The 114,832-nt window shown below is 54.1% G+C and carries 102 protein-coding genes, 4 tRNA genes and 2 pseudogenes; 46 read left to right on the forward strand and 62 right to left on the reverse strand.

The features are described from left to right. From CKL79_RS01365 to nth, 7 genes and pseudogenes are all read right to left on the reverse strand, one after another. A pseudogene (locus tag CKL79_RS01365) lies at nucleotides 1-454 on the reverse strand (ISKra4 family transposase); the annotation flags it as partial. Between the two features lie 72 nt (nucleotides 455-526). Further along, nucleotides 527-1,006, reverse strand: a complete 480-nt coding sequence (locus CKL79_RS01370; protein ID WP_240518585.1) for a hypothetical protein — start codon at nucleotides 1,004-1,006, stop codon at nucleotides 527-529. A gap of 81 nt (nucleotides 1,007-1,087) precedes the next feature. Further along, nucleotides 1,088-1,579, reverse strand: a complete 492-nt coding sequence (locus CKL79_RS01375; protein ID WP_205878958.1) for a type II toxin-antitoxin system YhaV family toxin — start codon at nucleotides 1,577-1,579, stop codon at nucleotides 1,088-1,090. Continuing rightward, nucleotides 1,576-1,986, reverse strand: coding sequence for a type II toxin-antitoxin system PrlF family antitoxin (locus CKL79_RS01380; RefSeq protein ID WP_121967795.1), 411 nt, complete (start codon nucleotides 1,984-1,986; stop codon nucleotides 1,576-1,578). Before CKL79_RS01380 ends, CKL79_RS01375 begins: the two co-directional genes overlap by 4 nt. Before the next feature lie 119 nt (nucleotides 1,987-2,105). Beyond that, the gene (locus CKL79_RS01385; protein WP_121967796.1) at nucleotides 2,106-3,242 is read right to left on the reverse strand and encodes a DEAD/DEAH box helicase; all 1,137 of its coding nucleotides are present in this window, start codon (nucleotides 3,240-3,242) and stop codon (nucleotides 2,106-2,108) included. Between the two features lie 86 nt (nucleotides 3,243-3,328). Then, complete coding sequence (locus tag CKL79_RS01390; protein WP_121967797.1) at nucleotides 3,329-3,940, reverse strand: hypothetical protein; 612 nt, start codon at nucleotides 3,938-3,940, stop codon at nucleotides 3,329-3,331. A 24-nt stretch (nucleotides 3,941-3,964) separates the two neighbouring features. Next, the gene (nth, locus tag CKL79_RS01395) at nucleotides 3,965-4,726 is read right to left on the reverse strand and encodes an endonuclease III (RefSeq protein WP_240518586.1); all 762 of its coding nucleotides are present in this window, start codon (nucleotides 4,724-4,726) and stop codon (nucleotides 3,965-3,967) included. Between the two features lie 82 nt (nucleotides 4,727-4,808). On the opposite strand from nth, the gene CKL79_RS01400 reads away from it, so the two are divergent. After that, a tRNA-Tyr gene (locus CKL79_RS01400) sits at nucleotides 4,809-4,893 on the forward strand. Nucleotides 4,894-4,912: 19 nt separating this feature from the next. Next, nucleotides 4,913-4,984: transfer RNA gene (locus CKL79_RS01405), tRNA-Thr, on the forward strand. A gap of 171 nt (nucleotides 4,985-5,155) precedes the next feature. Here the strand turns inward: CKL79_RS01405 and rpe are convergent. After that, a complete protein-coding gene (rpe, locus tag CKL79_RS01410) occupies nucleotides 5,156-5,863 on the reverse strand; it encodes a ribulose-phosphate 3-epimerase (protein WP_121967798.1) in 708 nt (235 codons plus the stop codon). Between the two features lie 216 nt (nucleotides 5,864-6,079). Here rpe and CKL79_RS01415 point away from each other — a divergent pair, with 216 nt between their 5' ends. Further along, the gene (locus CKL79_RS01415) at nucleotides 6,080-7,702 is read left to right on the forward strand and encodes a S8 family serine peptidase (RefSeq protein ID WP_121967799.1); all 1,623 of its coding nucleotides are present in this window, start codon (nucleotides 6,080-6,082) and stop codon (nucleotides 7,700-7,702) included. Nucleotides 7,703-8,389: 687 nt separating this feature from the next. Here CKL79_RS01415 and CKL79_RS24320 read toward each other — a convergent pair. From CKL79_RS24320 to CKL79_RS01440, 5 genes are all read right to left on the reverse strand, one after another. Next, nucleotides 8,390-8,533 carry a hypothetical protein gene (locus CKL79_RS24320; RefSeq protein WP_346427034.1) on the reverse strand — a complete coding sequence of 48 codons (144 nt, stop codon included), beginning with the start codon at nucleotides 8,531-8,533 and terminating at the stop codon, nucleotides 8,390-8,392. 251 nt (nucleotides 8,534-8,784) lie between these two features. After that, complete coding sequence (locus CKL79_RS01425) at nucleotides 8,785-10,527, reverse strand: DNA repair helicase XPB (RefSeq protein ID WP_121967800.1); 1,743 nt, start codon at nucleotides 10,525-10,527, stop codon at nucleotides 8,785-8,787. 34 nt (nucleotides 10,528-10,561) lie between these two features. Next, nucleotides 10,562-12,427 carry a hypothetical protein gene (locus CKL79_RS01430; protein WP_121967801.1) on the reverse strand — a complete coding sequence of 622 codons (1,866 nt, stop codon included), beginning with the start codon at nucleotides 12,425-12,427 and terminating at the stop codon, nucleotides 10,562-10,564. Nucleotides 12,428-12,509: 82 nt separating this feature from the next. After that, entirely contained in the window at nucleotides 12,510-12,929 is a 420-nt protein-coding gene (locus tag CKL79_RS01435; RefSeq protein WP_121967802.1) for a hypothetical protein, read from the reverse strand. A gap of 138 nt (nucleotides 12,930-13,067) precedes the next feature. Continuing rightward, a tRNA-His gene (locus CKL79_RS01440) sits at nucleotides 13,068-13,140 on the reverse strand. Between the two features lie 384 nt (nucleotides 13,141-13,524). Between CKL79_RS01440 and CKL79_RS01445 the strand changes: the two genes are divergently transcribed. The 3 genes from CKL79_RS01445 (at nucleotide 13,525) to CKL79_RS01455 (ending at nucleotide 16,404) form a co-directional block, all read left to right on the forward strand. Next, the gene (locus CKL79_RS01445; RefSeq protein ID WP_121967803.1) at nucleotides 13,525-14,418 is read left to right on the forward strand and encodes a CbiX/SirB N-terminal domain-containing protein; all 894 of its coding nucleotides are present in this window, start codon (nucleotides 13,525-13,527) and stop codon (nucleotides 14,416-14,418) included. A gap of 232 nt (nucleotides 14,419-14,650) precedes the next feature. After that, nucleotides 14,651-15,460, forward strand: coding sequence for a uroporphyrinogen-III C-methyltransferase (cobA, locus tag CKL79_RS01450; RefSeq protein WP_121967997.1), 810 nt, complete (start codon nucleotides 14,651-14,653; stop codon nucleotides 15,458-15,460). Further along, complete coding sequence (locus CKL79_RS01455) at nucleotides 15,457-16,404, forward strand: RluA family pseudouridine synthase (RefSeq protein WP_121967804.1); 948 nt, start codon at nucleotides 15,457-15,459, stop codon at nucleotides 16,402-16,404. The genes cobA and CKL79_RS01455 overlap by 4 nt, the downstream gene beginning before the upstream one ends. A 179-nt stretch (nucleotides 16,405-16,583) precedes the next feature. Here the strand turns inward: CKL79_RS01455 and CKL79_RS01460 are convergent, their stop codons facing one another. From CKL79_RS01460 to CKL79_RS01470, 3 genes are all read right to left on the reverse strand, one after another. Further along, complete coding sequence (locus tag CKL79_RS01460) at nucleotides 16,584-17,363, reverse strand: phycobilisome rod-core linker polypeptide (RefSeq protein ID WP_121967805.1); 780 nt, start codon at nucleotides 17,361-17,363, stop codon at nucleotides 16,584-16,586. A 339-nt stretch (nucleotides 17,364-17,702) separates the two neighbouring features. Next, nucleotides 17,703-18,359, reverse strand: coding sequence for a molybdenum cofactor guanylyltransferase (locus tag CKL79_RS01465; protein ID WP_121967806.1), 657 nt, complete (start codon nucleotides 18,357-18,359; stop codon nucleotides 17,703-17,705). Then, nucleotides 18,356-19,075: a hypothetical protein gene (locus tag CKL79_RS01470; RefSeq protein ID WP_121967807.1), complete on the reverse strand. Its 720-nt coding sequence runs from the start codon at nucleotides 19,073-19,075 to the stop codon at nucleotides 18,356-18,358. The genes CKL79_RS01465 and CKL79_RS01470 overlap by 4 nt, the downstream gene beginning before the upstream one ends. Nucleotides 19,076-19,213: 138 nt before the next feature. Here CKL79_RS01470 and CKL79_RS01475 point away from each other — a divergent pair, with 138 nt between their 5' ends. Further along, complete coding sequence (locus CKL79_RS01475; protein ID WP_121967808.1) at nucleotides 19,214-19,789, forward strand: hypothetical protein; 576 nt, start codon at nucleotides 19,214-19,216, stop codon at nucleotides 19,787-19,789. Between the two features lie 100 nt (nucleotides 19,790-19,889). Here CKL79_RS01475 and dxs read toward each other — a convergent pair whose 3' ends face one another. Then, nucleotides 19,890-21,803, reverse strand: a complete 1,914-nt coding sequence (dxs, locus tag CKL79_RS01480) for a 1-deoxy-D-xylulose-5-phosphate synthase (protein WP_121967809.1) — start codon at nucleotides 21,801-21,803, stop codon at nucleotides 19,890-19,892. A 99-nt stretch (nucleotides 21,804-21,902) separates the two neighbouring features. On the opposite strand from dxs, the gene CKL79_RS01485 reads away from it, so the two are divergent. Then, nucleotides 21,903-22,463 (forward strand): hypothetical protein, encoded by a 561-nt coding sequence (locus CKL79_RS01485; protein WP_205878959.1) that lies wholly within the window; start codon nucleotides 21,903-21,905, stop codon nucleotides 22,461-22,463. Nucleotides 22,464-22,564: 101 nt separating this feature from the next. Here CKL79_RS01485 and sigC read toward each other — a convergent pair whose 3' ends face one another. The 7 genes and pseudogenes from sigC to psbN all read right to left on the reverse strand — a co-directional run bounded on the left by sigC (nucleotide 22,565) and on the right by psbN (nucleotide 30,114). Beyond that, entirely contained in the window at nucleotides 22,565-23,833 is a 1,269-nt protein-coding gene (gene sigC / locus CKL79_RS01490; protein ID WP_205878960.1) for an RNA polymerase sigma factor SigC, read from the reverse strand. Between the two features lie 784 nt (nucleotides 23,834-24,617). Further along, nucleotides 24,618-24,764, reverse strand: a pseudogene (locus CKL79_RS01495) (DUF4926 domain-containing protein); the annotation flags it as partial. A gap of 6 nt (nucleotides 24,765-24,770) precedes the next feature. Further along, nucleotides 24,771-27,956: a DEAD/DEAH box helicase gene (locus tag CKL79_RS01500; RefSeq protein ID WP_121967812.1), complete on the reverse strand. Its 3,186-nt coding sequence runs from the start codon at nucleotides 27,954-27,956 to the stop codon at nucleotides 24,771-24,773. A gap of 89 nt (nucleotides 27,957-28,045) precedes the next feature. Next, nucleotides 28,046-28,972 (reverse strand): PhoH family protein, encoded by a 927-nt coding sequence (locus CKL79_RS01505; protein ID WP_240518588.1) that lies wholly within the window; start codon nucleotides 28,970-28,972, stop codon nucleotides 28,046-28,048. Nucleotides 28,973-29,049: 77 nt separating this feature from the next. Continuing rightward, entirely contained in the window at nucleotides 29,050-29,505 is a 456-nt protein-coding gene (locus CKL79_RS01510; protein WP_121967814.1) for a KH domain-containing protein, read from the reverse strand. A 2-nt stretch (nucleotides 29,506-29,507) separates the two neighbouring features. Then, on the reverse strand, nucleotides 29,508-29,756 hold the full coding sequence (gene rpsP / locus CKL79_RS01515) for a 30S ribosomal protein S16 (RefSeq protein ID WP_121967815.1): 249 nt from the start codon (nucleotides 29,754-29,756) through the stop codon (nucleotides 29,508-29,510). A gap of 217 nt (nucleotides 29,757-29,973) precedes the next feature. Next, entirely contained in the window at nucleotides 29,974-30,114 is a 141-nt protein-coding gene (gene psbN, locus CKL79_RS01520; RefSeq protein ID WP_121967816.1) for a photosystem II reaction center protein PsbN, read from the reverse strand. A gap of 68 nt (nucleotides 30,115-30,182) precedes the next feature. Between psbN and psbH the strand changes: the two genes are divergently transcribed. The 3 genes from psbH to pth all read left to right on the forward strand — a co-directional run bounded on the left by psbH (nucleotide 30,183) and on the right by pth (nucleotide 31,476). Beyond that, on the forward strand, nucleotides 30,183-30,386 hold the full coding sequence (psbH, locus tag CKL79_RS01525) for a photosystem II reaction center protein PsbH (RefSeq protein WP_121967817.1): 204 nt from the start codon (nucleotides 30,183-30,185) through the stop codon (nucleotides 30,384-30,386). A gap of 74 nt (nucleotides 30,387-30,460) precedes the next feature. Beyond that, nucleotides 30,461-30,835 carry a TatA/E family twin arginine-targeting protein translocase gene (locus tag CKL79_RS01530; RefSeq protein WP_121967818.1) on the forward strand — a complete coding sequence of 125 codons (375 nt, stop codon included), beginning with the start codon at nucleotides 30,461-30,463 and terminating at the stop codon, nucleotides 30,833-30,835. Nucleotides 30,836-30,837: 2 nt separating this feature from the next. After that, a complete protein-coding gene (pth, locus tag CKL79_RS01535) occupies nucleotides 30,838-31,476 on the forward strand; it encodes an aminoacyl-tRNA hydrolase (RefSeq protein ID WP_121967819.1) in 639 nt (212 codons plus the stop codon). Here the strand turns inward: pth and CKL79_RS01540 are convergent. The 3 genes from CKL79_RS01540 to CKL79_RS01550 all read right to left on the reverse strand — a co-directional run bounded on the left by CKL79_RS01540 (nucleotide 31,473) and on the right by CKL79_RS01550 (nucleotide 33,339). Then, complete coding sequence (locus tag CKL79_RS01540) at nucleotides 31,473-31,820, reverse strand: nucleotidyltransferase domain-containing protein (RefSeq protein WP_170943925.1); 348 nt, start codon at nucleotides 31,818-31,820, stop codon at nucleotides 31,473-31,475. The two genes, pth and CKL79_RS01540, sit on opposite strands and share 4 nt — an antisense overlap. Next, nucleotides 31,810-32,220, reverse strand: a complete 411-nt coding sequence (locus CKL79_RS01545) for a nucleotidyltransferase substrate binding protein (protein WP_121967820.1) — start codon at nucleotides 32,218-32,220, stop codon at nucleotides 31,810-31,812. Before CKL79_RS01545 ends, CKL79_RS01540 begins: the two co-directional genes overlap by 11 nt. Nucleotides 32,221-32,466: 246 nt before the next feature. Then, the gene (locus CKL79_RS01550; protein WP_121967821.1) at nucleotides 32,467-33,339 is read right to left on the reverse strand and encodes an alpha/beta hydrolase; all 873 of its coding nucleotides are present in this window, start codon (nucleotides 33,337-33,339) and stop codon (nucleotides 32,467-32,469) included. Between the two features lie 63 nt (nucleotides 33,340-33,402). Between CKL79_RS01550 and CKL79_RS01555 the strand changes: the two genes are divergently transcribed. The 3 genes from CKL79_RS01555 to CKL79_RS01565 all read left to right on the forward strand — a co-directional run bounded on the left by CKL79_RS01555 (nucleotide 33,403) and on the right by CKL79_RS01565 (nucleotide 37,437). After that, nucleotides 33,403-34,392 carry a PRC-barrel domain-containing protein gene (locus tag CKL79_RS01555; protein WP_121967822.1) on the forward strand — a complete coding sequence of 330 codons (990 nt, stop codon included), beginning with the start codon at nucleotides 33,403-33,405 and terminating at the stop codon, nucleotides 34,390-34,392. A 166-nt stretch (nucleotides 34,393-34,558) separates the two neighbouring features. After that, on the forward strand, nucleotides 34,559-36,664 hold the full coding sequence (locus CKL79_RS01560) for an FAD-dependent oxidoreductase (protein WP_121967823.1): 2,106 nt from the start codon (nucleotides 34,559-34,561) through the stop codon (nucleotides 36,662-36,664). Between the two features lie 158 nt (nucleotides 36,665-36,822). Continuing rightward, entirely contained in the window at nucleotides 36,823-37,437 is a 615-nt protein-coding gene (locus CKL79_RS01565; protein ID WP_121967824.1) for a hypothetical protein, read from the forward strand. 197 nt (nucleotides 37,438-37,634) lie between these two features. Here CKL79_RS01565 and CKL79_RS01570 read toward each other — a convergent pair whose 3' ends face one another. Beyond that, entirely contained in the window at nucleotides 37,635-38,549 is a 915-nt protein-coding gene (locus CKL79_RS01570; protein WP_121967825.1) for a DMT family transporter, read from the reverse strand. Between the two features lie 52 nt (nucleotides 38,550-38,601). Between CKL79_RS01570 and CKL79_RS01575 the strand changes: the two genes are divergently transcribed. From CKL79_RS01575 to CKL79_RS01590, 4 genes are all read left to right on the forward strand, one after another. Then, on the forward strand, nucleotides 38,602-39,399 hold the full coding sequence (locus CKL79_RS01575; RefSeq protein ID WP_121967826.1) for a TIGR01548 family HAD-type hydrolase: 798 nt from the start codon (nucleotides 38,602-38,604) through the stop codon (nucleotides 39,397-39,399). Between the two features lie 65 nt (nucleotides 39,400-39,464). Then, the gene (locus CKL79_RS01580; RefSeq protein WP_121967827.1) at nucleotides 39,465-40,991 is read left to right on the forward strand and encodes a 4Fe-4S binding protein; all 1,527 of its coding nucleotides are present in this window, start codon (nucleotides 39,465-39,467) and stop codon (nucleotides 40,989-40,991) included. A 110-nt stretch (nucleotides 40,992-41,101) separates the two neighbouring features. Next, on the forward strand, nucleotides 41,102-42,562 hold the full coding sequence (locus CKL79_RS01585; RefSeq protein WP_121967828.1) for an FHA domain-containing protein: 1,461 nt from the start codon (nucleotides 41,102-41,104) through the stop codon (nucleotides 42,560-42,562). 151 nt (nucleotides 42,563-42,713) lie between these two features. After that, a complete protein-coding gene (locus CKL79_RS01590; RefSeq protein ID WP_121967829.1) occupies nucleotides 42,714-44,456 on the forward strand; it encodes a SulP family inorganic anion transporter in 1,743 nt (580 codons plus the stop codon). Nucleotides 44,457-44,489: 33 nt separating this feature from the next. Here the strand turns inward: CKL79_RS01590 and CKL79_RS01595 are convergent, their stop codons facing one another. Both CKL79_RS01595 and CKL79_RS01600 read right to left on the reverse strand, forming a co-directional pair. Continuing rightward, nucleotides 44,490-45,659, reverse strand: coding sequence for a pyridoxal phosphate-dependent aminotransferase (locus CKL79_RS01595; RefSeq protein ID WP_121967830.1), 1,170 nt, complete (start codon nucleotides 45,657-45,659; stop codon nucleotides 44,490-44,492). Between the two features lie 148 nt (nucleotides 45,660-45,807). Next, nucleotides 45,808-48,198 (reverse strand): endonuclease MutS2, encoded by a 2,391-nt coding sequence (locus tag CKL79_RS01600; protein WP_121967831.1) that lies wholly within the window; start codon nucleotides 48,196-48,198, stop codon nucleotides 45,808-45,810. 79 nt (nucleotides 48,199-48,277) lie between these two features. Between CKL79_RS01600 and CKL79_RS01605 the strand changes: the two genes are divergently transcribed. From CKL79_RS01605 to CKL79_RS01615, 3 genes are all read left to right on the forward strand, one after another. Beyond that, nucleotides 48,278-49,507, forward strand: a complete 1,230-nt coding sequence (locus CKL79_RS01605) for a DUF790 family protein (RefSeq protein ID WP_121967832.1) — start codon at nucleotides 48,278-48,280, stop codon at nucleotides 49,505-49,507. A 110-nt stretch (nucleotides 49,508-49,617) separates the two neighbouring features. Beyond that, complete coding sequence (locus CKL79_RS01610) at nucleotides 49,618-49,992, forward strand: response regulator (protein WP_121968000.1); 375 nt, start codon at nucleotides 49,618-49,620, stop codon at nucleotides 49,990-49,992. A gap of 102 nt (nucleotides 49,993-50,094) precedes the next feature. Beyond that, complete coding sequence (locus tag CKL79_RS01615) at nucleotides 50,095-51,078, forward strand: glutathione S-transferase C-terminal domain-containing protein (RefSeq protein WP_121967833.1); 984 nt, start codon at nucleotides 50,095-50,097, stop codon at nucleotides 51,076-51,078. 32 nt (nucleotides 51,079-51,110) lie between these two features. Here the strand turns inward: CKL79_RS01615 and CKL79_RS01620 are convergent, their stop codons facing one another. After that, the gene (locus CKL79_RS01620; RefSeq protein ID WP_121967834.1) at nucleotides 51,111-52,355 is read right to left on the reverse strand and encodes an FIST N-terminal domain-containing protein; all 1,245 of its coding nucleotides are present in this window, start codon (nucleotides 52,353-52,355) and stop codon (nucleotides 51,111-51,113) included. Nucleotides 52,356-52,671: 316 nt separating this feature from the next. Between CKL79_RS01620 and CKL79_RS01625 the strand changes: the two genes are divergently transcribed. The 4 genes from CKL79_RS01625 (at nucleotide 52,672) to CKL79_RS01640 (ending at nucleotide 55,380) form a co-directional block, all read left to right on the forward strand. After that, nucleotides 52,672-52,896, forward strand: a complete 225-nt coding sequence (locus CKL79_RS01625) for a Calvin cycle protein CP12 (protein WP_121967835.1) — start codon at nucleotides 52,672-52,674, stop codon at nucleotides 52,894-52,896. A 287-nt stretch (nucleotides 52,897-53,183) separates the two neighbouring features. Beyond that, entirely contained in the window at nucleotides 53,184-53,783 is a 600-nt protein-coding gene (locus CKL79_RS01630; protein WP_346427035.1) for a DUF3177 family protein, read from the forward strand. 53 nt (nucleotides 53,784-53,836) lie between these two features. Continuing rightward, complete coding sequence (locus tag CKL79_RS01635; protein ID WP_121967836.1) at nucleotides 53,837-54,142, forward strand: hypothetical protein; 306 nt, start codon at nucleotides 53,837-53,839, stop codon at nucleotides 54,140-54,142. A gap of 164 nt (nucleotides 54,143-54,306) precedes the next feature. Beyond that, entirely contained in the window at nucleotides 54,307-55,380 is a 1,074-nt protein-coding gene (locus CKL79_RS01640; RefSeq protein ID WP_121967837.1) for a 3-deoxy-7-phosphoheptulonate synthase, read from the forward strand. Here CKL79_RS01640 and CKL79_RS01645 read toward each other — a convergent pair. Next, entirely contained in the window at nucleotides 55,377-56,918 is a 1,542-nt protein-coding gene (locus tag CKL79_RS01645; RefSeq protein WP_141242130.1) for a hypothetical protein, read from the reverse strand. The genes CKL79_RS01640 and CKL79_RS01645 overlap by 4 nt on opposite strands. Before the next feature lie 606 nt (nucleotides 56,919-57,524). Here CKL79_RS01645 and CKL79_RS01650 point away from each other — a divergent pair. Then, nucleotides 57,525-59,336, forward strand: a complete 1,812-nt coding sequence (locus CKL79_RS01650; protein ID WP_121967839.1) for a FecR family protein — start codon at nucleotides 57,525-57,527, stop codon at nucleotides 59,334-59,336. 88 nt (nucleotides 59,337-59,424) lie between these two features. Here CKL79_RS01650 and CKL79_RS01655 read toward each other — a convergent pair whose 3' ends face one another. Together CKL79_RS01655 and CKL79_RS23000 are read right to left on the reverse strand one after the other, a co-directional pair. Next, entirely contained in the window at nucleotides 59,425-61,884 is a 2,460-nt protein-coding gene (locus CKL79_RS01655; protein ID WP_240518589.1) for a serine/threonine-protein kinase, read from the reverse strand. Nucleotides 61,885-62,238: 354 nt separating this feature from the next. Continuing rightward, complete coding sequence (locus CKL79_RS23000) at nucleotides 62,239-62,412, reverse strand: hypothetical protein (RefSeq protein WP_170943926.1); 174 nt, start codon at nucleotides 62,410-62,412, stop codon at nucleotides 62,239-62,241. A gap of 79 nt (nucleotides 62,413-62,491) precedes the next feature. Here CKL79_RS23000 and CKL79_RS01660 point away from each other — a divergent pair, with 79 nt between their 5' ends. Beyond that, nucleotides 62,492-63,013: an NYN domain-containing protein gene (locus CKL79_RS01660; protein WP_121967841.1), complete on the forward strand. Its 522-nt coding sequence runs from the start codon at nucleotides 62,492-62,494 to the stop codon at nucleotides 63,011-63,013. A gap of 25 nt (nucleotides 63,014-63,038) precedes the next feature. On the opposite strand, the gene CKL79_RS01665 is transcribed toward CKL79_RS01660, so the two are convergent. After that, nucleotides 63,039-63,440 (reverse strand): hypothetical protein, encoded by a 402-nt coding sequence (locus CKL79_RS01665; protein WP_121967842.1) that lies wholly within the window; start codon nucleotides 63,438-63,440, stop codon nucleotides 63,039-63,041. A gap of 812 nt (nucleotides 63,441-64,252) precedes the next feature. Here CKL79_RS01665 and CKL79_RS01670 point away from each other — a divergent pair. Next, nucleotides 64,253-64,684, forward strand: coding sequence for a hypothetical protein (locus tag CKL79_RS01670; protein WP_121967843.1), 432 nt, complete (start codon nucleotides 64,253-64,255; stop codon nucleotides 64,682-64,684). 19 nt (nucleotides 64,685-64,703) lie between these two features. On the opposite strand, the gene CKL79_RS01675 is transcribed toward CKL79_RS01670, so the two are convergent. Next, nucleotides 64,704-66,290: a sodium:proton antiporter gene (locus tag CKL79_RS01675; protein ID WP_121968002.1), complete on the reverse strand. Its 1,587-nt coding sequence runs from the start codon at nucleotides 66,288-66,290 to the stop codon at nucleotides 64,704-64,706. 112 nt (nucleotides 66,291-66,402) lie between these two features. Continuing rightward, nucleotides 66,403-68,229, reverse strand: a complete 1,827-nt coding sequence (gene recN, locus CKL79_RS01680; protein WP_121967844.1) for a DNA repair protein RecN — start codon at nucleotides 68,227-68,229, stop codon at nucleotides 66,403-66,405. A 283-nt stretch (nucleotides 68,230-68,512) separates the two neighbouring features. Between recN and CKL79_RS01685 the strand changes: the two genes are divergently transcribed. Next, complete coding sequence (locus CKL79_RS01685) at nucleotides 68,513-70,570, forward strand: AarF/ABC1/UbiB kinase family protein (RefSeq protein WP_240518590.1); 2,058 nt, start codon at nucleotides 68,513-68,515, stop codon at nucleotides 70,568-70,570. 28 nt (nucleotides 70,571-70,598) lie between these two features. On the opposite strand, the gene CKL79_RS01690 is transcribed toward CKL79_RS01685, so the two are convergent. Next, nucleotides 70,599-72,716, reverse strand: coding sequence for a potassium channel protein (locus CKL79_RS01690; protein WP_121967845.1), 2,118 nt, complete (start codon nucleotides 72,714-72,716; stop codon nucleotides 70,599-70,601). Nucleotides 72,717-72,854: 138 nt separating this feature from the next. Next, nucleotides 72,855-73,430, reverse strand: coding sequence for a DUF1877 family protein (locus tag CKL79_RS01695; protein WP_121967846.1), 576 nt, complete (start codon nucleotides 73,428-73,430; stop codon nucleotides 72,855-72,857). 387 nt (nucleotides 73,431-73,817) lie between these two features. Between CKL79_RS01695 and CKL79_RS01700 the strand changes: the two genes are divergently transcribed. Further along, on the forward strand, nucleotides 73,818-74,381 hold the full coding sequence (locus CKL79_RS01700; protein WP_121967847.1) for a PadR family transcriptional regulator: 564 nt from the start codon (nucleotides 73,818-73,820) through the stop codon (nucleotides 74,379-74,381). Here the strand turns inward: CKL79_RS01700 and CKL79_RS01705 are convergent. Beyond that, nucleotides 74,342-74,752 carry a Fur family transcriptional regulator gene (locus CKL79_RS01705; protein ID WP_121967848.1) on the reverse strand — a complete coding sequence of 137 codons (411 nt, stop codon included), beginning with the start codon at nucleotides 74,750-74,752 and terminating at the stop codon, nucleotides 74,342-74,344. The genes CKL79_RS01700 and CKL79_RS01705 overlap by 40 nt on opposite strands. 100 nt (nucleotides 74,753-74,852) lie before the next feature. On the opposite strand from CKL79_RS01705, the gene purS reads away from it, so the two are divergent. Next, nucleotides 74,853-75,158, forward strand: coding sequence for a phosphoribosylformylglycinamidine synthase subunit PurS (gene purS, locus CKL79_RS01710; RefSeq protein ID WP_240518591.1), 306 nt, complete (start codon nucleotides 74,853-74,855; stop codon nucleotides 75,156-75,158). Between the two features lie 13 nt (nucleotides 75,159-75,171). Then, nucleotides 75,172-75,870 (forward strand): phosphoribosylformylglycinamidine synthase subunit PurQ, encoded by a 699-nt coding sequence (gene purQ, locus CKL79_RS01715; RefSeq protein WP_121967850.1) that lies wholly within the window; start codon nucleotides 75,172-75,174, stop codon nucleotides 75,868-75,870. A 15-nt stretch (nucleotides 75,871-75,885) separates the two neighbouring features. On the opposite strand, the gene CKL79_RS01720 is transcribed toward purQ, so the two are convergent. After that, nucleotides 75,886-76,701, reverse strand: a complete 816-nt coding sequence (locus tag CKL79_RS01720) for a nuclear transport factor 2 family protein (RefSeq protein WP_240518592.1) — start codon at nucleotides 76,699-76,701, stop codon at nucleotides 75,886-75,888. A 161-nt stretch (nucleotides 76,702-76,862) separates the two neighbouring features. Between CKL79_RS01720 and murG the strand changes: the two genes are divergently transcribed. Next, on the forward strand, nucleotides 76,863-77,945 hold the full coding sequence (murG, locus tag CKL79_RS01725; protein ID WP_121967851.1) for an undecaprenyldiphospho-muramoylpentapeptide beta-N-acetylglucosaminyltransferase: 1,083 nt from the start codon (nucleotides 76,863-76,865) through the stop codon (nucleotides 77,943-77,945). A 16-nt stretch (nucleotides 77,946-77,961) separates the two neighbouring features. On the opposite strand, the gene CKL79_RS01730 is transcribed toward murG, so the two are convergent. Beyond that, nucleotides 77,962-79,395, reverse strand: a complete 1,434-nt coding sequence (locus tag CKL79_RS01730; RefSeq protein ID WP_240518593.1) for a phospholipase D-like domain-containing protein — start codon at nucleotides 79,393-79,395, stop codon at nucleotides 77,962-77,964. A gap of 159 nt (nucleotides 79,396-79,554) precedes the next feature. Here CKL79_RS01730 and CKL79_RS01735 point away from each other — a divergent pair, with 159 nt between their 5' ends. Genes CKL79_RS01735 through CKL79_RS01745 form a run of 3 tightly spaced genes read left to right on the forward strand, consistent with a single transcriptional unit; the run spans nucleotide 79,555 to nucleotide 82,525 of the window. After that, nucleotides 79,555-80,073 (forward strand): Ycf51 family protein, encoded by a 519-nt coding sequence (locus tag CKL79_RS01735; RefSeq protein WP_121967852.1) that lies wholly within the window; start codon nucleotides 79,555-79,557, stop codon nucleotides 80,071-80,073. A 49-nt stretch (nucleotides 80,074-80,122) separates the two neighbouring features. Further along, nucleotides 80,123-81,265, forward strand: a complete 1,143-nt coding sequence (locus CKL79_RS01740; RefSeq protein ID WP_121967853.1) for an iron-containing alcohol dehydrogenase family protein — start codon at nucleotides 80,123-80,125, stop codon at nucleotides 81,263-81,265. 57 nt (nucleotides 81,266-81,322) lie between these two features. After that, nucleotides 81,323-82,525: an aspartate aminotransferase gene (locus tag CKL79_RS01745; RefSeq protein WP_121967854.1), complete on the forward strand. Its 1,203-nt coding sequence runs from the start codon at nucleotides 81,323-81,325 to the stop codon at nucleotides 82,523-82,525. A 22-nt stretch (nucleotides 82,526-82,547) separates the two neighbouring features. Here the strand turns inward: CKL79_RS01745 and CKL79_RS01750 are convergent, their stop codons facing one another. The 5 genes from CKL79_RS01750 to CKL79_RS01770 all read right to left on the reverse strand — a co-directional run bounded on the left by CKL79_RS01750 (nucleotide 82,548) and on the right by CKL79_RS01770 (nucleotide 86,701). After that, nucleotides 82,548-83,093, reverse strand: a complete 546-nt coding sequence (locus CKL79_RS01750; RefSeq protein ID WP_121967855.1) for a DUF456 family protein — start codon at nucleotides 83,091-83,093, stop codon at nucleotides 82,548-82,550. A 35-nt stretch (nucleotides 83,094-83,128) separates the two neighbouring features. Beyond that, complete coding sequence (locus CKL79_RS01755) at nucleotides 83,129-83,848, reverse strand: DUF1995 family protein (RefSeq protein WP_121967856.1); 720 nt, start codon at nucleotides 83,846-83,848, stop codon at nucleotides 83,129-83,131. 53 nt (nucleotides 83,849-83,901) lie between these two features. Next, nucleotides 83,902-85,065, reverse strand: coding sequence for a cysteine desulfurase family protein (locus CKL79_RS01760; RefSeq protein WP_121967857.1), 1,164 nt, complete (start codon nucleotides 85,063-85,065; stop codon nucleotides 83,902-83,904). A gap of 169 nt (nucleotides 85,066-85,234) precedes the next feature. Then, the gene (locus tag CKL79_RS01765) at nucleotides 85,235-86,215 is read right to left on the reverse strand and encodes a Ycf66 family protein (RefSeq protein WP_170943927.1); all 981 of its coding nucleotides are present in this window, start codon (nucleotides 86,213-86,215) and stop codon (nucleotides 85,235-85,237) included. 366 nt (nucleotides 86,216-86,581) lie between these two features. Beyond that, the gene (locus CKL79_RS01770; protein ID WP_121967859.1) at nucleotides 86,582-86,701 is read right to left on the reverse strand and encodes a photosystem II reaction center X protein; all 120 of its coding nucleotides are present in this window, start codon (nucleotides 86,699-86,701) and stop codon (nucleotides 86,582-86,584) included. A gap of 231 nt (nucleotides 86,702-86,932) precedes the next feature. Between CKL79_RS01770 and CKL79_RS01775 the strand changes: the two genes are divergently transcribed. Further along, nucleotides 86,933-87,217, forward strand: a complete 285-nt coding sequence (locus tag CKL79_RS01775; RefSeq protein ID WP_121967860.1) for a YggT family protein — start codon at nucleotides 86,933-86,935, stop codon at nucleotides 87,215-87,217. Nucleotides 87,218-87,256: 39 nt separating this feature from the next. Here CKL79_RS01775 and CKL79_RS01780 read toward each other — a convergent pair whose 3' ends face one another. Together CKL79_RS01780 and CKL79_RS01785 are read right to left on the reverse strand one after the other, a co-directional pair. Continuing rightward, the gene (locus tag CKL79_RS01780; protein ID WP_121967861.1) at nucleotides 87,257-88,144 is read right to left on the reverse strand and encodes a sugar ABC transporter permease; all 888 of its coding nucleotides are present in this window, start codon (nucleotides 88,142-88,144) and stop codon (nucleotides 87,257-87,259) included. Nucleotides 88,145-88,182: 38 nt separating this feature from the next. After that, complete coding sequence (locus tag CKL79_RS01785) at nucleotides 88,183-88,875, reverse strand: lysozyme (RefSeq protein WP_121967862.1); 693 nt, start codon at nucleotides 88,873-88,875, stop codon at nucleotides 88,183-88,185. Nucleotides 88,876-89,059: 184 nt separating this feature from the next. Here CKL79_RS01785 and CKL79_RS01790 point away from each other — a divergent pair, with 184 nt between their 5' ends. From CKL79_RS01790 to CKL79_RS01800, 3 genes are all read left to right on the forward strand, one after another. Continuing rightward, nucleotides 89,060-90,385 carry a pitrilysin family protein gene (locus CKL79_RS01790; protein ID WP_121967863.1) on the forward strand — a complete coding sequence of 442 codons (1,326 nt, stop codon included), beginning with the start codon at nucleotides 89,060-89,062 and terminating at the stop codon, nucleotides 90,383-90,385. 5 nt (nucleotides 90,386-90,390) lie between these two features. Then, nucleotides 90,391-91,281 carry a fructosamine kinase family protein gene (locus tag CKL79_RS01795; protein WP_121967864.1) on the forward strand — a complete coding sequence of 297 codons (891 nt, stop codon included), beginning with the start codon at nucleotides 90,391-90,393 and terminating at the stop codon, nucleotides 91,279-91,281. An 89-nt stretch (nucleotides 91,282-91,370) separates the two neighbouring features. Beyond that, nucleotides 91,371-91,441, forward strand: a tRNA-Cys gene (locus CKL79_RS01800). Nucleotides 91,442-91,766: 325 nt separating this feature from the next. On the opposite strand, the gene CKL79_RS01810 is transcribed toward CKL79_RS01800, so the two are convergent. Further along, the gene (locus CKL79_RS01810; RefSeq protein WP_121967865.1) at nucleotides 91,767-92,273 is read right to left on the reverse strand and encodes a transposase; all 507 of its coding nucleotides are present in this window, start codon (nucleotides 92,271-92,273) and stop codon (nucleotides 91,767-91,769) included. A 44-nt stretch (nucleotides 92,274-92,317) separates the two neighbouring features. Between CKL79_RS01810 and CKL79_RS01815 the strand changes: the two genes are divergently transcribed. Both CKL79_RS01815 and CKL79_RS01820 read left to right on the forward strand, forming a co-directional pair. After that, nucleotides 92,318-92,605, forward strand: coding sequence for a CHAT domain-containing protein (locus tag CKL79_RS01815; protein WP_121967866.1), 288 nt, complete (start codon nucleotides 92,318-92,320; stop codon nucleotides 92,603-92,605). 235 nt (nucleotides 92,606-92,840) lie between these two features. Further along, nucleotides 92,841-93,110: a hypothetical protein gene (locus tag CKL79_RS01820; protein WP_170943928.1), complete on the forward strand. Its 270-nt coding sequence runs from the start codon at nucleotides 92,841-92,843 to the stop codon at nucleotides 93,108-93,110. A 53-nt stretch (nucleotides 93,111-93,163) separates the two neighbouring features. Here the strand turns inward: CKL79_RS01820 and CKL79_RS01825 are convergent, their stop codons facing one another. After that, a complete protein-coding gene (locus CKL79_RS01825; protein WP_121967868.1) occupies nucleotides 93,164-93,871 on the reverse strand; it encodes a hypothetical protein in 708 nt (235 codons plus the stop codon). Between the two features lie 452 nt (nucleotides 93,872-94,323). Continuing rightward, nucleotides 94,324-94,731 carry a plastocyanin gene (petE, locus tag CKL79_RS01830; RefSeq protein ID WP_121967869.1) on the reverse strand — a complete coding sequence of 136 codons (408 nt, stop codon included), beginning with the start codon at nucleotides 94,729-94,731 and terminating at the stop codon, nucleotides 94,324-94,326. Nucleotides 94,732-95,116: 385 nt separating this feature from the next. On the opposite strand from petE, the gene CKL79_RS01835 reads away from it, so the two are divergent. Next, entirely contained in the window at nucleotides 95,117-95,479 is a 363-nt protein-coding gene (locus CKL79_RS01835) for a hypothetical protein (protein WP_205878961.1), read from the forward strand. Between the two features lie 29 nt (nucleotides 95,480-95,508). Here the strand turns inward: CKL79_RS01835 and cobT are convergent, their stop codons facing one another. From cobT to CKL79_RS01850, 3 genes are read right to left on the reverse strand one after another with little or no spacing between them, the layout of a single operon-like run. Then, the gene (cobT, locus tag CKL79_RS01840) at nucleotides 95,509-96,642 is read right to left on the reverse strand and encodes a nicotinate mononucleotide-dependent phosphoribosyltransferase CobT (protein ID WP_240518594.1); all 1,134 of its coding nucleotides are present in this window, start codon (nucleotides 96,640-96,642) and stop codon (nucleotides 95,509-95,511) included. Continuing rightward, complete coding sequence (locus CKL79_RS01845; protein WP_121967871.1) at nucleotides 96,615-97,457, reverse strand: DUF2232 domain-containing protein; 843 nt, start codon at nucleotides 97,455-97,457, stop codon at nucleotides 96,615-96,617. The genes cobT and CKL79_RS01845 overlap by 28 nt, the downstream gene beginning before the upstream one ends. Nucleotides 97,458-97,468: 11 nt before the next feature. Continuing rightward, a complete protein-coding gene (locus CKL79_RS01850) occupies nucleotides 97,469-98,158 on the reverse strand; it encodes a Crp/Fnr family transcriptional regulator (protein ID WP_121967872.1) in 690 nt (229 codons plus the stop codon). Between the two features lie 605 nt (nucleotides 98,159-98,763). On the opposite strand from CKL79_RS01850, the gene CKL79_RS01855 reads away from it, so the two are divergent. Then, a complete protein-coding gene (locus CKL79_RS01855; protein WP_141242132.1) occupies nucleotides 98,764-102,996 on the forward strand; it encodes a hypothetical protein in 4,233 nt (1,410 codons plus the stop codon). A gap of 7 nt (nucleotides 102,997-103,003) precedes the next feature. Here the strand turns inward: CKL79_RS01855 and CKL79_RS01860 are convergent, their stop codons facing one another. Both CKL79_RS01860 and CKL79_RS01865 read right to left on the reverse strand, forming a co-directional pair. After that, a complete protein-coding gene (locus tag CKL79_RS01860) occupies nucleotides 103,004-104,509 on the reverse strand; it encodes a carotenoid oxygenase family protein (protein WP_121967874.1) in 1,506 nt (501 codons plus the stop codon). 63 nt (nucleotides 104,510-104,572) lie between these two features. After that, complete coding sequence (locus tag CKL79_RS01865; RefSeq protein ID WP_121968007.1) at nucleotides 104,573-106,030, reverse strand: folate/biopterin family MFS transporter; 1,458 nt, start codon at nucleotides 106,028-106,030, stop codon at nucleotides 104,573-104,575. A gap of 166 nt (nucleotides 106,031-106,196) precedes the next feature. On the opposite strand from CKL79_RS01865, the gene CKL79_RS01870 reads away from it, so the two are divergent. Further along, nucleotides 106,197-106,550, forward strand: a complete 354-nt coding sequence (locus CKL79_RS01870; RefSeq protein ID WP_121967875.1) for a phenylpyruvate tautomerase MIF-related protein — start codon at nucleotides 106,197-106,199, stop codon at nucleotides 106,548-106,550. Nucleotides 106,551-106,681: 131 nt separating this feature from the next. On the opposite strand, the gene mrdA is transcribed toward CKL79_RS01870, so the two are convergent. The 5 genes from mrdA to CKL79_RS01895 all read right to left on the reverse strand — a co-directional run bounded on the left by mrdA (nucleotide 106,682) and on the right by CKL79_RS01895 (nucleotide 113,697). Next, a complete protein-coding gene (mrdA, locus tag CKL79_RS01875; protein WP_121967876.1) occupies nucleotides 106,682-108,487 on the reverse strand; it encodes a penicillin-binding protein 2 in 1,806 nt (601 codons plus the stop codon). A gap of 80 nt (nucleotides 108,488-108,567) precedes the next feature. Continuing rightward, entirely contained in the window at nucleotides 108,568-110,955 is a 2,388-nt protein-coding gene (locus CKL79_RS01880; RefSeq protein ID WP_121967877.1) for a penicillin-binding protein 1A, read from the reverse strand. A gap of 273 nt (nucleotides 110,956-111,228) precedes the next feature. Next, nucleotides 111,229-112,215, reverse strand: coding sequence for a chlorophyll synthase ChlG (gene chlG, locus CKL79_RS01885; protein ID WP_205878969.1), 987 nt, complete (start codon nucleotides 112,213-112,215; stop codon nucleotides 111,229-111,231). A 92-nt stretch (nucleotides 112,216-112,307) separates the two neighbouring features. Continuing rightward, nucleotides 112,308-113,435 (reverse strand): ArsA family ATPase, encoded by a 1,128-nt coding sequence (locus CKL79_RS01890; RefSeq protein WP_121967879.1) that lies wholly within the window; start codon nucleotides 113,433-113,435, stop codon nucleotides 112,308-112,310. A 64-nt stretch (nucleotides 113,436-113,499) separates the two neighbouring features. After that, on the reverse strand, nucleotides 113,500-113,697 hold the full coding sequence (locus CKL79_RS01895; RefSeq protein WP_170943936.1) for a DUF2862 domain-containing protein: 198 nt from the start codon (nucleotides 113,695-113,697) through the stop codon (nucleotides 113,500-113,502). A 100-nt stretch (nucleotides 113,698-113,797) separates the two neighbouring features. Here CKL79_RS01895 and hisF point away from each other — a divergent pair, with 100 nt between their 5' ends. Continuing rightward, entirely contained in the window at nucleotides 113,798-114,592 is a 795-nt protein-coding gene (gene hisF, locus CKL79_RS01900; protein WP_121967881.1) for an imidazole glycerol phosphate synthase subunit HisF, read from the forward strand. Nucleotides 114,593-114,832 lie beyond the last annotated feature (240 nt).

Raw genomic sequence — 114,832 nt, forward strand, 5'->3', positions numbered from 1 at the left:
CCACGTTTTGCACAAACGAGCGGGTCACTTGACGACCATGATTCTCCTTCAGATCGCTCACCACCCGAGGCCCGCTCATTTCGGCATACTTATGACTAATCTGTTTGGCAAACCGGGGCGTTGAGGTCAATACGATGCGACTATTTACCTCTAGCGGGCAAAACGTGGCCCCGCCTTTAGCACTTTGGTAGACATGACGCTCTATCGATACCTTGCCATACGGGCTCTGGTAGCTCTTTGGTTGCTGTCCTTTGCTCGTCCAACGTACACCTTCAATCTCTAGCGGCGAACCATCGGTATCGAACTGCTCTAGGGCTTTGCCACTCGCTAGCACGCCTGCTTCATTCAGCTCCGATTGAATGCTCTCTTCGGTCGATAGCATTGTGCTCTCGTAGGGAATCGTGATTTGAATAGTGACTGAATTCGCATCACTCTCTACTATCAATGCACCCATATTCGCTACACTCCAATAAAATAAAGCTTTACAGTCTCTCGATTCTCCTGAGAATATAACATCATATTTAGGTCACACCCCCGTATAGTCGCAAAAAGTCCGCAATCCCAGCTTTAGCACCCACAGTACGGCAATGGTGGCGATCACAGGATTAATCGGCAGCGTCACCAAATTAATTAAGTACACGATCAACCCAGTCACCAGCGCCGCCTTTCCTAGATTTTTATTGTATTCCTCCACCTTCGCTCGAAAGCTGTCATCCCCGCAGACCTCGCGCCGCAGATTCTTCAAAAATACCTGCCCCAGACTTCTCTGCGCATCGCCATAGACGGCAGTTCCCGCCTCGGCAGCGACTAGCACGCTCAGGCTAGCTTCCAGGTCGCCGTCATATTTGTGGAGGAGTGTAGAGATCGCCCTTTCAGCAGGTTCATACGTTTGCAAAAGCGCATCAGCCTCTCGCAGTTCAGCAGGCGATAGCTGAGCAGTCATGGCAATATCCACCGAACAAGTGACCTCAGCAGTGTAGCGCGATCGCTCATCCACCCACTGCATTTGATACCGACCCCACAACCTTCCGCAACCTTCCACAACCACGCTGCAACCCCTCACGACCACACTGCGATCGCAAAGGCATCACGAATTAAGCTGCCAATCACTATCGCTCTCGTCTATTGAATCGCAACGCTCTATCAAAACGGGCCAACTATCAGGCATGTCGCCTTTCTCTAGGAGCTTGGCAAACACAACGTAAGGATCTCGCTTGCTACCCGCTGTTCTAAGTTGCTTTAGCCCATTGATCCAAACGTAGACAATAGCTCTACTCTGAGCGTCATAGCGAAAAAATAGTCGATGGCGGTTGGCAGGTTTGGCTCTAAACCAATGTCTGTAAGCCTTTCCCAACGTATTTCCCTGACGATATCGACTATCCGATGGATCATTGGGTATCTCCACCAGGCAACAGCGAGCGATCGCTTTATACAGCGAGACAATATTATTGCGCTCCCAGCTCTCGGGGTTGCGCTCTTTTATCTTTCTGACAGCGATCGCCAGCTTTCGCATATATTCTTTGAAAGCCGAATGCGTATAAAGATTCCAGCCGTTAACAACGATGGGCCTGGGCTTCACGTGCCTGCCTCTTCAGCTTCTATCTCAGCAAACAAATCGGAGAGTTCAGCCGCATCATCATCAGTAAAATCAAAGCTGTTAGGGTCAAACTCGACGAGATTTTGCCAACTGCCCGCGATCGCGATCGCCACCGCTACAAAATCAGACGCCATCGGCTCAAGTCGCGTAGGACTTTGCTCAATATCCTGCTCCAGCAAGGACAGAAAAGGTCGCAAAGCAGGATCGGCCTCATCGCTAACAGGAACAGCAGCTTCAGGCTTTGGCCTGATAACTACCTGGCCCGCTTCGTCAATTTCGTACTCTATTTTTCCGCCGCCTTCTAAACCCAGATGCTTGCGAATACTGCTAGGGATTGCCGTCTGACCGCGATCGCTCAAAGTAGACTCTGCTCTATATCGATCAGCCATTTGAAAGAAAGCCTCAGCAACCCCAGCATCATAACGGCATTACAAGGTAAATACAAGTCATTTGCAGGTCAAATACAAGTCATGAGCCTTTACAATTATGTTGCACAGCTACAGAAAATTTACACCAGACTCCACCGAATGGTGAACAGCCTCTCCAGCTCGCTCTTCTGCTCTAACTGCTTTTCCATATCGTCAATAATATTGTCCCTGCGTGCATCCACATCGTCCTGCGCCTCAAAGAGCGACCTTCGCCTCTGAGTGCGCGATCGCTCTAACTCCCTCACCCGCTTTTGTCCCACCAGCTTTGCCTGCAAATCCAGTGCCCCCGTCGCCGCCCGCTTCGCCTCCCGAATTTGCCGATCAAAGTCTTTAATATTGTCCCGCTGCAAATAATCCGAAACCAGCTCGTACAGCACCTCTTTAGAATCATCTGGATCAAACTTTTCCAACAGCGGCAGCCGCGCCGTAAAAGACACATAAGCATCCACCTGGCGGCGCAGCGTCCGATGGCAAATAGGCTTCAGCCGACGCTTCAGCGTTTCAAACACATCGCTCGAACCTTGCCGACCCGTAAACTGCTCTTTGAAGCTCTTCACATCCCCAAACGTCAGCTCATCGATAAAGCTCACTAAGCCATACAGCTCCAGCAGCGAATTTTGTAGCGGCGTCGCCGTCAGCAGCAGCTTATTCCGCTTCTGCAAAATTTCTCTCAGCTTCTTAGCAATCTTATTAGAAGACTTATACACGTTGCGAAGCCGGTGAGCCTCATCAATCACTACCAAATCCCACTGTGTGCTTTCTACCTCTCCTGCTTTGTTGCGGGCAAACTGATAAGAGCAAAAGATAATGTGCTCCGTATCGTCGAAAGGATTGTACGAGCCATCCTTTTTTGCCTTGTTATAAGACTTTGTTTCTAAAATTTTCCCTGGCAAAAAGAACTTATCTTTTAGCTCCAGCAGCCACTGCTTGCGCAAGCTAGCAGGCGTAACCACTAAAATTCGCCTTTTTCTTTCTGCCCACTTCTGGGCAATTACAAGCCCCGCTTCAATCGTCTTTCCTAAGCCCACCTCGTCAGCCAGCAAAGCGCCCTTCGACAGAGGTGAACGAAACGCAAACAGCGCCGCCTCTACCTGATGCGGATTGAGATCAACTCGCGCCCCGGCAAACGTACTCGCCAGCTTCTCTAACTTGTCCGAAGAGCACCGCTTAGTCAGCTCATGAGCAAAATATTGAGCGTGATAATCAGTTAGCGGCATAGGTCGCCAGTCAAAAGCTAATAGCAGTATGGCTTATCTTACCGTTCCTGACTTCCACTGGAGCGAAGATAGCCTGTGACCCACCGCTATACCAAATTTTGCTCGCAGAATCCGAAGAAGGCTCTCAATATCCCTAGTAGCGTGGGCATCCCGCCAGTGCTGTATAAAGGCGACTCACTTACCTTGCCGTTGATCGTCAGACGGTAAAATTGCCAGCCATCACCATTCGTGACAATGCCATAAATATCAATCACCTTGCCTAGCTGCTGATTTATCCACTGGCAAGCCTGCATTTCCACTAAACATTGAGCGGCTCCCTGCTCGAAGTCATCCTTTTTCGCTTCGATGACGCATACAAAAGGGGCTTCTAAGTAACCTCTCCGCTCAGCGACGAGATAGTCTGCATTCCCACAGACATCTTCACCCTCTAAATAAGCGCCTTTCCACACTTTCAGCCGTTGAAATCCTTCCAAGCCTTCTTCGCAGATGGCGTCGATCAGTAGCGTCTTTGAAACCTCAAAGCTTCTTAAGTCAAACCGCTGTAGCCGCGCTAGCCTCTGCCGAAAAAAATCGCTGATAGGAACCGGCTCTGCCGCTAATGTCCAAAGTTCCAGCTCTTCGATACCCAAATACTTAAAAGCCTCTTTGAGAGTAAAGCTAGAGAAGCTTTTCTTCCGTTCTTTCGTAGCTTGTACCATAGCTTTCAACCCAAAGAATCAAGTCTATAAGCCAATTTTAGGGCACATATCAACTAGCGGGCAGCTTGTACACTGCGGATACTGCCCCTTACACACATTCTTGCCAAACGGCATCAGCAGCCGGTTTGTCTCTACCCAATAGTCCTTGGGCAGCTTGTCCTCTAACGCCTTTGTCGTTTTCTCAGGTGTCTTCGTCTCTACATAGCCCCAGCGGTTGATCACCCGGTGCACATGCACATCGACGCTGATGTAGGGCTGCTTGCAGGCAATGCCCAGCGCTAAGTGGGCGCACTTGGGGCCGATGCCTTTGAAACCCAGCATCACCGCCTCGTCGCAGGGGAGTTCGCCATTGTGCTCTTGAACGATGGTTTGCGCGATCACCCAAATCTGCCCCGCCTTCCGCTCCGCATACGTGCTTTTCGCAATCAACTGCTCAATTTCCGCTACTGACAGCTCGCTCATGGCCTGCGGCGTATTCGCCCTGGCAAACAGCCGCCGCGACACTGGCAAACTCACCTCGTCGTAAGTGCGAATCGAAATCATGCAGGACACGAGCTGCTCAAACGGTGAGCGGTAGCCTTCTTCAGCGAGCTGAAACATCGCCGCACGCGGATAGCCCGGCATAAAACTGGTCAGGCGGGCAAAGGCCACGTCAATATCAAAAGGCATAGCGGATTGGGAGTTTTCAGCATTGCTAGCGTAAACAGCATCGCTAGTGCCGACATCGCTCTGAAGCTTAATTTTGGGCGATCGCTGAGGTGAAAAGGCCCGAAGAACCCTGCACAAAATTTGTCCTAAATATTCTGTAAAGCAACCCCTGCCCACCCGTGCGCATCGTATGCTACATTTTATAAGCCGTAGATGGCGGGGGTCAGTGCCCGAGTGGTTAATGGGGGTGGACTGTAAATCCACTAGCTATGCTTACGCTGGTTCGAATCCAGCCTGGCCCACCATCTTCGCATTCAATCTTTTGCCCATGTGGCTCAGTGGTAGAGCACACCCTTGGTAAGGGTGAGGTCACGAGTTCAATCCTCGTCATGGGCTTTTTGATCAAGGTTGGGGAAACGGGCGATCGCCGCCCAGCAACCACCTGATAGCAAAAAGGCCGCCGCCTTTAGAGAAGACCCAGGATCCTCCCTAAAAGCTAACGGCCCAGCGATCGCCTGGAGCCCCCGCCCCCGACTTATTCCTCAGAGGCGGGCAATAATTCAGCCGCTACACAGCCGCCAATTCAGGCGCAGGCCGCTTGCTGTTACGAATATCGCTAATCGCCTCAGCGTAGTCGTCTGCCTTAAAGACGGCAGAACCTGCCACGATCGCATTGGCACCCGCTTCTAGCACCTGCCACGCATTGTGCGATTTCAAGCCGCCATCGACTTCGATCCAGGGATCGAGGCCACGCTCGTCGCACATTGCTCTGAGCTTGCGAATTTTGGGGATGACACCGGGGATGAAGCTCTGCCCGCCAAAGCCGGGGTTCACACTCATAATCAGCACCAGATCGCACAGATCGAGAGAGTATTCGATTAGGTCCAGGCTGGTGCCAGGGTTGAGCACGACGCCCGCCTGCTTGCCGCACTCTTTAATCTGCCCCAGGGTGCGGTGGAGGTGGGGCGACGCATTGTGCTCGCAATGGACAGAGATAATATCAGCGCCTGCTTTGGCAAAGTCTTCGACGTACTTTTCCGGCTCTACAATCATCAGGTGAACGTCGAGCGGCTTATCGGTCAGCGGGCGCACCGCCTCTACGATCATCGGGCCAATGGTGATATTGGGCACAAAGCGGCCATCCATCACATCGATATGAATCCAGTCGGCACCGGCTTTGTCTACCGCGCGAATTTCCTCACCCAAACGGCTAAAGTCAGCGGACAAAATCGACGGTGAGATAACAACAGATTTATTGGACTGAGTCGTTGCCATAGGGGAGTGGCCTCTCGCTAAGGGATATTTGCTATAGAGAAAGATCTATATAGGTGTGTCTATTGTAACAAAATATTTATCCGGCTCATAGCGCTAAAGCTCTATCAAGATTTCTGAGTTGCAGCATTCGCTGACAGGTCGCTGCTGTAACCCTACCGTCGCCTCTGCAATTGAGTTAAAGTTGCTCTGTCGTCTCGTATCCAGCTTGGTCGTTATATGGGCAGCTTTTTTTGGCATTGGCAGCGGCGTTCGGTTAAGCGATCGCTCGGCAGTTTGGGTTTGGGTTTGGGTGCGCTAGCCGCCGTGGGTGTGCCAGCCGTAGCGCTGACCAGCTCTATTGGCGCTGATGGCATCGATGCTCGCCGCTTGCAAGAAGCGCCCTACAATTTGACCGGTCGAAAGATTGCGATTGGGCAGGTAGAAATTGGTCGCCCGAGTCAGTTTGGCATTGATAAAATTGCCACTGAAAATCCGCCTGTGCAGGTGGGTCGAATTTTTGAGCTAGATGCACCAGCGATCGCCAATGAGTCAGTCGATCCGCACGCGGCCAACGTCGCCAGCGTCATGATCAGCCGTGACAAGATGCTCAGAGGCGTCGCCCCCAACGCCTTTCTTTACTCAGCGGCGATCGGCACCCTGACCGAATTTATTGGTCAGCAGGAAGAATGCCTGGCCTCTCAGCATGTTGCCCTACAAAATAGCGGTGACGTAAGAGCCACCAACTTCAGCTTTGGTGAACCTCTCAGCCGTGACGTACGGCCCAATGCCAGTTTGGACGGCAATGCCCTGCTTACCCAATGCATCGACTGGTCGGCGCGAGTGCATAAGCTGCTTTATGTGGTTGCGGGCAACCAGGGGCGGGGCGGCATTCCCATTCCTACCGATAATTTCAACGGCATCAATGTGGCCTACTCCACCCGGGTCGATGGCAGATTTATGCGGGTAGACAGTGCTAACTTAGGCAGCGAGCCCACGTTCAACGCCCCCAATAGCTCGCGCCCTGAGGCTAATGAGGGCCGCCGCCGCTCGATTAATCTGGTAGCGCCAGGCAGTGAAATTGAGATGTTTCAGCCCAATGGGGCGCGCACAGTCAGCAGCGGCACTAGCTTTGCTGCGCCGCATGTGGTGGCGACGATCGCGCTCTTGCAGGAATTTGGCGATCGCCAGCTACGCGCCGGGGCCAACCACTGGAGCCTCGACTCTAGAGAGCCCCAGGTGATGAAATCAGTCATTCTCAACGCCGCCGATAAGATAGAAGACCCCGGCGATGGCTCGCTGTTGGGCATGAGCCGCACCTTACTAGATGAAAGCGGACGCAACTGGATCGAATCCGATGCGTATACCAATCAGCAAATTCCGCTCAATGCCGAACTGGGCACCGGGCACCTTAATGCCTTTAGAGCTTACGAGCAGCTCGCAGGCGGACAGTGGACACCGGGCAACATTCCAGCTATCGGCTGGAGCTATAGCAGCCTGGCAGAGACTGGCAGCGCTGAAGACTACCTCTTTGAGCAGCCGTTGAAAGGCGGTAGCTATGTCAGTGCGACCCTTGCCTGGGAACGCCTGGTCAAGCTAAATTCAGCCGACGAATACTACGACATTGGCGAAGACTTTACCGGTCAGCCCTTAAGCGACCTGGATCTGTATCTGATGCCCGCCGATACCGATGACATCAGCCAAAGCGTATGGTCATCGGTCAGCCGGGAAGACAGCCTGGAGCACGTATTTATTCCAGTTCCGGCAGACGGTCGCTATAAGCTGAGAGTCGTGCAGCAGCAGGCCAACAGCGGCGAAGCTCAGCCCTATGCCCTCGCCTGGTGGTCACAGACTGTCCAATAATGGAGGCATTTAGACAGACGTATTTCGACCTGTGTCTCCTCATGGGCAGATTAGAGAGAAACAATTCAGCCTAATCTGCCCATGAATTGGATTTTCTGTAACAACAAGTTAGGCCTATATTTCTAAAATAATGAAACGTGAAACTGGAGAACTTTCGGCAGGAAGCCTTACTGGGAATAAGCGCTATGAACAGCGTGCTCGTAAAGCATTGCCAATTCTTGTTCGGCAAGCAACTGCTGGAAATACGATGTTGTATAGTGCTCTTGCTGAAGAATTAGGAAGGCCTAATCCAAGGAAGTAGGGCTGTCCGCGCTTTTTCTGGCTGGTTTTGCCAGTGATGAGGGGGGTGTAGCGGGTCTCGGATGCATTCGGGAATCGCGAGTCGCTTTGCCCGTTTCAGCACCAGGCTTTCAGCCGGTGTGATATACCGCAGCAAAGCGACCAACGCGATAAATCTACCTGTTGGGCGATCAGATTTGCTTTGTTCCTAAAATCTTACGACGTTTTCTCTTGCCTCTGCTCAAACTCGACCGCCTCGTATAAATCAGCCAACGTAATCTCGACCCCAACAGAAGACAACGTCAAGATTGCTTCCAACCCGCTGTACTCCGTAAACAACCATTGGTTCGCTGCCTGCTTTTCGTAACGCTCCACATGGGGCCGATACTGATCGATCAGCACATATTCCTAAAACGTCTCAATTGTTCGGAAGTGTTCAAACTTCTTATTGCGGTCGTAGGCTTCTGTAGACTCAGAAAGCACCTCCGCAATCAAAATAGGGTTTGTGACGGTATCTTTGCGTCCTGGTTTTAGCTCCACTGGATCAGCCATGATCATAAGATCCGGATATGTGTAGAGATCCATCGCGAAACTCGCTACGAGTATCCGATTTTATCTCTAGCGCCAGATATTCCTCAACCGTGTAGGTCGCCGTATGAGTTTTGTTGTTTACTGCCGCTGCTGTCATACACTGATTCCTCCAAGCTGCCTTAATTCTATCGCTGATCGCATTGGCTGTTTGTCACTGTTGCTTTCTTCCTCGTTTATTTCTCATTTGGAGTATACGATTGGAGCCCCAGGCATCAATCGTCCCACTGCTGGATGTGATAGCGGTAGCCTTGTTCTGTCAAAAACAACTGGCGGTGCTGGGCAAACTCTTCCTCACAGGTGCGCAATGACACCAGCGTATAGAACTGAGCGCTATGGCCATCTTTTTTAGGCCGGAGAATGCGACCTAACCGCTGGGCTTCTTCCTGGCGCGAGCCATATTTCCCAGAGACCTGAATTAGTACGTCGGCATCGGGGAGATCGAGAGCAAAGTTGCCTACCCGAGAGAGAATGAGACCTGCAACTTCGCCGCTGCGAAAGTCAGTATAGAGCTGGTCGCGCTTTTTCTGGCTGGTTTTGCCGGTAATAAGGGGTAAATCTACCTGTTGGGCGATCGCACTCAACTGATCCAAATACTCCCCAATAATCAACACCCGATGCCCCGCTTCTTTCTTCAGTAAATTTTGAACGACATGTAGCTTGAGCGGATTCTCCGCTGCAATCCGAAACTGATAGCGGCGCGCAGCCGTGGCGTATTCCATCTGCCTCTCTTCAGTTTGTAGCACCCGAATTTCCGTGCAGTGGGCAGCCGCGATAAAGCCTTCTCCTTCTAGCTCGCGCCAGGGCACGTCATACCGCTTTGGGCCAATTAGGGTAAACACATCCCCTTCGCGGCCATCTTCTCGGATCAGCGTAGCGGTAAGCCCCAGACGCCGCCGGGCCTGGAGTTGCGCGGTGATGCGAAAGACGGGGGCCGGTAACAGATGAACTTCGTCGTAAATAATTAGCCCCCACCCCTGCGCGTCAAATAGCCCGAGATGGAGAAAGTCATCATCCTGGCTGGGTCGGTAGGTGAGAATTTGGTAGGTGGCCAGCGTCACCGGGCCAGTAGCCTTTTGTTTGCCGCTGTATTCCGCAAGTTGTGCTTCGGTGAGGTTGGTTTTATCCAACAACTCTCGCTGCCATTGGCGCACGGAGGTTAAGCTGCTGGTGAGAATGAGAGTTTTCTGTTGGACTTGGGCCATCGCTGCCATGCCGACCATGGTTTTACCCGCCCCACAAGGAAGCACAATCACGCCGCTGCCACCTTTGGCCTGCCCCGATTGGTAAAACAGATCAGCCGCCGTTTGTTGATAAGGGCGCAGGTGAAACGGCTCGCCGCTAACAGCTGTGACTCGTAGCGCTACCGGCAGTTCATCCCCTTTCAGGTAGCCTGCGAGATCTTCGGCAGGATAGCCTGCGGCGAGGAGTGCTTGCTTAAGGAGGCCGCGATCGCCCAAAGCAATCGCAAAGGTTGTTGGAGAAAGGCGATTCCCCTCCGGAGAGGCTTCGCCAACGCCCAAAAGCGGCCCCACCTGCTCATGACGTTTCAACAGTTCTGCTAAGGGTTTGTCTTCTACCTGCAACAGCAAGCCAGAAAGATGATCAGAAAGCGAGCCGCCATCATCCTGATCGGCTTTTGGGGTATCTGCTTTGATTGTTGTGAGACCATAGCGATCGCCCAGGGCAACCAGTTCCTGAGCCACAGATTCGGGCATAGGATATTTGGCATTTTCTTGTAGGGCCGTGACCATGTCAGCAACGGGCATTCCCGCAGCGCGAGCGTTCCAAATGCTCAACGGACTGAGGCGGTAGGTGTGGATATGTTCGGGGCTTTTGATCAGTTCGGCAAAGGGAGCGATCGCACTCTGCGCGTCCTCAGCTTTGGGGGCATGGACATCGAGTAAAACGGTGCGATCGCTTTGAATAATCAGCGCGTTGTCAGGAGAATAGCTCATCGGTAGTTAGCTGAATCTTGTACTTATTACTGAGCTACTGCTGGCTGAGCGGCAGGCTATAGCCAAGTTTGCGCAGACCATTGCGAAAGCGAGTTTCTTGATCGAGCAACACGACCAAATGTTTCTCTCCGGCTAGCTGACAATATTTTTTCGTCCGCGAGTCGTGGGCAATGAGTGCCGCCAAGGTGGCATCTGCGCATTCAATCAATCGAGCGATGCCTTTATCCTGCAAGCTCTCTGAGCGACTGCGACAGTCTTTAAAGAACTGTTCTACGGTTTTGGGAAAGGCCTCAGCGCTAGCCCGACTCAGAAAGTCTTGAAACTCTGATAGGGCATGGCCAGCTTCTGCTGCCTTCAGGGCCGTTTCTCGATCTAGTTTCCAGACGGCATCAGAAGTTTGGCTGGTAAAGGTCTCCATCATCAACGCTTCTGCTGGGCTGAGCGGTGGCCCCGTCATCACAATATCCAGATTGGGCAACACGCGCAGGGTACTCTCCACGGTTACAGGCGCGGCGGTATAGCTATCGGCAAGGCCCATGCAAAAGGCACCCAGTGGGTTAATCCGAAAGGCCAGCAACCCATCATAGCGGCTGAGAAAACTATAGTCGTCTGCGCCCCAAAGCTGATGAAATTCACTCTGAGGCACTTCATAGGGGGCAGCATACGCCACATCAATCAGGCCCAGCGTAGCCGCATATTCAAACAGAAAGCATCTGAGGTAGGCATCTTGCAAAATACTCCAACTGCTGGTGTCGTAAAGATAGCCATAGCCCGGTTCACTAATGTATAGATTTTCGGGAGAACGGCTTATCTCGAAGCCTTGCCCGCTGGCAATCAAGTACTGCTTAAGATCTTCGTATGTAATCCATCGTTCTGTCGGGCATTGGCTGAGGACATCCACAATGTGCTTACGTCGTCCGCCCACGGCGGTGAGTCCCCGTTTCCCTTTCCCGGTTTGCCCTTTAATGGTCTCAGTGCGGCGCAGCTCATCGAGCAGTGTGGTTTTGAGCCACTTTTTCCAAATGACCTGGATGGTTTTAGCGGGGTCTGCGCCCATGGCTTTTTGGCCAGCTCTGGTGAGCTCCAGCTTTTTGCCCTTGAGCTGAGCTAGCCCACCGCCCTGCAAGAGCATCACCCAGGCAAAGGGTTTGATATCGCCAATGGCATCGGTATCTTTGGGTTGATCGGTTTCACTATAGTAATCGCCGCCTTGGAGCAGGGGTGCGATCGCCTTCAGGGCAGCCTTCCCCGGCATGAGCGTTTTATCACTGACGCTCACTTTACCCAAGTGCACCAACCGTAAAACGGCCAGCAAATCCTGCTGAGCAGCTTGTTCGGTAGGGCAGCGCACAACAGAAACCGCTTCTACGGTCCTAACCCGTTTGCGTGTTGGGTAGTCATAGGACAAGTATTTGACCTGAATGCTCTCAGGCGGCTGGTCGGTACTCTTTAAGGTCAACGCTTGGGGCTCTGGCACAAAGGCTTTGAGCTTGAGCCGCAGATCTTCTGGGAGAACATCACCCACGCCGTAATAATTGCTGAGGGGATAGAAAAACAAATCGAGGAGTTCAGCCGAGCGACCGTACCGATAGAAAGACGAGCGGGTATCCCATTCGGGCAGTTGGCCATATTTTGCCTGAAACTGCTCAGGCAAATAGCGCCCTCCGGTCACATAGACGGCTTCGGCAACGGCGGACTGCTGAAGTTCGTTGAGGTCTTTCCACAGTTTTTTCAGGTTGGGCGATCGCAGATATTGAGCGATCGCATCGACTAGCTCTGCCTTGCGCGTAGGCTTGTCCCTGATAGGCAAGCGTTGGAGCAGTTTTTTTAGCTCGTCTACGGTGTGAAAGGTCAGACCTTCTTCAAGAGTTTTGAGAGCGGGGTGTTGAGGGGCTGTCATTTATGAACCTACTTCTGCAATCGCTTTCCACAAGTTACTCCGACGATGGTGCTTAGTTTTTCACTGCGCCCACTATGGTTAACTATTGCAAATACACCGATGAGGTCTCAAACGCTTCTTCTGGCGTGCCGAAAAAAGTGCCGTTTTTAAACACAGAAGGCTCGTACTTTTCGTTGCTGTAGGTATAAAACGCCATTGCCCACTTGTCCGCATCGCCGCTGTAGCGCAATCGGCACAGATGGGTCGGCACCGTTCTTAAAAACTCAATCCGCTCTTCCCGCGTGCAGCCGTAGAGTTCTTTATTAAAATTTTTCTCTGGCACATAGGGCTCTATGTAAGCATCGATATAGCAAAACTTATCCCGAAAGCGCACATCGATCCGATTAAATTTGCCCGCATAATGCGCCTCGGCATAGGTCAATATGCGCTGTGTAATCGGCTCTTTTAGCCGCGCAGGAATTTTAATGCCGCCCGAGTGAGGATCGTAAACCCAAGGTGCCATCGTCAAAACTCCGTAACATAGGTACCTAAAGATATAGGATATCGCTTCTAGCGTTACGCCCGGAAATGATCCCACTTACGAAGCTAGAGACTAAGCTAACCACTTTGAAAATTGCTGATTGAAAATTGCTGAAAGAAGGGCGAACGACGGGACTTGAACCCGCGAATGGTGGAATCACAATCCACTGCCTTAACCACTTGGCCACGCTCGCCATATCGAGTAACTAGTATAGCACCGCTGTTTTACTGAATGCTAATTCTTCAGTGATTTTTCAGCTAAAAATGATCCTATTGAGCCCCTTTAGGCTCGCGGATTACCTTTATTGCTTAGGGCTGATGAGTTAATAGCTCTCTCGGGTTTACTGAGACAAGTGCATCTTGCTGGGTTTCTATGAACCTTATTGAGATTAATTGATGATTAGCCACAACCTGATGTCAGAGGCTGGTCACAGAGCAAGGGCAAACTGCAACTTCCGATACAGCCTTTTGTTGATGAAATCTTGAATAATGAAAATTAATATTCCAAAGTTTTTGAGATCCGCTATCAATAGAAGCAGTGCTCTTACCGTTCATACAAGAGGTATCCTTTGAAACCCGTGGTCGCTTCAACTGCCTATTTACTGATTTCGCACGGTAGCCGAGACCCTCGCCCTCAGGTGGCTATGGACCGACTCGCAGACCTGGTGCGCAAACATTTAGAAGCTACGCCACAGCAGGCAGCAGCGGGCAACGACACGCCCCGCTCCCAGACCCGACCGCTAACTGAGCGCACTTTTTTTAACAGCGCCATTCCCCATAGAGCAGCCGAGCGACATAAAGCAGCCGACCGAACCGCCTTACTTGCCAAGCCCCACTTAGAGAAAGCTCCTACTGCTAGCTCGAAGGTGATCGTCGGCACAGCCTGCCTGGAGCTTTCACCTATCGCCTTGAGTGAGCAGATCTACGAGTTTGGGCGACGGCTACAGGCGGCAGGCGTGCGTGAGCTGAAGCTACTGCCCGTATTTTTGATGCCGGGCGTTCACGTTACCGAAGACATTCCCGACGAGGTCGAGGTAGCCAGAGCGCTACTAGGCGACTCACTCCAGCTAACGCTGTGTCCGCATTTGGGCAGTCATACCAAAATTAGTGAGGTGTTGGCCAGTCGGCTGGCGGCTGTGCCCGCTGAAGGGTCGCTTTTGGTAGCGCACGGTAGCCGCAAACCCCGAGGCAATCAGGCGATTAAGGGTCTGGCCAAACGGCTTGATACGGCGGTGGCCTACTGGTCCACTCCGCCAGATATTGAAACGCAAGTGATTGACCTGATGCAGCAGGGCTGCCAACGGCTAGCCATTTTGCCCTATTTCTTATTCGCCGGGGGCATTACCGATGCGATTACTCACCGCACCGAAGAGCTAGCTGAGCGCTTCCCTAAAGTTAGCTTTCGGCTACTGCCTACCCTGGGGGCAACTGACGAAATTGCTAGCCTCGCGGTAGAGCTGGTAAATGAGTGAGCTGTCAAGGTGACGCCTGCGCCGTATCGTAGTTGGCAAATTGTCTGCGGTGGTTTTGCTTGAATTAAGTTAGCTGCTTCACATTTAGCTTTGTAACAATTTAGCTGATGACCTGGCTATAGTTTATGGGAGTGGTTACTTGTTCTGATGACCCTGTCATTTACTTATGCCGTCTAACTTTTCTGTGGATGATGTGTCGCGCTCACCAGAGTCGCTGTCGGGGCTTGCTGCTATGGGCAAGGTCTATCTGGTAGGGGCCGGGCCAGGAGATCCTGGACTGCTGACTGTAAAGGCGAAAGCGCTGATAGAGTCGGCTGATCTGGTCGTGTTCGACGCGCTGGTGAGCGATCCGATTTTGAGCCTGATTAACGTGCGAGCCGAGCAGATTCATGCGGGTAAGCGGCGGGGCAGGCATTCGATGTCTCAAGAGGAGATCACCCGGCTACTGTGTCAGAAAGCACATGAGCATGCGGTCGTTGTTCGACTGAAGGGCGGTGACCCGTTCGTTTTTGGCCGGGGCGGAGAGGAGATGAGCGGGCTGATGGCAGCGGGGATAGCGGTCGAGGTGGTGCCAGGGATTACGGCGGGCATTGCGGCTCCGGCTTATGCAGGGATTCCGGTTACGCATCGGGGCTACAGCTCTTCGGTTATCTTCGTCACAGGGCACGAGTCAGCAGGTAAGTACCGGCCTCAGGTAAACTGGAAGGCTGTCGCCCAGGCTGCGGAGACTATCGTGGTCTATATGGGCGTGCATAATTTACCCAACATTACGCAGTCGCTGATGGCAGCTGGGCTACCGGCGACTACGCCAGTGGCGCTGATTCGCTGGGGCACCCGACCTGAGCAGTCGGAACTGTTAGGAACGTTGGGGACGATTGTAGATCAGGTCGCAGTGACTGGCTTTACAGCACCCGCGATCGCCGTCATTGGCCAAGTGGTTGATCTGCGATCGCAGCTAGCACTAGCATCACCGGTATATGGTGAGCATTGGGCGGCTGTCAGTGGGCTAGGGAGCGAAGGAGCAGGGGACACAACGGATTGACGCAGGCGGCTGAGCAGACAGTTAAGCAGACGGTGGAAACGCTGAGGCCAGTGCGATTAGACCGCTGGCTAGCGGAGCATGTAGAAACGCTTTCTCGCAATCGGGCGCAGCAGCTCATAGAGCAGGGCGCGGTGCAGGTAAATGGGGCAGTCTGCGACAGCAAAAAAGAGCAGGTGAGTCAGGGCGATCGCATTGAAATTACTATTCCTGAAGCCAGCCCCTACGAGCTTCAGCCTGAAAATATACCGCTCGATGTCTTGTACGAAGACGACCAGCTCCTGATGGTGAATAAACCGGCAGGCATGGTGGTGCATCCGGCTCCCGGCCACGATACGGGCACTCTAGTTCACGCGCTGCTGTTTCACTGCGGCACTCAGCTTACCGGAGTAGGCGGCGTTCAGCGCCCCGGCATCGTCCACCGACTCGACAAAAATACGACTGGCGTCATGGTCGTCGCCAAAACCGAAACGGCGTTGCGCAGACTGCAACAGCAAATCCAAGCCAAAACTGCCCGGCGCGAATACATCGGCTTGGTCAACGGCGTTCCTAAAGGGGAGCAGGGCACCATCGATCAGCCCATCGGTCGTCACCCCAAGCATCGCAAAAAAATGGCCATCGTCCCGGTTGATCAGGGCGGACGCGAAGCCGTCACCCACTGGAAAACCCTGGAACGACTCGGTAACTACACCCTGGTTCAGTTTCAGCTACAGACCGGACGCACCCATCAGATTAGAGTCCACAGTACCTATTTGGGGCATCCCATTGTCGGCGACCCGGAGTACGGCTCGGGCCGGTCACCGGGGATAAAGCTGCCCGGACAGGCACTCCATGCCTTTCGCCTAACGCTAGAGCATCCGGTCACTCAGGTCACCATTACCGGAGAAGCACCGCTGCCCGAGCGGATGGCAAAGTTGTTAGATAGACTGCGATCGCAGCATCACTAGGCAGATGTCGTATCTTCCGATAGCGTCACAGCATGAAGATCAACCGGCGGTATAAGTCCGAGGCATCCCTAATCATTACGGGAGATAGGCAGAATGATGATCAGTAAAACTGATCGCAAAAAAGCCGGGATAGAAAACTACCCCGGCGATAACCTTTTGAGGAAAGAACAAATCAGTCGTTAGCCGTTGCCGTTGATCGGCACGTTCAGCTTACGGAAGGGCACAGATGCACCAATGTTGATATTGGCGGTGCTTACCCGAGGCGCTGCAGCCGGACGAGCGGCGACGCTGCGAGCCATATCGAGGTAGAGCGAGGGATTGCCTGCAGTTGCGTTCTGCTCTTGTGGCTTGAAGCGACGGACCTCTTCCTGCCAGCTGATTTGAGGGAAGCCCAAGATAGAGCGATAGTACTCGTCGTAGCGAGGTGACTTGATATTGACAGGACGCTCGCCAATCTCACGACCCGGTAAAACCCGACGACGCTGGAAGGGTACGATGTCGTAGCCAAAGTTCTTCATGTACTCGTCGGTATCGAGCAACTCATCAATGAAGCCCTGCAGCCCCTTAGTCGCAATCTTAATTGACCAGGCAATTTTTTCGCGCTCATTGTAAGGATCGCGGCCTAGCGCTCGCTGAATGCACTGCTCAACAAAGCGATAGTTGCTATTTTTGTCGTAAAAGCTGCTGCGATACGTCTCTGAAAGCAACAGACCCCGAATGAAGTCACGCACGGTGATCTGGTTGTTGCGCAGCTGAGATTCTAAAAAGATCTCACGGTCGGCCTTAAAGGCATAAAAGAAAATTTGACGGTAGGCTGCGTCAATCAGCTCAGTCATTTCGCTGGGCTCTAGAAGAGACTCAGCGCTATAAATTCTGGGCTGGTCGTCGCCCTGTATGGTGTACCCCTCAACCCGTTGGTTCTGGCTTTTGGGCGGGTAATTCAACAACGGAAGAGCCACGCTTGAATCTCCAACACTTGTGTAAACATCTGCAATTAATATCTTCCAATCATAGAGGAGGCTGGTCGCTCAACCTGGAGAATCTGAGGAAATCATTACACAGCTTAACATTACATACAAGTGCTATGGATTAAGGCTTTAGCTATTGAGCACTGCGGCTAAACAGGCACAGATTGACCAGGCTGACCAGCGGCAATGACCCAAAAACTCATATTTTGCAACATATGGCCATCGTCGGATGCACTCATGCGACGGCTAGCCATTTAGCCCTCAGTACATAACGGTTCTAGCGATCGCTAATGCAGGTCAAAGCTATAGTTTTTACCTGACAGCGCGGCGTCAGTTGAGGCTGCCATCGCCCTGTTGGACCGCCTGCCAGTCACTGGGCGTATTGCAATTAAACAGCATGGAACGCGGGACAGCGCTGTAGGCTGCGATGGGCACCGTGGTTAGCCAGGATTGAAAAGAGCGATCGCCGCTAGCCAACCGCCGCAATAGCCCCGGCAAACAGCGACGATGGTAGTAGCCACAAAGCGGCTCCCAGCCTTTGATGCCAGGCGTTAATGAAGCCACCGGAAGAGGGGCAGGCGGTTCGGCAAGGCGTTGCCAATGCTCAGTCTGCGCCAGTAGCCAACGCCACCAGCGCTGCAAGATAGCACTCTCTAGATACGGCAGGTCACAGGCCAGCAGCAAACACCAGTCCGAGCTGATATGCGTCCATCCCTGGGCAAATCCGCTCAACGGTCCGAGAGGAGAATCGCCCCTTGCCTGATCTTCTGGCAATAGCCGCACCGTCGGTGGTACGACCTGTTGGTAGCGCTCGGGCCAGGGCGTCACGACGACGACCTCGGCAGTCAACTGCTGGGCAATCTGGGCGGTTTGAGCCAGTAGAGGCTGGCCGCTGGGAGTCGTCAGCAGCGCTTTATCTTGGCCCATGCGACGGCTACGACCGCCTGCCAAAATAACTGCCGATAGAGCCGGAGATACGGTCATCATCCCGGTTTGCGCTGAGATGAACCCGCCTCGCTGGCCTGGCGCTGCCGCTCGGCCCACTCGTGCCCCTTGAAGTAATAGATCAGCGCTGTCAGTGCCGCCAGCGCCATATACATTAGCCGCATCAGCCAGCCTACCCGTTCAAATACATAGGCGATCGCATCTGCTCTAGGGTCGTCATAACTAGCTAGCTCTTCACTCAGCGCCTGAGTAGGATTCGTCAGCCGTTGACCTTCTAACTCTTCACGGCGAGTCGGCAGATCGGTAAATTGCGTGCTGAAAGGATAAAAGCCAAAAAAGCCGCCGCTATCCCCCTCTCGCCTGAGAAAGTCATTAGTCAGATCGCGGGCTTCGCCATAGGAAAGGCTGCTTTGGTTAGCAACTTCTCGAATCCACAGATTCTGCTGCATCATGTAGCTAGCGCTAAAGACAAAGGGGCTGACGACGACCAGCAGCGCCATTTTAGCCGGGTGTTTCCAGCGGCGAGGCAGCAAAACTGTAGCCGCGCCAATGCCTGCACCCAAAATCGCAAACACCACCAGATTGAATAGCTCAATGAGTTCGATGCTCTTAAGAAAACCGCCGATCCAGGGCACTGAGTAGAGAAACACATCAGCCAACCAGGCCGCGATCGCCTTCAGCGCTGCCAATAGCAAACTCAGCCCAATACCGATGGCAAAGAATACGGGAATGCGCGATCGCTTTGAATCAATGGGCATGAGAGAGGCAAGAAGTGGAGGCGCTACACCTCTTCATTAAAGCCTGTGATTGCGAAATGCAAAATAGGGTTTGAGTTTTACGGGGTTCTCTAGTACATTTGAACCAGTCTTTGTGTTTAGCCGTAACCCTCTCTGCTTATGAGTATCGAACAGACTAACCAGCTCATTTTGCTCATTCTAAATTCGGTGCTAATGACTCTGCTGTCAGCAGCTTTACTGGGGGGAGCCTGGCTGCGGCAAAACATGCTCTCTCAGCAGCTTAGCCAGGTGCAGCGGCGCTACCAGCAAATGACCCATCGCCCGGCTATTGGCACAGCCGAAGCCCAACCAATACTGGAGAAGGCTCAGCTCAGAGCTAATCTCAAGCGGATGCGAGACCAAAGGCAGCGACTGAGAAATCAGTACCTCTGGAGCCATCTGGGAATGCTGACACTGCATATCGCACTGCTGATCTTTGGCGTCAGTCTGTTTGCGCTAGCGCTGCGATCGCTCCTATCGTTTGACGGGCTAATTTCTGCCGCTCTGTTTCTATTTACCCTGGGTTCAGCCGGGCTGCTAGCGGGCGCAGGCTGTATTTTGATCGATTTGGTACAGGGTAACAGCGGCGGCGATTCGCTTGGGCAGTCTCTCGGTAAAGTAATAGCCCAATTTGCCCGCTGGTGGCAGCGTCGCAAAAGCGTCCCCTTGATCGAGCCCGTGGGAGAGAGCCGGTAAGAGAAGACAGAAGTCGGCCCGCTTACTGTCTCCTGTCTCCTGTCTCCTGCCTCCCGTCTTCCCCTCCAACCAGCTCCCCTCAGCTCAATCGCCCGACAAACTACCGCTGCTCAGCCAACTCACGGCTAGTTTCCCTCAAGTCAAACCGTTTGAGAATGCGCTCAGCCATCTGCGCCGGCATCAGCCCTAGCGCAGCCTTTGACTGATCTGGAGAGGCATGATCTACTAGCTGGTCGGGCACGCCTAAGCGCAACAGCGTTGGTGAGAACCCGCGATCGCTCAATTCCTCAGCCAGAGCCGAACCAAAGCCACCCATTAAGCAGCCGTCTTCTAGAGTCACGACCCGGCTAATCTTATTTGCCAGCGGCAGCATCAACTCAGTATCTAACGGCTTGGCAAAGCGGGCGTTAACCACCGTTGCCTCTACCCCGTGCTCACTGAGAATTTCAGCAGTTTGCATAGCCGGATAGACCATCGCCCCGTAGCCTATGAGCAAAACGTCGTCGCCCTGGCGCAGCACTTCCGCCTTGCCAATCGGTAGCGCCTCCCAGCCTTCTTCCATCAGCGGCACGCCATAGCCATCGCCACGCGGGTAGCGCACGGCAATTGGCCCATCGTATTCAATACCAGTAACGACCATGCGCTGTAGCTCGGCTTCGTCTTTGGGAGCCATCAGCACCATATTCGGAATGCAGCGCATATAGGCAATGTCATACATGCCCTGGTGAGTAGGGCCATCGACCCCGACAATGCCCGCCCGGTCTAACGCAAAGAAAACCGGCAGCTTTTGGATGCAAACGTCATGAATAATCTGGTCAAAGGCTCGCTGTAAGAAAGTGGAGTAGATCACCGGTACGGGCTTCATGCCCTCGCAAGCTAGGCCCGCCGCTAGGGTTACCGCGTGCTGCTCGGCAATACCCACGTCAATATACTGCTTGGGTAGTTTGGCTTGGAGCAAGTCTAGCCGGGTGCCCGTCGCCATCGCAGCGGTAATCCCGATGATGGTGGGATCGTTTTCAGCCAGGCTGACCAGCGTCTCGGCAAAGACTTTAGAGTAGCCGGGCGGCTTGGGCTTACCGCTGGGATTTTTTTTGCCGGTTTCCAGGTTAAAGGGTGACTGAGCGTGGTAGCCTACCTGATCTTTTTCGGCGATTTCGTAGCCTTTGCCTTTGACGGTCGCGACATGCACTAGCACCGGGCCGCCGTGCTTATGGGCTTCTTTAAAGGCGCTGATTAGCTCTGAGATATTATGCCCGTCTACCGGCCCCATATAGGTGAAGCCGAGTTCTTCAAAGACCGCACCGACTTTAGAAACAGCTAGCCGTTTCATGCCTTCTTTAACGCGGCTCAGCTCAGGCGTGAGCGACTCGCTAAAAGGTAGCTGCTTAAGCTGCTCTTCGAGGTTGTCAGTGAGGAACTGCACGGGCGGGCTCAGGCGCATTTTGTTGAGATAGCGCGGAATCGCCCCGACGTTGGGGGAAATCGACATTTCGTTGTCATTGAGCACTACGACCAGGTTGGTTTTGGGCAGGTGACCGGCGTGGTTAATGGCTTCTAGCGCCATACCGCCCGTGAGCGCACCGTCGCCGATGACGGCGGCGACTTTGTGCTTTTCACCTTTGAGATCACGGGCGATCGCCATTCCTAAAGCTGCCGAAATACTGGTAGAAGCATGGCCCGCGCCAAAGTGGTCAAACCGGCTCTCGGAGCGCTTCAGGTATCCGGCTACGCCATTTTGCTGACGTAAAGTGTGAAAGTCTGGGTAGCGTCCGGTGATCAGTTTGTGGGGATAAGCCTGGTGACCTACGTCCCAAACGATTTTGTCATAGTCAAGGTCGAGGGTTTGATAGAGCCCTAGTGTCAGTTCGACCACCCCTAGTCCGGGGCCTAAGTGCCCGCCACTGGCGGCAATCGTCTGCAAATGTTTATCGCGAATCTGCTGAGCAATTTGCTCTAGCTGCTTAACTGAAAGACCATGCAACTGGTTAGGGTGGGTGATTTCACTCAGATGCATATCAAATCCTCTCTTAATCGGCGTATACGTATCGTTATCGTCACTCTATTCACTGTAGATTAGATCAGAGCGCAAGCAAGCAATGAGGCTCCTATGAAAATGTTCACGACTCTTGAGCTACCCGTCACCCGCCTGACAGCCAGTGTAAAAAACCATCTCCGTAGAGGGTCTCGGCTATCGGCTGGGGCCGCGTTTGGAGCGGTTTCGCTAGGTACAGTTGGCCTCAGTGCCTTAGGGGCAACAGCGGCAGCAGCGGCGAATCCGGATTATTTTGGTTGCGCCACAGGCATGACTAACTCAGGCATTTCAGAGACAGCGGCGATCGCCGCCTGCGCTGCGGCCCGCTATCCAGAAGAATTGGGGGCCTGCGTAGTCGATGTTAACGAATTTACCGGGCTAACGGCTGACAATGCGCTGCTGGTTTGTCAGCGATCACGCCGCCCTATAGAGGTCGCCAACTGCACCATCGACATCCATACCTCCTTGCTCGACAGCCCTTCGACCAAGGTATTGGAAAACTGTGGCCGCAGCCTATTGCCTGCCCGCTATGGCACCTGCGTCATTGACCTGGTCGATGCTACCGAGGTGGCTGTAGACGAAGCACTCACCCAGTGCATTCGCACAGGCTATCGCCCCTGGAGAATTCAACCGCGTCTGTAGGGTTAAATCGCCTTAGGTTCCTGCCCAAGACAAATCCCCCGTAGACGCTTTAAACCTTGTCTGCGGGGAATCAATTTGAACGGAACTGATTTCAGATTGCTCTAGCTCAGTACCTCTAAATAGTCGCGGACCCGGTTGCGTCGCTTCGGCTGGCGCAGTTTCTGCAGTGCCTTGGATTCAATCTGTCGCACTCGCTCACGAGAAAGCTCCAGCGTCCGGCCAATTTCGGCTAGGGAGTAGGGCACCCCGTCACCCAGGCCAAAGCGCAGAGTGATCACCTCCTGCTCGCGGGTCGTCAGGTCAGTGAGCAACTGCTGTAGGTCGCGCTTGAGCGATTCGCGCATCAGCAGCTCTTCGGGCGAAATATCGTCGGTTTCTAATAGGTCGCCCAGCTCAGTATCGCGATCTTTGCCAACCTTGGTATCTAAAGACACCGAGCGAGGCACCTTCAGCAGCACTTCGCGAATTTGGGCAACGGTCATGTCTAGCTCGCGAGCAATGTCTTCGACTTTGGCGGTGCGGCCTTCAGACTGAGAGATTTTGCGCTGGGCTTTTTTAATTTTGTTGAGCTTCTCGGTAATGTGAACCGGCAGGCGAATGGTGCGGCTTTGGGTGGCGATCGCCCGCGTAATCCCCTGACGAATCCACCAATAGGCATACGTACTAAAACGATAGCCCTTAGTCGGGTCAAACTTCTCGACCGCCCGCTCTAGACCCAATGTGCCTTCTTGAATCAAGTCCAGCAGCTCTAGCCCCCGGTTTTGATACTTCTTCGCCACCGATACCACCAGGCGCAAATTGGCTTTGATCATGTGCTCTTTGGCCCGGATACCTTCGGTCTGTACCGCTTTTAGCTCGTCTATACTGAGCCCAGCTAGCTCTGCCCAGAGACGCTTACCCTCTATCAAAGTTGGTTTGAGGTCAGCCGCCAGAATACCGGCAACGGTCGCCCAACGCTCTAATGAAGGCCGATGGCTGAGCTGCGCGGTTAGCTGATCGCGAGTGTGCAAAAGATTTACATAGGTTGCCAGCGTTCCGCCCACCTGCTCAGCCGCCTGGTCGCGCAGTGCTAGCAGTTCCATATGCTGCTGCACTCGCTGAGCTTCTGCCACCTCTTCATCGCGCTCTAGCAGGCTCACCCGGCCAATTTCTTGTAGGTATAGCCGCACCAAGTCAGTCGTGCGCTGAACTCGGGGCTTGCTATGCGTTTCCACATCCAGCCCTTCGACATGCACATCGGCACTTTCATCAGAAGCCGCTAGCGAAAGATCGTAGTCAGACGGCTCGCGCAGGTCGTCTACTCTGTCATCACTATCATCTAGTGAATTGCTAGCGGTGCGCTGGTCAACGTAGTCAGACGTAGCTTTCATGATGGTAGGAAGTAGCGGGACAAAGTTGAGAATCGGCGTAGCTCACCTCTTGAAAAATAGTGTGCCCAGCCGATGGGGGCCGCACAGCAAAAGCCGCTTTTAGCAGAGGTGCGCCTCAGTAGAGCTATCAGGCCTAGATATTTTTTTTTGCCAAACAGTTTGAGCCAGTTGCTATTTATTGGGTGTTGACCTGATTGCATTAGTAGAGCAATCAATAGAGAAAAAATCGGGATCTCGATACTTCAGTATTCACAGATAGCAAGGCCCATTCCCGGAACCCTTCAAAAAACGTCTCTAAAAAAATTGTCTTAGAGACAGTGCCCAGCTGTGTGAATCAGCCAAACTGCTTTAATAAAGAAATATCAGCTCAGCTTGTTCTCTTCATACGGAGCTAGTACAGGTTCGCCAGTGGCACAAAGGCCGCATCTGCCGGCAGGGAGCAATCGGACGACGGCAGGCAGGCTATGGCGAGGGCTAGCGCATGCCTTGCAGACAGCGCTAAAACCCTTGACAGCTATGAGGTTTAGCATTCTCAAGCTAGCTGACACGCCGATCTATTTGTGGTTCCATCGGTAAAACCAAATAGCAAAACCACTTCTTTTTCTAGCTAAATAGCCGCATATTAAGGAACCACTATGAGCCACTGGCACAAAGGGCTGGTACTGAAAGCAGACATCGGTTTTGTTAGGTAGGATCTTGCTGCTTCATAGGCATGTCTTGAAGCTCCTCGGCGCTGTGAGGCTCTTTGCGATGCGCTACAGCGTGGCAATTTAGACAAAATCTATCAGCTGACCGCACTCAGTTCGTAATGTAGTGCCAAGATTTCATCTATCTGTAGTATTGCCATTGCGTACTCACGACCCTGTAAATCTGCAAATTCAATCAAATAGCGGCGAACAGCTCCCTCGTAGATCTCCACAATAGTTCCTACTTAACGCTAGCTCTCATCAATCACAGCATCACGGTCTAGTAACAACAAATTACGCAGCTGATCGGTATCGAGTTCGGTGAGCCACTGTTCGCCCGCGCCGACGACTTGCTCAGCCAGGGCTTTTTTACTGTTGATCATGTCGTTGATGCGCTCTTCTAAGGTGCCGGTGGTCACAAACTTATGCACCTGCACGTTTTTAGTTTGGCCGATGCGGAAGGCGCGGTCTGTAGCCTGGTTTTCGACGGCAGGATTCCACCAGCGGTCGAAGTGGAAAACGTGATTGGCGCGAGTAAGGTTGAGGCCGACACCGCCTGCTTTGAGCGAGAGAATGAAGATTTTGGGGCCGTTGGGATCGAGCTGGAAGCGATCTACCATTTCTTCTCGTTTGGCTTGGGAGGTGCTGCCGTAGAGAAACTGGGTGTCTGTGCCTAAGCGGTGCTCTAAGTGGCGGCTGAGGAGTTTGCCCCATTCGGCAAACTGGGTGAAAATGAGGGCGCGATCGCCTTCTGCAATCACCTCTTCTAACATCTCATCTAGTCGCTGCAACTTACCGGATCGCCGATATTTACCCAGACTGTCCTGCTTGAGGAACTGAGCGGGATGGTTGCAAATTTGCTTGAGCTTTACTAACAATCCCAAGATCATGCCGCGTCGCTTGACGCCTGTAGCCTCATCGATCTCTCCTAGCGTCTCATCTACCAGCTTCTGATAGAGGCGGGCCTGCTCAGCGGTGAGGCCGCAAAAGACGGTCATTTCTTGCTTGTCGGGCAGGTCTTGAATGATCGAACGGTCGGTTTTGAGACGGCGGAGGATAAAGGGTTGAACAAGCGATCGCAATGTCTTTAAAGAATCGGTATCGCCATACCGCTCAATCGGCGTCGCAAATCTACGCTTAAAGAAATTCAGCGGGCCCAAATATCCCGGATTGAGAAAGTCCATGATTGCCCACAGCTCAGAGAGTCGGTTCTCAACGGGCGTACCGGTCAGCGCAATCCGAAACTCACTTTCGACCTCTCGCACAGCTAGCGACTGCTTCGCCGCCGGATTTTTGATATTCTGCGCTTCATCGAGCACCATGCCTCGCCACTCAACTTTCTTGAGATCTTTGAGGTCTCGCTGCACTAGCGTATAGCTCGTGATAATCAGATCCAGCTTTCCAGCCGCCTTCACCAGCGCTGCGCCCCTAGGCCGTTTATCACCGTGGTAAATCAAAGTTTTTAGCTCCGGCCCAAACTTTTGTGTCTCACGCTGCCAGTTGGTCAGCACCGAAGTTGGGCACACCAGCAACACCGGCCCGCCTAGCGCCTGTTCCTGCTTAAGATAGAGCAAAAAGGCAATCAGTTGAATGGTCTTGCCCAGACCCATGTCATCAGCCAGGCAGGCTCCTAGGCCCCACTGCTCTAAGAAAGAGAGCCACGAAACGCCCTTGGCCTGATAAGGTCGCAGTTGCCCTTCAAAGCCATCCGGCTCTGTCATGGGTTCCAGACTCTGATTACCTGTCGTCATCGTGGTAATCAGCTCATCGAGCTTGCCCGAAGCGTCAAATTTTACGACAGGCAGCTTGTCAATCAGCTGATTGTCGCCAGTGCTAATGCGCAGCGCTTCTTCTACCGAAAGCTTGGTCTGGCCCTTACGCTTTTCAAAAAACTCTTTAGCGGCCCGTACATCTTGAGGGCGCAGCTCTATCCACTGGCCGTTGATTTCTACCAGGGGCGTACCCTGCGTAATCAGTTCGTCAAATTCTGCTTTAGAAAGCACCTGACCACCGACAGAGAGATCCCATTTGAAATTCAGCAGGCTTTGCAGCCCAAGGCGTTGCTGCTTGGGCGGAGCGGTGGCACTAATTTGCAGACCCAAGCGACTGGCCCCGACCTTATTGGGGTCTACCAGATTGTCGGGCATGATTACCCCAAAGCCGCTGTCTTGCAGTCGCCAGGCTGCTGCCTTAATAAACTGATAAGCCTCAATCGGGTCGAGCGTGCACTGGCTGGGGCTCTGCTCGCTCAGGGTCTGCTTAATCGGCTCATACAGCCGAGTAGATCGGCCTAAGCCGCCGAGCAGCGTTTCTTGCGGAGCTTCTATCGTTCTCCCCTGGTAGGTCAGCTGGTCGGTAGGATGCTGCCAGATGGTCTCCGCATCGATTTTGTAGTCGCCGTTGTCAATGGCTTGCAGACCATAGCGCAGCGTCCAGTCGAGGGTGCCAGTGGCCGGGGGCGTCAGAGAAAAGCAGGTGCGAAAGCCGCTAGCGGTATCGGTCAGGTTTTGCAGCGGCGAGGTCCAGGTATTGAGCGCATCGTTCAGGCGGACGACGCCGACAGGCGTTGATTCAAAGTGAGGATCGGGCATGCCGAGGGCATCGATCCACTCGCGCAGGGGTAGGTCTTTACTGAGGGGCGCACTAGCGGGCAGTCCATTGTCTTGGGCAACGCGGCGCACCTGGGCATCTAGCAGCGTTTCTAGAAAGTGGCGCACCATCGGATCGGCGGCGGCAGGCAGATCGATTCGGAGGGGGGAGGCTTTTTTGGGCAGCGGGGCCAGATAGCTGCGGCAGCTAAGGGGGGCGCGATCGCAAAATTCCTTTAGCCGGTTCTGGTCTACGGCGCTGTCGAGCAGCAGTTGCCAGGTGGCGATCGCCCCTTTCTTATCAGCGCTAACCACCGGCACAAACTTACCTCGGGCTAGCAGATCCAAACACCAGCGAGTGAGGTGCGACCAGTAGCGTAAGTCGGCTCCGACAAAAGCGCTGGCCTCTGAATGACCCAAAGGGAGGGCGCTGAGAAATTTGACGGTAGTCGTCGCCTCCAAGAGAGCACCTGAGACTTGCCAGGGATAAAGCTCTGTAGCGTCTTGAGCCTCTGCTGAAAGCGCTGGCAGCAGACCGTCGGCTTCTCGCTTGGTTGGCAGGACAACGACCCGCGACTGCCAATTGCTGGATTTAGCTTTGGATTTTTTATGAGTGGCAGTCGGTGCCACCAGCGGCTGCATCCAAGAGAGATCGAGATCCGGGTCGGCTGGCTGAAATACAGCGACTAAGGCTGACTGGCTAAGCTGATAGGGCTGATCGGCCAGGGTAGGGGGTGAATCAGTCTTTTGCAGATCGAGCGGGGCGATTACCTCTACTTTTCGCCAGGTTTCACCCCATAAGAAAAAACGCTGGAGGTCGGGTAACCAGTTTCCATGTAAAGTCGCCATGGGGCAAAAAAGCTCGTAACCGAACGGCTAAATGTTATCTCAGATCGAAATCAATTAACTCAAGTATCAGGTAGACTCTACGCTGGCACCTATGCCTCAAACTGCTCATAGGCAGCGACAATTCTCTGCACCAGCGCGTGACGCACGACATCGGCCTTAGTCAGCTCACAAAACGTAATGCCTTCTACTTTGGCCAGTATCTTGGTGGCGATCGCCAGCCCAGACTCCTGATAGCGAGGCAGGTCAGTTTGCGTGACATCGCCTGTGACCACCATGCGCGAGTTAAAGCCCAGTCGGGTCAGCATCATCTTCATCTGTGCTGGCGTCGTATTTTGCGCTTCGTCCAAAATCACAAAGGCATTGCTCAGCGTACGGCCACGCATATAGGCTAGCGGCGCTACCTCAATCACCCCCCGCTCCATCAGATGGGGAATGCGCTCCGGATCGAGTAGTTCGTGCAGAGCGTCGTACAGGGGCCGCAGGTAAGGGTTCACCTTTTGCTGCAGGTCACCCGGCAAAAAGCCGAGGCGCTCCCCAGCTTCTACGGCTGGGCGGGTAAGAATCAGCCGCTCGTACTCCTCGTTCATCAGCGCCTTGACAGCGACCATCGCCGCCAAAAAGGTTTTACCCGTTCCGGCAGGGCCCGTACAAAAGGTCAGATCGCTGGTGCGCAGGGCCTTGACGTACTGCTGCTGGCGAAAGGTTTTGGCCCGGATGACCTGCCCCCGGCGGGTGCGCGCCACCACATCTTTTTGAATGGCCTGTAGCTCGTCTTCACGATGCGTATCCAGAGCCTGAATGGCAGTCATCACGTCGGTAATGGCGATCGCCTGACCCTGGCTCCAGGTTGGCTCTAGCGTCTGCACAATCCGCCGAGTGCGATCCACCTGACTTTCAGTGCCCGCAATGCTCAGCTCACTGCCTCGCAAGACAACAGTAGCCCCTGTCTGCTGGGCAATACGCTTGATATTCTCCTCATGCGGACCGGCCAGGGCCATGGCATTTTCAGAACTCATCAAGCCTAGTTTGTAATGATTTCCCATGCAGTTATCAGTACACCTTGGTTGGCAGGGTGCCGACAGATACCTTTAATCTAACTTTTCTTTTTAGGTGGGGCTGGGTTTGTGCTGGGCCGAGACGGTCTTCTATCGCCGCCGCGGTCGCTCTCTCGCCCGCCAGAACGACCCCGCGTGCGATCATCGCCGCCCCGGTCACCCCGGTCTTCTCGTTCTGGCACAGGTTCGCCAAACACGCTGAGGTTGACGACTTTGCCAGCCATTTGAGCGGCTGCCCCAATCACCTGGCGCATTGCTTTAATATTGCGCCCGCCCCGGCCAAATATCCGGCCTTTATCTTCGGCCTCGTCAAAGGCAGCCCGCAACCACAGCTTTTTGCCACCTGCCAGCGTTTCAGCATGAAACTTGAGCGCTTCGGGCCGGTCTAAAAACGGCTCGAACAAAAAGCGAGCGATCGCCTCAAAATCAGTTGAAGACTCAGTGGAGCCATCAGCCTGATTGGCCATCTCTGGGTTAGTCGGGTCGGGACTCATAGCTAGCTACTCAGCTGGTCGTACACATTCGCTTTCTTCAACATGTGCTCAACCGTCTTAGTCGGCTGGGCACCTTCTTTTAGCCATTTAACGATAGCAGGCACGTTCAAGCGAGTTTCGTCCGTTCTCGGATTGTAGAAGCCCACTTCTTCGAGCGGACGGCCATCGCGGCGGTCTTGGGAACGCATCGCGACGATACGGTAGCTAACTTCGCGCTTTTTACCGAAGCGCTTGAGTCGAATCTTGATCATGGGCAGTAGTAATGACGGCTAAGCCGAATAGAGAATAAAGGTCATGGTGCTATAAAGCCAGGCTAAAAAATAGCTAGCTACGCAAGAGCTTCTGATTCTAACACTCGCTGCGAAGGTCAGGCAAAGCGTCAGGCGATGCCAGAGGGTCTAATGGCTGTTTGATGGCTGAATCAGGAGCGCGAACCTGCCCAAAAATGAGCAGACCCGGCAGGGAATTTTAGTCTTCGTGGTCTTCAAACGGATCGCTGAGCTGCTTTCCCGGGGGGCCAAACGCTGTATACACCGCATAGCCAGTAAAAGCGAAGACAATCGCCGCCACCGAAACAATAAGAACTGTTGCAGAATCGAAATTTTCCATAGAGCTTTGACCGTTAATTACCCTATGATATTACAGAATATAAAGTAAATTAATCCCCCTATCTCTCCATGGCACAGCGCACGAAGTTAGGCAACCTCCTACGGCCCCTAAATTCCGAGTACGGAAAGGTCTCGCCCGGCTGGGGAACCACCCCAGTAATGGGTGTGTTTATGGTTCTTTTTCTTGTGTTCTTGCTGATCATTCTTCAGCTTTACAACTCGTCTCTCATTATCAATAATGTCGATGTGGACTGGCGTAGCCTGGGTAGTTAGCTTCTAAGAAATAGGGGGTGGGTGTGTTTGCGCCTGCCCCTTATACTCTTAAACAGCGTTGCTGGATATTACAGATGAACATCTTTGGAATTGGCCTGCCCGAGATGGGCTTAATCATGATTGTGGCCTTGCTAGTGTTTGGGCCCAAGAAGCTGCCCGAGATTGGCCGCAGCATGGGCAAAGCGCTCAAAGGCTTCCAAGATGCCTCTAAAGAATTTGAAACCGAGTTTAAAAAAGAAGCCGACCGCATTGAAAAGTCAGTTGCTGAGCCGATGAAGGCCACGCTAGAAAAGCCACGGGCCTTAGCGCCTGATGCCGACAGCGCGCCTACCGAAGCAAAGGTGGTCAAGACGACGACCAACGGTGAGGCCGCTCAGGGTGAGACGGATGAGAAGGTCAGCCCTGAAGCCAGTGCTGAGACCGAAAGCAGCAGCGAACAAGCGGCTTGACGATGGCAGGGACACCGCTGGCCGAGACGCCTGTAGGATGGGTGCTGCCACGCCTGATCGTAGGCTTGGGCAATCCGGGAGCAAAGTATGATCGCACCCGTCACAATATCGGCTTTGAAGTTATTGATGCCTTAGCGAAAAGCTATCCGGACATTTCGCTAGTCGAAAACAAGCGGTTCCAAGGCGTAGCCGGAGAATTTCGCAGTGCAGGAGAACGCACCATCCTGCTCAAGCCCACTACGTTTATGAACATATCCGGACAGGCAGTGCGGGCCGTCTTGGACTGGTACAAGCTAGATCCCGCTTCAGTGCTAGTGGTCTACGACGATATGGACTTGCCTACTGGCAAGCTGCGCCTGCGATTATCGGGCGGCGCGGGCGGTCACAACGGCATGAAGTCGATTATTGCTCACCTGGGCACCCAAGAGTTTCCTCGGCTGCGCATCGGCATTGGTAGCACAGATAAATCAGGCGATAAAGACAGCGCGGTCGTCTCACACGTATTAGGCCGCTTCGCTCCAGGGGATAGAAAGATTGTAGATGCGGTGATTCCGATGGCTGTAGATGCCATTGATTTGAGTCTGCGCAAAGGCGTCGAGCGCTCAATGAGCCTCTACAACGGGCGAGAAGTAGAGCTTTAGGCATCCGTCTCTAAATGCTCTGACTTTCGCTGGTAGAAAGGTATGCCGACTCGACGAATATGGGCTAATACATCGGAATTGTCAATGTAACTAAGTATGGAGATGTCAAATAGATAAGGGAGCAGCAGGTCGTCAATCTCATCTTCAATCCGAGCCACAGTCCTGTAGGTGAGACCTTCTCCAGTCAGCGTGAGGTCAATATCTGAACCCTTTCGATAGTTCCCTTTCGCCCGAGAGCCGTAGAGAATGGCAGACTCGACTGCAGGATGACTAGAGAAGACACCCGTAATTTGTTCGATGGTGGTTTCCTTGAGACCAAACCGCAAAGGCGTCTCATTGTTCATCCTCTATGGCCTGCATCTTAGTTTGCAGAGCAGTAAATAGATCAAAAAAGTGCTTAGTAATATTGGCAGCAATTTCCTTAGCTACGTCTCGATTGTAGGTGTCGCTAGTTCGGTTGCGGTCTTTGATCATATTCATCCAGCTTTCACCATCTTCAATCAATCCTAGGCCAAAAGCCATACGGGTAGCGTCTCTAGAGCCATAGATATCTTGAGTCCCTTGATAGCTGAGGAACTCCTTCAGTAGTTTCCAGGCCAGCTCGTGAGTGTATTCAAATGCCTGAATTAGGCCCTGCTCCTCTAACTCGTTTAAATCGCCTTTCTCAATGAATTTAGTGAGCTGCGCTAGCGCTCTTTTGTAGCTAGAAAACCGCTGTTTCCAGCGAATATCCAAATTATCCATGTGTTTATTGTCGCGTGCTCTAGCCGATCCTAGCGAAGCAGTACAAACCCGGCCTGGTTGAGCAGACGCTGCGCTTCGTCGGTTTGCAGGAGCCGGGCGTAGGCTGTGCTTGCCTGCTGAGACGGCTGGCCATTTTCAGCACTGGTGAGAAGGATGTACCGATGATCAAAACTATCAAACGTTAAGAAATGGGGCAGGGGGTAGGGTAAATCTGAGGAGGTAAAGGCGATCGCTCAAACAAGCAATCTAGGCAGCAAAAAAATCGAGCAGCGCTTGAACGGTTTCAGTCGGCGCTTCTTCAGGCAGAAAGTGTCCACAAGGCAGCGCTTTACCCCAAATCTGAACGGCGTAATCGCGCCAGACCTGCAAAACATCGTAGTGTTTCTCCATCGCCCCTTTTTTGCCCCAGAGCACTAACAGCGGGCATTCTACTTTTTGATTCAGACTAGCGCTATCGGTTTCCAGATCGATGCTGGCAGCGGCGCGGTAGTCTTCGCAGGTGCCGTGAATTACTGCCGGGCGACGAAAGCAGCGCAGATATTCGGCCATAGCCGCCGGGGTAAAAGCAGAGGGATCAGCACTCCAACGATGCAGCTTGGTCTTGAGGTAATAGTCAGAATCGTTACCAATCAGGCGCTCGGGAAACCCGTCTGGCTGAATCAAAAAGAACCAGTGCTCGTAGATCGTCGCCATCTGTTGATTGATCGTCTCAAAAATATGACGAGTAGGCACAATGTCTAGCACCGCCGCGCGGCTAACCCGGTCAGGATGATCGAGCAAAAGACGATGCAGCACGCGGCCACCGCGATCGTGGCCAGCCGCCATAAAATTATCAAACCCCAATTGACCCATCAGCGCGACCAGCTCTTGAGCGACCGTGCGCTTGGCATAGGGCAGGTGCAGCGAATCCGAAGCGGGCGCGTCGCTATCGCCGTAGCCTCGCATATCTGGGCAGACCACGGTAAAGTGTGACGCCAGATCGGGGGCAACTTTGTGCCACATCACATGGGTTTGGGGGTAGCCATGCAGTAATAGCAGCGGTGGCCCACTGCCGCCAATGCGGGTATGAAGGGCGACATCGGCCAGTTTTATTTTTTGAGCAATGAAGTTTGGAAACATCGTAAACCACCGTAAAGCGCTAGATCGAGTAAAACAGAGATAGTGAAGTTTGAGAGGTCTCAGGTGGACGCAGCAACTATTCGCCAGGGTGAGCTAGTGGGCCGAGAGGTGATGGCCTACGAGACGGCTGAAGCCGTCGGCACCGTAGAGCACCTGCTGGTTGATGTTAAGCAGTCTCAGGTCGTGGGCCTGATGTGCAAAACGGCTGGTTTGCTCGGTCGCAAACAGTCTCTTAGCTGGTCTCAGCTGGTGAATATCGGGCGCGACTGTCTGGTCATTCACAGTGAAATAAGTGCAGAATTTGCCGCTGCCGAAGATCGGCTAGCCGCCGCCCAGGATATGACGGGTCTGGAAGTCTGGACGGATGGCGGTGACCAGCTTGGCCAGGTGGTAGACCTCTGCCTGGACTTGGAGACGGGCGTAGTGCAGCAATACCTTTTCACGCTTAATCATAGCGATCAGCCAGCCGAGGCCGATTTAGACGATGACTTTGAGGCTGACGAGCCAGCCGTTGCGACTGTCAGCACTTATGCGATCGCTCCCCAAGCCATTATCAGTGCCGGTCGCAGACGGATGATGGTCGCAGAAGAAGACGCTCGGCGCGCTCAGCCCTATGAGCAGCCGCTAAATTTGAGGGCAGCGGCCAACAGTCGTTCAACAGACTGGCGACCAGAGCCGCTTGAGATGCCCGCCGATCTGGGCGAGCTTTTGCAAAAGGGACAGTCCTTTGCTGAGAAGATGACCGAGCGAGTAAAGCAGCAGGCCAAACGGTTTAATGATGATCGGGTGGCTCACCAAGACCGGCCCGATGCAGACGCGCTACCCGAGATTACAGAGCAACTGCAGGCCAAGACAGATCAGGTTAGGCAGCAGATGCAGCAGCGATTTACTAAAGCTAAGGGCCAGCTAGACCACCAGCTCGAAGATCGCCTGAGCAAGACGCCTCTAGGCCGATCGCTGAGTGAAAGGCTCAACAAATTAGGTCGATCTCAAGAGACACCCACGGATCCGATTGATGTGGAAGCGTTTGAAGTTTGGGAAGACGATGACTGAGCCAGGGCGAATCGAGCAGGTCTTGGGTAAAGCTCCCCTCAGTTTGCAGCTCAGAAAAGTCAGCAGCATTAGCGGCAAGTGAAACAAATAGTGACACCTTAGTCAAAGTCTGCTCACCGCCAGGTTATCTGTATTAAAGAGTATTCGATATCAGTGTGAGTCTGCTGTGAGTCAAGTTAGTCAGCGCAATGGCATTTTTGCCGAGAATGTATTTATCCGACCTCGTGATGGTAGTACCCTCAGCTGCTCAATATTGGTCGCAGGCGGTTCTACAGCGGCGTATTCAGCCACGCTCGCGGCCCTACGAATGAATGTGGATGTCTGCCTGGTTCAGCCTTTGAAGATGGTTGGCGGACAGTTTACCGCTCAAGGGCTACCCGCTTCAGACGATGGCGATCTGCTGAAGCAGGAAGTGAGCTTTAGCACGGTAGACGGTGAGCGGCTTGCGATTTCGAAAAGCCAGCGATGGTTTCGCCAGCGCCAGCGCCAGTTACAGCCGGTGGCGGGCAGGTTTCAGCAAAATCCGGGTGGAGCCTGGGTGTGCCCAATGACGGCAACGCCTGTGGTCGCGGCGATCGCCCTGAATGAGCCGCTAATCCCCTATTTAGAATCTGGCAAACTACGGCTGGTACCAGATAGCGACCCGATTGAGGTGATACTGGCGGCAGCAGAAACGAGCGGCGGGCGGCAGCGGGTGAGCGGGGTCAAGTTTCGCGATCGCACCACCGGCAACCAGTTCACCGTAACCGCGCCAGTCACCTTAGAAGCGACCGACTTTGGCGATTTGCTAGAGCTGGCAAATCTGCCCTCGCGAGTGGGGCAGGAGTCACGCCTCGACACGGGCGAGGCGATTTTGCCAGACCAGGCTATTCCGGCCTGTCAGCAGTCATTTACCTTCAATGTGGCGGTAGAGTACACCGCGCCGGGTCAGGGGCGGCTGGTGTCAAAGCCCGCTGGCTATGGCCGTGATTTTTGGCTAAACCCTTACGAATTTACTGGCGACTTTTGGATCCGAAAAGACCAGCAGTGGAGCAAGAAAAACTTCTTTGAGCCCTTCGGCATTTTTCGCTATCGGCGGGTGATGCGACAGGCAATCAGCGAAAAGGCGGTCAGCATTGGCGATGTGTCAGTTATTAACTGGGGCACCTCTGACCATCCTGATAAGGGTCAGTGCTGTGGCAATGACTTTCGCTGGGGGCAGCTGATTGGCAACAGCCGGGCAGAGCGAGCGACCTTGATTAATCGGGCACGCGATCGCGCTCAAGCCTACATCTATTACTTACAAACCCACGGCACTGCCGACCTCAAGCCCCGAGGCGACCTCACCTGGAGCGCGGACGGTATTGCCCTAGAGCCCTACGTCCGCGAAGCTCGCCGGGGGATTGCTGTGACCACTATCCGCCACGAAGATGTCGCCGAAAGCTTTTTCCCAGGTCAGGCCCGCGCCCGCTGCTTCGACGACAGCGTCGGCATTGGTCAATATCACTACTTAGATCTGCATGGCAACCTGGTACCTGGCCATGTGTCACCCAAAGGAAAAGATGTCGCCGCCCTGCCCTTCTCTCTGCCAGCTAAGTCACTCGTCCCGATGACGACAGACGGTTTGGTGCTTTCGGCCAAAAGCCTGGGTACCACCCACATTACCAATGCCGCCTACCGCATGCATCCAATGGAGTGGGCAATCGGCGAAGCCAGCGGATTTTTGGCGGTGTTTGCTATCTGGACTGGCGAAAGCCCCCGTCGCATCGTCGAAGCAGTTCCTCTCCTACGAAAGCTTCAGGGCTTTATGGCGCGCAACGGCGTTCCCATTTTCTGGTTTGACGATGTGCCCCACGACGATCCAGATTTTGAGGCCATTCAGGTGATGGCGGCGACCGGTATCATCCGCAGTGAAAATGCCGATAATCTACATTTTCGGCCCTATGCCAATGTCTCCAGGGCAGTAGTTTCAACGGCCTTAGTGAGCTTGCTGGCACTGGAGAAAATCAGCCCCCCTCGACCTAGCTTTTCGGACGTGCAGCCGGGTAAACACTGGGCCTATAGCAATATCGAAACGCTCAAAGCCCAGGGGATAATTGCCGGGATTGGCGGCGATCGCTTTGCACCCGATGCCATGATCACCCGCCGGCAGCTTTCCTATTTGATTAAGGCAGCGATGCCTCAAGCCTACGGTCAAGCCTTTGAGCGCATTTCCCCAGACAATACGCCGCTCACCCGGCGCGAGCTGTCCCGGGCATTTTACGCTTTGCTAAAAGCTCAACTGGCGATCTAAATCTTTCAACAGCCGGGCCTTCACAATCGCAAACGCATCGCTAGCAGGCGAGTCACGAGTCCGTGATGTTGCGCCTTGTGCTGGCACAAGCCTGCTGACAATCTATGAAGTAATGGGTGCATTCACCCACGAAATTTTGCTGGTAGATTATCTCTAAAATGCTGTCAATCGTACCGTCAATCTTCAAATCTGCGCTGCCGCTGACTGTGACAGTAGCGCCGCTGCTGCTGGCTGCTGCTGCGCCACCCACTTTTGATGCCGTTGGCGCATGTGGCTTAGATGAAACCAGCAGTTTGGCAACTGGCGTTCAGCCTCTGGTAGATTTCAGTGCGATTCCGATTGTTCAGCCTGTCGATACGGTCACTCGCGTGCTGGTCACTTCTGAGCAAGAGATGGCGCCTTTTTTGAGCGATCGCCAGCCTACTAGGTCTCAGATCAGGCTAGACAATGCTTACGAGCCGAACCCGGTCAGCGGCGATCGCTCAGCCACAGCCCAGCAGCGCTGTAGTGCCGAGAAAATCGCCCCCCCGCTAGAAGTAACCCAGCGATCAGTAACACTATCTCAAGCAGAGATTGCTCAGATGACAGACGAGGAAGCTGAGGCGGCTCCCCCGGTTAACCCCGTCCCACCTGAACTCTCACTCCCTAATATCGATGCTGGGCCAGCACTAGCTACTTTGCCCGATGGGAACTATCGCTATGTCTCTGGAGAAACCGAAGACAGCGTCTATACAGATCAAGAACTACGCCAGCGCGGTATTAGATCTCTCTAATTTTTCGAGGATCAACGCGGGAACTAGCCTGCCACCGTCTCGCTGTGGCGCAAGTCGCACGGGTTTTAGAGATCAGCGTTGATGTCAGCACCACCGTGAAATCAGATTTGTGGCACATGCTCAAAGCCCCGATCAGGTCGGGAACGATAAAGAACAGCACGGCGGCTAAAGAAAAGACGGACAAGAACGTTCTCACGTCAAGAGACTTTCGCAGGCTGTAAAACCGTTCGCAGCCCTAGTAAAATCAGCCCCATACTGACAATCATCCAGGGCGTCACTGGCTCTGCGAAAAACAACCAGGCCAGCAGCGCCACCCAAACGGGCACCCCGCTATGGACAATACTCGTAGACTTGGTCGGCCCAATCCGCTGCGTGCTGAGCGTAAACAACAAATAGCCAATCCCCGAAGCCCCAATCCCCATATAAAACACGCCCGCAACCGATTCCCACGATAGGCTCGGCCACCCTGTTTGCGATAGCTCAGGCACCACCAACAGCAAGAGCTGAGCCACTCCAAACAACGCGCCATAATAGCTCATCGCCAATCCGCTGTAGCGCCGACCCAAATAGCGCAGCAAAATAGAGTAGCAGGCCCAGCACAGCACCGCGCACAGCATCAGCAAATCGCCCTGGTTAAACTGAAGCTGCAATAGAGCCGCCAGATTGCCGTTAGTGAGTAAAACCAGTACGCCGAAGACGGCGATCGCGCCTCCTGCATAATTTCGCAGCGCCAGTTTCTCCTTCAGCAGCACCGCCGCCAAAAAGCCCGTCACCACCGGATTAAACGCATTGATAATGGCCGAATTTGCCACTGCCGTATAGCGCAGACTAGAGAAGAAAAAGAAGTGATAGCCCACCACCCCGAAAGTACCCAGCAGAAAGAAACATACTTTGTCCGAGCGAGAAGCCTCCCCAATACGCAGGCCAATGTCTTGCCGCTGCCATACTAAAATTCCTAAGAAAGCAGCCGCAATAATGTATCGCAGCAAAGTAATCAGCAGCGGCCCCATTTCGCCCGTTGTATACTTACCTGCGACGAAGCTCCCCGCAAATAGTAAGCTAGTCAGCACAGCCAGCAGGCTTTGACGCCAAATGTTGCTCTGATTCGTCATAAGGCTGTCCGTCCTTGCGATGGATCTTGTGTTGTTTAGTCATCTTAGAAGAATGAATCCGATTGCCATAGCTGTGTTTGATATCGATGGAGTGGTGCGAGATGTGGGGGGGTCTTACCGCAGGGCGATCGCTGACACCGTAGAGCACTATACCAATGGCAGCTATCGGCCTACCGTAGAGGATATTGACCAGCTTAAAAGCGAAGGCATTTGGAACAACGATTGGAAAGCATCTGAGGAAATGATTTTCCGGTATTACAACACTTCGGCTCAGAGCGAGCAAACTCAAAGCCAAGTACCTTATGGAGAGATCGTTGATTTTTTTCAAAAGCGCTACCGTGGCCCCGATACTGAAGATCCTGATCAGTGGACAGGCTACATTTCGAGTGAGCCGCTGCTATTAGATGAGCTATATTTACAAACTCTGGATCGATCAGGTGTTCCCTATGCTTTTTTTAGCGGGGCAACTCGTGGCTCTGCCGGCTTTGTTCTACAGCGGCGAATTGGTTTACAAGAACCAGTGCTGATCGCGATGGAAGATGCGCCGGGCAAACCTGACCCTAGCGGTTTGATGCTAGCAGTCCGACAGATTGAAGAGCGACAGGGCGTGGCTCAAAACCTGCCGGTGATTTATGCAGGTGATACTGCTGCCGACATGAAAACGATTACCGCTGCCAGGGCTCAGTTTCCGCAGCGACAGTGGCTAGCCGTCGGAATTTTACCGCCTCACGCTCAGCAAACGGCAACCTACCAACTTCAGTACGCCGACAGGCTCAAAACTGCTGGAGCCACCCTTGTCCTAGAGAACGTTCGACAGTTGACTGCAGCCTTGATTGCACAGTTGCTATAGCTCAGCTTTGCAGAAGGCTAAGAGATTTTACCGATAGATACATAGCAAGCACAAGTGATAAACCAATGCTATCTACCCTATCGGAAAAGAAAATGCACGTCGTGCGCTGGGGCGTTTTCCTGGCCTGGTGCCTACTGATTGTCTCTTTGTTTTACGATCCGGTTTCGGCGGTGTTGACTCAGCCTGAGAATGATTGGAGCTGGCTAGCCGATCCGACGCTTGCTGTGGCCACTGACCCCGCTCAATGTGTTAGCGCCCAGGGTTACTGTGTTTCGCTCAAACCCTACGCTATTGGCACCCGGGTATTTTGGGGAATGGTGGTGCCCAGCGCAATCTTTGTAGTGCTGGTGTTTGGCCACGAGTTTTGGCGGCGGATTTGTCCGCTGTATTTTTTCTCTCAGTTGCCGAGAGCGCTGGGTATGAAGCCGCTGTTGAATATTGAGCGTAACACCTGGCTGCAGAACAATCACTTTTATGTCCAGTTTGTTCTATTTTTTCTAGGGATCACCGCGCGAATTTTGCTGATAAATTCGGTAAGATCTGCTGTCGGCGTGTTTTTTATCCTAACGCTGCTGTCGGCAGCGGGCGTGGTGGCGCTTTACGGCGGTAGAAGCTGGTGTCACTATGTATGCCCGTTTGGCATGGTGCAAACTGTTTTCACCGGACCGCGCGGTCTGTTAGATAGTCAGGCTCATCAGGCGGCACCCTACAGCCTGACTCAGTCAATGTGTCGTTCTGTCGATAGTCAACAACAAGAGCAAAGCGCCTGTATCTCTTGCAAGTCGGCCTGTATGGATATTGACTCAGAGCGGGCCTACTGGGAGCAATTGCGTAAACCAGGACGGAGACTGGTGCAGTATGGCTATCTAGGACTGGTGATTGGCTATTTCTGTTACTACGCTCTATATGCGGGCAACTTTGACTACTACTTTTCGGGCGTATGGAGCCACGAATCGCGGACGGTAGCGGCGCTGATAGATCCTGGGTTTTACGTGCTAGGGCCGTTGAATGCCATTCCTAAGCTCATTGCTGCGCCGCTAACCCTGGCTGCTTTTGCCGCTGCTAGCTGCTGGCTATGTACTCGCTTTGAGCGCCACTATCGGGGCTATCTCAAAAAGAAACAGTCGCTTGCTGCTACTGAACTTAGCCTGCACCGCATGTTTTCGGTTTGTACCTTTCTGGCTTTCAACATCTTCTTTATCTACGGCGGTCGTCCTGAAATTAATCATTGGCCAGTGGCCGCTCAGTTTGGCTTTCAGGCGCTAATAGCGATCGTCAGCAGTCTATGGCTATATCGCACCTGGGGCCGCAGTCAGCGCCAGTATCAAAAAGAGAGTTTGGCTGACAAGCTGCGCCGCCAGTTGAAAAAGCTACCGGTCAATGTAGCTGAACTGCTGGGCAACCGGCCATTAGAGCAGCTTAGCCCCGAAGAACTCGACATTTTGGCTCAAATTCTGCCCCAGGTAACCGCCGTTTCTGAAACACCCGCCTATAGTCATCAGTCTTTGCCTCGAACCGTCTTGAAGCGTCGCCCACCTGACACTACGCTGCGTAAGACAACCCTGCCATCGACTCAAATTCGCCAGCGCTGAAGGCTGTGCAATCTCTCTTTCGATCTAGTTCTCTTTGATTTCGACTGTTACGCTACAGCCCTTGCCTTTCTTAAAAAGACAAACCAATCAACCTGGAAATCTCTTAGACTATGCTAAAAACAAAAGTCATAAACTACAACAACAACGACGTTTATGAGGCCGAGATAGCGCCTCGTTCAGCTCAGCAGGCTGAATGTTTGATCGGTCGCCATCCCAATTGCGATCTGGTGTTAGAAGGGCCAGCCGTGAGCCGGGTACATGGACGCGTGTTGTTTGAATCGGGACAGTGTTTTTTCACCGATTTGGGCAGTACCGATGGCTCCCGGCTAAACAACGAAGAGGCCCGGGTGAATCAGGCTTATGAGATTGTCCCTGACGACGTGATCCGCATTGGCGAATTTGCACTGATTGTCGAAGCCCTGACGCCTTTACAGAGTGCGATCGCCCCCCAAACCTGGTCAGGAGAAATCACCGCCCGCTGCGTACAGATTATTCAAGAGACGTGCGATGTCAAAACGTTTCGCTTTGTTGCCGAGCCCGAGCAACTGTTTGACTTCAAACCCGGCCAATTTGTCACCCTCAAGTTACCAATCGAGAGCGCCAAAAGCGCTTTCGTCATGCGCTCTTACTCCATTTCATCCAGTCCGTCGCGCCCTCACACGCTAGACATCACCGTAAAAAGAGTCGCCGCCGCCAGCCCCGACCTGCCGCCGGGTATAGCCTCTAACTGGCTGCACGGCAACCTGATAGTAGGCCAAACGCTTCAAGTACAAGGACCATTTGGCCAATTTAACTGTGTCGATCATCCCGCTGACAAGCTGCTGCTAATTTCGGCAGGCAGCGGCATTACACCCATGATGTCCATCGCCCAGTGGCTCAGCGACCGCGCCGCCAACACCGACATCACCTTCATTCACGCTGCCCGCACCCCGCACGACATCATCTTCCGTCAGCGACTAGAGCTGCTTGCCGCCCAGCACCCTCATTTCAACCTGGCCTTCACCCTGACCAAAAATACGCCCGCCGTTCCCTGGTCGGGCTACCGGGGCCGGCTCAACCTGGCTCTACTAACCGCTATCTGCCCTGACTTCGCCGAACGCACCGCCTTTACCTGCGGGCCCGCAGGCTTCATGAGCAGCACCAAAGCCCTTCTCACCGCCGCCGGTTTCCCTATGGCAAACTACTTCGAAGAAAGCTTCGGCGGCCTAAAATCCTCCCCTTCTCCCGTTCTTTCTTTCCCCGTTCTTCCTTTCCCCGTTCTTTCTTTCCCCGTTTCCCCTTCCCCCGTTTCCCCTTCCACAACAGATGAACCCTCTGTAGAATTCTCCGCCTCCGGCAAAGCGATCGCCTGCGACTCAGCCGACACCCTCTTAGACGCCGCTGAACAAGCCGGCCTCTCGCTCACCAGCGGCTGTCGCATGGGCAGTTGCGGGGTCTGCAAGCAGCAGCTAGCAGCAGGTGAAGTCTGCTACGACGTTGAGCCGAGGGGGTTGAGTGAGGGCGATCGCGCTACCGGACAGGTACTAGCCTGCGTTGCTAAGCCCGTCGGTCGAGTGGTATTGGCCCTCTAGAAGAAAAAATCACTTCTAAAAAGTTGTGTATAGAAAGCTACATCTTTATCGGGTGGGCGTTGGCGTAGCCTTTCAGGGTGAAAATCGCTAAACCTTAGGAAGTCGTGAGACACTTAAAGGCAGTGATAGAAGCCTAGGGCTGCTCTACCCAATGCAACATCTCCCCAAGATAACTAACCGAATTCACTTTAGAAACGTTCGTGGTGATTTGTTTGGTGGCCTCACAGCGGCGGTGATTGCCCTGCCGATGGCGCTAGCTTTTGGGATTGCTTCTGGCGCAGGCCCAACTGCCGGGCTCTACGGTGCGATTATCGTCGGCTTTTTTGCGGCTTTGTTTGGTGGCACCCCCACGCTGATTTCTGAACCGACTGGCCCGATGACCGTGGTGATTACCGGCGTCATTGCCACTCTGGTCGCAGCCGATCCTGAAAACGGGATGGCGATGGCCTTTACCGTGGTGATGATGGCGGGCCTGTTACAGATCGCCATTGGGATGCTCAAGTTGGGCAAATATGTCACGCTGATGCCCTACAACGTCGTCTCTGGCTTTATGTCAGGCATCGGCCTCATTTTAATTATTCTACAAATTGGCCCGGCGCTGGGCCAGATCAGTCCTAAAGGCGGCGTCTTGGGCACCCTGCAAAATCTGCCAGGGCTGCTGTCTAACATCCAGCTCAGCGACGCTGTTCTAGCGCTGCTGACGGTACTGATGATTGTCTACTTTCCCAAAAACTTAAGACGCTTTGCGCCGCCGCAGCTAGTCGCTATGGTAATCGGCACGGTGATCTCGCTAACCGTGTTTGGCAGCGTCGATATGCGCCGCATTGGAGAAATTCCGCTGGCGATACCCACTTTGCATCTGCCGGTGTTTAGCAGCTCTCAGATGCGGAATATGCTAGTCGATTCGATTGTGCTGGGCATATTGGGCTGTATTGACGCGCTGCTCACCTCGGTAGTAGCCGATAGCCTGACTCGCAGCGAGCACGATTCTAATAAGGAGCTGATTGGTCAGGGCATTGGCAACATCGCCTCGGGGCTGTTTGGCGGACTGCCAGGGGCGGGGGCGACGATGGGCACCGTCGTCAATATTAAGGCGGGCGGACGCACGGCGCTGTCGGGGCTGTTTCGAGCGGCAATTTTATTGGTTGTGGTGCTGGGGGCTAGCGGTCTGACGCAAAGCATTCCGCTATCGGTGCTAGCAGGCATCATCATCAAAGTCGGTATTGACATTATTGACTGGGGCTTTTTGAAGCGGGCTCACTACATTTCGCGCAAGTCAGCGGCGATTATGTACGGGGTGATTTTTCTCACTGTTTTTGTCGATCTGGTGGTGGCGGTTGGCGTCGGCATCTTCGTGGCGAATATTCTCACTATTGATAAGCTCAGTCAGCTGCGCTCAGAGAAAGGGGTGACTGCGATTACCGATGATGACGACACGATTTTCCTGAGCCCCGAAGAAAAATCACTGCTGGAGCAGGGGCAAGATCAAATTTTGCTCTTTAGCTTGAGCGGGCCCATGATTTTTGGGGTAGCGAAGGCGATCGCTCGTCAGCGTGAGGCCGTACAAAACTGCAAAGCAATGATTTTAGACCTGAGCGAAGTGCCGCATTTGGGCGTGACCACTTCACTGTCGATTGAAAACGCTGTGCAAGAAGCTGTAGAGGGCGGTCGCGATGTCTACATCGTCGGCGCAAAAGACCAGACCTACAAACGATTGACCAAGCTAGGCCTACTCAACACTGTCCCCGCCGAGCGTTTTCTAGACAGTCGCACCGAAGCCCTCAGGCAGGCACTAGTGGCTGTGAATATGCGAGAAACCAGCAGTCAGGCCGAAGCGGCTACAGCCATGCCTCGCCTGGACAATGCGCTAGAAGTCGGTGTCGAGCCCAGCTAGTTTAAGCCGTTAGCGCTGATGCGATTTGACCCGTCAACGCTGGCGCGATCGCACAAACCCGCCCAGTCGATCCATACCGCGCTCAATCGTATCGAGATCAGTCGCGTAAGAAATACGAATCGTGCCCTCCGTGCCAAAGGCTGCACCCGGGATAATCGCGACGTGCTTTTCATCTAGCAGCTTTTCGCAAAACTCAGCAGAGCCCAGGCCCAGTTGAGAAATATCAACTAGCAGATAAAACGCACCGTCCGGCTTGACGCAGCTCAGTCCGTCAATGCCATTCACCATGTCCATGATAGCCAGGCGGCGCTTGGCAAAGGCTTGTAGCATTGTGCCGATGCTGTCGGTAGGGCCAGTGAGGGCAGCGATCGCCCCATACTGAGCAAATGTACACACGTTAGAAGTACTGTGGCTTTGCAAGATATTGGCCGCTGCGATCAGTTCTACCGGCGCAGCCAAATAGCCTAACCGCCAGCCGGTCATCGCATAGGCTTTGGCAAATCCGTTGCTGATAATCGTGCGCTTAAAGATCTCTGGCCCGACCGCACCAATGCTCAAATGCTCGGCCCCGTCGTAGAGAATTTTTTCGTAAATTTCATCAGAAACCACCCAGATATCGGCCTCAACCACCACTGCTGCCAGCGCCCGGATTTCGTCGGGGGTATACACCATGCCCGTCGGATTAGAGGGTGAATTGAGCACAAATAGGCGGGTGTTAGGCGTGATCGCCTGGCGTAGCTGCTCAGCAGTGATTTTGTAGCTGGTTTCCGCCGTGGTTGGCACAATGACCGGGGTGCCCCCCGCCAATTTGACCATTTCTGGGTAGCTCACCCAGTAGGGCGACGGAATAATCACCTCGTCGCCCGGCTCAATCATCGCCATGATCAGGTTAAATAGCGATTGTTTGCCGCCGTTGGTCACCATCACATTTTCGGGGCCAAAGGGAAGCTGGTTGTCTTGCTGCAGCTTTTGGGCGATCGCTTCTCTCAGAGCCGGTTCACCTGCCGCTGGGCCGTAGCGAGTCTTGCCCTGGTCGAGCGCGGTTTTAGCAGCTTCGCAGATGTGCGCGGGCGTATCGAAGTCGGGCTCGCCTGCGCTAAAACTACAGACATCTAGCCCGTCCGCTTTCATAGCCTTGGCCTTGGCAGAAATTACCAGGGTCATAGAGGGGTCGACCTGACGGATACGGGAGGCGAGCTTCATGGCGATCGCAGGAACCTGTGGCCTGCACAAAATATCGAATAGGACTACTAAAGTAGATCGATTTCGAGGTGTCTTAACAGCTAAGTTGCTAGATAAGTCAAACTTTTCGGATATTTCATAGAGTGCTTACCGAGCGACTGCCCAGGGATCAAGCTGACAGCTTGGCAATGGTGACGCCTGTGCCCCCATCAGCCTGTTCTGCCGCTTCAAAGCTTTTAACTTGCGGATGCTGCTTGAGATATTCCTGCACGCCGCGCCGCAGTTTACCAGTGCCATGACCGTGAATCAGCCAAAGCGGGCCGTAGGCTTCGGCGATCGCGGCGTCTAAAGCGATCTCTGCCTCTGCCACCCGCATACCGCGCAAATCTACCGTATTGCTTTCCGTCCTGATCTCTGGCGCTACGGGCTGCGCCACAACTACGGGCTGCGCTTGAACTTTCGGTGGCTTCTCAATCGGCTCGGCTTTCTCTCCTTTGAGCGACTCAATATCCGCCAGGTCAACGGTCATCTTCATCATGCCAAAGCGCACAGCTACTTTGCTGTCGTCATCGGCTTCTTCGAGCACTTCAGCAATTTGCCCGCCCAGGTTGGGGAGCCGCACGCGCTCGCTGACCTTAGGCCGGTAACCAGTGGATTTCACCTTGGCTGGATGGGTGCCTGTCGGCAGCCGTTTTTCGGCGATCTGGTCGAGCGTTTCAGTGGCTTTTTGAGCGTCTTTAGCAGTGCCGCCCTGCTGCAGGTCGCGGATTACCTTAGCAATCTCAGCGCGGGCATGGAGCAAAGCTGTCTCTACGTCTTTCTCCTGCTGACGTTTCATGGTTTGCTCGCGATCGCGCAGTCGTTTAGCCCGCTCTTCTACCTCCTGGTAAAACTTTTCCGCCTGCGCCACCAGCTTTTCGGCCTCTTCAGCCCGCTTTTCCTGCCGCCGCCGCTGCGCCTCTAGCCCTTCAATCACCTGATTGACATCTTCATTAGCGTCGCCCATGCGCGCTCTAGCCTGCTCCAGCACGCTTTTTCTCAGACCCAATCGCTGCGCAATGGAGAGCGCATTGGAGCGGCCCGGGATGCCCCACAGCAGGCGATAGGTGGGCGCAAGCTGCACGTCGTCAAATTCTACTGAGGCGTTTTCAAAGCGCTCGTCTTCATACTTAAGCGATTTGAGTTCGCCATAGTGGGTGGTGGCAACCGTGAGCCGGGCGTGGTCAGCTAAGTATTTGAGCAGGGCGATCGCCAGCGCACTTCCTTCTGAGGGATCAGTGCCCGCCCCGACTTCATCAAGTAATACCAGCGCGTTTGCGAAGTCGTCTTCTGTCTCTATTTCATCTAAAATTCGGCCAATTCGCTTGACATGTCCCGAAAAAGTCGAAAGGCTCTGCTCAATCGACTGCTCATCGCCAATATCGGCCAATACAGCGTCAAACCAGGGTAGCTCTACGGGCTCGCGGGCCGGAATAAACATGCCCGCTTTGGCCATCAGCGCAGTCAGTCCCAGCGTTTTTAGCGCGACCGTTTTGCCGCCCGTATTGGGGCCAGTAATCGCCACCACCCGCAGATCGGGCCGCATCACTAAGTCAGTAGGGACGACTGCCGCCCCCTGTTCTTTTTTTTGCTGCCACAGCAGCAGCGGATGCTTGAGTTGACGCAGCGTAATCTGCTCGTCGTCGACAAATCGCGGGGCATTGCCCGCCATCCACAGGCCATAGCGAGCCCGCGCCGTTGCCAGGTCTAGCTTGACGACTGTGATCACCAAATGCTCCAGCTCAGGCAGCACTTCTGCTACCTGGTAGGTGAGCTTTTGGCGAATGGCTTCTTCTTCAATTTCTTCTTCTTTGCGCAGGGCACGGCGCTTGTTGCCATTGTCTACTACGCTGTGCGGCTCCACGTACAGGGTGGCTCCACTGGTCGAAACGTCGTGAACAATGCCTGGAATAGCGTCTTTTTGAGCTGCTTTGACCGGGATGACGAAGCGATCGCTCCTTTGCGTAATCAAAGTCTCCTGCACGGCCCCGCTCTGCCGCTGAATAATCTGCTGCAGTTTTGAATAAATGCGATCGCGCACCACTTTAAGCTGCCGACGTACGCCCGCTAGCCGGTCACTCGCCCGATCTGCCACCTGACCGCGATCATCAATACAGCGGTGAATTTCCTGCTCTAGCTCTGGAAACGTCCGTAGATCCGCCACGAGCACCTGAAGGACTGGCAAATCCTCGTTTGCATCAATTTGCCTGCGCAGGCGGCGAGCCCCCGCTAGCGTGGTGGCAATATCGAGCAGTTCATCACCTGAAAGGATGCCCTGCACCTGCGCCCGCTCTAGCGCCACGCCAATATCGCGAATGCCGCCAAACTGAAGTCCGCCCACGGTAGATTCCAACTGGGCTGCTTCTACCGTTTGGGCTAGCAACGCCTCACTTTCAGCGCGGCGGGTCGGTAATTGAAGCTGTTGAGCGGCGACGGTGCCGATATTAGTTGCAGTAAAGGTCGCCAAATGACGGCACAGCCGGGGCCATTCCAGCAGATTTAGAGTTTCAGCTTGGATCAAAGGGAAATAGACAAATTCTAAGTTTATTCCTCTTTATTATAGAGAAGAGAACCTGGCCCACGCACGCTATTCGGAGGAACTGGCCACGCTACCTTCACCCCTGCTGATTCACAAATACAGCGGCGACTCGCTGGTGCCTAAAAAGCTGGCAATTAAGCCTCAAAATCTATCCGCTGCTCAAACGCTGATTGATATTTTTCAGAACGCTGTCGGTCAAACTCAAGGCAATCTTGATCGGCAGTTGCAGGCGCTCGAAGGTGAAGACACCGACTATCGGGTGAAGCGCGGACTCGCCCATATTTTGCGCAATAGCTTCGGCAATTTTGAAATTGTCAGCCCTTTGGAGCCTGAGTTATTGCGCGATCGCATCTTCACCCTCGCCGCCACCGCCATTCCCAGCCCGACCGCTGCCCAGCGTCACCGTGCCACCCTGGCCGCTCAGCTCACCCAAGAACTCGACCGCGAGGTAGAGCCCGTTCACATCCAACAAGGGCTCTACGCCGATCTCAAAGAAAACCGCATTCTCACCAGCTTCGATGCGCCCACTCCAGAAGCGCTGCTGCATCGCTACAACCTCTCTCAGGTGCAGGGCATTTTTTACAAAGCTAGCCACGTCGTCCTCAATCTGCACCGCAACGATCCGGGCGAATATAAGCTGATGTTCCGCTACCTGAAGCTGTTCCGCCTGATGACCTACATTGAGGGCGAAGCCGACCAGGGCTTTACCGTCACCATCGATGGCCCGGCCAGCTTGTTTAAAGCTAGCACTCGCTACGGCGTCGATATTGCCAAGCTAGTCCCCGCCATTTTGCACGTCACCCGCTGGCAGCTCACCGCCACCCTACAGTGGAAAAATCCCTATACCAAAACCGCCCAAGAAAAGCATTTTAGCCTGGGCGATACGTGCGATTTGGTCAGCCACTATCCGCCGGGCAAACCCTACGACAGTATGCTAGAGCAGGCATTTGCCGAAAAATGGGCGAAGACTAAAACCGAATGGCAGCTAGAGCGCGAAGTCGATCTGGTGCCGATTCCTGGTAGCGTCATGATTCCAGACTTTCGCCTGGTGCACCCAGACGGTCGCACTTATCTGCTAGAAATTGTTGGCTACTGGCGACCCGAATACCTGCGTAAAAAGTTTTATCAAGTACGACAGGCAAGTCACGAAAACTTGATTTTAGCGATCTCAGAGCGCCTGAACCTAGAAAAAGCAGGCGTCGACACCCGAAACACGCCCGCAACGCTCGTCTGGTTTAAAGATAAATTGCAGCCTAAAGCCGTTCTCAAAGCCATAGAGGGGAATGCTTAAAACGTTGGGCTTATTTTTATCTTTACTATAAGTTCCGATTCCTTAAACAGGCTCAGGGCATTCTATTAAGCATGCCGCGTAGCTGCCCAGCCGTTGAATCGACCGAAATTATGAGCACAGTACTCGTCGTAGATGATAGCCCCATGCTTCGAGAGATGATCGCCAGTCTTTTGAATAAAACGGGCCTGACTATTTCAGTGGCTCAAGATGGTCAAGAAGCTAAAGCCCTCATTGCCGCCAATCCGCCCGACCTGGTCGTGCTTGATGTGGTGATGCCCAATATGAACGGCTATGAGCTGTGCCGCTGGGTAAAAAATAACGCCGAAACTCAAGACGTGCTGGTGGTGCTGTGCTCATCTAAGGGCGAAGAATTTGACCGCTATTGGGGCATTAAGCAAGGGGCTGATGCCTACGTAATTAAGCCCTTTCGCCCGGGTGAGCTGCTGGGTACGGTCAAAACGCTGCTAGCCAGTAAGTGCCCCTGAGCGACGAGCCTACGCACAACCGTAGCACCCACGGTCTAACATTTAGGCTGTGGGCTTTTTTATGGCCCTACTTTTGCTCGGCCTTTTTGCCCCCGGTTTTCTATGCCTACCAAACGCGCTACCCTGCCCCCTGGCCTGATTGTTCGCACTGGCAAATTTGTGTGGAATACGCTGTGGCACACCATGATGTCGCAAATGGCTCCTCGCAGTCAGTCAGGAGCCTATGTGCGGCCCCAAAGCGAATTTCGGGGAAGAGAAATTAGCGCAGAGCCTGACCGTTATCGGCTGATTGTGGGCATGAGCTGCCCCTGGGCTCACCGAACATTGGTAACGCGAGTACTCAAAGGGCTAGAAGATGCGGTAGGGGTGACGACGGTCTACCCTTCGACGAACGAGGGCCGATGGCTGTTTGAGGGTCATCAGTCAGAAATTCCTGCGGACTGCCGATCGCTGCCCGACTTCTACAGCCACTGTCACCCTGGCTACAAGGGCCGAGCAACGGTGCCGGTACTCTGGGACAGCCAGACTCAGACCATTGTCAATAACGAAAGCGCCGAAATTATTGAGCTGCTCAACAGCGAGTTTGATCACCTGGCGACGGGGCCAGATCTCTACCCAGAGGCGCTGCGCCCTCAGATCGACCAGCTCAATGACAGAATCTATGCGACTGTCAACAATGGGGTGTATCGCTGCGGCTTTGCCCAAACTCAACCGGCTTACGATCAGGCCGTAGGTAAGCTGTTTGCCACCCTCGATCAGCTAGATGACGCTTTGGCCAATCAGCGGTATCTATGCGGTCGCGATTTGACCCTGGCTGATGTACGTCTGTTTACCACGCTGATCCGGTTTGATGTGGCCTATCACGGCATTTTTAAGTGCGATCGCCGCCGCATAGCCGACTACCCCCACCTCAGCGGCTACCTGCGCGACCTCTACCAGCTTCCAGGCATTGCCGATACCTGCGACATCGATGCTGTCAAGCGCGACTATTACGGCAATCTATTTCCGCTGAATCCGGGCGGTATCATTCCCACTGGGCCAGGATGGGAACGTCTGAAAGAGCCGCACAATAGAGAAAATCTGTAGTTGGGTTAAAGCAGTTGGCTTGAGGAGATCGCCTAGTCACCCGGCTGACAGCAGATGCCAAACACCGACGTAAATCCGTGCAAAAAAGTAGTCGCCCCGACCTGCCCAATTTCACCATTACAAAAGAAGCCGCCAATCGGCAAAGGCCCCAGGTACTTTTCAAACAGGTCTGAGTCAAAGTTTGGTTCGTCATAGAGCCCTTGCCCCCGACCCGTACAGGCAAACAGCAGCGCCCCCATCGGCGAAGACCCCTGACTGTCTAGCTTGTCTTCTAAGCGCTCTACCCGGTAGCGGCGCAGCCTATTCTCTAGGTCTTCAGCAGAAGTCTGAGCGTCGCGCATATGAAACTGAATGCGCATGCCTGGGCGAATTTTGTCGGCTACGGCGATCGCCCCATTGCGCGGATCTACCCCTACCAGGTTGCGGATCAAAAAATCTCGCTGGGTCAGGCTGGGCTTAAAGCCGCTCTGGGCAACGCCAATAAACAGCGCGCTTTGAGCCAGTTCGCGGTCAGCTTCATCCAGTCCCTGAAAAATATCTTGCAGCACTTCTAAAGGCGTTTGCGAGGGGCCGTTGTCCGCTAGCTCATCTGGCGATAGCTTCAGCATGATGTTGCGATCGCCCTCACTCACCCGGTACAGATCGCCAATCGGCCGACAGCCCTGCGCCACAATCGATTCCAACACAATCTCACCGGACAGCGCTACCCCGACAATACCCTCCCGATGCAGGCTGCCATCACAAAACAAGCCACTGCTGCGGCTAAAGCTCTCAACCCCAGCGAGCCCGCCCACTTTCGCCGCCCCCGGATAGGCAAAATCCATCCCTTGAAGCAGCTCACTGGTGCCTGACGAAAAAGGGTCAGCCATCAAGATAAAGCTCGGATTGCGTTCAGGAGCTACCCCAATCAGATCGCTCCACTGAGCGGGCGGACTGTCAAGATCAGGCAGGTCAAGCTCGGTGAAGTGAAAGCTCTGAATCTCTACATTGGGTAAGTAGGCCAGGGTCAAACTGAGCGCTGGCCCTTTCTCGACTTCCTCTGGGAAGCCGTCCGCCATGCCAATCACCCCGCTACCGCTACAGCCGACAATCCGGGCAGTCGGCAGCTCTTCTTTGAGCAAAGGCAGCAGCCGCGCATACTCACTGGCAAACGCCGTCGAGACAAAGACCAAAGCCAGATCGGGCGCTTTTCCGAGCTGCTCCGTAGCCTGCTGAGCCACCTCTTTGACCGCAGTTTCTAGCGAGGCCCTGGTCGAAATTGCGCTAGCCCACTTCATAACTTGTCCTGCCTTATAACTTGGAGATTCCTTAAGACAATTCTACGGGTAGAGCATTTTTCTAGGGCGCTCTGGCATACTATTGACAGCAATAAGCTTAAGCTTGAATGGCTAGAAACGTTAAGCACCTGAGGCAGAGCGATCGCGCTTGCTTTCTGCTGCCTGCTCAGTTGAAGCCTTTTGCCAATGCCCCTTGTGGCTCCTCTATTCTAAGCAGCTGTCAAACTGACATCTATGATACGGCAGTTTGACTTTTATCCAGGCTAGAATGAGGGAGAATCATACCTCATCACAATTTACTTAATTACGGTTTGCTATGAGCGATATCAAAGAAAAAATTCAGAGCGAAATCGAAGCGGCCCGCGAAGCTTGCTCCACCGATGGCAGCAACTCCGATACTTGCGCTGCTGCTTGGGACGCCGTTGAAGAACTTCAGGCCGAAGCTTCTCATCAGCGCGAGAAAACGTCTGTGAAGTCTTCTTTTGACAAGTACTGCGACGATAATCCCGAAGCGGATGAGTGCCGGGTCTACGACAACTAGGCCGTAGAGATAGGCTCCGCCGTAGGGATAGACCCTAGGAAGGCCGCGCTACAAATATAGATAGGCTCGTAATCAGGTCATTATCAAGACTGGTTCAAGGCACTATCTCAATCAGTATGGGGAGGGAGCTGCCTGAAAGGGCATGGTTCTTCCCCGACTTAGCGTTTGGCCACCTTCTCGCATCGACCTTGTCAGTTAGCGAAGCGGCTCTTCGGGCTTGACAAAATGGCTCTACATCGCGCGGTAGGTGCTACATTAATGAATGCTCATTTATCTTTCGGTGCTACGTGCTAATAGATTCATTAGCGGTGCGTCCCCTGGTTTGGACAGACTACCGACTGGCGCTGCTGTTTGCCGTGTTTATTCCGCTGACGCTGCTGGTCTGGTCATGGATGCAAAAGTCTGAGCCGATCAGTCTGCTGCTGACGATTTACTGGCGGGTTGCGAGCTTACTAGCGATCACTGTCTACTTGCTGATTGGTGGGTTGCCCATCGGCTTTATCACCGCTCTTTTGGCTAAAGTACTGATTCCGATAGGGCTATGGTTTTGGGTAGATCTCAATGAAGAGATTAGAGAGCAGCCCAAGCGATCGCTCAATCTAGGCTTTAATGCCTGGCGCTGGGCAATCAGTGTCTACTGCGCTGTAGGCGTAATCGTGCAGCTACTGTTTATCCGCTGCGCTTTTTCGAGCGTTCTCTTTAATAGCGATGCTTGTCAGCCCTGGTTAGAGCCTTCGCTGATGTTTAAAGACTATTTCCATGCCGGTCTCACCAGAGGCTTTTTGGGCTTTTGGGGAATTGTGGGCCTGGTGATCTATGCCGCTTATCTCGGCTACTTCTTATTTGTTAAGCTAGGTCGCCGAGGCCGCTCAGCGCTTCATCAGTAGGTTTAAGCAGATAGGTTTAAGCAGATAGATTTGAGCATAGACGTTAAGTGACGATGAGCGATTCGGCAATATTGGCCACTCGGCTAGAAAACTACACGATCAAGCATCCTGAAGAAGTGCTGTTGGTACATGCTCAAATTGAGGGCGAAGCCGATCAGGTGATTGTCTTTAGAGGATTTTCCAGTTCTCTGGTACGCCCCACCGCGTTCGATCCAGAAGTGCCGGCCCTACCCGCAGATGCGGTTATTCAGCAGATTGACCGGATGAAAAGTCCCTATCAGCCGCAGTCACCGCAGTATTTGGAGCAGGGTCTCACCCCGGCAGACTTTATCGCTAAGCTAGAAGCGCAGGGTTTTTAGCGTCTAGTCTTAATAAAAGATGATATGGAGGGCTATACCCTGACCAAAGGGGCACACTCTAAATTTATCTATCAGAATCTGGATACCCCTGTTCCACATTTAGCCAGTGACCTGTCACAATGATGAGGTCTTCATCTGTATTGGTAGACACCTCAGCTATAGCTATGTATAAGACTCAAGACCTTCACGTGGTCGAAAACCGCCCCTTGCTTGCTCCTAATCAGATCCTCGAAAGGTTGCCTCTCACCGAAACTGCCGCTGCTCTTGTAGCGCAGACGCGCGATCACATTCGCAATATTATGCACAACGAAGATCGCCGCTTGCTGGTGATCGTCGGCCCTTGCTCTGTGCATGATGTGAAGGCTGCTTACGAATACGCTAAGCAGCTAGTCAAGCTAAGAGAGCGATTTGCCGACCAGATCGAGGTGGTGATGCGGGTGTATTTTGAGAAACCTCGTACTAGCATTGGCTGGAAAGGATTGATCAACGATCCTCATCTGGACGGTAGCTATGACATTAACGAAGGGCTACAGCTAGCCCGTAAGCTACTGCTCGACTTAGCTGAATTAGGTCTGCCAGCGGCAACTGAGCTGCTCGATCCGATTACGCCTCAGTACATTGCCGATGTCATCGCCTGGACGGCCATTGGCGCTCGCACGACTGAAAGTCAGACCCACCGGGAGATGGCTTCAGGGCTGTCGATGCCGATAGGCTTCAAAAACAATACCAATGGCAACCTGCAGGCTGCGACTAATGCCATGCTGGCCGCTAGTCAGCCTCACCATTTCTTAGGGATTAATACCAGCGGTCACGCCAGCATCGTTTCTACAACGGGTAATGCTGACGGTCACTTGGTGCTGCGAGGCGGTAAGCAGGGGCCAAACTATGAGGCTGCACACGTCGAGAGCGCTGCTAAAGTGCTGGCGGCTGAAAATCTCAATCCTCGGATCATGGTGGACTGTAGCCACGCGAATGCCAACAAAGACCACAGCCGTCAGGTGGCGGTAGCCGAAAACATTGCTGAGCAGATCGCTGGCGGGTCGCAACACCTGATGGGCATTATGATTGAGAGCCATCTGGTAGCTGGGAAGCAGCCCATTCCTAAGCAGCTAGGTGACTTGGTATACGGCCAGAGCATTACCGATGCCTGTGTAGACATTGACACGACGGCTACTATGCTCGAAAAGCTATCGGCTGCGGTAAAACAGTCCGGTGCTACCAAAGTCGGTCGTCTCTAGAAGAGCGGCACGCTGACATTGAGCCCTGCGCCGTAAAAGGTGTCGTCTAAACTGACACCCGGACTGGACGAGCGACCAAACCGGGTGCCGCCGAACACACTAATGCGGCTCTCGGGCGTGATGCCGTAGCTAACGATGCCCAGCACCTGCTGATAGGTATCGAATCGAGATACCTGAGTGTAGTCGTCAAAATCTAGCTGATAGAGCAGGCCAGTGCGTAGGCTGCGGCTGATGCCATAGTTGAGCGACAGGGTCAGGGTTTGACGAAAGCGGCTGGCTGAATCAGGGTTGGCAAATCCTAGTCGAACCTGATAAAAACTGTCTAGCCACATTCTTGAATTTAGGATGCTGCGGTGACTAATCAGCGTATCGATGGCGTTGACGCTGAAGAGTTTGTCTCCAAATCCGGGAGAGTAGAGCCGCTGGTTTCGCCAGCCGATTTGGGCAAAAGTGCGCGGTAGCAGACGCTGGCGTATACCTAGCTGTAGCTCTAACTCGTTGTAATTAACGCTGTCAAAGTTTTCGTAGCGGGCCAGGTTGGTTTCGGCGATCGCATACAAATTAGTATTGCTCGACAGCTTAGGAAAGAAATACAGCGACAGCCCCGACTGGTAAATCTGCTCATCTAGTCTGGGATTAGAGCGGAAGGCATTCTCAGAGTCGAACAGACCCAGGCGACCCGTGAGAAAAACCGTTGGCTGTCTGGGCGGCGGCGGTGGCGATGGCGGTGTGGCCTGGGCCGTTTGCAGCAGGCGGAGAATGCCAAGCTCTTCGTTAGCGCGCGATCGCAGCGGGCGAACTCGTAAGATACCGAGTTCCTCATCTAGCTTCTCACCGCTGCTTTGCTCTATGTCAGCTTGGGCGAGTACCTCAGAAAGCAAATCCGGTATTTCACTGTCAACCGTCGCTTGAGCTTCTATCAGGTCTTTTCCAGTCTTTGCTTGAGTTCTGCCAGAAATAACCTCATCTGAGTTATCTGCAGCCGATGCGCTGATCACCACTGGCTGCTCTAGATGAGCAAAAGCCATATCGGCAGCACTATAGAGCAAGCCAAAATCGGCTGCAGTGGCCTCGTTATTTAGACTGCCCTTAGAGTAGTAGCCAGAGTAGTAGCCAGGCGCGTTCGTATCAAAACGACTGTTCAGCGCTGTACCTGGCTCAGCGGCAACTAAGGCAGGCGCTGCGACCGGCTCTTGATTATGAAGATCGAGTGCTGACAAACAGCTCTGAAAGTCGCAGAGCATCAGTAAGGAGGGATGGCTTTGGCCCGCTATGGTAGCGCGGCCCGACCTAGCTTCTTCTAGAGCAGCCGGACTGCGGTCAAATCTGGGCAAATGAGCGTCGCTGAACGCCCCTGCAGACGGCGGATTTGCAGACGTTGGGTTCGCCAGGGCAGGAGCGCTAAAAGCATGAAAGAGACCGCTGAGCCCTAGCCCTAATGGGAGCAACCGTCGCCAAACAGAGGCAGGTGGCAGTGTGAGTAGAGCTGACTGTGTGGATAGCAGCAGCGCTGTTTCTTTGGTTGGAGGCAGGAACATGAAAAACCACATGGGCCAATGCTATCTATATCAAGTCGTCTCAACGCCAATCTAGGGGACGGCCAGGTAGCCGGGTTGCCAGGCACCCTGATCGCTCTAACAAGCTAGTCAATGGAGTACTGAGTCAATGGAGTACTGCTGCATGCCGTACTGAAATTAGCCCTTTTGAGCCGCTTTTGGCGTCTTATACTGAGCGCTGTTTTCACTGGAATAGTGAGAGGCTTGACAACGAAGCCTTAGACGAAGCCTTGAAGTTAAGTAAATATGAGTAAGCCAACACCAGACTAGGCTATTACCGCTGGTTTTGGCTTGCTTCATGCCCGCTTTAATTACCGGCCTCAATTTGTCAGTTTTGTTTTTATTGCCGTTGTGAAAGGCTAAAATATGGCAGAGAACAGTCGCATAGACCGGTATGTCACGGTGTATCGCTCCAGCTATCTTCGCATCTGCTCTCTGCAATCAGGGGAAATCCGGCAAAATTAGGCAGATCAGCCTGAGAATACAGAACACACTTATCTAACGCTAGTCAGACGTTAATTCTTAAGGTGCAGTTATCCTATCTGATAAGTACACCTCTCTAGCTAAACTTTTTTACGTACGGGACTTATGAACGGGTATCATTCCAAACGAACACGCTCTCTACGAGCGCTGTCGGCCGTATTTGGTTTAGTAGGCGTTCTCCTGCTGCCTCGCTCAGCAAGTGCCCAAGAGGTCTTATCTTGGGCGCGGATAGATTTCTTGAGCAATCGGGTGCAGCTAGTCCCCCGCGCCGCAGACGCGCGCCGCGCTAGCATTAACGATGTATTGGGAATTGGAGACGCACTGAGAACCGCCCGGTCGTCTCGGGCTGAGCTACGCTTCAATGACGGTTCGCTCGCGCGAATTGGTGAGCGGGCGACCTTTCGCTTTACACCTGATACTCGTAATTTTCAGCTAAATAATGGCACCGTGCTGCTGCTAATTCCACCGGGCAGAGGCCGTAGCACTATTCAAACACCCAACGCTGTCACTGGGATTCAGGGGTCCGCGCTGTTTGTCCGTTACATTCCTGAGACGGACACCACGATCGTAGGCGCACTGACTAATAATCCCGATGGCCCAATGGTTTTATTCAATCGGGATGGAACTGAGCAGCAGGCTCTTCGCGCTAACGAAATTGGGGTGATTGAGGGCGGGCAAATCACTCAGATCTACCAGTTTGACGGGGCGCTTTTCTGGCAGAGCAGCGGCCTAGCAGAAGGGTTTAACTATCTGACTGACTCTCCTTCAACCGGATCTGACGCACTAGATGCGGTGCGCCAGGAAATTAGAGAGGCGATCGCCGGTCAAAAACCACTCAATGGCGAAGGCGTCATTGAGAATCCTGACTCTTTTCGTCGGCCTGCGCCGGATGAATCAGCCACCCCGCCTGTGACAGCTGCGCCTGCGCCAGCTACGGGCATTCAGGTAGACAGTCAGGTAGAGAGTGGTGATGTAGAAGCTGCCGCTGAAAATGTTCCTGAACTTGACCAGCCCGATGAAATCGATGGCGTCGAGGAGGAAATCAGTGTTCCCGAGTTTCAGGGCTCTCCTGCTGAGTCTTACTTGAGCGGCTCAGCGGCAGAGAGACAGCCGGCAACCGGTAGAAACAACTCACTGACGCCGACGGTATCACCAGAAGACTCAGAAGGAGAGGAAAGTGAAACACCAGCGGCTGTAAGACCGACTGAGACAGAGAAGTTTCGGCCCTCTAACGATGTTCCAGCTACGCCGTCTCGGCAATCTACCGGCGCTGGCGGTGGCGATTCGGATGCGACTGCTTCGGGTTCAGGTGATGAGCCAACTAATTCCATCGATCCGCTACGGCCTTCTGCACTAACAGCGCCTCCTGACGGAACTGAGACTGAAGACAATCCATCACAAGGAGAGGGAGAAACCGGCAACGTGGATAGTGGTGCAGTCGGTTCAGGGACAACAGGCGGTGCTAACGGCAGCAGCGGCGGCGCTGGTCATGGTGCCGGCAGCAGCGGCGGCGCTGGTGATGGTGCCGGCGGTACGGACGGCGGTGTTGGCGCTGGTACTGACACTCCGATTGTAGATATGGAAGTGATTATTCCTGTCGAAGACACAGCCCCTGAGGGCTCCGTAGTAGTTCCGCCTCCTAATACAGCTGTCGTAGTGCCCCCGCCTAGCGAGGCTATTGTTGTCGAGCCTCCGGCTGACGAAGGTTTTATCGCCCCAGTATCGCCAACAGAGGTAGCGCCAATTACCGATGAGCTGCTCATCGATGAATCGGCAGCCCCTATTATCTCTGAAGAGATGGCTCCGCCTGTTATGCCTGAAGAGATGGCCCCGCCTGTTATGCCTGAAGAGACGACACCACCTGAAGTCGTCGAGCCAGCTCCCGCTGAGGGTGGCCCATCGGGTTTGTTGCTGTAACCAGCCGGAAGACTGGCAGCAGTAGGCTTAACGGAGCCCCCTAAGGCTTGGCCCTATAAGCTTAGAGCCGATTGCCCTGGCTACCGCCCTAGTCACTGCTAGCCTCTGGGCTAGAATCAGGTTCTGCAGATTCCTCTGCTTTGTTTGGCCAGTCAGTAGGCCAGATTTGTGTCTCTTCTAGCTCCGAATTGGTATCAATTACGCCGGGGCGCGTGCCCTGATTGTGGGTTGCCTCGGGATCAGGCCAAAACTCTGGAGCGGTGACAGTCAGGTCATCGGTTAACTGCTCATAGTCAAGCTGCTCAAGGTCATGCAGTACACTCTGCACTGAGTCGTAACGCTGATTAAAGTCGTAGCGCACCATTTTGTTGATAATGCTACAGAGCGCTGGCGAAATATCTTTGACTGTGTGAGACCAGATAATCTCGCCGTTTTCACTCCGCTTGAACGCATGGGGTGATTTACCGGTCAAAGATTCGATGGCGGTAACGCCCAGGGCGTAAATATCGCTGCGAACAGTCGGCATACCCGCAGATTGCTCGCTAGGCATGTACCCTTGAGTGCCAATACCCACGGTCGATGTCACCTGTGCGCCAGCATCCGCTAGCTTGTTTGAAATGGTTTTGACCGCGCCAAAATCAATAAGGACATAGTGGCCGTCGGACTGACGATGAATGATGTTTGACGGCTTAATGTCGCGGTGGATAACGCCGCGTGAATGAACAAAGCTGATGACGGGCAGCAGGTCGCGCAGCAGCCTGACAACAGCGCGTTGGGAGAGCGGCTGACGGCGAGACAAGAGATCGCGCAGTAATTTCCCCTCTACCATTTCTTGAACGAGATAAAAGCATTCTTGCAACTCAAAGTAGGCCAGCAGACGAGGAATCTGACTGTGTTCGCCTAGCTCTCCAAGCACGGTGGCTTCGGCTTCAAATAGCCGCTGCGCTAGCTGGTGGGCCTTAGGATTGTCGCTGATGATCTTGAGCTGTTTGACGACACAGACGGGGCTGCCCGGACGGAGCGTGTCTTCAGCTCTGTAGGTTTCACCAAAGCCGCCTGCGCCTAAGACTTCTATAATGCGATAGCGATCGCTCAGCAAGCTACCAATCAGGTCTGTCCGGTTGATCGCCAGCAGATCTTGAAAATCGTCTTGCTGACTGATAATTTCTTGAACCAGAGGTGAGGTCGCATAGCGAGCCAGCGTCGTGCGCAGCCGCTTACGCTTCAGCCGGTCGGCTGTAAACCCAGCGCCAAAATCTAACAAGCCGATAGCGGCGATCATAATCATCGGCGTGCCGGCAGTCAAAATGCTGCCTGCTGCTACAAATGCGCTATAGCCAATCGCTGTCCACAGGCTGAGTGCGCCTCCGGCAATGAGAACTCGTCTCAATGGTCTTTGCGTGCGGTTCATGAGCGCGGCGACTGTCAGCCCTAAAGCTAAGACAACCAGCGCGTTTAAAGCTGGCTGCCGAATCAATCGGACAGGCGATCGATCTTGTTTTAAGGTCGCGACCGTATTGGCGAGCACTTCTACTCCCGCCATCGGCTGCGGATAAAGCAGGCTCTCAGAAAAAGGCGTTTTATGAAAGTCCTGATGCACAGCTGCGGTCGTCCCAATGATGACGATTTTGCCTTCGAAGAAGCTGCCTGAACCGAGCTGATTTCGCCAGGGGTCATCATCTAGCACGTACCAAAATGGCGTTTGCTCAAATGTGCCACCAGGGCCGTAAAAAAAGATGTTTTCCTGACGGTCAGTAGGATAGCTCTCTCTAGCCGCTTGCAGAGTCGCTTGGGCAAAGCTCAAAGGCCGGGACTCACCGGCCTCAGCCCAATCTTGAAACACATCGGGGTCAGTGATTTCCAGCTCAGCTAGAAACTCTTGACCCAGGCGGTGAATTTGGCCGTTGTTCTCTTTACGAAAATTGATAGTACCCACTTCGGCCCCAGCGTCGCGAAACTGGCTGAGTGGCAGAAAAGGCTGATACAAATTGCCCTGTCGGATATCGATGTTGTCATAGTTAGCGGCGAGGACGATGCGATCGCCGTATCGCTTCAACACATCCGTAAAGGCATCATCATCGGCCTGGCCGTAGGTACTCGGGCCGGTAAACAGCACGTCTAGAGCCACTGCTTTAGCACCAGCATCCATCAATCGGGTAATCACCTGAGCGTAGGCTTGCCTTTGCCATGGCCAAGACTCAATCGGCTGTAGCGCAGCATACCGCGCCGGGTCTTCTGAGTAGTACTGCCCTTGAGAGAGCGAATCTTGGTCAATCGCCAAAATTACGATGTCTGCTGGAGGGTCTACCGGGCCTCTAAGCTCAAAAAATAAACCCTGTATCTGCCGCTCCCAAAGATTGACAATGCCTAGATTAAGACCCACTGCGCCAGCGGCGATCGCCGTGCAAGCCGCAGATAGCGTAAATCGCCAGTGCTTAGAAATGGCCTGATGCGGCCAGGCCATTAAGCGATCTTTGGCATTGAGCGCTGCTGTCGCCTCATTGGCAGAGGGCGGATAGGTGGATCGCAATTGAGCAGGTTTGGACATGTCTATATCAGGGTTTTGTCTGCCAACTATCATCTTCTACAGCCAAGCGCCGTTACCCCAAAAGCGTTGTGCCACTAAAAGTTTCACGCTGCGATCACCGGGCATGAGCGGAAGGTCGGTATCAAAACGTACCTGCTTCTAAAAAAGAGCCTATAATATTCAAGTATACAAATGATTTATACCGCTTAATTCTAATCATTGCTTCTACCTTGATCTACCTGTATCCTTACTTCGCCAGCACATTTTATTTACAGATAATCCTTTAAACGCCCCCCTAATATTTGGCCCTAATATTTGGCCCTAATATTTGGCCCTAATATTTGGCCCTAATATTTGGCTATGGCTGCCGGCATATCAGTTGCCCTGAGCCCGATTGCAAACCGGTCTCGCTCCAAAGTCCTCATTCCACAGACAAGCGCCAATCGCTAAGACTTTGGGACGGGCGATTGTTCTTAGCGAGTAGCAGGCGAGCGATCGCGCTAGCTTCAATGCCGGGTCTTCAACTAAACCGGACTTAGGGCAATTCAATAAGCCCCGATAGTTTCCTTATCAGATTGGGGGTTACCCCTTTAATCAAGCACGTATCTTACTATCTTATTTAACTGCTATGGTCTCAACTCCACTAAATCGAATTTCTATTTTTGTAGATGGCAATAACATGTTTTATGCCCAGCAGAAAAACGGCTGGTTTTTTGATCCTAAGCGGGTACTAGAACATTTTGTTAGCGAGACAGACGGGCTATCTTTAGTCAATGCCTTTTGGTACACCGGTCTAAAAGATCCGCAGGATCAGCGCGGATTTCGAGATGCGCTGATCAGCCTGGGCTACACCGTGCGCACTAAGGTGCTTAAAGAATATTACGACGACACCTCAGGCCGCTATTCTCAAAAAGCCAATTTGGATATTGAAATCGTTGTAGACATGTTTAACACGGTTGAGCAGTATGACCGGGTGGTTTTGCTGAGTGGCGACGGTGATTTCGAGCGCGCCATTGAGCTGCTGCGCTCGAAAAATACCCACATCACCGTGGTCTCAACAGAAGGCATGATCGCCCGCGAACTGCGTAACGTCACTGACCGCTATATCGATCTCAATAAGATTCGTCAGGCCATCGAAAAATCGGAATGATAGCCTGCACTCAGGTGTCTACTGCCTACTGTCTATTCCCAATAGGCGATGAGCGCCGACCGGCACGCAGCGCCCGTCGGATTTTATTTTGCGCTTGATACTGCTGCTGTATCTGCGCATCGGACGATAGCCACTGCTCTACCAGACAGCGCTCTTGCTCAGAAACTTCGTCGTCAAGATAGGCGCTGAGGAGATTAAATTTTTCGTCGGCTGCAAGGCTGTCCCCATTAGAGTGCTGTTGCACAGGGGCAGACGATGGCGGTGTGAGCTGCCAAACATTTTCTGAGCTAGGCGTGTAACCCGGCTTAATAGCGAGATCCGGCTGGTAGGATCTGCCGGCGGCGGCATGGGCAGGTTGGCTGGCTCTGGCCGCCGCTAAAGGTTGCAAAGCCGAAGCTTGCAAATCGAGGTTTAAATTAGATGTCATGATATGCGTAAAACTGTTGCGGTACTTGAAAGAAATTAGAAGTGACGCTTCAGGCGATCGCAGTAGAAAACACTAAAGACTGCGGAAACGTAGCTGCAGCAGCACCTTGATAAGCTTCATAGTCTTTGTATGGCAACCTGTACCGTAGGCAGTTCGAACTGTCTACAGCAAAGGTAAGCAAAAGCAGCTGGTAAAAGCGATCTTGTTAAGCCTGAGCATCCTCGGTCGTCTGTTCCCTTAGACGAGCAAACCTCAAAATAGGTTCGCCACCTTCAGGAAGCATCAATACTACCGATAACAGGGTGGTCACTTCAGAGGTAGTATTTTTACAATATTTTTTAGAGACGGCAGGCTTTTAACAGCGTCTCATCACATTTCTCACTGACCATAGAGTTCTCTTTGGGTTGCAACTCAAGGCATCTAAGGCAATTTTTCTAACGGCGAGACGAAGCTCTTGGGGGATTGGCTCAGGTGATTCGTGGTTTTTGAGGGATAATAAAATTAGGCGGTCGGGTGCTATCTGCTTCTGAGACAGTTTGCTTCTAGGACGGTTTGATTCTAGGACGGTTTGCTTTTAGGACGGTAGACATGCCCGGTGCTACTAAGCACCGAGATCAAGTGCCATAGAGAGATGGGCTGGGCAATTTTGGCGTCTGGCCAAGCTACTTAAACCGAAGTTTAAAGAGTCAAGGAGCAAGCGAACCATTTATAGGTTTCTTGTGCTAGGCAAGGTATCTTGATAAACAAGCGACTGTCTCAGGGTTTTCGCTACTTCGCGCATCTCTCATGCCTCTTTAAATATCTCTATACCTATGCAATATCTAGCAAAGGTTTACGCCAAGTCTTCATTGGGCAGTACCCAGCTCCAGCTATTGGCTGTAAATACGGCTGAATGTACCTGGGAACCGATTACGCCGCCCAAGCTAGTTGCCACCACGCGGGAGATCCCCTTCAATGAGCAGGTCTTGGTGCTGCTAGAGCTGAGTAATGAGGAGAGCGTAGCGGCTGTCAAAGATGCAACTGAATGGGTGGTTGACTTTGTCTCTGAATATTTGGCGTCGGGCCTGACGCCCAAAAGTATGAAAGAAGAGGTAGAACGAGCCGAGCAGTGGCGACAGTCGCTGACGCTGCAGACTCAGGAAGTACGCCGAAGAGCACTGGAAACGGCTGCCCGACGCGATGAGATTCAAAACCTGGAAAAACGGTTGAAGCTAGAGCGCGAAACATTGGAAACTCGTGATTAGTAAGCGCTATTAGCGGCTACTAGGCAGGATTTTCCTGCGGCAGCACGTCTTGCAGCAGGGGGGCAAGTTCGTCTTTAAGCTGTCCGGCTCGAATGAATTCGGCGTAGGTGTCTGATTCTATCGCTAGCAGCTCGTTTCGGACTTGCTCAGCGGCGAAGTTGAGAATTTCGGGATTGGAGCGCTGCAGCTTGGTGAGGTCTTCTTGCAGCTCTTCTAGCTGACCTTCTACTAAGGCAATCTGATATCTGGCGAACTCTTTGTCTACTTCCTGACGCTCTATAAGTTCTCTAAGCCGATCAAGCACGCGGTTGAGCGCAACCCGGTGGGCAACTAGCTGAGTGTATCTTTGACGGGTGGGCTGGTCACCTAGCAAATTGAGCCAGGAGAGCAGCGGCTGAGTGGTCAATCCCTGTACCAGCAGCGTAAAGAGCATGACACCAAAGACTACCGCAATAATTTCCTGTCTGTCGGCCAGCGATTCGGGTACGCTCAGGGCTAGCGCGACTGAGACAGAGCCTCTCAATCCTCCCCACCAGAGAACGGTCTGACCAGGGATGGAGATGTTCTCACTTTTGGTCACGGCATTGCTGAAAGCACCCAAAGAATAAATGCTGAAGGCGCGAGCGGTGAGGATGATGGCGATCGCCCACAAAATAGTGTCGGCATAGTCGATCAAATACTCAAAGCGCACCTGGTCGCCAATCAGCAAAAATACGATGGAGTTGACAAAAAAGGCCAGAAACTCCCAGAATTCCGACACTACTAGCCGCGTACGAGGATTCATCCCGATCCGGGAGCCAAAATTGCCCAAAATTAGCCCGGTGGTGACCACAGCGATGACGCCTGAGCCGCCTAGCTCCTCCGCCACGATATAGGTGCCATAAGCTGACACCAGAGTAAGCGACTGCTCTACCAGCGGAATATCGAACCGCTGAGTGAGAAATGAAATGCCAAAGCCGATCAGACCGCCCAAGCTAATGCCCAAGCCTACAAAAATCCCGAAGCGAGCGATAGTCAAGGTGACATCAAATTGCTCAATGCCCAAAGCGATGCCCAGCAGCAAATTGAAGGCGACGACTGCGACCCCGTCGTTAAACAGGCTTTCGCCCTCCATCAGGGTAGTCAGCCGCTTATCTACACCAAGTTCGCGAAAGAGCGCCGTGACAGAGACCGGATCGGTTGCCGATAGGCTAGCCCCGACCAGGAGCGCGGTTGCCAGCGAAGCGCCCGCCAACTGCTGCAGGCCAAAGACCAAACCCATGATGCAAATGATGACGCCCAGCACGGCATAGAGCAAAATGGGCACAAAATCGCTCTTTAACCGGCTCCACTGAATATTCCAGGCGGCTTCAAACAGCAGCGGCGGCAGGAAAATAAACAGGATTAGCTCTGGGGAAAGGTTAACGAGCCGGACATCAACAACTGCCAGCCCCAACCCGACTAGCAGCAGCAGCAGGGTATAGGGAATATTGCGCAGAATGCTAAGGACCCGTGACAGCGTGGCTACGCCCAAAGAAACTGACAGCACCAGCAAAAATTGGCGCAGATTGGCCTCAATCGAGGGATCTTTTAGCTCGGGCTCTACAACTACGGCTAGCCAGTGCATACTGTCTGCAATTGCAGAGGCGGTCAGAAGGGAGTCAGGCAAGGCGATCACGGGGATAAAGTGAGAGCTGCTGATTAAAGCGCTTCTATAGTAAAGCTTAGTGGGCAGCGCATCACCCTGCCTGACGAATCGTTTCGGCTTGTACCAGCAGAGAGTCGGCAAAGGCGATCGCCTCGCTATGCGATCTGCCCCCGGCCAACTGCGCCAGTTCGTCTCGCCGGGACTGCGCATCGAGCGGGGTGACTTTGACTATGGTGCGCTCGGCTTCGGTCGCCTTGTCTGTTTTACCCGCTTTGCCCGTTTTGGCAGACTGGTCGGCGATTTTAGCGCGCGCTTTGGCTTCTTCGGTGGCAGTAGGCGACTGGCCTTTGGTAGCGATCACCGCTAACGGCTGAGTGACGATGTGTTTGCCAACGTGAAAGTGAGCATCGGCCATGGCAGCAACCAGCGGCTGGTGAGTAACGCACAGCACCTGATGAGTGCGACCCAGTTGATAGAGCTTTTCGGCGATCGCCTGCGCCACCCGCCCGGATACGCCGACATCGATTTCGTCAAATACCATGGTGCCAATCGGATCGACCCGTGAAAAGCACGCCTTCAGCGCCAGCAAAAACCGGCTCATTTCGCCGCCTGAAGCAATTTCAACCAGCGGCTGCAAAGGTTCACCCGGGTTGGGGCTAAACAAAAAAGAAATCAGGTCTGCCCCTTCCGCTGCGGGCGCTTGTGACTGAATATCAACTTTGAATTTTACTCGCTCCATTGCCAGGGGTTTGAGCTGCGCGACCAGCGATCGCTCTAGCGTTTTCGCCGCCGCCTGGCGCAGTTGAGTGAGCTGCTGACAGTTCTCCCTCAGTGTCTTTTGTTTGCTTTGGTAAGCAGCTTCTAAGGCTTCGATAGACTGGCCTTCGCCATGCAGAGCCGCCAGTGAAGCCTGGATGCTCTGATAGTACTCAATCAGCGCTGGCAAATCCCGATTGTACTTGCGGCAAAGCTGTTTGAGCTGTGCCATCCGCTGATCAATTTCTTCTAGCCGCTCTGGATCGGTCTCAATGCTCTCTCCGTAAGCATTAATCTGACGGCCTGCCTCCTGAATCTGAGCCAGCGCGTCGCTGACCATATCTAAAATCGGGTTAACCTCCGGGTCAAAGCGCAGCATATCGCTTAAGGTGCTTTCGGCCTGACCCAGCATATCGGCGCAGGCTTCGCCGCCGTCGTTTTCATAGAGAATCTGATAGACCTGATAGCTCTGCTGCTGCAGTTCGACGCTGTGACTCAGACGCTGATGCTCTATCTGCAGCGCTTCTAGCTCATCGGGGGCCTCTAGTTCGGCTGCGCTTAGCTCTTTGCTCTGGTATTCGAACATCTCTAGCTGATCGGTGCGCTGCTGCTCCGCCCGGCGGCGAGTGTCTAAGGCTTTTTTGGCAGCGGTGGCCACTGCATAGTCTATCGCGACCTGCTGGCGCTGCTGCAGTAATGTTTTGTCACCAAAGCCATCTAGCCAGTCGCGCTGCAGATCAGGAGAGCCGAGCTGTAGGGTCTGGCCCTGCGCTGTAATTTCGATCAGCAGGTGGCGCAGCTCTTCCATCTGCGGCTTTTTGACCACCGTGCCGTTCAGCCGAGAGCGACTGCGTACAGAGCCTTTGCCAGCGGTCAGTTCGCGGCGACAGATGAGCATATCTCCCTCAGAGGGAATTTCATTGACGCTTAGCCAGTCAGCAACGCGCGGATCTAGATCGAAGCTGGCCTCAATTAGCGCTTTTTCAGTGCCGGTTCTTACCCATCTGTTGGTGGCTTTCCCCCCTAGCACGGCGTCAATGGCATCTAGGATAATAGACTTGCCTGCGCCGGTTTCGCCCGTTAAAACGTTGAGCCCGGGCTGCAGCTTCAGATCGAGCTGGTCGATGAGGGCAAAATTCTCAATTTTTAAGGAAGCCAGCATAGCCCTCTACGTCGCCACCGCAATTGTTGACAGATTTCATAGGCAGAATGTGCGCGATCAGTGAAGGGGCTGAGAAAAAAGTTTTATAGCTAGAGGCGGACGACAGCCTTCACCGAGTTGATACAATAGTTTACATATGTTGATTCTATAGCGACTCCTATTTACATCATCATCCCTGCCCGGCGATTTTTTGAGTGATTATCTGAGCCTGCTCTGTCTGAGCTTATTCTATCGCTGTGGATCGAGGGCTTGTCCCGGACGACTACATTTTCTGAAATATTTTATGAGCGTAGCTTCTCCTGATCTTGGCCGTCCATCTGAACTTGATACTTCGACAGCTGCCTCAACCGTGATTCTCGATGCGGCAGGTCGCCCCGTTGACATGCCCATCGCTGCCGTTGAAGACCAGCCGACTGTAACGGCGGCAAAGGCCCCGGCGGCAGCGACTCGACCGCCTCAGTCTTTAGAAGATATTTTGGTTTATGACCCCGAGGCGATCGCCGCCTTCTATCGCCGCCGTCCTCTTCGTATTTTGTTCCGCTTGGTCGAAATTTTTTGGCTCGCGGCGGGCTACGTGATCGGACTGCTCTCAGATCGGCTCACAGGTCGCCAAAAGATTAACGAGAAAAAGCGGGCCGCGGGACTGCGGATAATGCTAACTCGCCTCGGCCCAGCCTATATCAAGGTGGGGCAGGCGCTCTCGACGCGGCCAGACCTGGTTTCGCCGATGACCATGACCGAGATGGTAAAGCTACAAGATCAGCTGCCGCCTTTCTCTAATGAAATTGCCATGCGTTTCATCGAAGAAGAAATTGGTCAGCCACCGGAGAACGTCTATGCAAATCTATCGGCGATGCCAGTAGCCGCAGCGTCTTTAGGACAGGTCTATAAGGGGCAACTACAAACCGGTGAAACGGTAGCTGTCAAAGTGCAGCGCCCCGGCCTAGCCGAACAAATCGCCAAAGACATTTACATCCTGCGAATTTTGGCGAACTGGGCGACTAATAACATCAGTCAGATCCGCAGCGATCTGGTGAGCATTGTCGACGAATTTGGTACGCGCATCTTTGAAGAGATGGACTACACCCATGAGGGTGAAAATGCGGAGCGCTTCGCTGACCTGTACGGCTGCCTGCCAGAAATTTTGGTGCCAGGCATTTACCCGCAGTACACCGGGCGGCGAGTGCTGACGATGGAGTGGATCGAGGGGGTTAAACTCACCGAAATTGAACGATTGCGTGCTCAGGGCATTGACCCGACTCATGTGATTGAGGTGGGCGTGCAGTGCTCACTTCGGCAACTGCTAGAGCACGGCTTTTTCCACGCTGACCCGCACCCGGGCAACTTGCTGGTTACAAAAGACGGCAAGCTGGCCTACCTGGATTTTGGCATGATGTGCCAGGTAGAGCCCTACCAGCGCTATGGCCTGATCGAAGCGATTGTGCATATGGTCAACCGCGATTTTGAAGGGCTTGCTCAAGACTATGTCAACCTGGAATTTTTGACGCCGGAGACAGATTTGAGCCCGATTGTGCCAGCGCTGGCAGGGGTTTTTAACAATGCTCTGGGGGCTAGCGTCGCCGAGCTGAATCTGAAGAGCATCACGGACGAATTTTCGGCACTGATGTACGAGTACCCATTTCGCGTGCCAGCTTATTACGCGCTGATCATTCGCTCATTGGTGACGCTAGACGGTATTGCCATTAGCGTCGATCCTGACTTTAAGGTGCTCAGTAAGGCGTATCCCTACGTCGCCCGGCGACTGCTGACCGACCCTGCCCCGCAGCTGCGAGGCTCTTTGCAAGCACTGCTGTTTCAAGACGGCAGCTTCCGGTGGAATCGTTTAGAAAACTTGCTTAAAAATGCCGGCAACAGTGACGACTACGATCTCGATCAGGTGCTCGACCAGACATTTGAATTTTTATTCTCAGAGCGAGGCCGGTTTTTGCGCGATCGCGTTGCTGATGAGCTAGCCAAAGAAATCGACAAAGCGGGCTACGGATTGGTTCAGCAAGTGGCTCGTACGCTGCGGCTCCAGGGACCCAGTAAAACGACGCTAACATCGCTTGACCGATCAGATTCACCCGTAACCAGTAGCTGGGAGCAAGCTGCGCGGATCTTGCGTATTTTGCGAGACACACCTGGCGTTAATGCCACGATGCTGGCTAACTTGCTGCCCAAGCTAATCGCTCAGCCAGAGGCGCGAAATATCGGTCGCCGGGTCGTGAATGGTGTGGTGCAGCGATTGATCGCTCGGCTGATCCGCGAGTTTTTAGTGACTAAGCCAGTGACTAATCCGGCTGTTCTGCCACCCGCTTTGCCGCCCGCGAGAGCGGCTTGAGATCATTCGTTGGCTTTCTCCGCCCGGTCTAGCAGTCGTCAATTAGCGCAAGGCGGACCGGCAGCTGTTCGTTCAACGTCTGGATCAAGCGAGCGGCCTGGTAGTCATAGAGTTGAATATCCATTGCCGCTGGCAACTGTTCGACAAAGCTGCGGGCGCGCTCAGGGCTACAGTCAGTGAGTTTGGTCAGCAGGTCGGCTACCTGCTGCTGCGGTTCGGCGTTTGGCCGGACATGGGGTAGCGCCTCTACCGACAGCCGCCAGCGACGGGGTGGGGTCATTTCACCGCGTTCAATGCGACGCAGGCCGTTGATAGAAGACAGGACAAAGAGGCGATCGCCCGTCAGCAGCCGCTGATCATCGGTGGGCATCAAAATGCTGCAAAGCTTGCCTTTGTGATCGCAGGTTTCTCTGAGGATAGGCACGACGCCATAGCCATAGGCAATCTGCGCTAGCTGCTTACCGGCTAGCGTATCACCTGAGCCGATCACATATTCTGTGATCAAAATTGTCTGGCCGCTGAGCCGAAACAGGCCCAAGATGTTCTCTCCAAAAGCCGCTCCAGCAAACGCTTCAGCCGAGAGCGCGTAGGGGCACAAAACCTGAGCCTGGGGCATCAGCGCCGCCAGATTGTCACTAAATGCCTGGCTGCGGGTGCGGACGACTGGGGCAAAGGTGCGATCGCGGCCCAGTGTCTTTTCAGAAGCCAGCAGCGCCACTTCCAAATTAAGCATCTGATCGTCAGTAACAGCGATTACGCTTTTGGCCGTGGCCAGATTCGCTGCCGACAGCTCTTCTAAAATATTGCCAATCAGCAACGGCACTTGCGTATAGAGTTCGGGGTGCCGGGCCTGAGAATCGACGGCGACCAGCGGCTGATTTAGCTCTTGCAGCAAGCTGGTAACTTTGCGTCCAATGCGACCGAGGCCGACGACGACGACATGCTGCTGCCGGGGAATGCGAGGCCGCTTTTGTAAAAAGTCAAAGCGAGAGCTGAGCAGCCGGTCGGCGACCAGTCCTAAGACGCCCAATACGACCAGAATGCTGGTGAGCGTAATCATCAGGCAGACTAGCAGCACCCAGCCCGGCGCAGTAGGCATGTCAAAGCCGCCAAAGACATCGCCATAGCCACCCAGCAGCAAAATTGCGCCCAGCGTAATCGCTTTTACCCAGACTAGGCCAGGAATCGTTGCCTTCAGAATCAACGTGCCGCTGATCCACAGCACAATAGCAGTCAGCAGGGCGATCGCGACCACCCGCTCCAAAGACTGCTCAGAAGACTGCCGCCAGCTTTTTAACCGTCGCTGCCAGTCGCCCGATCGCAAATCTTCTAGCCAGTGAGAAAAAGCTGTCAGCGGACTATCTTCCTGAGGTGGGTCAGCGACCGCGTCAACTTCTATATAGGCAACGCGATCGCCCGGGGCTACCCGCACATGCGGCTGCCAGCGGTAAAACATCGAAGAGGCTGTGGTGGCCCATCCTAAGGGCTGCTGTGGGTTTTCGACCGGGGCGAGATCAAGCAGCCGAAAGCGGCCCCGATGCAGCTGCTGCACAGCCTGACGGTCAAAGCGCGGATCGCCGGCCTGGACAAACCGCTCCACCACCCGAAAGCGATGGCGGCCCGCTGTAAAAACGCTAACCGTGTCGTCTCCTAAACCCGCCAGCACAAAGGTCATGGCCGGCAGTTCAGTGGCATCGAGAGCGACAAATTTACCCAGCTGTCGCTGCAACAGAGCATTGAGGCTATGGCGCGAAGAGCGCAAAATAATTTGGATATCGGCGTTGAGGCGGCGGGCGGCGATCGCACATTCTACATTGGTACTCTCATCGCTCGTGACAATCAAAATAGCGCGGCTCGTCTCAATTCCCGCCTTTTTGAGCACGTCTTCCCGGCGACAGTCGCCTACGACCAACGGGGCAGCTAGCAGATTGGGCAAATCATTGATCTCCCAGGTGAGAATCTGCTGCCAGTCAACGGCTGTGATATTCACCTGAAACGGATTATCGTCAAACTTTTTGAGGCTGACGATGCTTTGCTGGCCCAAACTTCCCAAACCACAGACGATAAAGCGATCATGGTCAGTCGCAGGGAACTGCGTGACCATGGGCATCAAGGTCTCAGGGCCAAGGGGATAGTGAGCGGGCATAGCAGCGCCTTAACTGAAAGGGTCTTCTTTACTTAACCTACTTTCGCCAAAGAAAGATTGAGCGAATGGCTACGATCTCTTCAATTTCTGATGATGTCTCTTGAGCTTGGTTCCAAGCAAGTTTGTTTGGAACCAGGTTCAGATGACTGTTGTGAGAATGACCTGCTGTCTCTCAGCGGCTTCTACGAAACAGGTTTTGAATGATTGGATAGCTGCTCGACAGTCTTCGAGCCAGTCATTCGGATCGTATTGTGAGGAGTCAAAGTGGCTAAGTAGCTCATCTACTTCCAGTCCGAGGAGAACACGCGCGATTTCCCCAACTTGCTCTGGTATGAGATAACGCAAACCCGAAGCTGAGTCAAACCATTCACCACCCCAGATAGCCCTATTTGAAAATTCAGCACCCACATCCGGGTAGTTTGTCTCCAGTGCTTTTGACAAACAGGTATGCAGCTGTTCGTCTATTCGAGTGCCCAGATAGACCTTTCTCTGAGCAAGCAGCGGATCGCCTAGTTTCAGCAGCTTCAGGCTCTGTTCTAAAAGACTACAGTATTCATCTAATTCATTTTCAGGTTCAAAGAGAAAGTGATTGTCATCCACGCTGTTTCCGAAAGCTGCAAAGTCTGCTCTGTAATCTTTCTTAAATTCTTCAGCTACTGTTCTTGGGCAATACTTAAAGCTAACTGTAGGAGGCTCGGTAAACCAAGAGAACATACTTCGACTTCCGTAGCTCCATATATTCTCGACCAGATTTCGCAGTTTCTTATCAGAGCGAAGTTGATCCAGAAGCTTGATAGGTACAGCTTGTTTTGCAACGGAGTGTGACACTGCTGAACTTTGTAAAGTGTTGTGTTGTGGCCTTGCCAGATCTGCCTAATCATAGGAGAGAGCAGCGCATACTTAATTATGCTATGCCCAACCTCGGTCACTGCGCAACTTGATCCTAGCCGTTGATCCGGTGATGTTAGAAGACCTGTGATGTTAGAAGAAAGGTAATTCGCTATAGGCTCACGTTGATTGCCTGATGAAACTTGCCTTAAACCTACATAGTCACATTTATTAGCTTACTATGTCTATAGGTGAATATTCTTGGTCTAGAGTATGGCTCTTTCCTATGCGATTTTAGCGGCGCTGTTTAATCAGTCTTGCAGCGGCTATGACCTGGTAAAACGCTTTAACAAGTCGGTGGAATGCTTCTGGAGCGCCAGCCATCAGCAGATTTATAAGGCTTTGAGCAATCTTGAAGCCGAAGGGCACATTGTATCTGAAAAAATTGAGCAGGAAAATCGGCCCAATAAAAAGCTCTATACCGTCACCGACAGCGGTCGTCAGCACTTGCAGCGGTGGATTGGGGAAGCGGAGGCAATTTCTCCGATTAAGTCCGACCTGTTGATCAAGCTGTCTGTCGGCCACGCCGTTCCGACCATCACTCTATTGCAAACGCTGCAAACCTACTACGAGCAGCACAAGGAAAGGCTCAAAAGCTATCAGCTGATCTCTAAGCAATACGCGCAGGCGCTTCAGCCCTCTCGGGAAAGCCAGTTTCAGTATTTGGCGCTGCGGGCTGGCATTCGTCAGCAGCTCGCCTGGATTGCCTGGTGCGAAGAGGCGATGGGCTTTTTGGGTCAGCCGGTAGCGGTGAGAGAGTCTTCTTCAGCAAGCTGACACTGCTCGCACAGGCCGAAAAACTCTAGCGTGTGATAAAAGATCTGAAAGTGGTGCGACTCGGTCAGGTGGCTCTCTAGACCATGTACCGGGCATTCTGCCATGACTACCGAGCTGCCGCAGCGCACGCAGGTGAGGTGATGGGTGTCTTCTTGAGTCAGGCTGTAGAGTGATTCGCCACTGGAGAGCGTTCGCACCTGCACCGCGCCTTCTAGCTTGAGTGACTCTAGCGATCGGTAGACGGTGGCCAGCCCCATGCTTACCTGGCGCTGGCGAAGCTGCACGTACAGCTCTTGGGCTGAAATCGCGCTCTTGAGCTGCTTCAGTAAGTCGAGAACCTGGATTTGACTGCGGGTGCGGCGGGTTTTCATGAGTAGAGATCGGTTGAGCCAGAGAAAATGACTCCTCATTTCCAGCTTAGATGAGTGCGCAGCAAAGTAGCGAGGGATGCGGTAGGATCGCAGGTGTCTTTTGCCAATAGGTAAGGTAACGGTGGCGCAATCTGCTCAGGCCAATTTATATCATGCCAAAGTCTATGTGACGCTGCGACCTTCGGTGCTTGACCCGGCGGGAACGGCGGTGCGCTCGGGCTTGGCCCATATGGGCTATGACAATGTCTCTAAGGTTCGCATTGGTAAGTACATTGAGCTAGATCTCACGGCTGAGAGTGAAGCTGCCGCTCAGCAGCAGCTTGATAAAATTTGCGATCAGCTACTGGCTAACCCGGTGATTGAGAACTATCGGATTGAGGTTTTGCAGGCAGCAGCAGCGGTATAAGGGAGCAGCGGCGATGAACTTTGGCGTGATTGTTTTTCCAGGGGCTAATTGCGATCGCGATATCGCCTACATCCTGCGTGACATTCTCCAGCAGCCGACTCGCATGGTCTGGCACGAAGACCGGGATTTATCGAATGTAGACGTGGTGGTGGTGCCGGGCGGCTTTAGCTACGGCGACTATTTGCGCTGCGGGGCGATCGCTCAGTTTTCTCCGGCGATGCAGGCCACTGCCGAACATGCTCAGCAAGGCAAGCTGGTAATGGGCATTTGCAATGGTTTTCAGGTGCTGACGGAGATGGGGCTATTGCCAGGGGCGCTGGTGCGAAATCGGGATTTGCATTTTGTGTGCGATCGCCAGCCGCTCACCGTCGAGCGCACTGACTTACCCTGGACGCAAGGCTACCAGGCAGGCCAAGTGATCACCCTACCGATTGCCCACGGTGAAGGCTGCTACTACGCCGCGCCCGACACCATCAAAGCTCTAGAAGACAACCGTCAGGTACTTTTCCGCTACAGCGATACCGACGGCAAGGCCACTCAGACCGCTAACCCCAACGGCTCTCTCAACAATATTGCGGGTATCTGCAACCGGGCGGGCAACGTTTTGGGCATGATGCCTCACCCGGAGCGCGCCGCCGACCCAGCCCTGGGCAATACCGATGGATCAGCTTTGTTTAAAGGGCTATTGCAGGCAGCGATGGTGGCAGCTTAGCTGAGCCTTCTTGGGCTATTCTTCTACCCGCAGGCGACGGGTAACGACTGTGATGCCGTCATCGCTCACAAGCAGAGCCGACACCCAGCGGGTATCCGGATTTGCCGGGGCTTCACCCACCTTAAACAGGCCACCGGCTGCTAGCAGCTCTAGCTCTACCGGTCGCCCTGTAAAAAAGTCTTGCGCAGTGCTGCCTTCTTCTACCGCTGCACCTAGCAGATAGCGATCGCCCAGAGGCTCTGCGACAATGGCATCAAAGTCGTAGGTTTCGCCGGTCTTTACCTGCTCTGGCAAAATCACAGACACGGTCGGCGGATTGTCTCCAGAGGTGAGCTGATTGCGCTCAGACAGCGTTGTTTGGGCGACGATTTTGCCATCTGCAAACGTCTGCTGAGAGCGAATCACCGACTCTAGCTGAGCGGGCCGACCGCTACTGGTCTGAGTGCCATTGATATAGGTCACAGTTTCAGCCGTATAGCCACCGCCCTCAACAGGTTCCCAAGACTGTAGCTCTACCCGATAGGTAAGGCTGTCATAGCTCTCCCAAAGGGTTTGTAGCGCTGTTTGCAGCGTTTCGTAGGTAAACCCGTCTTCATTGGTAAAACTAGGGCTATAGCCCTGCATCACGGCTGTCACGTCACCAGCGGTAGCAGCGGTGGCAATCTGCTCCAGCGTACTGACTAAGTCGGCGGGCGCTGTCTCAGGAGAGGCGGCTTTAGCTGTGAGCCCACTGCCCAAGCTCAAGGCCAGTCCACAGGTCAGGGCAGACGCAAGCTGCCAGGGCTTAGGCCAGTTGAGCCGGTCTGCGAACCAGTGTTGGCGATGGGTCATGGGTTCACACTTCCTTATAAGAACGGTGGAATGAATAATTGTGGGCAGATATTACCTTAAACCAAGGTAACCTGAAATTTGTACTTGGCCAATTTCTGGCCGACCTCTGGCTAGTCTCGCAGCCGGGGTCTACTCTTTGAGACTTTTGGGAACTAATTTTTATGGGCGAAGTACCGGCAGGGCCAGCCAAACTCTTGATTGCCGCTAGCGGTACGGGCGGTCATTTGTTTCCCGCGATCGCCACCGCACAGCAGCTCTCAAACTTCAAGATTGAATGGCTAGGTGTGCCTGATCGCCTGGAAACTCAGCTTGTCCCAGATGAATATCCTCTTCATACAGTGCGAATGGGGGGCGTTCAGGGCGGTTTGGGGCTTGGCTCGCTGAAATTGGTAGCTCAGTTTAGCCGGGCAATTGCCTACGTGCGCAATCTGCTCAAGCGGGGAAACTTTCACGGCGTTTTTACGACAGGTGGCTATATTGCGGCCCCGGCCATTATCGCGGCCCGCTCTCTGGGCCTACCGGCCATTTTGCACGAGTCTAACGCGCTGCCGGGTAAAGTTACGCGCTGGCTGAGCCCCTGGTGTACAACGGTGGCCCTGGGCTTTCAAGAGGCGGCGGCTTATTTGCCCAAAGCGCAGACGCAAGTGGTAGGAACGCCCGTGCGATCGCAGTTCTTAAAAGATACGCTCAGCGCTCGTCTGACCGATATTGATATTCCAGCCGACGCGCCGCTGATTGCCGTTGTCGGGGGCAGCCAGGGCGCTGTCGCCGTCAATCAGCTCGTGCGGGCAGCTGCCCCAACCTGGCTAGACACCGGAGCCTGGATTGTTCATATCACCGGCAGTAACGACAGCGACGCTGACAGCTTTAGCCACCCCCACTACATTCACCGCCCGTTTTATGACAATATGGCAGCGCTTTTCCAAAGGGCCGATCTAGCGGTCAGCCGGGCCGGAGCAGGCACGCTGATCGAGCTAGCAGTGACCGGTACGCCTGCCATTCTGATTCCCTACCCCTTCGCTGCCGAAGACCATCAGACTTACAACGCTGCGGCCTTCAGTCAGACGGGTGCCGCTCAGGTGTATCAGCAGGCCGACCTCTCAGCCGAGCAGCTTCAGGCAATGGTTTTAGATCTGCTAAAAACGCCCGACCAGCTCAGCCAAATGGCGGCGGCGGCGAGCAGTCTGGCAATCGCCGATAGCGCAGCGAAGATGGCTAAGCTGATTACTCAGCAGATTGCTTAGGGATGAGAGCAACCTACTAGCCGCTCGGCGCTGAAGTCACCGTTGGGCAGCGCTGCTGACTGTCGGCTGTCTTACGTTCAAGCAGCGATGTATTACCTACGTAAGGTGAGCGATACAGCCTTTCAAATTCGCGGTTAAAGTGAGCGGCGACAGTGGGGTTTCGAATCACCAGCAGGGTTTCGTCGTTTTCGGTATTGGCGGCGTGGCTCCAGTTTTGAGAGCCGATAATGACAGTCGTGCCATCGATCACAGCAAACTTGTGGTGGAGCTTATCGCCGGAAGGCAACTGCGGCGAACCGACGGATGCACTGGGCGTCAGCCAGGGCCGGTTGTCTGCCTCTATGCGGCAGCGCTGGTCGGGCAGCGCGACACCAAGCATATCCAAAGCCTCACTGTAGCTGCGATAGACAAAGCTGGGGTCAATTAAAGCCCGTAGCGCTGTGCCTGCTTTGACCTGAGCTTCCAACTGGTTGACAATGGGCTGCTCTGAGAAGACAAACAAGGCCAGATCGATGCTGCGGGTAGATTGGCTGAGGGTGCGGTTAATTAAGCCGTTGACACTCTGGTCGTAGGGTTTGGTGGGTGACAGAGGAGAAAACTGGAGGGTGACGCTGCTGTTGGGCAGGGCGATCGCCTGCGCTGGACGGTGCGGCTTTTTGAGTCCGAACCGGCTATCGGTGCGTCCGCCTGGGCCATCACCCCACATCAGGTTAAATTCTTCGGTGAAGCGGTCTGCCATCGGCGCACTGTCAATTTTGAGAATGACGTTGACGTTGCCGCGACTGTCGGGCTCATCGCCATCGCCATGAGTGCCCGAAAGCGTCAGGTTAGCTGATCCGGTGAGCACCCAGCGGCGGTCGATGACTAAAAATTTGTGATGCATGAGGCCGCTGCCTTTGGAACCGTCGGCAGTGTCGTCTAACCAGGGCAGGGAGGCCGTTTTGACAATTCGTAGGGCATCAGCTTGAGCAATTTCGGCGGGTGTGAGAGTGCCGTCGCGATCGCTGTCGGCGATCGCCATCCAGGCCTCGGTTTGCTCTGCCTGCGCTTGGGCCGAAGTCGGGTTAGCGTACTGATTTTCTAGAATCAAACGCACCTTCACACCGCGATTAGCACTGTCCACCAGAGCCTGAGCAACAAGCGGTAAATTCAGCGATTGCACAGCTACATCCACAGAAGTCGCCGCCTCAGCAATAGCTGTGACTACAACCTGCTCTAGGTCGTCGCCATAGCGCTCAATCTGACGATAGGGATCGGTGTAGACATTGGCTTCTGACTGATTGAAATAAACCTGAATATAGGGGTCTTGAGGCAGTAGACTGACCGCAGGCTGCAGGGCGACCGGTGGCGGCGTAGCCATGATCCGCCAAATGCTGCTGCCGACTGTCAAAATCAGCGCAATGGCAAAGAGCAGCAGCCACTGCCAGCGGCGAAAGCGTTGAGGAATCACGGCACCTGTTAAATAGCTGAACAACGGCTGCTCAGCCGGGGCCGATCAGCACCTAGTTAGTTAGCCCACCGCGAGCAAGGGAGGTAACGAAATCGGTCAAACCACTGCTCAGGGCAAGGAAACCCTATAATTGATCGAGCCGTAACCGTTGATATCTCTATGCTCACTCCTGCACAGTTTTTGCAAGCTACCGGCTGGTTTGCAATTGGCACTCTGGTCTTTGCCCTGCTGACGGCGATCGCCTTTTTCCTCAAGTGGGGCATTCGCTTTCGCCTGGTAGGGGCCACTGGGTTTATGGGCGTGCTCACTGCTGGCCTGCTGGGTCTGAGCTTTGAACCCTTCACCCAAGCCCAAATTCCAGGCGCGGTTCCCTATGCCACGGTGTTTGACTCAGGCTCGTCGCAGGTAACGATTACCGTGCCTAATTCGATTACGGCGACTGAACTAGAGGCCACCCTGCAGCAGGCCGCCAGTAATTTGCTCAAGCCCAGTCGGATTGGTGGGGGCGGGCAAACAACGCCGACTATCAGGGCGCGGGCCATAGTCCACCAGCCGGGCATATCAGAGCTGGTGTACGTCGGTCAGGTAACGCCGGGAACAAGCCCTACGGGTGAGCGATCGCCCATCGTCAAAGTTTACCCCGATGCGCTGGCCAAGGCTAATCAGGCTGCGTCATGATGTTGAGTAGTACTTTCTCCTTTAGATAGTTCTTGACAGCGGTGTTCCTATGGCCTCATTGACTTTTCCAATTTTGAATATTGCGCCTGCTCAGGTGGTTCGCGGGCAGGGCGTTTTAGCAGAAAGCGGGCCGCTGTTTGCTCGGCTGGGAAAGCGACCGTTGGTAGTGGGCGGCGATCGCACACTGCAAGCGGCCATGCCCTTTCTCAAAGCGCCGCTGGCTGAGCTGACCACTGCCACTGCTGCCTATCAAAAAGACTGTAGCGAAGCGGCTTTGACTGACTTACATCAGGCGGCGGAGCGTCATAGCGCCGACTGTATTATCGGCACCGGTGGTGGCAAAGCGCTGGATGCCGCTAAGCTGCTGGCCCATCAGCGGCAGCTACCGGTGGCGACGGTGCCCACTTCAGCGGCGACCTGCGCAGGCTGGACGGCTCTGTCAAACGTCTATTCTGACCGGGGGGCTTTTCTCTACGATGTGGGCTTGCCGCGCTGCCCGGAGATGATTGTGCTGGACTATGACCTGGTAGCGACTGCACCGAAGCGAACGCTAGTAGCAGGAATTGGAGATGCGATCGCCAAGTGGTACGAAGCCTCGGTGAGCAGCGGTCACTCAGGCCATACTTTAATTATTGGCGCAGTACAGCAGGCCCGTGTGCTGCGCGATATCCTCTTCCAAAAGTCAGCCGCCGCACTGGAAAACCCGGGTGGAGATGACTGGCGAGAAGTAGTCGATGCCGCTGTGCTGATGGCCGGGGTGATTGGCGGTATGGGCGGGGCGCAGTGTCGTACGGTCGCTGCTCACGCGGTGCACAACGGGCTAACGCACGTCTCGGCTCACGGCACGCTCCACGGCGAAAAAGTGGCCTATGGCATTTTGGTGCAGCTGCGACTAGAAGAAATGGGGCCAGGGAATGTTCTCGCTGCGACGAGTCGGCAGCAGCTTTTACAGTTTTATAGTCAGCTCGGTCTGCCCAAATCTCTGGCCGATATGGGTATGGATAAGCTCACCGTCGCTCAGCTTCAGCAGGCAGCAACGGTAGCCTGCCAGGCCGATTCAGATATTCACCGCCTCCCCTTTAGCGTTGACCCCAATCAGGTGATGGCAGCGATGGTCTCCACGACTGCGCCTGCTGGCTCTCCGGCAGGAAGAACCCCGATCTCAACTGCCCAGTTGATCACATCAGAATAGTCATTCCTGCTACCCTATTCTCTATGTTTTTTTAAAGTGCCCGCACAGGTAGCCTCAATGACTATAGACTGGCTGAAACCGGCTCAACGGTTAGGTTCACTGCCCCCTTATGTATTTGCCCGATTAGATGAACTCAAAGCCAATGCCCGAGCAGAGGGCGTTGATCTGATCGATTTAGGCATGGGCAATCCGGGTGGGCCAGCGCCGCAGCCGGTAGTAGAGGCGGCGATCGCTGCAATAAGCGACCCTGCCAGTCACGGCTACCCGCCATTTGAAGGCACCGCTAGCTTTCGCCGCACCATTACCGACTGGTATCACCGGCGCTATGGCGTCACGCTCGACCCCGATGGCGAAGCCCTGCCGCTAATGGGTTCCAAAGAAGGATTGGGGCATCTGGCGATGGCCTATATCGATCCGGGCGACGTGGTGCTGGTACCGACGCCTGCTTACCCAGCGCATTTCCGGGGGCCCGCGATCGCCGGAGCCGACATTCACACCATTCCGCTCAGAGCCGAAAACAACTGGATTATTGACTTTAAAGATATTCCAGCGGCACTAGCAGACCGGGCCAAAGTTCTCTACTTCAACTATCCCAACAATCCCACTGGCGCTGTCGCCCCCCGAGAATTTTTTGAAGAAATGGTCGCCTTCGGCCATCGCCATCAGATTCTACTCATTCACGATCTCTGTTACGCGGAGCTAGCGTTCGATGGCTATCAGCCCACTAGCCTGCTAGAGATTCCTGGCGCAAAAGAGATTAGCGTAGAATTTCACACCCTTTCAAAAACCTACAACATGGCAGGCTGGCGAGTTGGCTTTGTCGTCGGCAATCGCCATGTGATTCAGGGCCTGCGCACGCTCAAGACCAACCTGGACTATGGCATCTTTTCGGCTCTGCAAAAAGCGGCGGAAACTGCCCTGCAACTGCCCGATCATTACCTGGAAGAAGTTCAGCTCCGCTACAGCACGCGCCGCGACTATCTTGTTAAAGCGCTGGCAACGCTGGGATGGGAAGTGGCTAAGCCCTCAGCCGCAATGTATCTCTGGGTAGCCTGCCCGCCGGGTACGAGCGCTTCTGATTTTGCCTTATTACTGCTGCAAAAAACTGGCATTGTCGTGACCCCAGGGACTGCTTTTGGCGAAGGTGGCGAAGGCTACGTGCGAATCAGTCTGATTGAAGATTGCGATCGCTTAGGCGAAGCCGTTGAGCGACTTAGAAAGGCCAATATTCGCTACAGCAGCGTTCCTGCTAGCGTTTAATCTCCAATCGCGGGCTGTCAGGCTACGAGCCAGGAACACTCACCGTTGGCCAGGTCGTCAGCACAAACACGACAACCGCCGTCAGCGCCAGCATCCCCTCGATGATATTGCCAATTAGCGAACTCACTACAACAGCCAGACTCACCTTGCCCGAAAACTTCAGTCGCTCTGAAATTTTCATCTCCCTTCTGTAAATAAATTCTCCAATAAAGGCACCCAGCATCGTCCCCAGCAAAATCCCTAGCAGCGGTCCACCGACGGGCAGGGCAGGCAGCAAGCCCAAAAAGCCGACGATTAGCCCAATAATCGATCCGGCCTGGCCCCAACTGCTGGCTCCCACCCGCTTAGCTCCCAGGTAGGCTGCTAAATAGTTCACGCCCAGGCTGAGCACCAGCACCACGACTGCCGTGCCCAAAGCCCAGCTAGTGCTGGCAAACCCGGTGACCAGTGACCAGATCAGCACCGCCGTGAGGATGAGGCCGATGCCGGGTAGGGCAGGGACGAAGGCTCCGACGATGCCGACTAGCATGACGGCGATGAGGACCCAGTAGAGGATGAAGAGAGGCATGGGAGGAGGGAGAGGGGGGAAGGGGGAAGGGAAATTTACTGGGTTAGGGCGCGGATGAATTGCTGTAGCTCGGCTAGGAGGCTTTTTTTGCGGACTGTACTGGCTGGTTTGCCAGCATCGGTTTCTGTATCGGCTTCGCCGTAGAGGATGCGCTCGATGTCTTCGCCGGAGGGGCGCTGCGGTAGGTCTTGGACAAGTTCGTATTCGTCGGGGGCGGTTTCTCGCCAGATCTGCCAGGGGCCAGGATAGCAGCGATAGAGGGCGGCGTCTTCTAGCGGTCGGAGGTAATAGCAGGATTCGATTGTGCTGAGAAAGCGATCGCGCAGTTGCCGCGCTGCATAGCCAATGCCGACCACGGCTACATCTTCTAAAGCAGGATTGAGCAGAATGACCGGCTTGTCAGTCGCATCGTTGCACAGCGCCTCGACTGTTTGCACTTCAATGGAAGAAGGATTGACGACCAAATAGAGATCGTCGTCGGCATCAATCGGGTCAACCAGTTCGCCCAGTCCGCGAATGATGAAGTCGGGGTTGTTCCAGTCACGCCGGGCCAGTGCCGCTGACCCCGCATCTGGGAAAAAAACTTTGAACTGCTGAGCCTGAAACATTTCTAAGAACTGCTCGGCAATCGGCTGGTGCTTGAGTTCAGGAATGGCCATCTCCACCTGAAGACGGGTGTAGCCGTCTTGGAGAGCCGCCTGTACGGCAGCTTTGGCCTGTTCGGTGGCGTCGGGAAGCGTAGTCGGAATAGACATAGGTCGGAGGCAGGAGAGCGGTAGAGGGACTAGGTAGGATCATTGAGACACATCTAGACAGGCAGCGGCGAAACAGCGGGCAGGGCGCGCGCGAGGACCTGCTTGAGCACCAGAGCAGTCCAATCGATATCGGCAGCGGTGGTCTGGCGACCTAAAGTGAGGCGAATGCCGCTGGTGGCGGGGCGATCGCCATACCCCATAGCCTGCAAGATCGGACTCGGACTCAGCTGGCCGCTATGACAGGCAGATCCGGCGCTAATACCAATGCCTGCTAAATTCATCTGACGAACCAGCGTTTTGCCTGTAATTTCGCCGTACGGCAGGCAAAAGCTGACGTGATGTGGCAGGCGGTGACGGGGATCGCCAGTGGGCGAAAGCTCATCCACGTCGGACAGGAGGGCGAAGAGGCGATCGCGCAGATGAATCAGCCGCAGCGTTTCGGTGGGCATTTCGGCAGCAGCCAGCTCAGCGGCAACGCCAAAGCCGACAATAGTGGGAATCGCCTGAGTGCCTGATCGCAGTCCGCGCTCCTGTCCGCCGCCGGAGACGATGGCCGAGAGCGAGGGCGTACCTGGTTTGATGTAGAGTGCGCCAGCCCCTTGGGGGCCATAGATTTTGTGGCTAGAGAGAGAAAGTAAGTCTACCGGCAGCGTCTGGACATCAATGGGCAGGCGACCGGCGACTTGCACAGCATCAGTGTGAAATAAAGCGCCGTGTGCTTGCGCGATCGCCCCTAGTTCTGCAATCGGCTGCAGCGTACCCACTTCACTCTGGCCATAGATGATTGAGACGAGCACCGTGTTGTCTTGCAAGGCATGTTTGAGCTGCTCAGGGCTGACAGCACCTCGCCGATCAACCGGTAGGCGGGTCACCTGCCATCCTCGCGTCTCTAGCTGACGGGCAGGCTCTGCCACCGCTGAGTGCTCCACTGTCGAAATGATCAGATGCTGCGGCTGAGAAAATTGCCCTGCGACGCCCAGCACCGCTAGATTATCAGCTTCGCTGCCGCTGGCGGTGAAGACCACAGTCTCTGAGCTGAGAGCGTTGATCAGACCGGCTACCTGCAGGCGCGATCGCTCTAGCGCAGTGGCCGCTCGGTTGCCCCAGTGATGCAGGCTAGAGGCATTGCCCCAATGCTGTGTCATAGCCATTTGCATGGCGGCGATCGCCTCCGGTCGCGTTGGCGTAGTCGCACTGTAGTCCAGATATATCTGCATAGCGGTGAAAAAAGTCAGATACTTTACAGGATATCGCCCAGCGGTATGCCTGTGGTCTCTTGCCGCTACTAGCTGAATCGCATTCGGCCAAAAACCCAGATGCGTTACACACCTGGGCTATCTAATTTGGCTATCTAATCCCATGCAGGGCTTCTATAAAACCGTAGCACTACGGCTCAAAGGGTGTGCCTTCAGGTCTACCAGGTGGGCGGTCAGACGGACGATAGTCGCCGTAGTTTTCGTCACCGGGGAGATCTAGCTTGGGGGCTTCACTGTAAGGACGCACATTCAGAGCCCGCTCTCCATTGGTGGGACGATCACGGGAGCCCCGCTCATCCGGTCGCTCTCCCGTAACTGAGTTCTCTGAGGCATTGTCGGCAAGCGGAGCAGGGCGTCTCGCGGCTGGACGCGATGGAAAGTCTGAACCTCGTTCAGGGGCTCTTTCGGCACCGCTTTCGGACGGACTGGTAGACTGCTCGGGCGGACGGCCCATCGGCGCGCGCGCGGGTGGGCGATCTTCGTAGCGACCTTGATCGGCGTAGCGAGTATCTATGGGAGCAGCGCCCGGAGGCCGATTTTCATTGGGCCGATTTTCATTAGGCCGATTTTCGCTGGGCTGCAGTCGCCCGGCTGGACCACGGTACTCTTCGTAGGGCTGACGCGGGCGCACGGGTTCTTCCTGATAGTCATTGCTGTAGCCGCGCCGGTACTCTTCGCGGGCTGGTGCCATTCTCGGATCTCGGGCCGGTGCCATTTGAGGAGGATACGGGCGATCGCGCAGGGGCAGCCCTCGGTCATCCAGCTCAGCCCGATAGACGCGGCGGCTAGGCGGACGTTCGTCATATCGGGGACGCGGTGGGCGGTTGTCCAGCGGGGGCTGCATCGGCTCAGTTCTGGGCAGCCGGCTACGAATGCTTTCGATCAGCAGGGCTGTGAGCATACCGCCCATCAGCAGTTGCTGAAAGGAAGCCAGCAGCTCCATGTCCAAATGCGCTAGCAAAAATAGGCCAGAGACCATCAGCAAAACGGCGTAGACCTTGTCAGAATCCCGCTGGTAGCCCGGCCTGATCTTCTCTAAGAAAAATAGCGCCAGCGCACCCAAAATTAAGATAATGCCGATTAGCAGTGGAACGGGGGTACCGAAATTCACAGCCGAGTCCTCTTCAGTGCCAGCAGCTTGCTGGCCTTTACAGTGTGTACTTAGAGCGTACGTTACGCCGCGCCGCAGTAGAGCCCGATGTAGCAAACTCTGCTAGGTGACTCCTCATAGATAGCACGAGGCAGCCTCTATTCTAACCTTGACAGGATAAGACTGTTTGTGCGTAAGCGCTAACTCGCGCAATTTAGGCAAAGATTGCCTATTGATAAACAGATAAAACCCGGAAGCGCAAAAGCTTGCTCTCCCAGGTATGAAAGTCAGATACAAAAAGCTAGATCCAAATCTGAAAGTTTTTAAGCTCATCAAAAGCTAATGAGGCCAGCGCCAAAACCCCTAACAGATGACCTAATCTGACCGCTAGCTGCGCTTAATTTGGTCGCGCTGGCTGATAAAGATGAGCGCGATCGTTGCGGGCACTACAAGAATCAGCAGACCTGCTAGCAAGCTCAGTAGAAAATTCGTCAAAGAAGGAGTCATAAAAACATGCCTTGGCTTGGGCTCAAGGGGCAGCGGAACACAGCTGTTAATTACCTTCTATAGTATCGGCAATCGCCGTCCTTGAAAAGACGAAGCCACAGGCTCAAAGTAGGTTTACGACAGTTTAAACCGGTGAAAACAGCCGCCGACCTGCTGTGAAACCGCCGCTAAAGTTATGCCGAGGGCTTAAGCTAGTAGAGAACCGTTATTCAAACCGCTGTCAGCAAATCTATGTCGAATGCTGCTCTTGCCACCTGGATTGTGGGACCTGTGCTCAGCCTTTACACGCTGCTGTTTATCTTGCGCATTGTCCTAACCTGGTATCCCCAAATCGAGCTGAATAAGTTTCCCTACGCGCTGGTGGCCTGGCCGACAGAGCCGCTGCTGATTCCGGTGCGAAAGCTAGTCCCTCCCATTGGCGGGGTCGATATTTCTCCGGTGATCTGGGCGGGCATTGTCAGCCTGATGCGCGAATTGCTAGTCGGTCAGCAGGGACTCTTGAGAATGATCAACTAACGCCAAAAACGCTAAAAAGGGGTCGGCTTTTCGGCTGCTTTAGAGCGGCGTATCGGCTTCAGCCGGATTGGAAAGGGCGATCCGGATAAATGACAGAGCCAAAATGATCAGAAAAAGCACTAGGCCAATCGTGCAGGCGTAGCTCATATCCAGGTCTTTGAAGGCCGACTCGTAGACGTAATACACCACCGTTTTAGAAGCGTTACGGGGGCCGCCCTGGGTCATGATGAAGACTTCTTCAAAGACTTTGGTAGCAGCGATCGCACTGATCACAGCCACCAAAAACAGGTAGGGACGCATCAGCGGCAGCGTGATATCCCAATGTTTGCGCCAGCCATCTGAGCCGTCAATGGCAGCGGCCTCGTAAAGATCGGCGGGGAGCCCTTGCAAACCAGCTAGATAAATCACCATATAGTAGCCCAGCCCTTTCCAGACAGTGACCGCCATAACGCTGAAAAGTACCCAGTTGGGGCTAGTTAGCCAGGGAATGCTAACAGCACGGCTGGTCACGCTGGAGAAAATTTGGTTGAGCAGGCCGTTTTCGGCGTAGAGCCAGCGCCACGCAATACCCGCCACCACCATCGAGACGACGACCGGCGTGTAATAAGCGACCCGAAACCAGCGCACGCCGCGCAGCTTTTGGTTGACTAAGATGGCTAGAAGGAGAGGCGCGATCGCCAGCACTGGCACCACGCAAACCAGATAGATCACCGTATTTTTGAGCGTTTGCCAGAATGTCTTGTCTTTAATCAGCCGCTGAAAATTGGCTAAGCCGACCCAGTCAGGTGGCTGGGTAATATCATAGCCGTACGCCATGAAGCTCAGGCGAAAGGCTTGCAGGGCTGGCCAAAATACCGTCAGCAGCAGCACCAATAGCGCTGGCGCTAAAAACAGATAGGGCGTCAGCGAAGTTTTGAGGCGAGCCATAGACGAGTCAGCGGCGAATGAGGGCGGGTCCTACTACTTTATAGAAACGAATGGAAGTTTTGACCGAGGAAAAGCGATCGCTCAGCATTGCGCCGCCGCGTCAGTCCGGCTAACACCTTGCCACCCGCCCGGTTCCAGCGCGGAAACTGATCGGCTGCGCCCTGAATATCTCCCTGGTTGAGCAGCCGTAAGAGCGTTGAGCTGCGACAAGCACCCGGCCCTACATTGTACGTAAATGACGCCAGCGCCGAAAACTGATTGTCATTGATCGGCACCTGTACCGCTTCGTTAATGGCCTGCTCAAAGCGAACCAGATCTTGCTGCAAAAACTTTTCAGCTTCGGCCTCGGAAATAGACATGCCGGGCTGTACGCCCCGAGTGGTGCCATAGCCAATCGTCCAAATGCCGACCGGGTCCCGGTAGGCTTGTAGCCGCAACCCCTCAAAAGACTTAATCATCATCAGCCCGTTGACATTAGTGCGTTTAGGGCCAGCGGGCGGGGCGGGCGGGGCGGGCAAATCAACAACTTTGGGCTGAGGCTCAGCGCCGCCGCGACAGACAGTCATACCGCGCGGTGCGTCAGGTCTTTCAAACCACGCCTTCATGCCGACGATATTGACCACCCACTCAGCTGAGTTATTCTTGGAGGGATATTTAGAAATCTTAGAAAGGTAGTGGCCACCTTCCATCAGGTAAAACGCGCTTTCGGTCTCTTTAATCCAGGTCCCCATCGCTGACTGCCCCTAACCGCTACACTCAGCACTATTTATAACCTCATTTTGAGGTTTTTTGAAACAGAAAGACTCAATTATACGTATAGCTAGGTCTGCGCTCACTAAACTGAGCTGTTGCGCTCCGCTAACAGCCCCTTCTTTCCTGATACATCCCCACTACAATAAAGAAAACCCTGTATTTATGGCTTCTCCAGCAACCTCTCAGTCCAGATCAGCAGCCTCCGAGACTCGCTCGCTGACTTCTCCGGTAATTCGCCGATTGCCAAATGGGCTGACGATCATTGCCGAGCACATGCCCATTGACGCCGTTAACCTCAGTATCTGGCTCAATATTGGCTCTAAGGTCGAGTCTGACGCGATTAACGGCATGGCTCATTTTTTAGAGCATATGATCTTTAAAGGCACTCCCGAAATCAGATGCGGTGAGTTTGAGCGCTTGATTGAAGAACGCGGCGCGATCACCAACGCCGCTACCAGTCAGGACTACACTCACTACTACATCACCACTGCCCCTCAAGACTTTGCCACGCTAGCGCCGCTGCAGGTAGAGCTAGTGACGAACCCTAGCCTACAAGATGACCACTTCGACCGCGAGCGCCCGGTCATCTTAGAAGAAATTCGTCGGGCCGAAGATAGCCCGAGGCGGCGCACGTTTTACCGCTCAATGGAGATGAACTTTGAGAGCCTGCCCTACCGGCGACCGGTGCTGGGGCCAGTAGAGGTGGTTGCAGGGCTGACCGCTGAGCAGATGCGCGCTTTTCACCAGACCTGGTATCAGCCCCAAAATATGACGGCTGTCGCTGTGGGCAACCTGCCTGTAGAGGAGCTGGTACAGGTCGTAGAAGAGAGCTTTGAGCAGGCGCTGGCTCGCAGCAATCGAGATCATTACGATCCTAACCTGATGCTACAAATCCCTTCTGCTCAGCCAGAAACACCATTTTCAAACATCCACCGGGCCGACTATATTGACGAAGCACTGCAGCAGGCGCGGTTGGTCATGGGCTGGCGGGTACCGGGCATGTGCAATCTAGAGCAGACCTACCCGCTCGACGTGGTGGCCTCTATCTTAAGTCGGGGCCGAACGGCGCGTCTGATTGACGATTTGCTGGAGCGGCGGCAGCTGGTTGACAGCATTTCGGCGAGCAATATGACCTTTGGTCACCAGGGGGTGTTCTACATCTCAGCGCAGGTGCCGGTTGATGGCCTAGCGGCAGCAGAGGCAGCAATTCTTGAGCATATTCAAAGGCTGCACACAGAGCCAATCACGGCTGCGGAGCTGCAGCGGGTGCAAACTCAAGTCGCCAATCGGCATATCTTTGGCAGTGAGACACCGAGCGATCGCGCGGGTCTCTACGGCTACTATCAAGCGATGACCGGCGATATTCGCCATGCGCTGGACTATCCTGAACAGATCAAGCAGGTCACCGCTGAGGAGGTTCGCATGGCGGCACAGCGCTACCTGCCTCTACAGGCCTACGGTGTCGTAACGCTCAAGCCAGCGGGGTAAGCCTTATGTCTAGTCCGCTTAATCAGTCGCTGGCCCAAAGTATTGCTGGGCAGATCGGCCAGGTGACAAAGCAGCCTTTTCAAGTAGAGTCTCAGCGCTCTATTGGGGGAGGCTGCATCAATCAGGCGGTAGCGATCGCCGATCGGCAGCGCACGTTTTTCGTCAAAACCAACCGGGCCGACCGGCTGCCGATGTTTGAAGCAGAGCGCGATGGCTTGCAGGCAATGTATGAGAGCCAGACGGTACGAGTGCCGCAACCGCTGTGCTGTGGTAGGGCAGGCGACTTTTCTTACATTGTCACTGAGTGGTTAGATCTCGGCGGCAGCGGCCCGGCAGCAGCCTGGCAACAGCTTGGCAAGGAGCTAGCGGCGATGCACCAGGTCACCAGCGCTGAGGGGTTTGGCTGGCACCGAAACAATACAATTGGCTCCACGCCTCAGAAAAATGGTTGGCTGACAGACTGGAGCGCTTTTTGGCGCGATCGCCGCTTAGGCCCTCAGTTCGAGCTAGCCTACGACCAGGGCGGTGACTTTCCCCGCCGCGATGAACTGATGAGCGCGATTCCTCGGCTGCTCTCCGGGCACCAGCCAGAAGCGGCTTTGCTGCACGGTGACCTCTGGTCTGGCAATGCTGCGGTTACCCAGGCGGGCGAACCGGTCATTCTCGACCCGGCGACTTACTATGGTGACCCCGAGGCTGACCTGGCTATGACCGAACTGTTTGGGCGCCTTCCAGAGGGGTTTTATCAGGCGTACCAGTCGGTTAGCCCGCTTAAAGAGGGCTATGCCCAGCGCAAAATCCTTTATAACCTCTATCACATTCTCAATCATTTCAATCTCTTCGGCGGTAGCTATGGCGCTCAGGCCAACCGCATGATCGGGCAAATTTTGAGCTGACGCCTCTTCGTCTGCTCAGCCTATCAATCGCTGAACGCTATTTTTCTCTCCCATTAAGACTCGAAAGTTTGATATATTGGTGCTTCAGCGGCGGCATGGCCAAGTGGTAAGGCAGAGGATTGCAAATCCTTTACCCCCAGTTCGAATCTGGGTGCCGCCTTCTCCAACAGGGAATAGAGCCAGCGATAAGCTTTATGTGTTTCTTGAGTGCTAACAAGGATTGAGTAAGGCTTCGGCCCAAGTTTGGTCTTCTGACGATAGGGCGGGTGCTGGAACGGGTTGGCTGTAGTCATTTCCCAGCCTTGAGTGTCTTCTTGTTCGGCAATCTCATAGTGCAAAACCTCGTGATTCCCATCCGGCCAAACCGCCAGTGCGGTTAAGACGACATGGTCTTGGGCTTGACGCAGTTGGCGGATATGGCCAGCCCGGTCTACTTTTGTTTCCTCTGAGGTGCAAGTGGCTATCCACCCATACCCCATCAACAATCAGTATTGGCGGCGTTTGGACGAGGGGGCTTGACGATGACTGTGCACATGGTTTTGAGCTTCTATCGTCACCCGATTGATGGCACTGACGGACAAAACATTGCCCAATAGATGATACAGCGCTTCCTGTAAGTCCCTCAACGATAGTCCCATCACATACAGGCTCAACGTGAAGTTGAGCAGGCTCCCCAGGCTCCGATGATACCGCTCAAGGATTTGCCACGACCGTTCTTTGTTACCACTCCTCAGCTTCGGTACTCGGAGCTTTTCGATCCGTCCCTGCGCTGTGTCTAGTACCCGCGTAAAGTAGCCTGAGCGTCGCCCCACTGCTTCGCTTTGGCGACACCGCTCTGCCAATAGTTCTTCGACCAGGGCTGCTTCTAGGGTCGCTTTGGTCACACCCACCACCACTTGCCGCAGCTTTGCTGCTAGCGCTGACGATAATTCCGGTTGGAAGCTCGTCGATTGGATTCGCATTATTTGCGCTTCGCGGTTGCTGTTTTTCATGAAAGGCTATTCCTCAAGGGCTTTCCTTTCTGATTACACCGCAATTGCTGACTGAAAATGGTGGCGAAAACTTACAGACACTAACAGTAGCCGACCTTAGCACTATGCTATTGCTCAGCCGCTTTTATGACCTGTGGCGCACCGAAGATCTTGACCCACCCGAAGCCCTTCGCCAAGCCCAGATTTGGCTACGAGATAGCGACGGGCCAACCCTCGCTCCTTATCTCAAAAGCTCCCATCCTGATCTTGCTCAGAAGTTTGAGCAAGCACATAACCAACGTCCCTTTGCCCATCCTTTCTATTGGGCTGCCTTTACCTATGTAGGTGTCTGAGAGCTTGCAACAGAAGCAAACCATGGCAAACAGGTAAGCTTGCCCGGCTTTTGGCTAGGCTCTTTATGGGAACTCTGATCTGAGCGCTTCGAGTGTGACGATGGGAATCAGTATTGCCGCTTGTATCTGCCTATTTTTATTTTGGAGCTGGCAGCGGGCAGAGCGATTAGGTTTGCCTTGGTTCAGCTTAGGGGGGCAGCAGCGCCCAGCGTACCAGCTACAGTTTAGACAGCGCATGAGAACTGGGTCTATTAAGCCCAAATCGCCGTGGCTCAAATCGGCTGCTGACCAGAGTAAGCAACCGGTTAACTCATATAGAGCGCAACGCAGACCATCCAAAAAAAATGAGGCGTTTCCTGCTGCGGCTTTTCACAGACTGAACCAGCTAACGCACAATGTGGAGATAGCCGAACGGCTAGTTCAAAAGCTTGCAGAGAAGCACCCTGATCGAGATCTGCTGTGGTGCATTCAAAAGGCAATCTACGATATTGAGCGCGATCGCTAGGCAAAGATAGCTTCAGGCGATGAGTCTACCCTGCTCGCTCACGGCGTTCAGGCTTAAGGCGTGGAGTCGTAAGGGGAGGGCGGACGATCATAGTAAGACCGCTGGGCGCGAAACTGAGCAGGCGGCAGAAAAGCTTGGTCGTAGTAGCGGTAGGCAGCGGCAGGCGGCATCGGCAAGGGAGACGGCATGGGCCCGGGCCGGGCTGAGCGCCGCTGAGACTGCAAAATCAGCAGCACCGCACACAAAATCAGGCCACCACCACCCAAGATCAGCACGACGACAACCCCCGCCCCCAGCCAGATCACTGAGGTAGGCGGACCGGTTGGGGTAGTAGCAATATCAGCAGGCCGGGTGGCCGCAGCAATTTTGTCCTGTAGCTCTAGCGATTCAACAGACTGCTGATAGTCTTGAATTTTGGCCAGTAGCTCTTGAGTTTTGTCTTCTTGAGCCTTGAGCTGAGTCTCTAGGCTTCCTGACAGCGTTTCTTGCTGAGCTAGCTGCTCTTCGAGCTTTTCAGTCAGGTCGCGCTGCTTGTCGAGTTCGCGGCGAATTTCGTACTGTAGCTGCGGGTCGGCCTGGGTATCGGCGATCGCCCCAGCCGCTGGTGTCGTTGCTTCGATTCGAGCTAGCCTATCATCGAGCTGGCGGGCACGCTCCCCCTCTGGATTAGCAGAGACCATGCCAATCCGGGCTACTAACAGAACCAAAGCCGCTACCCCCGTCGTGGCACAGCCAGCTAAATATGCCGTCGTATCGCTCATAGACGGGTCACCTGAGCGGTGCGACAACCTAAAAGATAGATACCGACTATCCAGCTAGCTAGCAGTGGCTGATAATTTAGTGCGCGCGCTGAAATCATCAGATACAGTACTGACCTTGGAAAAAGCAACGTCCACCGAGCGCTATTTTTGGCTAGCCACGGCTTCTCAGCTAAAGACTATCATACCGAATCAGCGATGTTCCTCAGTATGCTAAGAAACCTGCGCGCAAAGTATATCACCTGCTGTCTCTGAGCAGGCAGGCGCTCGGTTAGCAGCCGTGGCGATCGCTGACATCAGCACCCATTTCATGACGGTTCGTTCTTCCCATACGAAGAAGGCGCAGTAGATGTTTGTCTACTGCGCCTCCAAGGTCAAATCTTATTCACGAGCCGTAAAGCTTGATGCAGCAGCGCTTAACGCTAAGCTACCTAAACACTTGTGACTCGGACATATTATTCAACGACGATCTTGCCAACCATGCCAGCACCCCGGTGCGGCGCGCAGTAGTAGGTGTATTCACCAGGCTCAACGTCAAACGTGCTGGAGTAAGATTCGCCAGGCGAAAAGGTCAGCTTGGTGTGAGTCAGCTCATCAGCAATGGCTTTGCCGCCCGGTACGTTATTGGCATCAAAGACGACATTGTGGGGAGCCATCTTATTATTCTGCCAGGTGACGGTGTCGCCCTTTGCGATCTTGAGAGTTGCTGGTTCATAAACCAGCAAACCGCCATCGGAACCCATTTTGACCGTGTGATCGGCGGCGAAAGCGGGCGATGCCAAGACAGCACAGCTACTGATGACCAGGGCAGCCATCATCAATACGGTACCTAAGCTACGAAGAGCTCTAGCAATTAATCTCATAAAACCTCTAGCGTCTAAGTCTAATACAGTGTTGTTTTTTGCACTTATTTGCTAATTATATAGCGCTCAGTGAATATTTTTGCGGGCTGAAGGTTCGGATTTGACGAACTGTCACTTTCGTAAAGTCCGCCTGTCTGCATTACTGATACCGATAGATTTACCTGATTGGTCAGATAAGCTCGGCCTGTGGAAAAGCATCGGTTCAGATGGCAGGGAACGTTGCTGAAACTGCCTGAGCCTACTGAGCCTGAGTTTCGAGAGTTTTTGGAAATCGTCAGAGCGTCAGTGCGGAGTTTGTAGCCAATCATCAAATGATTAGGTGAGTCAGGTGCCAAAAACTAAATATATCTATACAATTGATAAAATTCATGACTGAGATGTCCTTATGGCTATAGATGTTCTACAGAAGCAGGTAGTGGAGTTAAGCAATAAAATTGATGTGCTTCACGTCCTCATGGAGCAGCTGACGGAAAAGGTATCTGGCATTGCTGCTTTGCAAAATCGTGAATTTGGCAATAGGAACGGGTCTGTCAATCTAGCGCCAGTTGCTTTACCCCGACCGGTAGATCCCTCTATGACTCACAAAGACATTCTGAGCGATGAGCCCCCTCTCGATGGCAGTCAGTCGAGTTCGCCTCACAATATTTCTCCTGAGATTCAGATTCAGCGTTTGACGGCGCAGCTAACGGCGGCTTACAACCGCATGGCTGCTTTAGAAGAGCAAATTTTGGCCTGTCGGTTTCAGTAGATCAAAGCTGGGCTGACCAGACTCGAACGCTATTGCCAGATAGCTTGTCGAAGCTGCGCTTCAACGGCATGGCGGAGCTGTGTGGCTGTCCAGTTTTGATGGAGGTGAGCTGCGATCGCACAGCCGCCTGCGCCGATGCCTTCTTTGACAAAGCCCCGCTCGTAGGCCCGCAGCTGCAAGTAAGGTGACTGGCTAAAGTTGATCTGACTGGCAAGGTAGGGCGCACCGACTGATCGGGCGATGGCAGTTGTGTCGGCACTGGCATCTTCTATCACCCAGCGTGTAGTACCGACGACGACTTGCTCTGGGTTCCAGAACAGCGATCGCCGCATTTTTGGCTGCGAACGAGCTTGCGCGATGGCTTTAGCCAGAGCATAGACGGCCAGCATCTGAGAGCCGCCGGCCAGCAGCACGCCGCAGTATTGGCTAGCTGACAGCACCATGCCTGCGGCAACCGCCTGCATAGGGTCACCGACAGCCGCCACCGCTGCCAGCGGCGAAAAACCACCGTGCTGCCGCCAGACTGACAGCCCCTGCTCAATCAGATGCTGCTTTTGCCGGTGGTTGCCTGCCAGATGACTGCTGCTCATCAGCCCGGCGACCTCATACCCTAGCGCTGTGAGCACTGCCTGAGCGGTGGTAGTGCCGCCGACTACACATTCACTCACAATTAAGTAGCTATTAAGGCATTGCTGAGCGAGCTGCTGGCCCCAATGCAAGCCGCTTTCTAGCAGCATGGCTGCCTGGCTGAGCGTCATTGCCTGGCCGGTATGCACGGGTTTAGCGATCGCCTGAGGTAACGCAATATGAGGCACAGTGAGCGGCGCTGGCAAGCCTGTGCTCAAGAGGTGCATCGGGATAGTTTGCTCAGTGAGCACCGCTCGGGTAATGACGGCTGGTGAAATGCCTGCGGCCAGCCGAGGGAGAATAGCCCCGGTGTAGAGAAATTCGCAATCGGCTAGGGCGGTGTGACGGCGGGCTTGAGGCGTGTCTCCCGCAGCAGAAATTTGAGGAATAAGCCCCGTCTCAGTAAAGCTGACAATGCAGACAAATACTGGTTTTTGGCCTCGATAGCGGGCGAGCCAGGGGCGCGGATTAGCGGCGCAGATGCGGATCACAGTCGGGTTGCTCGCACCTATTCCTCCATGAGCATTTGTACCCAATTGGGCGGCTCTGGCATGGTAACGCCTAAGCGCTCTAACACCAGCCACGCGGCCAGATGCACAGTAAATAGATAGACTACGCTGGAAAATAAGACTGACAAGATAGCAGCGATCGCCACCCATTCCATACTCGGTTGCCCCAGAGCCCCTAGCGAAACCCAGCCCCAGTTAGTGAGCAGCCGCATGCCCCACTCAAGCATCTGAGTAATTTGAGCAATCAGATAGCCCCAAAAATCTTCTCCGGCCAGCAGCGACAGCAGCCAGATCCGAAAAAACGTGCCCAGCGCCACCAGAATGGCCCCGGTGATAATTGATACACCCCAGCTTGCTCGCCGCCGCCACAAGCAGCCGAGCTGCACCCCCAAAAAGCCGTAGGGCATCACAAAGAAAATGCTGCGGGTGGGGCCTAGCAAAATTGTCAGCAGCAGCCCCGATACGGTAGCCGCCATCCAAGCCGAACGTAAATTCCACCGCAGATAAACCAGGGCAATCGGCAGCGGGAATAAAATGCGCAGCAGCGGACCGGGCGGGAAATAGGTGTTGATTAGCCACATCAAGCTAGCGGCACTGGCTAAAAAAGCGGTTTCTACCAGCGGCAGTGGCCCGATAGCCTGATGGTGAGACCCTGATCCGGCAGCGGGCTTTTCTGCAGTGGGCGGGCGAGAACCCTCATCGGGCGGAACTGGAAACAGCTCAGCCGAATGCCGCTGGGCGCTGCTGCCTGTGAGCGGGTCAGGGGACGGATCGTCTGAGATCCACGGCGCATCATCTTCGGGCGGTAGCTCGTCGGCGTTGGTTGAGGGGGGAAGGTTCATAGGTAATGGCGCTATACCAATAAGCTTTCGAGGGCTTCGAGGTCGATGATTCGTAAGATATCGCGATCGCGCTCAATCAACCCCTTTTTCTCTAACTTACTTAAAACCCGGGTCACTGTCTCTCGCGCTAGCCCGCTCAGCCCGCTCAGCTCCCGGTGAGGCAAATTGGGAATTTCCATGCCCTGCCCGGCCACTTTGCCCTGCCCATCTGCCAAAAACAAAAGCACATCGGCCACCCGCGACTGACTGTCCGACTCGCGCAGTCGCAGTCGACGATTGACCTGGCGCAACCGCCGGGCCATCAGCCGAGCTAGATGCAAGCCCGCTAAGGGCTCAGTATTAATGAGATCGACAAAGTACTGGGCAGGCATATTGCCGATTATCGTCGGAGCCAGCGTGATCACATCGGTAGAGCGAGGAACCTCTTCGAGCGGAGCCATCTCCCCAAAGATTTCCCCTTTCCCTAAAATATTCAGGGTCACTTCCTTCCCATCTAGATTATAGGTGCGAATTTTGACCCAGCCCTCAAGAATAAAATAAACCGAATTCCCCCAATCGTTTTCTAGCAAAATGACCTGATTGGCCGGGTGTTGGCGCGTAACTACATGAGCAGCGGCCTGCTGAGCTGACCCAAGCGGCAGCTCGGCAAAGAAGGGAGTTATGCAAATCAGTTCGTTTTGGTCGAGCGCGCGCGCATCCATGGCAGCTGATAAGGCTAAGGCTAGCGTTGTGAGGACTTAAGGGGGCTATTCTAAACTCAGCTGTATCCCTCTGAAACTTCTACCCGCTGATGGGCCGCTGATGGGCCGCTGATACGATAGACGGCAGGCAAGCCGAACTCTCTCAAGTAATGTTCCTGACCTCTAGAGGCTTGACTCTAGAAATCGTCTACACATCAATGTTGCTCACAACGAGGTCTCTCAGTAGAATAAGCCGTCAGCGCTAAAAGAGCTGCTGCTGTAAAGCACGCTAACTTTAGCATCGAAGCTGTCGCGGGTACTAGCTTGCTCTACCTTGACACACAATCCATGGCGTCGCTGTTGACACCAACGCATCAGACCAACAAACAAGCAGGCAAGCAAGCAGGGTTGCGATCGCACCTGTTCTGCAGCTTACTGGGGACTACTTGGGTAGTTTTTTAGAGGCTGCTTCGAGGCCGTTTGGGCAACAACTGTTAAACTCCGTCATAAATTTGCTAGCGTTGGGCTGTGTTTTTTTACGGCGCTAGCTTAAACTTTGTGGACTTGCCATTTGTACCCTTTCCGTGTACTGGCAAAACCATCGCTTATTATCGCAGGCATCCATTGTGACTTCTCAGCAGGATCAGATTAAATCACTCATCGCTGATATAGAGCGGGCTCTGGTTTCAGAAAAGCCGCGAACGCCTTGGATTAGAGCTAGCGAGGTGGAGCCGCAGCGACAGGCGCTAGCCAAAGCGCAGGACTACTTAAAGTCGCTCCAGGAAACATTTGAAGCGCCCGGTGGCTGGGGACCAGTTGACCCCAGCACTGGCCAGATCGCCGCTCAAAAGCCGGCTTCTGGTAGGCTCGGCAGCGAAGATTTTGAAGGTATATTTAGCAATCGGGCCATGCAGACGCAGCTGTCTGGAGAGTCAGCCTCTGGAGAGTCGGTCTCTGGAGAGTCGGCAGAAAGTGTGCTGCAGGCGCTGCTGACAGAGATGAAGTTTCTCAAGTCCAGTGCGCTGGAGCCACTGCGTCTGGAGATGGACAGTCTGCGGCAGGAGCGCGATCGCCTCTATCAAGAAGTCAGAGCGCTAGCCGAACAGCGCCAGACCGCCAGCTTAGAAGCGGACCGCCCGACAGTTGACGATCAGCAGCTCAACCAGTTTTTACAGGCGCTGATGGAGCGGTTGCAGGCGAACCTTTCGACTCAGGTCACCCATACTCTGAGCCAGCTAGAGACCGACCATGCTGAAGCCGTCGCCCGGCTATCGGCAGGTACAGAGCCAGTCCCCTCGCCTGTGACTGCCAGCGCCCAGCTAGAAGAGATGCGTCAGTTACAGTCTCGCTCTGATCAGCTGCTAGTCAATATCGACTCGACGCTGCAGCGAATGTTTGAGACGCTACAGAGAAATATTGATAGCTATCAGATCTCGCTCAATCAGGGCATTGAAAATATGCAGAGCCTGGGCCAGCAGGGAGAAGTGATCGTGCGATCGCTCGTCGACCATCTTACCCAGCAGCTCGGTCAGAGTACACCCCCCGAACCCGCTTTTTTCCCGCCTCGGTCAGCGGCCCCATCAGAACTAGCATTTACAGCCTTTGAAACCGATGACTTAGTCGGTGAATCTGCCAGTGAATCTGCCAGTGAACCTACCGGTGATCAAGCTGAAACGACAATAGACACTGTGTTTTCGCTCGATGATATTTTGCCCGATCTGCTGAGTGATGAAGAACCCGACCCCGCACCCGCAGAACCAGCAGACACGTACTCCTCTACTGAAGAGCAGCCAGAAGACTGCATCCGAGAGGACGGCACCATTGATCTCGATCTGCTGAAGCTGGATATCGACCGCAGAGATGAAGAAGCGGCAGCGCCTACCTCACCAGATTTGGCGACTGATTGGATTACCGACTCCCCGGATGATCGCAGTCAGCCCGATGGCCCGCTTGCAGCGACCGACCCGGCAGGCGCTGGCACAGAAGAGCAGGTTATGCCAACAGCCGATACGGACTATCTAGCGGACCTCACTTTTGAAGATCTCACGATTGATCCAACGCTTGATGATTCACAAGTGAATCCAGATATCGATCCACTCTCAGCCTCCATCTCCCCGTTAGATGAGCAGCCAGACGAAGAGCCGCTAGTAGAGACTCAACCCGATCAGATAGATCACTCAGCGCCAGATTCGCTAGCAGACGCCTTTGAGGTTGATGACGACGACACCGATCTGGCCCGTATCCTGCCAGATCTGGGCGCATCTATGTCTGAATCTGAGAGCGGGTTACCAGAGTCAGATCTAGAGCCGGAAACAGATCCAGCAATAGAATCAGCGCTAGACATCGAATTCGACCGAAATTTAGATCTAGATCCAGCGACAGACGAGATCGAGCCAGCCAAGGCCACACTGACTGAGCAGCCCGAATCGTCTCTGGTACCAGATATTCCAGACACAGATGATGATGATTTCACGGTTGGTCTAGAGCAACCAGATGACCGAGAAGATCCGCTATCTGCCGAGCTAGTCGCCGAACTAGAAGCCGCCAACCAAGCAGCTGAGCAAACCGCTGTCGAAACCGTTGACGGCGATCTCAATGCGCTGACTTCGGATCTCGAAGAGGCCGTTGTATTTGAAGCAGCGGCCCCACCCCCCGAAACGCTCTCTCCGGCATCCCTGCCTTTAGAGTCGGCGCTGATTCCTGACTTGCCCGAAGGTGAAGCGGCAGATTTTCCAGAAGCTGATGATCGCCCGCCGGCTGAAGCCGAGACAGCAGCTGATGAACCGGGCGATGAGTGGGAACCTGATGAGTGGGAAGCCGGGGATGATTCGCAGGCGTCTCTGCCTCAAGTCGTCGCAGTAGATGATGGGCCGTCCGCAGTGCCTGCTGTCGCTGCCACTACGGACGAGTCGGTAGGTCTCGATAAGTTTCTGCTACCAATGGATGCCCCGCCTTTGCCCGAGCCGCCTTTAGCTACAGAAGCTACAGACGGAACCTCAGCCGATCAATCAGTCATTGATCCGTTTGTGGGGGCTGATTTGTCACCGGATCAGCCAGTCGATGAGGAAGATGACGATCCGACCGATGGTCAACCGGCTGACTGGTTCTTAGGAATTGACATTGGCACAACCGGCCTGTCAGCAGTGCTGATGAATCAGCGGGGAGATCAGGTCTATCCCTTGTGCTGGAACATGCTAGGCGACGACCAGTCTGACCGATTTCGCCTACCTGCTGTTGCCCAGATTGATGACCAGACTAGCTTGCCATTGGGAACCGTCGGGCCAGCTGCGCTTCAGAAATCCACCCCGCTGCTGCGCAACATTAAGCCTTTAGTCAAAATTGGCATTCCCCATGGAATAGCCGGTGAGCCGCTGGTTCAGTGGTCTGATCAGGTGGCCCTACCGCTGATGTCGGTTTCAAACGGTCTGGCTGATTTACTCAAAACCCTCAGCCCCGATCATCTTAGCTGCCGCGCGGTAGGGCTAAGAGATAGCGCCTTGCGCCGCGCACTGAGGGATCTGCGGGGGGTGATTGTGGGCTACCCCAATAACTGGCCGGACACCTACAGCTTCAATATCCGGGAGGCGGTTTTGGCGGCGGGCTTAGTTGAGCAAGCTGAGCAGATATTTTTTGTGGAAGAGGCGATCGCTGTGCTGCTCTCTGCCCTACCCGACCCTGAGGAGGCAGATGATCTGCCAGAAGATCAGCAGCCCGGTCTCTACAACTGCAACTGGGCCGGTGGCACGGTGGTAATCAGCGCGGGTGCTACACTCACCGAGGCGGCCATGGTCAATTTGCCCGCCGACCTCGCTCAACTTAGCTACAAAGATTTTGCGCTGCGCAGCTTTACCTACGCAGGCGATGGTCTCGATCAGGATATTGTCTGTCAGCTACTGCATGTGCCAGTGCAAGCTCACATGAAACCTCAGCCGGCAGACCCGGAGGATACAGCGGCAGATACCTGGCAGGCATTGGGTCTACACCGGCTCGAACTGCCTCAGCCAGGAGAAGCCGACCGGATTAAGCGCCATCGCCTGCAGCAGCGTTTGAATGATTCGCCCTTGGGCAGGCAGGCATTGGCCGCTGCTCGCCGGATCAAGCTCGCTTTACAGGAAGAAAATCAGTTTGAGCTTGCCCTGGCCGACCAGAGCTGGGTAATCAAGCGCAAAGACTTAGAGACCAAGGTATTTTTACCCTATGTCCAGCGGATCAACCGGCAGATTAACGGGCTGCTCAGCCAGAAATCGCTCTCGACGCAGGCTGTGAAGCAGGTGATCTGCACGGGTGGCTCGGCTTCTTTGAGTGCGATCGCTCGCTGGCTGCGGCAAAAGTTTCCCAATGCCACGATCATTCAAGATACCTACAGCGGCGAATACTCTAATAGCTGTAGCCGGGTAGCTTACGGTCTGGCTAATCTCTGTCACTACCCGCAGGTGCTCGATACCCATCGCCACCAGTACAGCGACTATTTTCTGCTGCTAGAGCTGCTGCGCATTTTGCCCGAACAGCCGCTGCCTGCGGGAGGCATTATGCATTTGCTAGAGCAGCGGGGCATTAACACTCAGGTCTGCCAGTCTCATATCTTGGCGCTGATTGAAGGCCATCTGCCGCCAGGGTTGGTGCCGATTGAAGGCGATCGCCCCTTAATTAGCGCGCAGTCTTCAGAGATTGATACTTACCGGATGCTGGCAGAGCTGCCTTTGTTTAAAAAGCAAGGGGGCCAGATCTATATCGCCGACCCGCAGCAGGGCGATCGCCTACGCACCCATTTAGAAGCCGTCTTAATCAACAAGGCGCAAGCACTGCAAGAGCCTCTGACAGCTCAGCTCGCGCCTGAAACGGTGTTGTCAGCAGATTGACGTTCTCCTAGGCGACAGCGTCAGAGTCGGGGCCAAAGTAGGTTGGCGTAAAGCTGCCGTGCAGACCATAGGGCACATGGTGCTTGAGCTTGAGCGTTGCCACTGGGCCAGCGGTAATCTCTTTAGCGTCAAAGATTGCCAGTTCGGTGCGGTGAAACTCAGCGTTGTAAAGCCATAGCAGCAGCCAGCCGTCGTCTTCTTCGGTGCCGGCTGGGTGGGGCACAAACAGAGGCTCGCCGCCAAATCCGTGCGGCGAGGCGCTCCAGAGCTGCTCTTCACCGGTTTCCAGATCGCGCTTGAGCAATGCCTGCAAAGGAGCATTGCCGGTGCTGCTATGGGCCGCGCCTAAGTATAGATAGCGATAGGGGCGACCTACCTTTTGCGGATGCAGGGCTGGAAACTCGCAGATGCGCTCAACCAACACCTCCACATCGACTTGTGCCGTCGATAAGTCCACCGTAAATCGCCACAGCTTGCTGGTAGGCACATGGTCAAAGTCTACTTCGCTGTAGTCACTGGCCCCTTCTAGGGTGGGAAACTTCTCGTAGCAGATCGAGTCTAAAATCAGCTTGCCGTCTTGCTCGTAGGCGTTGGCATGGTGAAAGACAAAGCAGGAGTCGGTTTCAAAAAAGCGGACTTCGCCCTGAGCGTCAGACGCATCACTGCGAGGAATCACAACAATCTTTGTAGGCTGCTTCGGGTTGAACTGAATGCACTCGGCGGCTCCCTTCCAGCCGATCACAAAGGGCAGCGGGTTAAAGCTCACCGGATTTTGCACAAAAATGCAGTAATTAGGCGTGATCGCAAAGTCGTGCAGGAAAGCAAAGCCAGGTAGGGTATGGCGAGACTGATCCGCTAGCTGACCGTCTGCGCTAAATTCGTACAGGCTAATCGTGCTAGAAAGACCGGGCTTAACGGCAAAATTTACCAGCCGGGCTGCCCCTTCGCGATCAGGGTCAATTTTTGGGTGGGCGGCAAAGGCGTCGCCTTTTTTAAGCAGGCCGTCGAGATAGTCTAGGCCAAACGTTTCTAATGTCTGCGGGTCGAGGCGGTGAGGCTCTGCAGCTTCCCACAGGGCCAGCAGTTTGCCGCCCCAGTAAATGATGTGGGTATTGGCAATATTTTTGAGCTGAGTGTCAAAGGCATTGGCTAGCCAGCCGCCTGGCTTTTGGGTGCCAAAAACGCCTCGATATTCGGGTTTGCCGCTCTTTTGCTCGGCGACGTAGCCCGCAGTGCGCACAAAGCGATTGCGGTAGAAGGCTTTGCCGTTGGCGATCGCCATTGAGCTAATCATGCCATCGCCATCAAACGGGTGGTGCAGGGGGTAGCCGTTAATATCGGTCAGCCCTGGCCCATTGCGAAAGACGGTTCCAGAGAGTTCCAGCGGAATTTCGCCCTCAATATCGTCTACCCAGTAGGCAAACTCTTCGGGCTGCGACAGGTAGCCGCTTTTCCAGTCTTCTCTAGCGTAGGCAGTCGATGAGTCACGAGAGGATGATTGCAGCGTTTGCATAAGAGGATAGAGGAGGTGGGTTAGAGGAGGTGGATTTATATCAAAATTTGTGAGGCTTTCGGCTTAGACTGTGGCATCTAGCGCCGCTGCCTCTTCGGTGATTTCAGGGGTAGATAGGGCGATCGCCGGTTCTCCTTTAAGCGCCGAACCCACCGGATTTTGAGCAGAAACGGCTGTCTCCGGCGGATCCCCTGTTACAGTGCCGACAGCAGAGGCTTCCGGTAAAAGGCTCAGCAGTGGCAGCGGCAGTAAGGTAGTGAGGTTGGTCAGCAGCACCAGTAACCACAAATTGCCAAACTCAGTTTCGGTAACGTGTAGCCAGTGAGTTAGCAGCGCGCCTAGCTCATGAGAAAGCAGACCCGCCAGATTAACCACTGACATCAATAGGGCAAACAGAGTCGCTTCGACACCCGGCGGACAGAGCCGCGCCGACAGCACTAGCACCGGCATAAAGGCAATTTGACCGGCGACCGTCAGCACCAAACTATCGCCCAGGCTAAACCACCGATCGTCAATGCCTAGGGCTCGGTTGGCGTGAGTGACCAGCAGCAGCATTGTCATTCCGAGCAGAGCCGACAGCACGGTAGACCAGCCAAAAATCTTGCGAAAAGAAACTTCCTTCAGAAAGCGCTGAAAAATCCAAATGCCCATCAGAGAAGCAAAGCTAGTCACCAGTCGTACCCGTCCCAAAAACTCAGGTTCGAACCCCAGCTCATTGGTCGAGAAAAAGAAAAAGGCCGAATCGGCAGTTGGGGTCGCCTGCCACAAAAACAAAAACAAAGCAGGCATCCAGATTGCCCTTTGAGAAACCGCTCCTTTGAGCAGCTTCACCTGATTAATAACGACTTTCAGGTTCGATTGCTCAGCTACTGGGTCTTCAGAAATCAGCCAGGCAACAGCCGATACCACCAGCGGGAAGGTCGCCGTAATCCCAAAGACCGTCTGGGTACTGGTGTGCTCTAGCAGCAGACCGCCCAGGTAGGCCGTAATTAAGCCGCCAACTGCCGAAGCGCCCCAGGCCAGGGACTGTAGCGTACCCACATCACCCTGTTCTTCTTCGCGAGCGCGCTCTACCACCAGCGAATCGACAATCACATCTGAAATTGCTACCGATAGTGACGACAGCAAAATCGCAGCAGTCGCGGCTATTGCGGTGTGAACGACCGTTGCCATTGAAAGCCAGGCGATCGCCCCCAACCCACCCGAAATAACCAGGTAGGGCCGCCGCCGGTAGCGAAAAATCGGCAACCCGTCTGACAAAAAGCCAAACACTGGCTTGATAGTCCATGGCAGCGCCGCCACTCCCATCAGCGCTGACACTTCCGCCGGCGAAAGCGCGATGTCATCTTTCAAGAAAAAGCTCACAGCCAGCCGGGCCAACCCTAAAACGCCCTGAACAAAATACACCAGTAAAATGGCACTCAGCTCTAGCGTGAGCGGCTGACCCAGCAAGATGCGCCGTTCTATAAAGCCTTTTGCCTTTTGGCCGATAGAATGGTCAGAAGGGGAGGACGCTGTCATATCAACCAGTATCAATTCACAACCCATGATAACCGGCTTCTCTCAGTTGTTAAGAAAAGTATCACCACCGACAGATCGCCAACTCTCTACAGATAGGGAATTAAGAGATAAGAAATCAGGAATTTGAGACTATGCTGACTAAAAGTGTGACTTCAAACGTAAACCCATGCCCCTGATCAAAGTTCAAACTTCCGTTGACACCCCGGCCAAAACCACCGTCGAAGACCTGCTCAAGCAGCTGTCAGCCAGCCTCGCTAAGCACTTGGGCAAACCCGAATCATACGTGATGACCGCCTTCGAGCCTGGTACCTCAATGACCTTTGGCGGCACCACCGACCCCACTTGCTTCATTCAGATCAAGAGCGTAGGCACGATGGGCAGCGATAAAACCCAAACCATGAGTCAAGACTTCTGCGCCAAAGTGCAGGCTGCCCTGGGCGTCCCGCCCAACCGCACCTACATCGAATTTGCCGATGCTCAAGGCGCAATGTGGGGCTGGAATGGAAAAACCTTTGGATAGCTCATGAGAGCTGCAAGCCTGTCGGCTTAAGTCGAAGCAACCTGATTCAAGAACCCAGCAGGCAGCGACAGCCCTACTCCTGCCTCCTGCCTCCTGTCTGTTCTAATAGGCAACTCCCACTTACAAAAGCCCTACTCAGCCGCTGGTTGCTCCGCCTGCTTAACGTCAAAGTATTCGAGCAGCACTTTTTTTACCATCGGCGCGGCCAGAGAGCCGCCTCCCCCCCCAGAGTGCTCGCCAAAGGCCACTACGACAATCTCGGGCTTATCTGTGGAGGCATAGGCACCAAACCAGGTATGAGATTCTCCTGGCGGGGCTTCTGCGGTACCACTCTTGCCTGAGATAGGCGGCAATGCGGGGTCAGCCACTGCTTTTCCCGTGCCATTGGTCACTACTTCCCGCAGGCCATCTTTTATAACCCTGATCGTACTCGGTGCCAGTCCTAAAGATTCGGTCCATTGTTTGGTTTCTTCTTCGTCCATCACCAGATGGGGCGTGACCATATTGCCACCGTTGGCAGCAACAGCAAACATCACCGCAATCTGTAGCGGCGTCGCGAGCACATTACCCTGACCAATGGAAGCATTAATGGTATCGCCCAGGTACCAGCTTTCGTCTAGGACTTCGCGCTTCCATTCTTCGGTAGGGACTAGGCCCTCGTCTTCTTCTAAAGCCAGCTCAATGCCGGTTTTTCGGCCTAGGCCAAACTTACGCATCCATTTCTCTAGCTCCTTTTCGCCTACAGCTCGGCCCACCTGATAGAAGAAGGTGTCGCTACTCATGGCGATCGCGCCGCGAAAGCCCAAAGGGCCAAATCCGGCGTTGTTCCAGTCCCAAAACTGAATGCCACCAATGGTGATATTAGGGTAGGTCGGCAGCACCACCTCGGGAGAAAATTTGCCAGATTCCATGCCCGCAGCAGCGGTAACTATCTTAAAGGTACTGGCAGGTGGATAAGCGCTCAGGGCGCGGTTAACCAGCGGATTGCCCCGACTCTGAAGCTGGTTCCACTGAGCCTCAGAGATTCGGGATGAAAAGATATTAGGGTCGAAGGTAGGCCGGCTGACCATCGCCCGCACTGCGCCATTGCGCGGGTCGATAGCAACAATAGCACCGGTCTGATTACCCAGGGCCTGCTCAGCGGCTTGTTGCAGATCGGTATCGAGCGTGAGCTGCACGTCTTGCCCAGAAACCGAAGGCTTTTCGCCAATTACCTTTAGCACCCGGCCACTGCTGTCGACTTCTACCTGCTGACCGCCCCACTGACCTCTCAAGGTGGGTTCTAGGGCCATTTCTACGCCCATTTTGCCGATCACATCCCCGATGCGATAGTTCTCATCTTCCAATCCGGCGAGTTGTTCGTCGTTGAGTTCGCCGGTATAGCCTAAAACATGGGCAGCTAAGTCGCCTCGGGGATAGTTGCGTACTGCTTCTGCTTCTACTCGTACGCCGGGCAATTCCTGGGCATATTCAGCCAGCGCTGTGGTCTGAGCAGAACTGACCCCCCGAGAGATCGGCACTGATTTGTTCAGGTTGTAGCTGTTCAAATCGAGGCGCGCTTGAATCTCAGCGGTCGGAACATCGAGAATCTGAGCCAGGCGCTGAATGACCTGCTCGCGCTCAGCTTCTTCTTTGGGCAGGGCAATCGGCCAGATAGAGACCGAATGCGAGAGGCGAGAGCCTACCAAAATGTTGCCTTTACGATCAAAAATAGTACCCCGGGCCGGGCGTCTGGGCAGCAGCAGCACCCGGTTTTCCTCAGCCAATTCGCGGTTGTAGTCCCCTTGAACTAGCTGCAAGTAGGCTAGCCGGGAGCCAATACCGCCGATCATTACCAGGCTCAGCAGCAGCATGATCACCACTGACTGGTACTGGCGGCCAACGGTGCGGCCTCCTTTTTTTTCACTGAAGCTAGAGATGCGTTGGGAAAAAGCCATAGCGATGGGGCAGGTAATGACAGTCGTAAGACAGGTCAATTAGACAGTTAGCAGCAGACAGTTGGCAGTAAGCAGCCTGATTAGTTGTTTAGCACACTAGGCGTTGGGGGCTCTGCCTCCTGTTTGGGTGGCGGTGCGGGCGCAGGCGCAGGCGCAGGAAAAACAGGGGCTGGCGCGGGTGGGGGCACCGGGGCCGGAGCGGGTGCCGGGGCGGGCGCAGGGGCAGGGGCAGGGGCGGGCGCTGGCGCGGGGTCTGATTGGTTGCGAATGGGGCGATCGCGATAAACCGGGTCTACAGGAACCTCGGGCTCAGGCTCTGCGGGCGCGCTGAAGTATTCATCCGGTGCTTCTTCGCTATAGACGGCGGGGCGTCTATAGTCTTCTGGCTGATCGCGATCGCTTCGCGCTGGCCTATCTACAATCGTCCGGCGAGGTGAAATGGGCTTGGCCTTAATGGTGCCTTCTCGCCCGCCTAGCTTGGGCAAGTCTGGGAATTCTTCAACCGGCAGATCATCAATAAACTGACTGACAAACTCATACCAGGCCAGGGCCGCTGTGCGGCTAGCGCCGCTGGTCGGGCTGCTGTCGTCATTGCCCATCCATACCCCAGCGACTAGCTGCGGAGTATAGCCGACAAACCAGAGATCCCGGTTTTTCTCAGACGTACCGGTTTTGCCAGCGACCTGTCTGCCCGAAATCGCCGCATTACCACCAGTACCTCCATTGACTACGCTCTCTAGCATCCAGGTCATAATGGCTGCAGTCTCAGCATCGAGGGCCTGTTTCGGTTCTTCCTCAAATTCGTACATCACATCGCCTTGTGAATTCGTGATGCGGGTGATGCCGTGCGGGGTAATATGCTTGCCCTCAGCGGCAAAAGAGCCATAGGCACTGGTTAGCTCTAGCAGGTTGACTTCTGATGCGCCCAGCGCCAGCGAGTAGGCGGGCAGCAGATCCGAATCGATACCCATGCGATGAGCCATCGCAATCACTGGGTCAAAGCCAACATCGACCAGCAGCTTGACAGCGACGATGTTAATCGAGCGGGTTAGGGCCTGGCGCAGATCGACTTCGCCGCTGTAGCTGTCACCGTAGTTTTCAGGCTCATAGCCATCGACAATATAGCGAGCGTCAGTGTAATTTTTGTAGGGTGACATGCCAGTGGCGATCGCCGTCGCATACACAAACGCCTTAAAAGTAGAGCCCGGCTGCCGCTGCGCCTGAGTCACCCGGTTAAACTGGCTACCGTCAAAATCAGTACCGCCGACCATGGCCTTAATTTCGCCAGTGTTCGGATCAAGCGCCACCAGAGAAGCCTGCTCAAAGCGCTGCCACTCGCCATATTCTTCGGTGATATCTTTAACCGTTTTTTCGGCTGCCTCCTGCCACTTCGTATCTAAAGAGGTTTCCACCACTAAGCCGCCAGCTTCTATCTGCTCAGGGGAGAGAATTTCGGATAGCTGCTTTTTGATATAGATAGTGAAGTAAGGATACTTACTGTAGAGATACTTAGGCTCTTGCGCTTCTAGCGTCACGGCGGCCTGATACGCCTCATCGGCCTGAGCAGTCGTAATGACGCCATTGGCCTCCATGCGGCTGATTACCTTATCGCGCTGCTGGCGAGCCGCTTCCGGATCAACCAGTGGAGAATAGAGACTAGGAGCCGGAGCCATGCCAGCAATCAGAGCCACGTCAGCCACGCTGAGCTTATCGACTGTTTTACCAAAGTAAATCCAGGCGGCATCAGCCACGCCATAGGCTCCCGCACCCAGGTACACCAGATTGAGGTAGCGCTCTAGCACTTTTTCTTTGCCCAGATCTTTCTCTAGTCGCTGAGCTAGTATCGCTTCTTTAAACTTGCGCTGAAAGCTCCTGTCCTGGTTGAGAAACGTGAGCCGCGCCAGCTGCTGCGTAATCGTGCTGGCCCCTTCTACCACGCCACCGCTGCTGAGGTTGGTCAGGGCAGCTCTGGTAATTGAACGGTAATCGATCCCGTTGTGCTGATAAAACCGGCGATCTTCAGCGGCGATAAACGCCTGCACCACCACTTCAGGAATTTTATCAAAAGCAAGATTCTCCTGAGCGGTCGGGCCAACTTTCTGCAAAATTTTGCCGTCTCCGGCCTTCAGCGTGATGGTGCCACTGCGGTCATAGGTCAGCGCCTGACGCACGTCGGGCACCGTCTCTTGCAGACTGCTCCACAGCCGATACAACTGAGCGCTAGGGCCAGCAATACTCGCCCCCACGAGCAGTACCACCCAAAATACAGGCCGCTGGTAAACAGGTTTGCCAACAGGCGTAGGAGCAGACTGGGTCTGACCGAGCTGAGTAGATTGGGGAATAGCTGCCGTTCGAATAGCCGTCTGCCGCCGCTTAGCAGTCTGAGCAGCGCTTGGGGAAGCTGGCTTCGAGTCGGAATCGCGCAGCCTGTTAGACCACTGTTTCAGCTGAGAAAAAAGGTTAGCCACTTCAGGAGTTCTCCAGACGGACTCGCCGCCGTTGACAGACGTTGTTCCAAAAGGTCGGGTTTGAGGCAATGCTTAGACAAGCCATTCTTAGACAAGCCATTCTTAGACAAGCTATAGATAAACCAGACCAGAATGTGCAGATGGCTAGATGCAGGGGCTAATTCGCCTAAATGCTATCACGGCAGGTAGAGTCACTGAGGGCAAGGGGGATCGGTTTTTGTTCGCGGCTCATGACTGGTCACTGCCATCAGGCGGGGTATTTCGACCAGACAGCTAGCTCACTAGACTGCTGTGGCCGATAGCCAATGCCGTCACCAGCATTCCTAAGACTAAAAACGGCTGAGCGCTGGCCTGATATTTGACATCGTTTTCGAGCGGATCGCGCAAAAAGTACATATCTTGAAAAGTGATCTGAGGAATGATCAGTAAGATTAGCAGTACCGCGTAGAGGTTTTTATGAATGCCAATTAAGTAAGCGGCCATGCCTCCTTGAAAAATGTCGATCATCAGTACACAGATCCAAGCGGCCGTTTGCACCCCAAACATCACTGGCAGCGACTTCAGACCGAGCTGGCGATCGCCCTCCACCGCCTTAAAGTCATTCACGACAGCAATCCCTAACCCGGCCATACTGTAAATCAGCGTCAGCACCACAATCGTCGGATTGAGATCGCCAAACAGCGCGTGGCCCGCCCACCAGGGCAGCGCAATATAGCTAGCGCCCAGCGCATAGTTACCTAGCCAGCCATTTTGCTTGAGCTTGAGCGGTGGTGCCGAATATATATAAGAGATAAAAGAGCCGCCCACCGCCAGCACAAAGAGCGTCGGAAACTCGTGCCCGGCCCAGCGATCTAGCCCATAAGCCACTGCTAGCCCGCTCAGCAACAGCACCCATACCTGCGCCCTCACCTGGCCGAGAGAAATCGCCCCGGACGGAATTGGACGATTGGGCTCATTAATCGCATCGAGATCGCGGTCGTAGTAGTCGTTAATGGTTTGGGTGTAGCCGGTTAGCAACGGGCCAGACATCAGCATACAGGCCGCTGCAATCAGCACATTTTCGACCGACCAGGTATAGCCGCCCGAAGAAGCTGCGCCGCAGACCACACCCCAAATGAGCGGAATCCAGGTGATCGCCTTCATCAGCTGTAAACGAATCTTCCAGATCGAGGTTTCGCCAGCCTCTGCGCCCTTCATGCCCAATAGCTGCCGCGCTTTGCCACTGCGTTTAGCCTCTGCGCCTGCCGGATCAGCGACCATGTCGGACTGATCTAAGTCTGGTGTCAATGATTCCGATAGCTGCTCTTCAGACATATGCCATTCCTTTTAGAAGACCGAATCCTACCAATACATTAGCCAAAAGAAATGATTAAGTAGCCGTCTTGAAACTTCGCCCCTGTGACCGAACGGCCACTGAGACCTGACGGCAAAGATAGATTGTGTCGCTGGTCGCCCGCTTCTACCGTGACCTCTGGCCCGTATTGGGTGAGCTTCACCTGCTGCTTGTCAAACCCCGGCAAAAACAGCTTAACGGTACTGCTGGCAACATCTACAGTCATAGAACTAGGCACATCTACCGGCCCAATTAAGTCCGGCAGGGCTGCGACCAAAGGCTGCCAGCGATCGCCTGCTGAGCTGTAGGGCAGCGCTGTGACCGGTAAGGGGCTAAAGGCTTGGGTGGCAGCGGCGGTATCTGCTGGGTCTGGCGAAAATACTGAATTGACAACCGTACCGGCAACCGTCAGGCCAATTTGCTGGGCGGCGCTCCAGAGGTATTTGCCCGTCGCGATCGCCACCGCATCATCTGTCGTCACCACATAGGCCCGCAGCTGCATCGGGTCACGCACGAGGGCTTTGCCTTTCGCCACCATACTCTCTACGCTCTGGCTCTCAGGCCGATTCCAAATATCGCCTGACGAGCCGCTGCTCAATATAGCGCCTGTCACTGGGGCAATAAAAGGTGAAATCGACCGGTAAAACTGCGAATCTTGAAAGACCTTTTTGAACCGGCGAAAATACCAGTCAATGCCGCCAATGGCTCCCCACAGGCGCAGCGTGGACTGGTCGCCTGCGCCATCATGCACGATCACGTCATACTGGCTGCTCTCGGTATATTCGCGAATCGCATTCAGCGCCAAAAAATCATCCAGCCCCGGCACTACGCTCAGCTCCTGGCCATAGACCGCCTTAAAAAACGGATCTCTCAAATACCGGGCCTCAAAGTTTTTGAGCTGCTCCCAGTTTTCGTCGAGCAGGGCGGTAGTGCGTAGCTGTACAGCCTGAAAGCTCTGATTCCCAATGCTGACCGCGCTAGCACTTGGGCCAACATCAGTGCCTAGCAGCAGCGACAGCGCTGGCCCGGCCTCTTGGGAAATCAGCAGCACTCGCTTCCCTGCCCCTGCTAGCTTTTGAGCAGCGGCGATCGCCACTGTAGAGCGGCCTGTGCCCCCCTTCCCTAGAAACGTGAGAATCAGCGTCATAGTCTACAGATAATGAAGTCTACAGAATTTATATAGAGGTTTTAAAGGGGTAGAAATTAGGCAGCTACGCAACCGGGCGCAGCTCATCTTCAAAAAACCAGGTGGTGTAGCCATCTGATTCAAACGTTACCAGCGCGCCAATGTTCTGCCCGTCAAGCAACTTCAGATCCTTAACGGTGCCAGTTTTGCCCAGGCGAGCAGCAAAAGACTTGCCGACGCGATCGCGCATCCGGCACACCTGTACCCGCTGTCCAATTTCCAAATCCATGCTTAATAAACTGTATCCTTACTGAGGTGTCTGGCTCAAAATCAGATCTCAGTTTATCAGCGCCCCGCGCTCCCTCTGAACATAACTCAAAAAAATGCTTGCCAAACGAATTTTGCCCTGCCTTGATGTGAAAGCTGGCCGCGTGGTCAAAGGCGTCAACTTCGTCGATCTCAAAGACGCGGGTGACCCGGTAGAACTCGCCAAACGCTACAACGAGGCCGGGGCCGATGAACTGGTGTTTTTAGATATCACCGCTACCCACGAAGACCGCGATGTGATCTATGACGTGGTCTATCGCACCGCTGAACAGGTGTTTATTCCGCTCACAGTAGGCGGCGGCATTAGCTCTTTAGACACTATTAAAAAGCTGCTGCGGGCCGGGGCTGACAAGGTGAGTATTAATTCAGCAGCGGTGCGCGACCCGGATTTGATTGACCGGGCGAGCGATCGCTTTGGCAATCAGTGCATCGTCGTCGCCATTGATGCCCGCCGCCGCCAGCCGTCCGCTGCCGAACCTGAGCAGCCCGGCTGGGATGTCCCCCGGTGGGATGTCTTCGTGCGAGGGGGCCGCGAAAATACCGGACTGGATGCGGTGACCTGGGCTTGCGATGTCGTTCAGCGCGGAGCCGGGGAGCTGCTCATTACCAGCATGGATGCCGACGGAACGCAGGCAGGCTATGACCTGACGTTGACTGAGGCGATCGCCAGCCGTGTAGAAGTGCCGGTAATCGCCTCAGGAGGAGCTGGCACCTGCGCCCACATTCATCAGGCGCTGACAACAGGCAAAGCCGAAGCCGCCCTACTCGCCTCACTGCTGCACTACGGTCAGCTCAGCGTCGATGAAATCAAAACCTATTTGTCAGCTCATAACGTCACAGTCCGCCGCTAATTGTTTACAAAAGCTTATAAAGCGTCCGCTTTTCTGAAACACCCTCTATTGTGAAGGCAAGCCGTGCGGACATGTTCCTCACAGTTAAAGTGCCTCTGATTAAAGGGCTAGACCCTGTGTCCGGGGTGTTTAACAGACGAGCAGGCTCATCGGCAAAGCCTGAGATATCTGTTAATATATGTAAAAGTGTGTAAATGTTTACTGCCCAGTCAGAGTCGTTCTGATTGATTGGCGCTCCCA

The organism is Leptolyngbya sp. BC1307, from assembly GCF_002286735.1.
Classification (GTDB): domain Bacteria; phylum Cyanobacteriota; class Cyanobacteriia; order Phormidesmidales; family Phormidesmidaceae; genus Phormidesmis.

Coding starts and splice junctions, on each gene's coding strand:
- CKL79_RS01415 (WP_121967799.1), top strand. CDS start 6,080: ATGGGCAGCTTTTTTTGGCATTGGCAGCGGCGTTCGGTTAAGCGATCG.
- CKL79_RS01685 (WP_240518590.1), top strand. CDS start 68,513: ATGAGCGTAGCTTCTCCTGATCTTGGCCGTCCATCTGAACTTGATACT.
- CKL79_RS01850 (WP_121967872.1), bottom strand. CDS start 98,158: ATGGATGCGCGCGCGCTCGACCAAAACGAACTGATTTGCATAACTCCC.
- CKL79_RS01590 (WP_121967829.1), top strand. CDS start 42,714: ATGCAACATCTCCCCAAGATAACTAACCGAATTCACTTTAGAAACGTT.
- CKL79_RS01690 (WP_121967845.1), bottom strand. CDS start 72,716: ATGCCCGCTCACTATCCCCTTGGCCCTGAGACCTTGATGCCCATGGTC.
- CKL79_RS01755 (WP_121967856.1), bottom strand. CDS start 83,848: ATGTCTATTCCGACTACGCTTCCCGACGCCACCGAACAGGCCAAAGCT.
- CKL79_RS01650 (WP_121967839.1), top strand. CDS start 57,525: ATGAACGGGTATCATTCCAAACGAACACGCTCTCTACGAGCGCTGTCG.
- CKL79_RS01640 (WP_121967837.1), top strand. CDS start 54,307: ATGTATAAGACTCAAGACCTTCACGTGGTCGAAAACCGCCCCTTGCTT.
- CKL79_RS01465 (WP_121967806.1), bottom strand. CDS start 18,359: ATGATGACCGTATCTCCGGCTCTATCGGCAGTTATTTTGGCAGGCGGT.
- CKL79_RS01745 (WP_121967854.1), top strand. CDS start 81,323: ATGACTATAGACTGGCTGAAACCGGCTCAACGGTTAGGTTCACTGCCC.
- mrdA (WP_121967876.1), bottom strand. CDS start 108,487: ATGGCTTTTTCCCAACGCATCTCTAGCTTCAGTGAAAAAAAAGGAGGC.
- purQ (WP_121967850.1), top strand. CDS start 75,172: ATGAACTTTGGCGTGATTGTTTTTCCAGGGGCTAATTGCGATCGCGAT.
- CKL79_RS01695 (WP_121967846.1), bottom strand. CDS start 73,430: ATGTTCTCTTGGTTTACCGAGCCTCCTACAGTTAGCTTTAAGTATTGC.
- CKL79_RS01735 (WP_121967852.1), top strand. CDS start 79,555: ATGCTCACTCCTGCACAGTTTTTGCAAGCTACCGGCTGGTTTGCAATT.
- petE (WP_121967869.1), bottom strand. CDS start 94,731: ATGAGATTAATTGCTAGAGCTCTTCGTAGCTTAGGTACCGTATTGATG.
- CKL79_RS01890 (WP_121967879.1), bottom strand. CDS start 113,435: ATGACGCTGATTCTCACGTTTCTAGGGAAGGGGGGCACAGGCCGCTCT.
- pth (WP_121967819.1), top strand. CDS start 30,838: ATGGCAGGGACACCGCTGGCCGAGACGCCTGTAGGATGGGTGCTGCCA.
- CKL79_RS01390 (WP_121967797.1), bottom strand. CDS start 3,940: ATGGTACAAGCTACGAAAGAACGGAAGAAAAGCTTCTCTAGCTTTACT.
- CKL79_RS01785 (WP_121967862.1), bottom strand. CDS start 88,875: ATGGGGACCTGGATTAAAGAGACCGAAAGCGCGTTTTACCTGATGGAA.
- CKL79_RS01530 (WP_121967818.1), top strand. CDS start 30,461: ATGAACATCTTTGGAATTGGCCTGCCCGAGATGGGCTTAATCATGATT.
- CKL79_RS01370 (WP_240518585.1), bottom strand. CDS start 1,006: ATGCAGTGGGTGGATGAGCGATCGCGCTACACTGCTGAGGTCACTTGT.
- CKL79_RS01770 (WP_121967859.1), bottom strand. CDS start 86,701: ATGACTCCTTCTTTGACGAATTTTCTACTGAGCTTGCTAGCAGGTCTG.
- CKL79_RS01475 (WP_121967808.1), top strand. CDS start 19,214: ATGAGTATCGAACAGACTAACCAGCTCATTTTGCTCATTCTAAATTCG.
- CKL79_RS01470 (WP_121967807.1), bottom strand. CDS start 19,075: ATGCCCATTGATTCAAAGCGATCGCGCATTCCCGTATTCTTTGCCATC.
- CKL79_RS01780 (WP_121967861.1), bottom strand. CDS start 88,144: ATGGCTCGCCTCAAAACTTCGCTGACGCCCTATCTGTTTTTAGCGCCA.
- dxs (WP_121967809.1), bottom strand. CDS start 21,803: ATGCATCTGAGTGAAATCACCCACCCTAACCAGTTGCATGGTCTTTCA.
- rpe (WP_121967798.1), bottom strand. CDS start 5,863: ATGGCAACGACTCAGTCCAATAAATCTGTTGTTATCTCACCGTCGATT.
- CKL79_RS01675 (WP_121968002.1), bottom strand. CDS start 66,290: ATGCACTGGCTAGCCGTAGTTGTAGAGCCCGAGCTAAAAGATCCCTCG.
- CKL79_RS01655 (WP_240518589.1), bottom strand. CDS start 61,884: ATGTCCAAACCTGCTCAATTGCGATCCACCTATCCGCCCTCTGCCAAT.
- CKL79_RS01575 (WP_121967826.1), top strand. CDS start 38,602: ATGAATCCGATTGCCATAGCTGTGTTTGATATCGATGGAGTGGTGCGA.
- CKL79_RS01740 (WP_121967853.1), top strand. CDS start 80,123: ATGGCCTCATTGACTTTTCCAATTTTGAATATTGCGCCTGCTCAGGTG.
- CKL79_RS01585 (WP_121967828.1), top strand. CDS start 41,102: ATGCTAAAAACAAAAGTCATAAACTACAACAACAACGACGTTTATGAG.
- CKL79_RS01570 (WP_121967825.1), bottom strand. CDS start 38,549: ATGACGAATCAGAGCAACATTTGGCGTCAAAGCCTGCTGGCTGTGCTG.
- CKL79_RS01645 (WP_141242130.1), bottom strand. CDS start 56,918: ATGTTCCTGCCTCCAACCAAAGAAACAGCGCTGCTGCTATCCACACAG.
- recN (WP_121967844.1), bottom strand. CDS start 68,229: ATGCTGGCTTCCTTAAAAATTGAGAATTTTGCCCTCATCGACCAGCTC.
- CKL79_RS01720 (WP_240518592.1), bottom strand. CDS start 76,701: ATGACCCATCGCCAACACTGGTTCGCAGACCGGCTCAACTGGCCTAAG.
- psbN (WP_121967816.1), bottom strand. CDS start 30,114: ATGGAAAATTTCGATTCTGCAACAGTTCTTATTGTTTCGGTGGCGGCG.
- sigC (WP_205878960.1), bottom strand. CDS start 23,833: ATGAAAGCTACGTCTGACTACGTTGACCAGCGCACCGCTAGCAATTCA.
- chlG (WP_205878969.1), bottom strand. CDS start 112,215: ATGGTCGCTGATCCGGCAGGCGCAGAGGCTAAACGCAGTGGCAAAGCG.
- CKL79_RS01670 (WP_121967843.1), top strand. CDS start 64,253: ATGCAATATCTAGCAAAGGTTTACGCCAAGTCTTCATTGGGCAGTACC.
- CKL79_RS01545 (WP_121967820.1), bottom strand. CDS start 32,220: ATGGATAATTTGGATATTCGCTGGAAACAGCGGTTTTCTAGCTACAAA.
- CKL79_RS01485 (WP_205878959.1), top strand. CDS start 21,903: ATGTTCACGACTCTTGAGCTACCCGTCACCCGCCTGACAGCCAGTGTA.
- CKL79_RS01425 (WP_121967800.1), bottom strand. CDS start 10,527: ATGAGCTATTCTCCTGACAACGCGCTGATTATTCAAAGCGATCGCACC.
- CKL79_RS01810 (WP_121967865.1), bottom strand. CDS start 92,273: ATGAAAAACAGCAACCGCGAAGCGCAAATAATGCGAATCCAATCGACG.
- CKL79_RS01845 (WP_121967871.1), bottom strand. CDS start 97,457: ATGAACCTTCCCCCCTCAACCAACGCCGACGAGCTACCGCCCGAAGAT.
- CKL79_RS01790 (WP_121967863.1), top strand. CDS start 89,060: ATGGCTTCTCCAGCAACCTCTCAGTCCAGATCAGCAGCCTCCGAGACT.
- CKL79_RS01435 (WP_121967802.1), bottom strand. CDS start 12,929: ATGGCACCTTGGGTTTACGATCCTCACTCGGGCGGCATTAAAATTCCT.
- CKL79_RS01635 (WP_121967836.1), top strand. CDS start 53,837: ATGAGCGATTCGGCAATATTGGCCACTCGGCTAGAAAACTACACGATC.
- CKL79_RS01705 (WP_121967848.1), bottom strand. CDS start 74,752: ATGAAAACCCGCCGCACCCGCAGTCAAATCCAGGTTCTCGACTTACTG.
- CKL79_RS01510 (WP_121967814.1), bottom strand. CDS start 29,505: ATGAGTCCCGACCCGACTAACCCAGAGATGGCCAATCAGGCTGATGGC.
- CKL79_RS01540 (WP_170943925.1), bottom strand. CDS start 31,820: ATGAACAATGAGACGCCTTTGCGGTTTGGTCTCAAGGAAACCACCATC.
- CKL79_RS01750 (WP_121967855.1), bottom strand. CDS start 83,093: ATGCCTCTCTTCATCCTCTACTGGGTCCTCATCGCCGTCATGCTAGTC.
- CKL79_RS01385 (WP_121967796.1), bottom strand. CDS start 3,242: ATGCCGCTAACTGATTATCACGCTCAATATTTTGCTCATGAGCTGACT.
- CKL79_RS01795 (WP_121967864.1), top strand. CDS start 90,391: ATGTCTAGTCCGCTTAATCAGTCGCTGGCCCAAAGTATTGCTGGGCAG.
- CKL79_RS01565 (WP_121967824.1), top strand. CDS start 36,823: ATGCTGTCAATCGTACCGTCAATCTTCAAATCTGCGCTGCCGCTGACT.
- CKL79_RS01610 (WP_121968000.1), top strand. CDS start 49,618: ATGAGCACAGTACTCGTCGTAGATGATAGCCCCATGCTTCGAGAGATG.
- CKL79_RS01505 (WP_240518588.1), bottom strand. CDS start 28,972: ATGAGTTCTGAAAATGCCATGGCCCTGGCCGGTCCGCATGAGGAGAAT.
- murG (WP_121967851.1), top strand. CDS start 76,863: ATGGGCGAAGTACCGGCAGGGCCAGCCAAACTCTTGATTGCCGCTAGC.
- CKL79_RS01500 (WP_121967812.1), bottom strand. CDS start 27,956: ATGGCGACTTTACATGGAAACTGGTTACCCGACCTCCAGCGTTTTTTC.
- CKL79_RS01820 (WP_170943928.1), top strand. CDS start 92,841: ATGAGAACTGGGTCTATTAAGCCCAAATCGCCGTGGCTCAAATCGGCT.
- CKL79_RS01870 (WP_121967875.1), top strand. CDS start 106,197: ATGCCCCTGATCAAAGTTCAAACTTCCGTTGACACCCCGGCCAAAACC.
- CKL79_RS01580 (WP_121967827.1), top strand. CDS start 39,465: ATGCTATCTACCCTATCGGAAAAGAAAATGCACGTCGTGCGCTGGGGC.
- CKL79_RS01660 (WP_121967841.1), top strand. CDS start 62,492: ATGGTCTCAACTCCACTAAATCGAATTTCTATTTTTGTAGATGGCAAT.
- hisF (WP_121967881.1), top strand. CDS start 113,798: ATGCTTGCCAAACGAATTTTGCCCTGCCTTGATGTGAAAGCTGGCCGC.
- CKL79_RS01380 (WP_121967795.1), bottom strand. CDS start 1,986: ATGGCTGATCGATATAGAGCAGAGTCTACTTTGAGCGATCGCGGTCAG.
- CKL79_RS01620 (WP_121967834.1), bottom strand. CDS start 52,355: ATGAAGTGGGCTAGCGCAATTTCGACCAGGGCCTCGCTAGAAACTGCG.
- CKL79_RS01835 (WP_205878961.1), top strand. CDS start 95,117: ATGGCTATAGATGTTCTACAGAAGCAGGTAGTGGAGTTAAGCAATAAA.
- CKL79_RS01615 (WP_121967833.1), top strand. CDS start 50,095: ATGCCTACCAAACGCGCTACCCTGCCCCCTGGCCTGATTGTTCGCACT.
- CKL79_RS01625 (WP_121967835.1), top strand. CDS start 52,672: ATGAGCGATATCAAAGAAAAAATTCAGAGCGAAATCGAAGCGGCCCGC.
- CKL79_RS01825 (WP_121967868.1), bottom strand. CDS start 93,871: ATGAGCGATACGACGGCATATTTAGCTGGCTGTGCCACGACGGGGGTA.
- CKL79_RS01775 (WP_121967860.1), top strand. CDS start 86,933: ATGTCGAATGCTGCTCTTGCCACCTGGATTGTGGGACCTGTGCTCAGC.
- psbH (WP_121967817.1), top strand. CDS start 30,183: ATGGCACAGCGCACGAAGTTAGGCAACCTCCTACGGCCCCTAAATTCC.
- rpsP (WP_121967815.1), bottom strand. CDS start 29,756: ATGATCAAGATTCGACTCAAGCGCTTCGGTAAAAAGCGCGAAGTTAGC.
- CKL79_RS01550 (WP_121967821.1), bottom strand. CDS start 33,339: ATGTTTCCAAACTTCATTGCTCAAAAAATAAAACTGGCCGATGTCGCC.
- CKL79_RS01430 (WP_121967801.1), bottom strand. CDS start 12,427: ATGACAGCCCCTCAACACCCCGCTCTCAAAACTCTTGAAGAAGGTCTG.
- CKL79_RS01760 (WP_121967857.1), bottom strand. CDS start 85,065: ATGCAGATATATCTGGACTACAGTGCGACTACGCCAACGCGACCGGAG.
- CKL79_RS01595 (WP_121967830.1), bottom strand. CDS start 45,659: ATGAAGCTCGCCTCCCGTATCCGTCAGGTCGACCCCTCTATGACCCTG.
- CKL79_RS01700 (WP_121967847.1), top strand. CDS start 73,818: ATGGCTCTTTCCTATGCGATTTTAGCGGCGCTGTTTAATCAGTCTTGC.
- cobA (WP_121967997.1), top strand. CDS start 14,651: ATGGGCAAGGTCTATCTGGTAGGGGCCGGGCCAGGAGATCCTGGACTG.
- CKL79_RS24320 (WP_346427034.1), bottom strand. CDS start 8,533: ATGGCTGATCCAGTGGAGCTAAAACCAGGACGCAAAGATACCGTCACA.
- CKL79_RS01860 (WP_121967874.1), bottom strand. CDS start 104,509: ATGCAAACGCTGCAATCATCCTCTCGTGACTCATCGACTGCCTACGCT.
- CKL79_RS01865 (WP_121968007.1), bottom strand. CDS start 106,030: ATGACAGCGTCCTCCCCTTCTGACCATTCTATCGGCCAAAAGGCAAAA.
- CKL79_RS01665 (WP_121967842.1), bottom strand. CDS start 63,440: ATGACATCTAATTTAAACCTCGATTTGCAAGCTTCGGCTTTGCAACCT.